Source organism: Janthinobacterium sp. GW456P, from assembly GCF_002127655.1.
Classification (GTDB): Bacteria; Pseudomonadota; Gammaproteobacteria; order Burkholderiales; family Burkholderiaceae_D; genus Janthinobacterium.
The window spans coordinates 33631-145726 of the sequence record NZ_NEHB01000011.1 but is presented as its reverse complement, the minus strand read 5'-3'; the positions used below and the strand labels follow the sequence as shown (position 1 = coordinate 145726).

At 62.4% G+C, this 112096-nt stretch carries 90 protein-coding genes, 3 tRNA genes and 2 pseudogenes; 51 read left to right on the top strand and 44 right to left on the bottom strand.

Going from position 1 to position 112096, the window contains the following annotated elements:
- Window positions 1–204 (top strand): annotated as a pseudogene (locus CBW66_RS12790) (IS110 family transposase); the annotation flags it as partial.
- Here CBW66_RS12790 and CBW66_RS12785 read toward each other — a convergent pair.
- The 6 genes from CBW66_RS12785 to CBW66_RS12760 form a co-directional block, all read right to left on the bottom strand.
- Entirely contained in the window at window positions 161–1087 is a 927-nt protein-coding gene (locus CBW66_RS12785) for an STM4011 family radical SAM protein (protein ID WP_170932874.1), read from the bottom strand. The pseudogene CBW66_RS12790 and the gene CBW66_RS12785 sit on opposite strands and share 44 nt — an antisense overlap.
- Complete coding sequence (locus CBW66_RS12780; RefSeq protein WP_205701128.1) at window positions 1081–2460, bottom strand: STM4012 family radical SAM protein; 1380 nt, start codon at window positions 2458–2460, stop codon at window positions 1081–1083. Before CBW66_RS12780 ends, CBW66_RS12785 begins: the two co-directional genes overlap by 7 nt.
- Window positions 2457–3305: an STM4013/SEN3800 family hydrolase gene (locus CBW66_RS12775; protein ID WP_086138068.1), complete on the bottom strand. Its 849-nt coding sequence runs from the start codon at window positions 3303–3305 to the stop codon at window positions 2457–2459. Before CBW66_RS12775 ends, CBW66_RS12780 begins: the two co-directional genes overlap by 4 nt.
- Window positions 3298–4386 carry an STM4014 family protein gene (locus CBW66_RS12770; protein ID WP_139841638.1) on the bottom strand — a complete coding sequence of 363 codons (1089 nt, stop codon included), beginning with the start codon at window positions 4384–4386 and terminating at the stop codon, window positions 3298–3300. Before CBW66_RS12770 ends, CBW66_RS12775 begins: the two co-directional genes overlap by 8 nt.
- Before the next feature lie 15 nt (window positions 4387–4401).
- Window positions 4402–5328, bottom strand: a complete 927-nt coding sequence (locus CBW66_RS12765) for an STM4015 family protein (RefSeq protein WP_086138066.1) — start codon at window positions 5326–5328, stop codon at window positions 4402–4404.
- A 170-nt stretch (window positions 5329–5498) separates the two neighbouring features.
- Window positions 5499–6074 carry a helix-turn-helix domain-containing protein gene (locus CBW66_RS12760; RefSeq protein ID WP_086138065.1) on the bottom strand — a complete coding sequence of 192 codons (576 nt, stop codon included), beginning with the start codon at window positions 6072–6074 and terminating at the stop codon, window positions 5499–5501.
- 222 nt (window positions 6075–6296) lie between these two features.
- On the opposite strand from CBW66_RS12760, the gene kbl reads away from it, so the two are divergent.
- Genes kbl through CBW66_RS12745 form a run of 3 tightly spaced genes read left to right on the top strand, consistent with a single transcriptional unit; the run spans window position 6297 to window position 9979 of the window.
- Entirely contained in the window at window positions 6297–7532 is a 1236-nt protein-coding gene (gene kbl, locus CBW66_RS12755) for a glycine C-acetyltransferase (RefSeq protein WP_086138064.1), read from the top strand.
- A gap of 20 nt (window positions 7533–7552) precedes the next feature.
- Window positions 7553–8518 (top strand): NAD-dependent epimerase/dehydratase family protein, encoded by a 966-nt coding sequence (locus CBW66_RS12750; RefSeq protein ID WP_086138063.1) that lies wholly within the window; start codon window positions 7553–7555, stop codon window positions 8516–8518.
- A 48-nt stretch (window positions 8519–8566) separates the two neighbouring features.
- Window positions 8567–9979 (top strand): L-serine ammonia-lyase, encoded by a 1413-nt coding sequence (locus CBW66_RS12745; RefSeq protein ID WP_086138062.1) that lies wholly within the window; start codon window positions 8567–8569, stop codon window positions 9977–9979.
- A 19-nt stretch (window positions 9980–9998) separates the two neighbouring features.
- Here CBW66_RS12745 and CBW66_RS12740 read toward each other — a convergent pair whose 3' ends face one another.
- On the bottom strand, window positions 9999–10739 hold the full coding sequence (locus CBW66_RS12740) for an AAA family ATPase (protein ID WP_086138061.1): 741 nt from the start codon (window positions 10737–10739) through the stop codon (window positions 9999–10001).
- A gap of 269 nt (window positions 10740–11008) precedes the next feature.
- Between CBW66_RS12740 and thrC the strand changes: the two genes are divergently transcribed.
- Genes thrC through moaD form a run of 3 tightly spaced genes read left to right on the top strand, consistent with a single transcriptional unit; the run spans window position 11009 to window position 13981 of the window.
- The gene (gene thrC, locus CBW66_RS12735) at window positions 11009–12490 is read left to right on the top strand and encodes a threonine synthase (RefSeq protein ID WP_086138060.1); all 1482 of its coding nucleotides are present in this window, start codon (window positions 11009–11011) and stop codon (window positions 12488–12490) included.
- Window positions 12490–13716, top strand: coding sequence for a gephyrin-like molybdotransferase Glp (glp, locus tag CBW66_RS12730; RefSeq protein ID WP_230492314.1), 1227 nt, complete (start codon window positions 12490–12492; stop codon window positions 13714–13716). The genes thrC and glp overlap by 1 nt, the downstream gene beginning before the upstream one ends.
- A 10-nt stretch (window positions 13717–13726) precedes the next feature.
- A complete protein-coding gene (moaD, locus tag CBW66_RS12725) occupies window positions 13727–13981 on the top strand; it encodes a molybdopterin converting factor subunit 1 (RefSeq protein ID WP_086138059.1) in 255 nt (84 codons plus the stop codon).
- 47 nt (window positions 13982–14028) lie between these two features.
- Here moaD and CBW66_RS12720 read toward each other — a convergent pair whose 3' ends face one another.
- Entirely contained in the window at window positions 14029–14262 is a 234-nt protein-coding gene (locus CBW66_RS12720; protein ID WP_086138058.1) for a hypothetical protein, read from the bottom strand.
- A gap of 155 nt (window positions 14263–14417) precedes the next feature.
- Between CBW66_RS12720 and CBW66_RS12715 the strand changes: the two genes are divergently transcribed.
- Window positions 14418–15665, top strand: coding sequence for a TIGR03862 family flavoprotein (locus CBW66_RS12715; protein WP_086138057.1), 1248 nt, complete (start codon window positions 14418–14420; stop codon window positions 15663–15665).
- 155 nt (window positions 15666–15820) lie between these two features.
- On the opposite strand, the gene CBW66_RS12710 is transcribed toward CBW66_RS12715, so the two are convergent.
- The 6 genes from CBW66_RS12710 to hpnC all read right to left on the bottom strand — a co-directional run bounded on the left by CBW66_RS12710 (window position 15821) and on the right by hpnC (window position 20856).
- Complete coding sequence (locus CBW66_RS12710) at window positions 15821–16627, bottom strand: head GIN domain-containing protein (RefSeq protein ID WP_086138056.1); 807 nt, start codon at window positions 16625–16627, stop codon at window positions 15821–15823.
- 10 nt (window positions 16628–16637) lie between these two features.
- Window positions 16638–17420, bottom strand: coding sequence for a DUF1700 domain-containing protein (locus tag CBW66_RS12705; RefSeq protein WP_230492313.1), 783 nt, complete (start codon window positions 17418–17420; stop codon window positions 16638–16640).
- A gap of 28 nt (window positions 17421–17448) precedes the next feature.
- Window positions 17449–17604, bottom strand: coding sequence for a hypothetical protein (locus tag CBW66_RS28980; protein WP_170932873.1), 156 nt, complete (start codon window positions 17602–17604; stop codon window positions 17449–17451).
- Window positions 17605–17728: 124 nt separating this feature from the next.
- Window positions 17729–19087, bottom strand: a complete 1359-nt coding sequence (gene hpnE / locus CBW66_RS12695; protein WP_329957621.1) for a hydroxysqualene dehydroxylase HpnE — start codon at window positions 19085–19087, stop codon at window positions 17729–17731.
- Between the two features lie 7 nt (window positions 19088–19094).
- Window positions 19095–19928 carry a presqualene diphosphate synthase HpnD gene (gene hpnD / locus CBW66_RS12690; protein WP_086138053.1) on the bottom strand — a complete coding sequence of 278 codons (834 nt, stop codon included), beginning with the start codon at window positions 19926–19928 and terminating at the stop codon, window positions 19095–19097.
- Window positions 19929–19974: 46 nt separating this feature from the next.
- The gene (gene hpnC, locus CBW66_RS12685) at window positions 19975–20856 is read right to left on the bottom strand and encodes a squalene synthase HpnC (RefSeq protein ID WP_086138052.1); all 882 of its coding nucleotides are present in this window, start codon (window positions 20854–20856) and stop codon (window positions 19975–19977) included.
- Between the two features lie 289 nt (window positions 20857–21145).
- Here hpnC and CBW66_RS12680 point away from each other — a divergent pair, with 289 nt between their 5' ends.
- The 3 genes from CBW66_RS12680 to CBW66_RS12670 all read left to right on the top strand — a co-directional run bounded on the left by CBW66_RS12680 (window position 21146) and on the right by CBW66_RS12670 (window position 25675).
- Complete coding sequence (locus tag CBW66_RS12680; RefSeq protein WP_086138051.1) at window positions 21146–22309, top strand: efflux RND transporter periplasmic adaptor subunit; 1164 nt, start codon at window positions 21146–21148, stop codon at window positions 22307–22309.
- A complete protein-coding gene (locus tag CBW66_RS12675) occupies window positions 22306–25404 on the top strand; it encodes an efflux RND transporter permease subunit (RefSeq protein ID WP_086138050.1) in 3099 nt (1032 codons plus the stop codon). The genes CBW66_RS12680 and CBW66_RS12675 overlap by 4 nt, the downstream gene beginning before the upstream one ends.
- A 188-nt stretch (window positions 25405–25592) precedes the next feature.
- Window positions 25593–25675, top strand: a tRNA-Leu gene (locus tag CBW66_RS12670).
- A gap of 61 nt (window positions 25676–25736) precedes the next feature.
- Here the strand turns inward: CBW66_RS12670 and CBW66_RS12665 are convergent.
- Both CBW66_RS12665 and CBW66_RS12660 read right to left on the bottom strand, forming a co-directional pair.
- A complete protein-coding gene (locus tag CBW66_RS12665) occupies window positions 25737–27257 on the bottom strand; it encodes a hypothetical protein (RefSeq protein ID WP_139841637.1) in 1521 nt (506 codons plus the stop codon).
- 22 nt (window positions 27258–27279) lie between these two features.
- Window positions 27280–27462 carry a hypothetical protein gene (locus CBW66_RS12660; RefSeq protein WP_086138048.1) on the bottom strand — a complete coding sequence of 61 codons (183 nt, stop codon included), beginning with the start codon at window positions 27460–27462 and terminating at the stop codon, window positions 27280–27282.
- A 600-nt stretch (window positions 27463–28062) separates the two neighbouring features.
- Between CBW66_RS12660 and tig the strand changes: the two genes are divergently transcribed.
- The 8 genes from tig to CBW66_RS12620 all read left to right on the top strand — a co-directional run bounded on the left by tig (window position 28063) and on the right by CBW66_RS12620 (window position 37372).
- A complete protein-coding gene (tig, locus tag CBW66_RS12655; protein ID WP_046685568.1) occupies window positions 28063–29403 on the top strand; it encodes a trigger factor in 1341 nt (446 codons plus the stop codon).
- Between the two features lie 76 nt (window positions 29404–29479).
- Window positions 29480–30106, top strand: a complete 627-nt coding sequence (gene clpP, locus CBW66_RS12650; RefSeq protein WP_034751013.1) for an ATP-dependent Clp endopeptidase proteolytic subunit ClpP — start codon at window positions 29480–29482, stop codon at window positions 30104–30106.
- 200 nt (window positions 30107–30306) lie between these two features.
- Complete coding sequence (clpX, locus tag CBW66_RS12645) at window positions 30307–31575, top strand: ATP-dependent Clp protease ATP-binding subunit ClpX (RefSeq protein ID WP_086138047.1); 1269 nt, start codon at window positions 30307–30309, stop codon at window positions 31573–31575.
- Window positions 31576–31851: 276 nt separating this feature from the next.
- Window positions 31852–34263, top strand: a complete 2412-nt coding sequence (gene lon, locus CBW66_RS12640) for an endopeptidase La (RefSeq protein WP_086138046.1) — start codon at window positions 31852–31854, stop codon at window positions 34261–34263.
- A gap of 204 nt (window positions 34264–34467) precedes the next feature.
- Complete coding sequence (locus CBW66_RS12635; protein ID WP_010398442.1) at window positions 34468–34740, top strand: HU family DNA-binding protein; 273 nt, start codon at window positions 34468–34470, stop codon at window positions 34738–34740.
- 125 nt (window positions 34741–34865) lie between these two features.
- Window positions 34866–34942 (top strand) — tRNA-Asp (locus tag CBW66_RS12630).
- A gap of 17 nt (window positions 34943–34959) precedes the next feature.
- A tRNA-Asp gene (locus tag CBW66_RS12625) sits at window positions 34960–35036 on the top strand.
- Window positions 35037–35446: 410 nt separating this feature from the next.
- Window positions 35447–37372, top strand: a complete 1926-nt coding sequence (locus tag CBW66_RS12620; protein ID WP_170932872.1) for a SurA N-terminal domain-containing protein — start codon at window positions 35447–35449, stop codon at window positions 37370–37372.
- 66 nt (window positions 37373–37438) lie between these two features.
- Here the strand turns inward: CBW66_RS12620 and CBW66_RS12615 are convergent, their stop codons facing one another.
- Complete coding sequence (locus tag CBW66_RS12615) at window positions 37439–38014, bottom strand: arylesterase (protein ID WP_230492310.1); 576 nt, start codon at window positions 38012–38014, stop codon at window positions 37439–37441.
- Between the two features lie 112 nt (window positions 38015–38126).
- On the opposite strand from CBW66_RS12615, the gene CBW66_RS12610 reads away from it, so the two are divergent.
- Complete coding sequence (locus tag CBW66_RS12610; RefSeq protein WP_230492309.1) at window positions 38127–38879, top strand: ABC transporter ATP-binding protein; 753 nt, start codon at window positions 38127–38129, stop codon at window positions 38877–38879.
- Between the two features lie 117 nt (window positions 38880–38996).
- On the opposite strand, the gene CBW66_RS12605 is transcribed toward CBW66_RS12610, so the two are convergent.
- Window positions 38997–40550, bottom strand: coding sequence for an NAD(P)H-hydrate dehydratase (locus CBW66_RS12605; RefSeq protein WP_086138042.1), 1554 nt, complete (start codon window positions 40548–40550; stop codon window positions 38997–38999).
- Window positions 40551–40681: 131 nt separating this feature from the next.
- Here CBW66_RS12605 and CBW66_RS12600 point away from each other — a divergent pair, with 131 nt between their 5' ends.
- Window positions 40682–44254 carry a hydantoinase B/oxoprolinase family protein gene (locus tag CBW66_RS12600; RefSeq protein WP_086138041.1) on the top strand — a complete coding sequence of 1191 codons (3573 nt, stop codon included), beginning with the start codon at window positions 40682–40684 and terminating at the stop codon, window positions 44252–44254.
- Here CBW66_RS12600 and CBW66_RS12595 read toward each other — a convergent pair.
- Window positions 44236–45180 (bottom strand): AraC family transcriptional regulator, encoded by a 945-nt coding sequence (locus CBW66_RS12595; protein ID WP_086138040.1) that lies wholly within the window; start codon window positions 45178–45180, stop codon window positions 44236–44238. The genes CBW66_RS12600 and CBW66_RS12595 overlap by 19 nt on opposite strands.
- 178 nt (window positions 45181–45358) lie before the next feature.
- On the opposite strand from CBW66_RS12595, the gene CBW66_RS12590 reads away from it, so the two are divergent.
- From CBW66_RS12590 to CBW66_RS12580, 3 genes are all read left to right on the top strand, one after another.
- Window positions 45359–46405 (top strand): NAD(P)-dependent alcohol dehydrogenase, encoded by a 1047-nt coding sequence (locus CBW66_RS12590; RefSeq protein WP_086138039.1) that lies wholly within the window; start codon window positions 45359–45361, stop codon window positions 46403–46405.
- A gap of 280 nt (window positions 46406–46685) precedes the next feature.
- Window positions 46686–49112 (top strand): membrane-bound PQQ-dependent dehydrogenase, glucose/quinate/shikimate family, encoded by a 2427-nt coding sequence (locus CBW66_RS12585; RefSeq protein ID WP_086138038.1) that lies wholly within the window; start codon window positions 46686–46688, stop codon window positions 49110–49112.
- 11 nt (window positions 49113–49123) lie between these two features.
- Window positions 49124–49765, top strand: a complete 642-nt coding sequence (locus CBW66_RS12580; RefSeq protein ID WP_086138037.1) for a TetR/AcrR family transcriptional regulator — start codon at window positions 49124–49126, stop codon at window positions 49763–49765.
- Between the two features lie 405 nt (window positions 49766–50170).
- Here the strand turns inward: CBW66_RS12580 and CBW66_RS12575 are convergent, their stop codons facing one another.
- Window positions 50171–51313, bottom strand: coding sequence for an MFS transporter (locus CBW66_RS12575; protein WP_230492316.1), 1143 nt, complete (start codon window positions 51311–51313; stop codon window positions 50171–50173).
- A 75-nt stretch (window positions 51314–51388) separates the two neighbouring features.
- Window positions 51389–52480: an alpha/beta hydrolase gene (locus CBW66_RS12570; protein ID WP_139841636.1), complete on the bottom strand. Its 1092-nt coding sequence runs from the start codon at window positions 52478–52480 to the stop codon at window positions 51389–51391.
- 220 nt (window positions 52481–52700) lie between these two features.
- On the opposite strand from CBW66_RS12570, the gene CBW66_RS12565 reads away from it, so the two are divergent.
- Complete coding sequence (locus tag CBW66_RS12565) at window positions 52701–53594, top strand: LysR family transcriptional regulator (RefSeq protein ID WP_086138035.1); 894 nt, start codon at window positions 52701–52703, stop codon at window positions 53592–53594.
- 187 nt (window positions 53595–53781) lie between these two features.
- A complete protein-coding gene (locus CBW66_RS12560) occupies window positions 53782–54084 on the top strand; it encodes an HNH endonuclease (RefSeq protein WP_086138100.1) in 303 nt (100 codons plus the stop codon).
- A gap of 126 nt (window positions 54085–54210) precedes the next feature.
- On the opposite strand, the gene CBW66_RS12555 is transcribed toward CBW66_RS12560, so the two are convergent.
- The 3 genes from CBW66_RS12555 to CBW66_RS12545 are packed head-to-tail and all read right to left on the bottom strand — an operon-like array spanning window position 54211 to window position 58600.
- Window positions 54211–56652: an ABC transporter permease gene (locus tag CBW66_RS12555; RefSeq protein ID WP_086138034.1), complete on the bottom strand. Its 2442-nt coding sequence runs from the start codon at window positions 56650–56652 to the stop codon at window positions 54211–54213.
- A gap of 13 nt (window positions 56653–56665) precedes the next feature.
- Complete coding sequence (locus CBW66_RS12550) at window positions 56666–57346, bottom strand: ABC transporter ATP-binding protein (protein WP_086138099.1); 681 nt, start codon at window positions 57344–57346, stop codon at window positions 56666–56668.
- A 57-nt stretch (window positions 57347–57403) separates the two neighbouring features.
- Window positions 57404–58600, bottom strand: coding sequence for an efflux RND transporter periplasmic adaptor subunit (locus CBW66_RS12545; protein ID WP_230492308.1), 1197 nt, complete (start codon window positions 58598–58600; stop codon window positions 57404–57406).
- A 292-nt stretch (window positions 58601–58892) separates the two neighbouring features.
- Here CBW66_RS12545 and CBW66_RS12540 point away from each other — a divergent pair, with 292 nt between their 5' ends.
- Window positions 58893–60263 carry a sigma-54 dependent transcriptional regulator gene (locus CBW66_RS12540; RefSeq protein ID WP_086138033.1) on the top strand — a complete coding sequence of 457 codons (1371 nt, stop codon included), beginning with the start codon at window positions 58893–58895 and terminating at the stop codon, window positions 60261–60263.
- A 163-nt stretch (window positions 60264–60426) separates the two neighbouring features.
- Window positions 60427–61470, top strand: a complete 1044-nt coding sequence (locus CBW66_RS12535) for a PAS domain-containing sensor histidine kinase (protein ID WP_230492307.1) — start codon at window positions 60427–60429, stop codon at window positions 61468–61470.
- A gap of 188 nt (window positions 61471–61658) precedes the next feature.
- On the opposite strand, the gene CBW66_RS28445 is transcribed toward CBW66_RS12535, so the two are convergent.
- Together CBW66_RS28445 and CBW66_RS12525 are read right to left on the bottom strand one after the other, a co-directional pair.
- Window positions 61659–62060 (bottom strand): hypothetical protein, encoded by a 402-nt coding sequence (locus CBW66_RS28445; RefSeq protein WP_086138031.1) that lies wholly within the window; start codon window positions 62058–62060, stop codon window positions 61659–61661.
- Between the two features lie 152 nt (window positions 62061–62212).
- Window positions 62213–63838 carry a response regulator gene (locus tag CBW66_RS12525; protein ID WP_086138030.1) on the bottom strand — a complete coding sequence of 542 codons (1626 nt, stop codon included), beginning with the start codon at window positions 63836–63838 and terminating at the stop codon, window positions 62213–62215.
- A gap of 350 nt (window positions 63839–64188) precedes the next feature.
- Here CBW66_RS12525 and CBW66_RS12520 point away from each other — a divergent pair, with 350 nt between their 5' ends.
- Window positions 64189–65253, top strand: a complete 1065-nt coding sequence (locus tag CBW66_RS12520) for a diguanylate cyclase (RefSeq protein ID WP_139841635.1) — start codon at window positions 64189–64191, stop codon at window positions 65251–65253.
- Window positions 65254–65437: 184 nt separating this feature from the next.
- Window positions 65438–69475, top strand: coding sequence for a phosphoribosylformylglycinamidine synthase (gene purL / locus CBW66_RS12515; RefSeq protein WP_086138028.1), 4038 nt, complete (start codon window positions 65438–65440; stop codon window positions 69473–69475).
- A gap of 130 nt (window positions 69476–69605) precedes the next feature.
- Here the strand turns inward: purL and CBW66_RS12510 are convergent, their stop codons facing one another.
- The 3 genes and pseudogenes from CBW66_RS12510 to CBW66_RS29405 all read right to left on the bottom strand — a co-directional run bounded on the left by CBW66_RS12510 (window position 69606) and on the right by CBW66_RS29405 (window position 72277).
- Window positions 69606–70910, bottom strand: a complete 1305-nt coding sequence (locus CBW66_RS12510; RefSeq protein WP_086138027.1) for an SIR2 family protein — start codon at window positions 70908–70910, stop codon at window positions 69606–69608.
- Window positions 70911–70943: 33 nt separating this feature from the next.
- Window positions 70944–71761: pseudogene (locus CBW66_RS12505) on the bottom strand (IS5 family transposase).
- Between the two features lie 276 nt (window positions 71762–72037).
- A complete protein-coding gene (locus CBW66_RS29405) occupies window positions 72038–72277 on the bottom strand; it encodes a DUF2837 family protein (protein WP_230492306.1) in 240 nt (79 codons plus the stop codon).
- 352 nt (window positions 72278–72629) lie between these two features.
- Here CBW66_RS29405 and CBW66_RS12495 point away from each other — a divergent pair, with 352 nt between their 5' ends.
- A complete protein-coding gene (locus tag CBW66_RS12495; protein WP_086138026.1) occupies window positions 72630–73085 on the top strand; it encodes a tellurite resistance TerB family protein in 456 nt (151 codons plus the stop codon).
- A gap of 27 nt (window positions 73086–73112) precedes the next feature.
- On the opposite strand, the gene CBW66_RS12490 is transcribed toward CBW66_RS12495, so the two are convergent.
- The 6 genes from CBW66_RS12490 to CBW66_RS12465 form a co-directional block, all read right to left on the bottom strand.
- Window positions 73113–73637 (bottom strand): hypothetical protein, encoded by a 525-nt coding sequence (locus CBW66_RS12490; RefSeq protein WP_086138025.1) that lies wholly within the window; start codon window positions 73635–73637, stop codon window positions 73113–73115.
- Window positions 73638–73734: 97 nt separating this feature from the next.
- Window positions 73735–74178: a hypothetical protein gene (locus CBW66_RS12485; protein ID WP_086138024.1), complete on the bottom strand. Its 444-nt coding sequence runs from the start codon at window positions 74176–74178 to the stop codon at window positions 73735–73737.
- 136 nt (window positions 74179–74314) lie between these two features.
- Window positions 74315–74689 (bottom strand): hypothetical protein, encoded by a 375-nt coding sequence (locus tag CBW66_RS12480; protein ID WP_139841634.1) that lies wholly within the window; start codon window positions 74687–74689, stop codon window positions 74315–74317.
- A gap of 50 nt (window positions 74690–74739) precedes the next feature.
- Window positions 74740–75189 (bottom strand): hypothetical protein, encoded by a 450-nt coding sequence (locus CBW66_RS12475; RefSeq protein ID WP_086138022.1) that lies wholly within the window; start codon window positions 75187–75189, stop codon window positions 74740–74742.
- A gap of 181 nt (window positions 75190–75370) precedes the next feature.
- Complete coding sequence (locus CBW66_RS12470) at window positions 75371–76105, bottom strand: helix-turn-helix transcriptional regulator (protein WP_139841633.1); 735 nt, start codon at window positions 76103–76105, stop codon at window positions 75371–75373.
- 315 nt (window positions 76106–76420) lie between these two features.
- A complete protein-coding gene (locus CBW66_RS12465) occupies window positions 76421–76966 on the bottom strand; it encodes a hypothetical protein (protein WP_086138020.1) in 546 nt (181 codons plus the stop codon).
- Between the two features lie 288 nt (window positions 76967–77254).
- Here CBW66_RS12465 and CBW66_RS12460 point away from each other — a divergent pair, with 288 nt between their 5' ends.
- Genes CBW66_RS12460 through CBW66_RS12440 form a run of 5 tightly spaced genes read left to right on the top strand, consistent with a single transcriptional unit; the run spans window position 77255 to window position 83739 of the window.
- Window positions 77255–77938, top strand: a complete 684-nt coding sequence (locus CBW66_RS12460) for a VWA domain-containing protein (protein ID WP_086138019.1) — start codon at window positions 77255–77257, stop codon at window positions 77936–77938.
- Between the two features lies 1 nt (window position 77939).
- Window positions 77940–78698, top strand: coding sequence for a PP2C family serine/threonine-protein phosphatase (locus CBW66_RS12455; RefSeq protein ID WP_086138018.1), 759 nt, complete (start codon window positions 77940–77942; stop codon window positions 78696–78698).
- A complete protein-coding gene (locus CBW66_RS12450) occupies window positions 78695–81031 on the top strand; it encodes a hypothetical protein (RefSeq protein ID WP_086138017.1) in 2337 nt (778 codons plus the stop codon). The genes CBW66_RS12455 and CBW66_RS12450 overlap by 4 nt, the downstream gene beginning before the upstream one ends.
- A 9-nt stretch (window positions 81032–81040) precedes the next feature.
- Window positions 81041–82390 carry a toxin-antitoxin system YwqK family antitoxin gene (locus CBW66_RS12445; protein WP_086138016.1) on the top strand — a complete coding sequence of 450 codons (1350 nt, stop codon included), beginning with the start codon at window positions 81041–81043 and terminating at the stop codon, window positions 82388–82390.
- Complete coding sequence (locus tag CBW66_RS12440; RefSeq protein WP_170932871.1) at window positions 82372–83739, top strand: toxin-antitoxin system YwqK family antitoxin; 1368 nt, start codon at window positions 82372–82374, stop codon at window positions 83737–83739. The genes CBW66_RS12445 and CBW66_RS12440 overlap by 19 nt, the downstream gene beginning before the upstream one ends.
- A 100-nt stretch (window positions 83740–83839) precedes the next feature.
- Here CBW66_RS12440 and CBW66_RS29400 read toward each other — a convergent pair whose 3' ends face one another.
- From CBW66_RS29400 to CBW66_RS12425, 3 genes are all read right to left on the bottom strand, one after another.
- Window positions 83840–84397: a cyclophilin-like fold protein gene (locus CBW66_RS29400; protein ID WP_230492305.1), complete on the bottom strand. Its 558-nt coding sequence runs from the start codon at window positions 84395–84397 to the stop codon at window positions 83840–83842.
- A complete protein-coding gene (locus CBW66_RS12430) occupies window positions 84394–85566 on the bottom strand; it encodes an MFS transporter (RefSeq protein WP_230492315.1) in 1173 nt (390 codons plus the stop codon). The genes CBW66_RS29400 and CBW66_RS12430 overlap by 4 nt, the downstream gene beginning before the upstream one ends.
- 81 nt (window positions 85567–85647) lie before the next feature.
- The gene (locus CBW66_RS12425; RefSeq protein ID WP_230492304.1) at window positions 85648–86793 is read right to left on the bottom strand and encodes an alpha/beta hydrolase; all 1146 of its coding nucleotides are present in this window, start codon (window positions 86791–86793) and stop codon (window positions 85648–85650) included.
- A 169-nt stretch (window positions 86794–86962) separates the two neighbouring features.
- On the opposite strand from CBW66_RS12425, the gene CBW66_RS12420 reads away from it, so the two are divergent.
- Window positions 86963–87856 carry a LysR family transcriptional regulator gene (locus tag CBW66_RS12420; RefSeq protein ID WP_086138013.1) on the top strand — a complete coding sequence of 298 codons (894 nt, stop codon included), beginning with the start codon at window positions 86963–86965 and terminating at the stop codon, window positions 87854–87856.
- A gap of 30 nt (window positions 87857–87886) precedes the next feature.
- On the opposite strand, the gene CBW66_RS12415 is transcribed toward CBW66_RS12420, so the two are convergent.
- A complete protein-coding gene (locus CBW66_RS12415) occupies window positions 87887–88669 on the bottom strand; it encodes a class I SAM-dependent methyltransferase (RefSeq protein WP_086138012.1) in 783 nt (260 codons plus the stop codon).
- A gap of 99 nt (window positions 88670–88768) precedes the next feature.
- Window positions 88769–90382 carry an L-aspartate oxidase gene (nadB, locus tag CBW66_RS12410; protein ID WP_086138011.1) on the bottom strand — a complete coding sequence of 538 codons (1614 nt, stop codon included), beginning with the start codon at window positions 90380–90382 and terminating at the stop codon, window positions 88769–88771.
- 204 nt (window positions 90383–90586) lie between these two features.
- Here nadB and CBW66_RS12405 point away from each other — a divergent pair, with 204 nt between their 5' ends.
- The 6 genes from CBW66_RS12405 to CBW66_RS12380 all read left to right on the top strand — a co-directional run bounded on the left by CBW66_RS12405 (window position 90587) and on the right by CBW66_RS12380 (window position 97708).
- On the top strand, window positions 90587–91975 hold the full coding sequence (locus CBW66_RS12405) for a TIGR03013 family XrtA/PEP-CTERM system glycosyltransferase (RefSeq protein ID WP_086138010.1): 1389 nt from the start codon (window positions 90587–90589) through the stop codon (window positions 91973–91975).
- Window positions 91972–94023, top strand: coding sequence for an XrtA/PEP-CTERM system histidine kinase PrsK (gene prsK, locus CBW66_RS12400; RefSeq protein ID WP_086138009.1), 2052 nt, complete (start codon window positions 91972–91974; stop codon window positions 94021–94023). The genes CBW66_RS12405 and prsK overlap by 4 nt, the downstream gene beginning before the upstream one ends.
- A 12-nt stretch (window positions 94024–94035) precedes the next feature.
- Complete coding sequence (gene prsR, locus CBW66_RS12395) at window positions 94036–95391, top strand: PEP-CTERM-box response regulator transcription factor (RefSeq protein ID WP_086138008.1); 1356 nt, start codon at window positions 94036–94038, stop codon at window positions 95389–95391.
- Between the two features lie 105 nt (window positions 95392–95496).
- Complete coding sequence (locus CBW66_RS12390) at window positions 95497–95940, top strand: hemerythrin domain-containing protein (RefSeq protein WP_070218701.1); 444 nt, start codon at window positions 95497–95499, stop codon at window positions 95938–95940.
- A 35-nt stretch (window positions 95941–95975) separates the two neighbouring features.
- A complete protein-coding gene (locus CBW66_RS12385) occupies window positions 95976–96926 on the top strand; it encodes a hypothetical protein (RefSeq protein ID WP_086138007.1) in 951 nt (316 codons plus the stop codon).
- 224 nt (window positions 96927–97150) lie between these two features.
- Window positions 97151–97708 carry a DUF1439 domain-containing protein gene (locus CBW66_RS12380; protein ID WP_086138006.1) on the top strand — a complete coding sequence of 186 codons (558 nt, stop codon included), beginning with the start codon at window positions 97151–97153 and terminating at the stop codon, window positions 97706–97708.
- A 1-nt stretch (window position 97709) separates the two neighbouring features.
- On the opposite strand, the gene CBW66_RS12375 is transcribed toward CBW66_RS12380, so the two are convergent.
- Complete coding sequence (locus CBW66_RS12375; protein WP_086138005.1) at window positions 97710–97946, bottom strand: hypothetical protein; 237 nt, start codon at window positions 97944–97946, stop codon at window positions 97710–97712.
- Between the two features lie 143 nt (window positions 97947–98089).
- On the opposite strand from CBW66_RS12375, the gene CBW66_RS12370 reads away from it, so the two are divergent.
- Window positions 98090–98857, top strand: coding sequence for a hypothetical protein (locus CBW66_RS12370; protein WP_086138004.1), 768 nt, complete (start codon window positions 98090–98092; stop codon window positions 98855–98857).
- A gap of 118 nt (window positions 98858–98975) precedes the next feature.
- Window positions 98976–101024 carry a M13 family metallopeptidase gene (locus tag CBW66_RS12365; RefSeq protein ID WP_086138003.1) on the top strand — a complete coding sequence of 683 codons (2049 nt, stop codon included), beginning with the start codon at window positions 98976–98978 and terminating at the stop codon, window positions 101022–101024.
- 45 nt (window positions 101025–101069) lie between these two features.
- On the opposite strand, the gene fdx is transcribed toward CBW66_RS12365, so the two are convergent.
- From fdx to lpxO, 3 genes are all read right to left on the bottom strand, one after another.
- Complete coding sequence (gene fdx, locus CBW66_RS12360) at window positions 101070–101402, bottom strand: ISC system 2Fe-2S type ferredoxin (protein WP_086138002.1); 333 nt, start codon at window positions 101400–101402, stop codon at window positions 101070–101072.
- Between the two features lie 61 nt (window positions 101403–101463).
- Window positions 101464–101862, bottom strand: a complete 399-nt coding sequence (locus CBW66_RS12355; protein ID WP_086138001.1) for a DUF6331 family protein — start codon at window positions 101860–101862, stop codon at window positions 101464–101466.
- An 84-nt stretch (window positions 101863–101946) separates the two neighbouring features.
- The gene (gene lpxO, locus CBW66_RS12350; protein ID WP_086138000.1) at window positions 101947–102846 is read right to left on the bottom strand and encodes a lipid A hydroxylase LpxO; all 900 of its coding nucleotides are present in this window, start codon (window positions 102844–102846) and stop codon (window positions 101947–101949) included.
- Between the two features lie 142 nt (window positions 102847–102988).
- On the opposite strand from lpxO, the gene CBW66_RS12345 reads away from it, so the two are divergent.
- The 6 genes from CBW66_RS12345 to CBW66_RS12320 all read left to right on the top strand — a co-directional run.
- Window positions 102989–103423, top strand: coding sequence for a hotdog fold thioesterase (locus tag CBW66_RS12345; RefSeq protein WP_086137999.1), 435 nt, complete (start codon window positions 102989–102991; stop codon window positions 103421–103423).
- Window positions 103424–103714: 291 nt separating this feature from the next.
- A complete protein-coding gene (locus CBW66_RS12340) occupies window positions 103715–105295 on the top strand; it encodes a methyl-accepting chemotaxis protein (protein WP_086137998.1) in 1581 nt (526 codons plus the stop codon).
- A gap of 94 nt (window positions 105296–105389) precedes the next feature.
- On the top strand, window positions 105390–105926 hold the full coding sequence (locus tag CBW66_RS12335) for a CPBP family glutamic-type intramembrane protease (RefSeq protein ID WP_170932870.1): 537 nt from the start codon (window positions 105390–105392) through the stop codon (window positions 105924–105926).
- A gap of 234 nt (window positions 105927–106160) precedes the next feature.
- Window positions 106161–109208 (top strand): calcium-binding protein, encoded by a 3048-nt coding sequence (locus CBW66_RS12330; RefSeq protein ID WP_170932869.1) that lies wholly within the window; start codon window positions 106161–106163, stop codon window positions 109206–109208.
- 90 nt (window positions 109209–109298) lie between these two features.
- Window positions 109299–111497 (top strand): type I secretion system permease/ATPase, encoded by a 2199-nt coding sequence (locus CBW66_RS12325; RefSeq protein ID WP_086137995.1) that lies wholly within the window; start codon window positions 109299–109301, stop codon window positions 111495–111497.
- Window positions 111494–112096: biotin/lipoyl-binding protein (locus CBW66_RS12320; RefSeq protein WP_139843050.1), on the top strand; the 603-nt coding region annotated here is incomplete at its 3' end. The genes CBW66_RS12325 and CBW66_RS12320, both read left to right, overlap by 4 nt.

Sequence of the window (112096 nt, the reverse complement as noted above, 5' to 3'; positions counted from 1 at the left end):
AGTTTCCTGCGCAAGGCACTGTACATGCCGGCCATGGTGGCCGTCCATAAGACGCTTTGGGGCAGGCGCTTCGGTCAGCGCTTGCGTGACGCCGGCAAAGCGCCCAAGCTGATCATCGGCGCCATGATGCGCAAGCTGGTGCACATGGCATTCGGCGTGCTCAGGTCGGGAAAAATATTTGATCCGGCCTTGCACGCCGCTTGACGGGGATAACAGTATCTACAGTGACAATCCTCGCCAATACCCCCTCCCCGAACACCGCCTGGAACGGCAAATCCTTGCGCTGCGCGTAGCCGATATAGCAATCGCACTTGAAGCGCGGGCAGGGGCGTTCCTGCAACATGTCCGCCAAGTCATCCATGTACAGATTTCCCAGCCGCTCGGGCACGAAGTGGCAGCGCGCCAGTTCGCCGTCGCCATCGACGGACAGCGACGCTTCGCCCGCCAGGCACGGTTTGCCGCGCGAGGGGGACGGGCGGCGGTTTTGCGCGAACCACGGGTCGATGGCGTCCAGTTCGGCCAGGTCTTGTCCGCTGTAGTAGCCGGGGCCACGGCGGTCGTAGGCGTTCAGCCACAAGTAGACGTGGGCGGGCAGGGCCGCGCGCAGGGCGCGGATGGCGTCCAGGTGTTCGGTCATGGCCACCACGCCGACGGAATAGCGCACGCCCATGGCATCGAGCCTCGCGCAGCGGGCAAGAAAGCGGGCCAGGGTCGTCTGGTCCGGGTGGTAGGTGCACCACAGGCCGATTTTCTCCAGCCCGTCCATCTTATCCAGCCAGTCCAGGGGGCCGGACAGATTCGTCTGCAGCGCCACCTGGCGCACGTGGGGCAGGCTGGCCAGGGTTTGCATCGCGCTCCGGTAGTGGCGCCGTACCAGCGCTTCGCCCCAGGGCGTGAACAGCACGCTGATGTTCCTGTTTTGCGCCGCCACCCAGCTGGTAAAGCGCGCCACTTCGCGCGCGTCGCGGGCCAGCGCGGCGCGGCTGTCGCGCTTCTTGGCAAACGGGCAGTAGCCGCAGGCGTAGTTGCAGCTCGCTAGCGTGCCCCGGTACAGCAGGGACAAAGCGCCAGGCTGTGTTGTCAGCACGTCTGGCCGCCTTCGGCCATCAGCGCGCGCACCGTCTCGGACGCCAGCCAGGGGCCGATGGTGTCGGCGTAGCTGTAGCCCCGGTCATTCAGGCGCAGCAGCGGGCCATGTTCTTCCACTAACTCCAGCGCGTGCAGCTCGGCCAGCTGCGGCAAGTCTGCTTCGCAGCGGGAGCCGAAGCGCGCCGTGTACGCGTCGCGGTCCAGCCCCGGTTCCGTCAGCAGCGACTGGATCACGTAGCGCCGGCGCTGTTCTTCGTCATCGAGCTGATAACCGTGTTCGGCCTGGGTGAAGCGCGCCTCGTCGAGCGCCAGATAGTTGTCGATGATGTTGATGGTATCAAGCCGCGCCACCGCGTACTCGCTCGAATAATGCAGGCTGGCCGTGTACGAGCGGGCGCCCGCGCCCAGGCCCACCATGCCATCGTTCTGGCAGCAGTACGAAGGACCGTTCTGCTCCGGCGCATGGGGGGCGCGGAACATGCGCATCGAGACCTGTTCATAGCCCTGGGCGCGCAAATGGTCGCGCGCGGCGGCGTACAGGGCCAGGCGGCTGTCGCCGTCGCGCGCCAGCATGATGGGGTTGAGCGACTGCGCGCCCCGGCGGCGCGCCACCTTGCCGAGACCCGTCTGTTCGCGCACATACAGCGGATACAGATAGAGCTCCTCGGGCGCAAACGTCAGCGCGCTGTCGATGGAGGCGAGCAGGCTGGCGATGGTCTGCCCCGCGATGCCGTAGATCAGGTCCAGGTTCAGGGTGGGAAAGCCGGCCGCGCGTATCAGGCCGATGGCGTGATGGACGGTGGCGTTTTGCTGCGGGCGGGCCAGCGCGCGCATCTCGCCGGCGGCAAAGCTCTGGATGCCCAGGCTGACCCTGTCGATGCCGTGTGCGCGGCAGACTGCCAGCCGCTCGGCCGTGATGGTTTCGGGCGACGCCTCGATGCCGGCCGGCGTGTGTTGCAGGTCGATGCCGAGGATGTCGCGCGCGCCGCACAGCAGGGTGTCGAGCTGCGCGGGCGACAGATAGGTGGGCGTGCCGCCGCCCAGCGCGAAGCGGGCGAAGCGCCGTTCGCCCAGCGCGCGGTTGAGTGCGCGCATCTGCACCAGCACTTGCTGCACGTAGCGCTCGACCATGTCGGCGCTGGGGCGGGCCATGGCGAACAGATTGCAAAAGCCGCAGCGCATTTCGCAGAACGGGATGTGGATGTAGGCGAAGAGGGCGGAACGGTCTTGCCGCGCCCACAGGGGCGCCAGCGGCGCCGCCTGCGGCAAGGCGCGGTAGGCCGCCTTGTGCGGATACGAATAGGAATACGCCTGGTAGGGCGTGTGGCGCATGCGCTGCGCCAGGGTGCCAGGCTGTTCGGAAGGGTTCACGGTGGGGATTCCTTGGACGGTGTATCGGTATCGGGAGCGATGAAAAAGTGCGCATACGGCACGTTCCACACGCTGTCGTGGGCGACCCTGTGGCCACGGTAGCCCTCTTCGCCGTAGGCGCTGCCGTGGTCCGAGCAGACGATGGCAAACGTGGGTGCCCGCGCGGCGCAGGCGGCAAACAGCGGCGCCAGCGCCGCGTCCACGTAGCGCAGCGCGGCCGCATGGCTGTCCAGGTTGTCGGCGCGGCAGCCGGGCAGGTAGGCGCGGTTCGGCGTATGCAGCGCGCTGACATTGATGAACAAGAAGGTGCGCTGTGCCTTGTCGGCCAGCAGGCGGGTGGCCAGCGCCACCTGTTTTTGCGTCGAATGGCGGCTGGCCACGCCCATGCCTGCGCTCCAGTGGCTTTCCTGGAACAGCGACGGCAGAACGGAGCCCAGCGCCGTCTGTTTGTTGAAGAAGCCCACGCCGCCGATGCAGATGGTGCGGTAGCCGCGCGCGGCCAGCGCGGCGGGAAGGTCGGCTTCTTCGAAGGCAAACGTGTGCTTTGATGTCGTTTCGCTGCCCGCGAAGGCGGAAGCGAACAGGCGGGGATGGCGGCCCGGCGCGGTCGGCGTGGGCAAGAAGCCCGCAAAGAAGGCCTGGTGCGCCGCGTAGGTGAACGTGGCGGGCGAGTGACGGCGTTCCCAGCCGCCCGGTGGCAGAAAACGCCCCAGCACGGGCAATTCGCCCGCCTCGTACTGCGCTTGCGCCACGTCGTAGCGCAGGGTGTCGAGCGTGATGAAGACGATGTCGTGGCTGCCGACGACGGCGTGCATGTCGGGGATGATCGGTGTTTCTTTAAGCATGGGCCAGTTGCGCCGTGTAAGTATCGACGCCTTGCCACAGCAGGCCTGGCAGCAGGTCGCCGAAGGCGTTCGCTTCCAGCACGTGGGCCTGGCCGTGGCGCACCACGAGGTCATAGCCCGTTACGTGGCTGGCGGGGAAGGCGCGCGCGGCCAGGGCGGCGGTTTCCTCCAGCGCTGCCAGGTCAGCCTCGTTCAGCAGGCTGGCCGCGTCGCCGCGCCGGTTATCGAGGTGCAGATTGGTCATCATGTGCTGTCCGATGCGCGCCACCCGGTGCGCGGGTTGGCCTGCCAGGGTCACGACTCGCAGGTCGTAATGGCTGTCGCCGCAGCGGGGCTTGTTCAGCCATGCTTCCGCGTACAGCTGTTGCGCCGCCAGCGCGTCGACGAGGGCGGCGATGTCGTGCTGCGTCTCGTAGCGTGCCATGCGCTTGCTGTTCATCAGGCGCGCCGCGCCGTCCCCGTGCTGCAAGACGGCCGAGGTGGTGGCTTGCTGGCGCCCCGCCTTGTTCCTGCGGTAGGCGACGACGCCGGACGCGGACGAGCCGTAGCGCGGTTTTAAATAGAGGCGGTCGAGACCATGCTGGCGCAGCAGCTCCTGCATGTGCGCGTAGTCGTGCACTGGCCCCAGCAGGAAAGGCACGGGGACGCCGTGCGCGGCCAGGTGGCGCTGGCATGCCAGCTTGTCCGTCATGCGGCTGATTTCGTCCGGCGCATTGACGACGCGCACCTGCGGCAGATCGGCCAATTGCGCCGCCAGGGATGCCATGGCGGCAGAGAAGCCGGCGAACCACGCATCCATGGCCAGCAGCTCGCCGTGTTCGGGCGCGCGCATGGGCGCGCGGTCCAGCAACCGGCAGCCCGCTTGCAACAGCAGCAGGTGGGCGCCAGGATCGTCGCCCGGCGGCTCGATCTTCAGCCAGCCAAGCTGGCGCAAGGCGGCAGGCAGCAGATCCGGCCGCGCCAGCCAGTCGCGCCATTCGAGCACTTGCGCGGGCGGCAGGCGCAGTTGCGCGCGCGCCGCCTGCATCAGGCGCACGCGCTTGCTGCCCTGTGTCGCCAGCAGGGTGAGAGCTGTAGCCAAGGGAAAAGACTCCGCTTATTCGCCGACGGCCACGTAGCGGTAGCTTTCGCCGTCGTCTTCGTCCTCTTCCTGCGGATCGTCCAGCACCACCTCGAAAGGCAGCGCCTTCAGCTTCGCCTGATTGTCTTCCGAGATGTAATGGTGCGACAGGTCCAGGCGCTTCAGATTGCCCAGCTGCGTGTGATTGAGCACGGCCACGGCGCCCAGGTCGCCAATGGTTCCCAGCGACAGGTCGAGCGTGTCGAGCTGCGCGACCAGCGGTTCCTCCGCCAGCCAGACGGCCAGGTCGTCGGCGATTTCCGCGTCGCGCAAGCCGAGGTATTTCAGGGTCGGCACGGTCAGCTGCGCCAGCACCTTGCGGTAGAGGTCCACGTCGCCCGAGAAGCCGTATTCTTCCGTGCCCAGCCACAGTTCCAGGTGTTCCAGCTGCGGCATGCTCGATTGCGCCAGCGCCTCGGCGATCTTTTGATCGAGGCCGCCCGCTTCGATGGTGAAGCGGCGCAGGTGCTGGTGCGCGAACGGCTCGATGACGAGCTCATTGCCGCCGCGGATGCGCAGCTCTTCCAGCAGCGGGAAGGCGTCCAGCAGGGGCTTGTAGCTGCCTTGCACGATCCACGAGATTTCGCATTCCTCGTACGTCATGTCGCCGATGAACAGGGCGCGCAGCTTCGGCAGCTGCGGCGCCTGGGCGATCAGCGCGGCCATCACCTCGTCGGCGCCCGATTCGTACGGATCGCCCCACATGCCGATGATCAGCGCTTCGAGCGCGCCCTTGTCGGCCTTGCCGAGGAAGCCGGCGATCAGCTCGTCCATCTTGCGCTCGTCGTCGTACTCGAGCGACAAACGGTAGACGATGCCGGGCGAGGCGTCGAACGGCAGGTCCGGGTCGTACTGGACGACTTTCTTGTCGTGGAAGGTGGTGGTGCTGTCGGAAATGGTCATCGCTGTGGCTCCGTGTAGGCGGTGGAGGCCTGGATGCCGCGCGCGGCGTGGCGGAAGGACGAGCCGGGATGTGCCGCGACGCTCTGCGAAGACATCCAGGCCTGGAAATCTTGTCTATACTAAAATCTTAGCATAGCCATATAGACATATTGCGCACTGCTGAAGTGCGCTTAGCGGTGGATTACCACGAGCAGGGCCTTGCCCTCGGTTTTTCCCAGGTTACGGATGATATGCGGCTGGTCCGCCGGATACCTTGCCGTGCCGCCATTCTTGACCTTTTTCTTCGCCGCGCCCACTTCCAGTTCCAGGTTGCCGTGGATCACCGTCAAATGCTCGGTCGTGCCCGGGTCGTGCGGTTGCGACGCCAGTTCGCCACCGGGCGCCAGGGTCACTTCATACCATTCATATTTGCCGGCCAGTTCCATCGGCCCCAGGATGCGCAGCACGTAGCCCGCGTGGTCGCCGGGCAGGGTGGGGGTTTCGTGGGCGTCCGTGATGCGGATGGTTTCCACGGCTTTTTCCGCGCTCGACAGCAATTCGCCGATCTGCACGCCCAGGGCGTTGGCCAGGCGCCACGTGATGGCGATGGTGGGATTGGCTTTTTCGCGCTCGATCTGCGACAGCATGGACTTCGAGACGCCCGCGATGCGCGACAAATCCTCGAGTGTCAGGCCGCGCGCCAGGCGCAGCCGTTGCAGGGTGGCACCCACTTCAGGGGGAGAATTGGTCGAAGCGCTGGTTTTCATCGGCAGGTGGCTTGCAAAGTTCAAAAGGCTTGGGTAATATCCACTATATTGAATTTCAGTTCGAAATAGTGGATTTTGAGGAAAAACACGGAAACGTGTAGACTTCAAACAGCGCTTCACGGTACAGCATTGTGCGCGCACCGGTCAAGCGGCGGCTTTTCCCCTATGGCGGCTGAAACCACACGCACACCACACGCATACATCAGGGACACAAGGAATATCATGAGCGAGCAAGCGAAGAACACCTTTTTCAGCGGTCTGCAACAGAATCTTGATCAACTGCGCCAGCAGGGCTTGTACAAGCCCGAGCGCGTGATCGCCTCGCGCCAGGGCGCTGAAGTGGTGTGCGACGATGGCCGTACCCTGATCAATATGTGTGCCAACAACTATCTGGGCCTGTCCGGCGATCTGCAGACGCAGGAAGCATCGATTGCCGCCACGCAAAAATACGGCTATGGCCTGTCGTCCGTGCGTTTTATCTGCGGCACGCAAACCGTCCACAAAGAACTGGAACAGGCGATTTCCGCCTTTCTGGGTACCGAGGACACGATTTTGTACGCGGCGGCCTTCGACGCCAACGGCGGCGTATTCGAGCCCCTGTTCGATGAAAACGACGCCATCATCTCGGACGCGCTGAACCACGCTTCCATCATCGACGGCATCCGCCTGTGCAAGGCTGGCCGCTACCGCTATGCGCACAACGACATGGCCGACCTGGAAGTGCAGTTGCAAGCGGCGATTGCCGCCGGCAAGCGCCACAAGGTTATCGTCACGGATGGCGTGTTCTCGATGGATGGCACGATTGCGCAACTCGACAAGATATGCGACCTGGCCGACAAGTATGGCGCGCTGGTGATGATCGACGAATGCCACGCTTCCGGCTTCATGGGCGCGACGGGCCGCGGCACGCACGAGCACCACAATGTGATGGGCCGCATCGACATCATCACGGGCACCCTGGGCAAGGCCCTGGGCGGCGCCATGGGCGGTTTCACCTCGGCACGCAAGGAAGTCATCGACACCCTGCGCCAGAAATCGCGTCCTTACCTGTTTTCGAACACGCTGGCGCCATCGATCGCAGGCGCTTCGCTGTCGGTGCTCGAACGTCTGGCCAAGTCGACGGAACTGCGCGACCGCCTGCATGACAACACGGCCTTCTTCCGCAGCGAGATCGAACGCATCGGCTTTACCATCAAGCCGGGCACCCATCCGGTGGTTCCCGTGATGCTGTTCGACGCTCCCGTGGCACAGAAATTCGCCGCCCGCCTGTATGAACTGGGCGTGCTGGTGACGGGCTTCTTCTACCCGGTCGTGCCGATGGGCCAGGCCAGGGTGCGCGTGCAGCTGTCCGCCGCGCATACCCGCGAACAACTGGTGCAGGTGCTGGCCGCCTTCGAGCAGGCCGGCAAGGAACTCGGTCTGCTGGCCGCGACAAGCACGACCACCACTACCAACTAACAAGAATTCAGGAAAATAGCATGGAACGCATCTTAGTCATTGGCGCAAACGGCCAAATCGGTAGTGAACTGGTGGGCGCCCTGGCGCAGCAGCACGGCGCGGACAACGTCATCGCCAGCGACATCGGCACGAACAATCTGTACCAGGCCAAGCGCTACGCGCAATTGAATGTGCTGGACAAGGACGGCCTGGCGAAGATCATCGCCGACGAGAACATCACCCAGGTGTACCAGCTGGCCGCCATGCTGTCGGCCACGGGCGAGGCGGCGCCGCTGAAGGCGTGGAGCCTGAACATGGATGGCTTGCTCAATATCCTGGAACTGGCGCGCGAGCGGGGCGAAGCGGGCAAACCGCTGCGCATCTTCTGGCCGTCGTCGATCGCCGCCTTCGGCCCGAACACGCCGCAAGTGAACACGCCGCAAATGACGGTGATGGACCCGACGTCGATGTACGGCATCAGCAAGCTGGCCGGCGAACGCCTGTGCGAATACTACTTCAACAAGTATGGCGTGGACGTGCGCAGCATCCGCTACCCTGGCATCATCAGCTACAAGTCGCCTCCGGGCGGCGGCACCACCGACTACGCGATCGCCATCTTCCATGCGGCCTTGCGCGGCGAGCGCTATGACTGCTTCCTCGATGCGAACACCACCTTGCCGATGATCTATATGCCTGACGCGATTCGCGCCACCATCGAACTGATGGACGCCCCTGCGTCGCAGATCAAGATCCGCTCGTCGTACAACGTGGCGGGCGTGTCGTTCAACCCCGAGCAGCTGGCGAAAGCCATCGTGCGCATGGTGCCGGACTTTAAGATCGGCTACAAGCCGGACAGCCGCCAGGCCATCGCCGACAGCTGGCCGCAAAGCCTGGACGACAGCAAGGCCAGCGCGGACTGGGGCTGGAAGGCGCAGATCGGCGTCGAGCAGATGGTCACCGACATGCTGGCCAATGTCGACGTGGGCCATGCCGCCAAGGCGGCCTGAGCCACAGATAAGCATTGAAAAAAACATACTAATATAAAGAGACACTACATGGATATGAGCGTATTTGACCTGTTCAAGATCGGCATCGGGCCCTCGAGTTCCCATACGGTGGGGCCGATGGTGGCGGCGCGGCGTTTTCTGGTCGAATACGGTCCGCTGGACCAGGTAGTGGGCGTCGAGGCGGCCCTGTATGGCTCGCTGGCGCTGACGGGCGTGGGCCATGCCACGGACAAGGCCGTCATTCTGGGCTTGATGGGCGAGACGCCGCAGGACGTGGCGCCCGACGAAGTCGACAGCAAGCTGGCCGCCATCGAGGCGGCCGGCGAGATCGCGCTGCTGGGCACGCGCGTGGTGCCGTTCACGGCCACCACGGGCCTGGTCTGGCACAAGAGCGAGTCCCTGCCCGAGCATCCGAACGGCATGCGCTTTAATTTGATCCTGGCCGATGGCGGCCGCGTCGACAAGGTGTATTACTCGATCGGCGGCGGCTTTATCCGCGAAGCGGAGGAAGTTCAAACTGCGGCGCAGGCCGATGCGGCCGTGGAGTCGGCCGCTGCTGCCCGCGTCGTCTTCCCCTTCGACACCATGGAGCAGTTGCTGGCGCATGGCGTGGAGAGCGGCCTGTCGATCCCGGAAATGCTGCGCGCGAACGAATGCGTCAAGCGCAGCGAGACGGAACTCAATGAGGGACTCGACCGCATCTGGCACGTCATGCGCGACTGTATCGCGCACGGGCTGGAAACGACGGGCAACCTGCCGGGCGGCTTGAACGTCAAGCGTCGCGCCGCCAAATTATGGCGATTGGCGCAGGAAGCGAAGGCGTCGGACAACCGCGCCAACGACTTGCCGCACGACGCCGTACACCTGGTCAGCCTGTACGCGATGGCCGTCAACGAGGAAAACGCGGCCGGCGGCCGTGTGGTGACGGCGCCGACGAATGGCGCCGCGGGCATCATCCCGGCCGTGCTGCGCTACTACGCGCAGGATTGCCGCCCCAGTGATCCGGTCGGCGGCGTGCGCCGCTTCATGCTGACGGCCGCCGCCATCGGCATGCTATGCAAACGCAATGCCTCGATCTCGGGCGCCGAAGTGGGTTGCCAGGGCGAAGTGGGCGTCGCCTGCGCCATGGCGGCGGCCGGCCTGGTGGCGGCCCTGGGCGGCACGAACGAGCAAATCGAAAACGCGGCCGAAATCGGCATCGAACACCACCTGGGCATGACCTGCGACCCGATCGGCGGCCTGGTGCAGATCCCGTGCATCGAGCGTAACGGCATGGGCGCCGTGAAAGCGATTACGGCCGCCTCGCTGGCGCTGAAGGGCGACGGCACGCACTTCGTCAGCCTCGACGAAGTCATCGAAACCATGCGCCAGACGGGGGCGGACATGCAGGACAAGTACAAGGAAACGTCGCTGGGCGGCTTGGCGGTCCACGTCATTACCGTCAATCACGCGGCTTGCTGATGCGCTGCTGGTGGCGTCCTCACTCCTCCTCGAACAGCTGCTCCAGCCTTCGCGGATAATTATTCAGGAAATCGCGCGTCACGGCATAGTGTTCCGTGTCTTCGTACGCCACTTCGTGGATGCCGCCGCCGGTAAACATGAGGATTTTCGCGTTCGGGTAGGCCAGTAGAATCGGCGAGTGGGTGGCGATGATCAGCTGCGAGTCGTCCTGCACCAGCTGGTGGATCACCGACAATGCCGCCATCTGGCGGCTCGGCGACAGGGCCGCCTCGGGTTCGTCCAGCAAATATAAGCCTTTTCCGCGCAGCTTATTGATCAGGGTCGCCATGAACGCTTCGCCGTGCGATTGCGCGTGCAGCGACTTGCCGCCGTAGCTGCCCAGGTATTCGGGCATGGCATCCATGTAGGTGGCGACGTTGAAAAAGCTTTCGGCGCGCAGGAAGTAACTGTCCTCGGGTTTTTTATAGCTCTTGCTCAGGCGCAAGTGTGCATGCAAGCCCGATTCTTGGTCCGACGGCAGGGCGATGCGCACGTTGCGCGTGCCGCCATCCTTGCCGAAACCCAGCCCCACGGCAAGCGCTTCGAGCATGGTCGACTTGCCGCTGCCGTTCTCGCCCACGAAAAACGTCACGTCGGGGTGGAAATCCATGTGCACGAAGTCGCGGATGGCGGGGATGGTGAACGGATAGTGATCGAGGTCGACGACAGCGTCGGAGCGCAGCGTGGCGCTTTGCAGATATGGTTTTTTACTCAGCGACATGGCCGGTTTTCGACTCCATTTTTGGCACTTTGCAGGGCAGAAAGCTCAGTGTGGCCTAAATTGTCGGCGCGCGCCAGTGCATACGCCAGCCATGTTCGCCTGGCTTGATCTCATACAATTATGGCTTGTTTGATAATAAGCAGGCTCTCCAATTGTCACATCTTGATCAGGCTGGCGCCACGCGATTCGCCTTGGACGGCGGCTGGCACTATAATATCCGCTGCCATTCATGATCAACCGCACTCAGCTCAACTGGACTCTTCAAATTTATGCATTACGTGTCTACCCGCGCTGATAAAGCGCCACTGAATCCGCAGCAATTCTCCGACATCCTCCTGGGCGGCCTGGCCCCCGATGGCGGACTGTATCTCCCTGAACACTACCCGCAAGTCACTGGTGCCGAGCTCAATGCCTGGCGCACATTGTCGTATGCCGACCTGGCCTACGAAATCCTGAAGAAGTTCGCCACCGATATCCCGGCCGCGGACCTGAAGGCGCTGACGGCGAAAACCTATACCAAGGCAGTCTACAAAAATGCCCGCGCCGGCGAAAACGCGGCCGACATCACGCCGCTGCGCGTGCTGGAAGAAAATATCGTCAAGGGCGGATCGACCACCCTGATGCTGCAGGCGCTGTCGAACGGCCCGACCCTGGCCTTCAAGGACATGGCCATGCAGCTGCTGGGCAACCTGTTCGAATATACGCTGGCCAAGCACGACGCTGAACTCAATATCTTCGGCGCCACCTCGGGCGACACGGGCAGCGCGGCCGAATACGCGATGCGCGGCAAGCAGGGCATCCGCGTCTTCATGCTCTCGCCGCACAAGAAAATGAGCGCTTTCCAGACGGCGCAGATGTTCAGCCTGCAAGACCCGAACATCTACAACATCGCCGTCGAAGGCGTGTTCGACGACTGCCAGGACATGGTGAAAGCCGTGTCGAACGACTTGCCGTTCAAGGCGAAACAAAAGATCGGCACCGTCAATTCCATCAACTGGGCGAGGGTCGTGGCGCAGGTCGTGTACTACTTCCGCGGCTACCTGGCGGCCACCAGCAGCAACGAACAAAAAGTGTCGTTCACGGTGCCATCTGGTAATTTTGGCAATATTTGTGCCGGCCATATCGCCCGCATGATGGGGCTGCCGATCTCGAAACTGGTGGCCGCGACGAATGAAAACGACGTGCTCGACGAATTCTTCCGCACCGGCGTCTACCGCGTGCGCAAGTCGGCCGAAACCTACCACACGAGCAGCCCGTCGATGGATATCTCGAAGGCGTCGAACTTCGAGCGCTTCGTCTACGACCTCGTGGGCCGCGACAGCGAGCGCGTGCGCGCGCTGTTTACGAAAGTGGAAACGCATGGCGGTTTTGATTTGTCCGGCAAGTCCGGCAGCGACGGCGATGAATTCAAGCTGGTGGCGAAGTACGGCTTCAAGTCGGGCAAGTCCACGCACCAGGACCGCCTCGACACCATCCGCGACGTGGCCGACGACTACGGCATCACCATCGACACGCACACGGCCGACGGCATCAAGGTGGCGCGCGAGCACCTGGAGCCGAACGTGCCGATGATCGTGCTGGAAACGGCGCTGGCGGCCAAGTTCAACGAAACCATCCTCGAAGCGCTGGGCGTGGACGCCGAACGCCCGGCCGGCTTTGAAAACATCGAGGACTTGCCGCAAAAGTTCGTCGTGATGGGCGCCGACGTGGAAAAAATGAAGGCGTACATCGCCGCCAATACGGGGCTGTGATGGGCGCGCCTACCGCAGAACGCAAGCCCATGCTGTCGGTGGCCGAGGCGCAAGCCTTCATGCTGGGCGCGGCGCGCCCGGTGGCCGAAGTGGAACTGGTCGACACCATGCGCGCCAACGGCCGCGTGCTGGCGGCCGCGCAAACGTCGACCCTGAACGTGCCCGAACGCGACAACACGCAGATGGATGGCTATGCCGTGCGCGCGATGGACTGCGCCAGCGGCGCGGCCAGCCTGCCCGTGTCGCAGCGCATCGCGGCCGGCCACGTGGGCCAACCCTTGCAGCCGGGGACGGCGGCGCGCATCTTCACGGGCGCCTTGCTTCCGGACGGCGCCGACTGCGTGGTGATGCAGGAGCAGTGCACGGCGGCGGACGGCGTGGTGACGGTCAACCACGTGCCGCACGCGGGCGAATGGGTGCGGCGCCAGGGCGAGGATATCCGCGCAGGCGGCGAGATCCTCGGCGCGGGCCGGCGCCTGCGCAGCCAGGAAATGGGCCTGGCCGCTTCCGTGGGCCTGGCGCAGTTGCCGGTGCTGCGCAAGCTGCGCGTGGCCGTGTTTTTTACGGGCGACGAGCTGGCCATGCCGGGCGAGCCGCTGGCGCCGGGCGCCGTCTACAATTCGAACCGCTTTACCTTGCGCGGCTTGCTGGAAAATCTCGGCTGCGAGATCACGGACCTGGGCATCGTGCCCGACAGCCTGGAAGCGACGCGCGCCGTGCTGCGCCAGGCGGCGCAGGGCAATGATTTGATCATCACCTCGGGCGGCGTGTCCGTGGGCGAGGAAGACCATATCAAGCCGGCGGTGGAAGCGGAAGGGCGGCTGAACATGTGGCAGATCGCCGTCAAGCCGGGCAAACCGCTGGCGTTTGGCGAAGTGCGGGATGCCTTCTTCATCGGCTTGCCCGGCAATCCCGTGTCCAGCTTTGTCACGTTTTTGCTGTTCGTGCGCCCCTTCATCCTGCGCCTGCAGGGCGTGGCGGGCAGCCTGGCGCCGCGCAGCTACAAGCTGCCGGCCGCGTTTGAACGCCTGAAGGCGGACAAGCGCAACGAGTTCTTGCGCGCCAGGATCAATGACGAGGACGCGCTGGAATTGTTCGCCAACCAGAGTTCGGGCGTGCTGACCTCCACCGTGTGGGGCGACGGCTTGATCGATTGCCCGCCGGGGCTGTCGATTGCGCGCGGCGACATGCTGCGTTTTATCCCGTTTAACGAATTGCTGTACTAAGGAAGTATCGATGAAGATCAATCTGCGATTTTTTGCCAGCGTACGCGAACTGGTGGGCACGGGCCAGGAAGTGCTGGAAGTGGCCGGGCCGCTGACGGTGGGCGAGGTACGAAATCTCCTGATCGCCCGCGGCGGCAACTGGGAGTACGCACTGGCCCAGGGCCGCGCGCTGCGCATGGCGCATAAGCAGGTGATGTGCGATGCCGATACCGTGATAGGCGAAGGCGACGAGGTGGCGTTCTTCCCGCCCGTAACGGGCGGCTGATCCCGTTTCTCAGACAAGACGGCCACTTCATCGAACTGGCCGTTTTTTCATGACGACCTGGTTTTCGGTTTGTCACCGCTGCACGCGGCGCAAGCGACGGCTTTCCGGTAGCGCCAGTATTTCGAGCCGATGAAGATGGCCGACGCCACCAGCGACCAGGCCAGCGCGCTGAGGATATCGGCGCCGCTGGTGCTGCCCTTGCTGTACTCGACCACTGTCAGGATGATGAATAAGATCGAGCTGGCCAGCAAATAGCGGGAAATCCAGAATCCTGCGCCCATGTGTTTCTCCTCTTGTCGTCGGGTTGTCGCGTGAAGTCAAAGTGCCGATCGTCGCGGCATCTGCGCGCAGTATGCATCATTTTTCGGCATTCTTGCCATCGCCGGTGCTTATCTCGACTAAAATGCCGGGGTTTTCACCGTCTTTCCAGCTTGCCATGACACATTCCAGTTCCCCTCCGTTTCACATCGCCGTCATTGGCGGCGGCCCCGCCGGCCTGATGGCGGCCCAGGCGGCCACCGACCAGGGTGCCCGGGTGGAATTGTTCGATGCCATGCCGTCCGTCGGCCGCAAATTCCTGCTGGCGGGGCGGGGTGGCATGAACATCACGCACGCGGAAGGCTACCAGGCTTTCGTCTCGCGCTACGGCCGACAGGCACACCGCGTGAAACCGGCGCTGGACCAGTTCGGCCCGCAAAAGGTGCGCGACTGGGTGCACGGCCTGGGCGTCGATACCTTCGTCGGCTCGTCGAACCGCGTCTTCCCCACCGACATGAAGGCCGCGCCCCTGCTGCGCGCCTGGCTGCACCGTCTGCGCGAAGCGGGCGTGCAATTTCACATGCGCCACCGCTGGATGGGCTGGCAGGATGAGGATGGTCAGCTGGCCTTTGCCACGCCGGACGGCGAGCGCCTGTACCGCTTTGACGCCGTGATCCTGGCCCTGGGCGGCGGCAGCTGGGCGCGCCTCGGTTCGGATGGCGCCTGGGTGCCGCTGCTGCAAGGGCAGGGCGTGGCCGTGGCGCCTTTGGTGCCGGCCAATTGCGGCTTTGACGTGGACTGGAGCGAACATTTCAGCAGCCGCCATGCGGGCGAACCGCTGGCGACAGTGGCCATCACGGCGCGCGACATCGATGACTGCATCATCAAGCGCCAGGGCCAGTTCGTCATCACGGCGGGCGGCGTCGAAGGCAGCCTGGTTTATGCGCTGTCGGCCGCGTTGCGCGAGCAGATCGCGCGCGATGGCCACACCACTATCTGGCTCGACCTGGCGCCCGACCACACGCATGAACGGGTGTTCGAAGAAGTGACGCGCCCGCGCGGCGCCCGTTCCATGTCCAGCCATCTGAATAGCCGCCTGGGCATCAAGGGCGTGAAATCGGGCTTGCTGCGCGAATGTCTGAGCGCGACCGATTTTGCCGACGAGGCCAGGCTGGCGGCCGCCATCAAGCTGCTGCCCGTCACCTTGCAGCGTCCGCGCCCCATCGATGAAGCCATCAGCAGCGCCGGCGGCGTGGACTTCGACGGCATCGACGGCAGCATGCTGCGCGCCATGCCGGGCGTGTTCCTGGCGGGGGAAATGCTGGACTGGGAAGCGCCGACGGGCGGCTACCTGTTGACGGCCTGCCTGGCGCAAGGCAAGGCGGCCGGCGAGCAGGCGGTGGCATGGCTGGAAGAGAATGCTTGAAATCACCACGGCATTGAACCGTTAGCGCCACGACGCTATTCACAATCGTAGCGAGCGGCCCCGAATTGTGGCTGAGAAGCGCAGCTGTACTCTAGTACAGCGAGCATCGCCAGCCGCAAATCGCGCCGCGCAGTAGATTGTGAACTGCGTCATCATTAATGCCAGATGATATCGCCTGAACCGCTCTTTTGCGCATCGCGCTGGCGCGGGTTGCCGTGAACATGGATGTCGCCGCTGCCGCGCAGGGTCAGGTTGGCGGCGTCGCGTACGAAGACGGTGCTCTGGCCCGAGCCTTGCAGGCTGACGCTGGCCTTGTCGGCGGCCAGGTGCTCGGCATCGATATCGCCTGAGCCGCTCAGGTCGGCACGCAGGAATTTCGTGTTGCCGCTGGCGGCGATGCGCCCGGAACCCACCATTTCCAGCACCACGCTGTCGCTGTTGCCGCCGTTGATGTCCAGGTCTCCGCTGCCGTTGACGGTCGCTTGCACCTGCTTGTAACGGCCCGTGAAGCTGACGTCGCCTGAACCCATGACTTCCAGGATAAAGCTGTCGCCGGAAAATCCCGTGATCTTGCTGTCGCCATTGCCGTGCACTTCCACGCGCACGAGGGCCGGCAGCACCAGTTCCACCTGCAGCGGCTGGCGATGGTGGAACAGCATGCCTTTCGGGCCGATATGCAGGGTCGTGCCGTCGGCGCTGGTGTCGACGTTCGACAGCAGACGCTGCTCGCCGCTCACTTTCAGCGACGGCGTGGCGCCGCGGCGCAGCACGAGGTCGATGGGGCCGGCCAGGTCGATGCTGTTGATGTCGGCGGAAATCGGGCGCGTGTCGCTGCGTACGGCGCGGCCGGCAGCGCTGCTGGGATTGCTGATCCCCTTGGCGCGCAGCGCCGCATACGACATGGCGATCAGGACCAGGGCCAGCAAGAACATGGACAGGCCGACTTTGAGTAAGCGTTTCATGGCAGCCTTTCTAGTGACCTTTGAGGAGGGAAACATTCATGGCGATATAGCGCTTGATGCCGATCAAGGTATAGCGCGTTACCACCAGGCTGAGCAGGAAGATGGCGATGCCGCCTAGCAACATACCCATGCCGAAGACGGTTTGCGTGGTGCGCGCATCGCGGTCCATGTCGGTGGAGATGCGGATGCCGCCGCCGGCCAGCGCTTCGGCCCGCTCCATCACGCGCGAGGAAGCGCTCGGCGCCTCGGGCTCGGTTTTGACGGGGCCGGGCAGGTGGTCAACTTCGATGCCCGTGTCGCCGATGGTGATGCGCGTTTCGCGCCGCTCGCCGCCTTCGCCGCCATCGTCGTCATGGATGAAGACGTGGCGCAGCGGGCCATCGAGCACCAGTTCGTTGGCACCGGACAAGCCGCTGGCCGTGATGGCGATGCCGGCCAGGTAAAAGCTCAGGCCGACGGCATACAGGGCGGCCAGCAAGGCTGCGTACACGGCGGCAGGCACGACCATGAACAGGTTGAAGATGGCCAGGCCCACCAGCGAGACGAGCAGGCGCAGCAAGTTGACGGGGGTTTTCTTTTGCTCGAACGCCTGGCGGTGGGTGCTGCTGCGCAAGGTGAGGGCGATCTTTTTCGGGTCGCCCAGTTCGTCGGCGATCTCGTGTTCGCTGCGGCCGGCCGCCGCCCCTTCGATGAAGGTCTGTTCGTAATAATCCATGGTCTTGGCCACCAGGTCCGGCGGCAAGCCTGCCAGCGCGCGCCGCAGCGCCTCGAGATAATCTTGCTTGTTCATCATATTTTTCCTGTCCGTCCGCTTCGCCGCATCATCCCACTGCCGGCAGCAGCATGCTTGCCTGGCTCAGCAGTAATGGCGCATGTGGCACTTGCTGTCCGTGAATGACGATCAGGGTGGCGAGCAGCACACAAGCGAGCAGCGCCACGGCTTTCAAGCTGTTTTTCAAGTGCAAGGTGGTGTGCATGGTCTTCCCCGTGGCATGGCCGTTGTCGATGATCGGACTGTACCCAAGCGCACGTGGGCGCACCAGCACGGTGCGACAGAATGCAATTTCGCGGGGGCGAGCGACACCAGGGAAGGATGCACCGTCAAGTCTGTTTTGCCGCCTTGGCCGTGTTCGCCATCCTGGCCGCCGCCACGCCGCTGCGCACGGCCGCCTCGATGGTGGCCGGATAGTCTTGCGTCCGGTCATCATTGGCCGTGTAGTCGCCGGCCAGCAGCAAACCCGGCATGCCGCTGGCGTTGCCGGGGCGCCGCAGCTCCGGCGTGCAGGCAAAGGTGGCGCGCTTTTCCGTGATCAGCTGGGTCCAGGTGGGCTGCGCCAGTTCCGGGCGCTGCAGCACCTGCGCCAGCTGCGCGGCGATCGCCTGCGCCAGCGGCCCATGACCTTGCTCGGCGGCAGGGCCGGATGCGCTGATGACGACGGCCAGCAATCCCGCCTGGCTGGCGTCAAGCTGGCCCCGGTCGAAGACGAACTGGCCCCAGTGCTGTTGCTCTGGCGCATCGACGAGGGCATAGAACGGCAAGTCCACGCGCACGCTGGCGTCGTATTGCAGGTAGCAGGTGCTGATGGCTTCCGGCGTGAAAGCTTGCATGCGCTCAATGGCATCGGCCAGGCGCGCGTCCTGCACGCCTTGCAGCAGGCTGGCCGCTTGCACGGATGAGGTGGCCACGATGACGCCGTCGTAGGTGTCGCTCTCATCGAGCTGCCAGCGGCCATCGGGCAAGGCGTGCAAGGCGGCTACCTTGGCGCCCGCGCGTACTTCGCCGCCATGCCGTGCCACGTAGCGGGCGGCCGCGTCGGGCAACAGGGCGGAGAGGTCCGCCTTCGGGATCAGCATGTCGGAGGCGCGGCGGCGGCTTGCTCCCAGGCTGTCGCGCAGCACATTGAGGAAGACGCGCGCCGAGGCCCGCTGGGGCGGGGTATTCAAGGCTGCCAGGCACAGCGGGTGCCACAGCAGGCGGTTCAAGGTGTCCGTCTGGTCGAAGCGCTGCAGCAGTTCGCTGACCGTGCAATCGTTGTACAACTGCCAGCCCATCGTCCGCATGGCGGTGGAAAAACGCATCAGGGACAGCTTGTCGGCGCCTTGTAAGCCTTGGGCGCGCAGCAGGGCCCACGCCAGGTGCAGAGGCGCGGGCAGGCGCGGCGCGAGAAAATTCATGCCTTTCGTGCCGGCCGGATAGCGCATCTGCAGGGGCAGGGTGAGGATCAGCTCGGCCGGGTCCTGCCCCGCGAGCTTGATCAAGCGCAAGGTTTCCGTGTAGGCGCCCAGCAGGATGTGCTGGCCGTTGTCGAGTACACCGCCTTCGCGTTCGACCCGGCGCGCGCGCCCGCCCAGGGTGCGCGCCGCTTCGTAGACGGTCACCGTGTGGCCGGCGCGCGCCAGTTCCATGGCCGCCGCGCAGCCGGCCCAGCCGGCGCCGATGACGGCGTAGCGTTGCTTCACGCTACTCTCAGCCACGAACCCAGGTCTTCCAGGCCAGCCACAGTTTGCGGATCGGCGTGAGCGAGATGCGCTGTTGCAGCACGTGGTAGCCGTCGCGCTCGATTTCATTGAGCACGGTGCGGTAGATGGCGGCCATGATCAGGCCCGGGCGCTGGGCGCGGCGGTCTTCGGCCGGCAGCAGGGCGAACGCTTCGTCGTAGGCCTGCTGCGCGCGCGCCGCCTGGAAGCGCATGAGGTTTTCAAAGTTTTCGCTGTGGCGCGCGTTCAGCAAGTCGGCCGCCGTCACATTGAATTGCTGCAATTCGTTGATCGGCAGGTAGATGCGCCCCTTGCGCGCATCTTCGCCCACGTCGCGGATGATGTTGGTCAGCTGGAAGGCATGGCCCAGTTTTTCAGCGTACAGCAGGGTTTCCGGGCGCGTCGCGCCGAAGATGCTGGCCGACAGGATGCCGACCACGCTGGCCACGTGCCAGCAATAGCGGCTCATGGCCTGGTAGTCGAGGTAGCGGGTCTGGTTCAAGTCCATTTCCATGCCGTCGATGATGGCCTGCAAATGCTTTTCTTCCAGCGTATACACGGCCAGATGCGGCTGCAGCGCGCGCATCACGGGATGCGTGGGATTGCCCTCGTACATGGCCTTGACTTCCTTGCGCCACCAGACCAGCTTGGTACGTGCCACGGCTTCGTCCGTGCATTCGTCGACCGTATCGTCGACTTCGCGGCAGAAGGCGTACAGGGCCGTGATGGCCTTGCGGCGCTCGGCCGGCAGGAACAGGAAGCTGTAGTAGAAGCTGGAGCCGCTCTGGGCGGCCTTTTGTTGGCAGTATTCGTCGGGAGACATAGTCAAAAGAGCAAGGGTTGCAGATCGAAGCCGCTATTCTATCGTCTTACAGAGTGGGCGACGGGGGAAAAGCCGTTTTTACTTGTGTCTCTTGATGCAAGCTTTTGCGCGACATGCGCAGGGCGCGCCAGAAAATGATCAGCCAGTCGCGTTTTTCCAGCTTGGGACGGCGCCGGAATACGTCGTAATTGACGGCTTCGATGGCTTCGAGGATGCGCAAGCCGCCCTGGATCACGAGACGCAGTTCCCAGCCGATGCGCCCGCGCAAACGCAGGGCCAGCGGCGCGCCGGACAGCATCAGGGCGCGTGTGCGGGCCACCTCGAAGCGCATCAGGGCGCTCCACTTGCCGTGCGCCTCGGGCCGCTCGAAGGCGGCGGCGGAGACGGCAAAGCGGCTCAGGTCTTCCATCGGCAGGTAGATGCGTTCTTTTTGCTGGTCGATGGCGACGTCTTGCAGGAAATTAATTAGTTGCAAAGCTGAACATATCGCGTCGGAATCGCGTACATTCTGTTCATCGGCCGCGCCGTACAGGTGCAGCATCAGCAGTCCTACGGGGTTGGCGGAGCGGGCGCAGTAATCGAGCAGATCCTCGTAGCTGGCGTAGCGCGTCGTTTGCACGTCCTGCTTGAAAGCTGACAAGAGATCGTAGAGCGGCTTGAGCGGCAACTGATGTTTGGCGATGACGGCGGCCAGGCGTTCGAACATGGCGGCGTTCTCGCCGGCATGGCCTTCCTCGCGGGCGATGCGGCCCAGCGCCTCTTCGTAGGCGCGCAAGGCGGCCAGGCGCGCGGCCGGCGTGGCGTCGCCTTCATCGGCCAGGTCGTCGGCGCTGCGGGCGAAGGCATAGATGGCTTCGACGGCGGGCACCAGGCGGCGCGGCAGTAAAAATGATGCAACAGGAAAATTTTCGTAATGGTCTACAGGCATGAACACACTTCTCTAGTCTTGCGTTTGTCCGGCATGCCGCAAACGCGGAATGGGGCCGGACGTTGTACGTCTCAAGATTAATGACGCAAAAGTCACTAAAAACTTTTACGCACGATTATAATTAATAACCAGAAAGTCATTAGTGGRAAATCGCTTCCCGCCACGACAAAGCTGATATTGTCACAAATTTAAGGATATCGCGTGCGAAAAAGTTTGGCTTGGCCCAAAGGACAAGCAAAAAGTTTCTCCGCATAAAAATATTGCAGCCCGCATAGTAAAGGAAAATACCTTGTTTGCCCTGAAAACCCTGCGCCGCGAGACCGGCGCATCCGCACTTCCCGCCCTGCGGCTGATTGCCGCCGCGGCCCTCGCGACTACCCTGGCGGCCTGTTCCAAGCCTGCCGTCAAAGTGGAAGACGTGCGTCCCGTGCGCGCGATGGTGTTGTCTAGTAGCAATGTTGACGTGAGTGCCGAGCTGTCGGGCGAGGTTGTGCCCCGCGTGGTGTCGCAGCTGGGTTTCCGCGTGGGCGGCAAGATTGTCGCGCGCAAGGTCGACGTGGGCGCCAGCGTCAAAAAGGGGCAAGTGCTGATGCAGCTCGACCCCGCCGACTTGCAGCTGTCGCAGGCGCAGGCCAAGGCGTCGCTGGTGAGCGCGGAAACGAACCGCGACCTGGCGCGCGCGGAATTGAAGCGCTACCAGGACTTGCGCGAGAAAAATTTCGTCAGTCAGGCCGTGCTCGATGGCAAGGATGCCACCTACAAGGCGGCGCAGGCAAATGTGGAAGCGGCGCAAGCCCTTTACCGGGGCCAGGCGAACCAGTCCGGCTATGCCAGCCTGCTGGCCGATGCGGACGGCGTCGTCACGCGCATCGATGCGGAAGTAGGGCAGGTGGTGGCGCCCGGCGCGCCCGTCGTGGTGGTGGCCAAGAGCGGCGAGAAGGAAGTCGTGATCGGCATTCCTGAAGACAAGGTGGAAACCTTGCGCAGTGTCAAGGATGTGGTCGTGCGTCTGTGGGCCGACCCCAAGCAGGCGCTGCCGGGCAAGATACGCGAAGTGTCGCCCGTGGCCGATGCGGCCACGCGCACCTATATCGCCAAGGTCAGCATCCCGGACGCGCCGCAAGTGCGCCTGGGCATGACGGCCGTGGTGCAGTTCGCCTCGCAAACGGCCACGCCGCAGATCAAGGTGCCGCTGACGGCCCTGTTCAATGAAAAGTCGCAAAGCTCCGTCTGGGTAGTGGAAAACGGCGCCGCGAAGCTGGTGCCGGTAACGGTGGGCGGCGTGGCGGGCAATGAGTTGCTGCTGACCTCGGGCGTGAAAGCGGGGCAGACGGTGGTCACGGCCGGCGTCAACCTGCTCAAACCTGGCCAGAAAGTGACCATCCTCGGCGCCGAACTGGCCAGTAAACCCGATGCCGCCGCGGCCGCCGTGAGCGTGGGGGCGGCCAAATGAAGGGCGGTTTCAATCTGTCGCGCTGGGCCCTCGAACATATCCCGCTGACGCGCTACCTGATGGCCGTGCTGCTGATCGGCGGCATGCTCAGCTACGCCAGCCTGGGCCAGGATGAGGATCCGCCGTTCACCTTCCGCGCCATGGTCCTGCAGGCCTACTGGCCCGGCGCCACGGCGCTGCAGATGGCGGAACAGGTGACGGACAAGCTGGAAAAGAAGTTGCAGGAAACGCCGTACATCAATGAAATCACCAGCTACTCGAAGCCGGGCGAAACCCTGATCCTGCTGAAGCTGCGCGAATCGGCGCCGCCCAAGGAAACGGCGGCCGCCTGGTACCAGGTGCGCAAGAAGATCGGCGACATCAAGGGCACCTTGCCGGCCGGCGTCGTGGGGCCGTTCTTCAATGACGAGTTCGGCGACACCTACGGTTCCATCTTCGCCCTGTCCGGCGATGGTTTTACCTATGCGGAAATGAAGGATTACGCGGACAAGGTGCGCCAGGAACTGCTGGCCGTGGGGCAGGTGTCGAAAGTGGAACTGTTCGGCGTGCAGGATGAAAAGATCAATATCATCTTTTCGCACAAGAAATTTGCCCAGCTGGGCATTCCTTTCGATGCCATCGTGCAGCAATTGTCCGAGCAAAACAGCATCAACGCCACGGGCGTGCTGGTGACGCCGACGGACAATCTGCAAGTGCGCGTGACGGGCGCCATGCTGACCGTCAAGGACCTGGAAAACCTGGAATTGCGCGCCAACGGCACCACCTTCCGCCTCGGCGACTTTGCCAAGGTAAAACGTGAATTCGTCGATCCGCCCAAGGACAAGATGCGCTTCAATGGCAAGGAAGTGATCGGCCTGGGCGTGTCGATGGAAAAGGGCGGCAACATCATCGACATGGGCAAGGCCCTGCAGGCGACGGTCACGCGCATGAAGAGCGAATTGCCGGTGGGCATAGAGTTGCAGCGCGTGTCGAACCAGCCGGAAGCCGTGTCCGCTTCCGTGGGCGAATTCGTGCATACCCTGATCGAAGCCATTCTGATCGTGCTGGCCGTCAGCTTTGTCGCGCTGGGCTTGCACACGAAACCGCTGCGCATCGACGTGCGCCCGGGCCTGGTGGTGGCGCTGACCATCCCGCTGGTGCTGGCCGTCACTTTCCTGTTCATGCGCATGCTCGATATCGACTTGCACAAGATTTCGCTGGGCGCCCTGATCATCGCGCTGGGCTTGCTGGTCGACGACGCCATCATCGCCGTCGAGATGATGGTGCGCAAGATGGAAGAGGGCATGTCCCGCTTCGATGCGGCCACGTTCGCCTACACGTCGACGGCCATGCCCATGCTGACGGGCACATTGATCACGGTGGCGGGCTTCTTGCCCATCGGCCTGGCCAAATCGGCCGCTGGGGAATACACGTTCTCCTTGTTCTCTGTCAATGCGCTGGCCCTGATCATCTCGTGGGTGGTGGCCGTCGTCTTCACGCCTTATATCGGCTACATCTTGCTGAAAGTGAAACCGCACGCGCATAACGACCATGAATTGTTCGATACGCCGAACTTCCGCCGCTTCCGCCGCGCCGTTACCTGGTGCGTGGAATGGCGCAAGACGACGATTGCCGCCACCCTGGCCATCTTTGCGCTGGGGATTTACGGCTTTAACTTTATCGAGAAGCAATTCTTCCCCGATTCCAGCCGTCCTGAGCTGATGGTGGAACTGTGGTCGCCCGAAGGCACGACGTTTGCCGCCAACGAGAAACAGGTGAAGAAATTCGAGGCCTTCGTCGCCAAACTCGACGGCGTGGAAAGCGTCACCAGCTATGTCGGCACGGGCAGTCCCCGTTTCTACTTGCCGCTCGATCAGATCTTCCCGCAAACCAACGTGTCGCAAGTGGTGGTCTTGCCGAAGAGCCTGGCCGACCGCGAACGCTTGCGCCAGCAGATCGTCGGCGTCTTCGACAAAGATTTCCCGGAAGTGCGGGGCCGCGTAAAGCTGTTGCCGAATGGTCCGCCCGTGCCGTATCCCGTGCAATTTCGCGTCATGGGGCCGGAGGTGGCCGGTGTGCGCGCCATTGCCGATCAGGTCAAGGACGTCATGCGCGCCAATCCGAACACCCTGGGCGTGAATGACAACTGGAATGAATCGGTGAAAGTGCTGCGCCTGGACCTGGACCAGGACAAGATGCGCGCGCTGGGCGTCACCTCGAAAACGGTGATGCAGGCGGCCAATACGATTCTGTCGGGCACCGTCATCGGCCAGTTCCGCGAAGACAACAAGCTGATCGATATTCAGGTGCGCCAGCCGCTGGAGGAAAGGGCGACGATTTCCGTGCTGAATGACACGAATATTCCCACGGCAACGGGCAAGTCCGTGCCTATCTCGCAGCTGGCCCGCGCACATTTCGTGTGGGAGCCCGGTGTCGTCTGGCGCGACAAGCGTGAATGGGCCATTACCGTGCAGTCGGACGTGATTGACGGCATCCAGGGCGCCACCGTGTCGACGCAGCTGGCGCCGCAGCTCGATGCCTTGCGCGCCAAAATGCCGGCTGGTTACCGCATCATCGTGAAAGGCGTGGCGGCCGACAGCGGCGAGGCGGAGGCGTCGATCTCGGCGAACTTGCCGCTAGCCATTTTCATCATCTTCACCTTGCTGATGCTGCAGTTGCACAGTTTCTCGCGTTCCTTGCTGGTGTTCCTGACGGGGCCGCTGGGCGTGGCGGGTGCCGCGTTTGCCCTGCTGGCGCTGGGCCGGCCACTTGGTTTCGTGGCCAACCTGGGCATCATCGCGCTGTTCGGCATGATCATCCGCAACTCCGTGATCCTTGTCGACCAGATCGAGCAAGACATCAACGATGGTTCGGCCCCATGGGACGCCATCATCGACTCGGCCGTGCGCCGCTGCCGCCCCATCATTCTGACGGCCGCCGCCGCGGCGCTGGCCATGATTCCCCTGTCGCGTTCGGTCTTCTGGGGGCCGATGGCGGTCGCCATCATGGGGGGATTGATCCTGGCAACGGCCTTGACCTTGCTGTTCCTGCCGGCCCTGTATGCGGCCTGGTTCCGGGTCAAGAAGCCGGAGCCGGCGACCGCAAAAGAGGTCTAAAAGGCAGCGCCAAAGCGCAGCCATAAAAAAGGCGGCATTCCTCTGGGAAATCCAGTAGAATGCCGCCTTTGCTTTGCCGAGGGCTTGCTCGTTTAGCCGGCGGTAGCCAGATCGCCCCCGAGTTGTTAAAATCAGGGGCAGCAGCCTGTGGCAAGTAGTACAAAGCAGTACAACAAAGCAGTACAAATGCGGATGTGGTGGAATTGGTAGACACGCTGGTCTTAGAAGCCAGTGCTTCGGCTTGGGAGTTCGAGTCTCCCCATCCGCACCAATCCGGGTTGTTCCAGCCCGGACGTGCAGCGCCATCAAGATTTTCCCTGAATTCGTATTTCTCAGCCCAGAGCGCCCAGTGCGGCCAGTTGCCGGCTCGACTGTTGCACCATCTGCGCAATCAGTGCCTGCGCCTGCGGGTAGCCGCTTCTTTCCATTAATTTATCATCTTCAGTCAGCGGCCAAAGTGCCTGCAAGACGCGTTGCCGTGCCTGCGGCCAGTTGTACTCCTGCGCATGGGTTGACTGCGGTGCTTCCTTATCCAGCAGGTACAGCGCCTCGCGCGTCATCGCCACCTCTTGCTGCGCCTGGGTGGCCAGCGTGTCGCTGCGCGGTGGCGGCTGCCGCGCGAGGAAAGTGTCGAGCTTGCGGCTCTGGCGCTCGTACAGGTCGAGCAGCAAGTGCAGGGTGGCGCCGCTGGGCCGCCGCTGCGTGTCGAGCGCGTCGAGCACGTCCAGCAGCCAGTGCGTCATCTGGCGCCCGGCCAATCCCAGTTCCGGCCAAGTGGTGCTGTGCAATTGTTCGCCCAGGTAACGGGCGCGGTCGATGGCGCGCCGGCTGCCGCTCATGTGCTGGCCGATGGTGCCGTACTGTGGTGCCAGCGCCGCTTCCTGCCGCTCGGCCAGCAGACACAGCAAGGCCAGATGGACATACACATGAAAGGCGGCCAGCGTACGGTGGGCATCCCAATAGTGATTGCCCTCGCTATCGGGGGCATTCCACAGCGAACAGACCTTGGCGCCGTCGTCGCGCGCATAGTCGGGCGCGAGCAGGCTGTGGCCGTGGCGAAAGTCGTACAGTTTCTGATGCAGCGACTCGTGCAGCAAGTGCTCGGCCAGCCACCAGGGGTTGCCAATCAGTTCCTGGTTCAGGAACACGCTGCCATTGACGCGAAATTGCGAGCTGGAGGCCTTGCCGCGCCACGTGCCCAGCTTGGGGAACAGGGCGATCAATTGCACGTGAGACAGCGCGCTGGCCGTCAGGCGGGGCAGCAGGGTTTCCAGCAGGCGCAGCCCGCGGCGCAGCAGAGCCCGTTCCTGCGGCGTGGGCGTGGCCAGCGGTGCGCCATAGTTATCTTCCATCACTGCAAGAAAGGCGCGCGCATAGGGCGTGCCTTCCTGCCAGGCATGCCATATGTAAGTGTCGCATTCGGTGTCCGCTTCTTCCATGGTGCGCCCCTCGTGCAAGCGCGCCATGGGCGGCAGATGGGCCACCAGCGGGCCGCCGGGCAGGCCCGCGTCCAAGTGCTCGCTGGCCGCCTGGAACAGTGCCGCGCAGTGGGGCAGGGGCAGGCCGTACTCGTCGCCCAAGTGCAGCTGGCGCATGGCGTGCTGGACGGCGCAGCGCAGCACCGTGTCGCCCAGCAACTGGCGTTGGCGCGCGGGCGGCGCCGCATCAAGCGCACTGGCCAGCCGTTCTGCCTCGGGCAGGGTGCCGCCCAGCTTGTGCAGGCGCCGCCGGTAGGCGATGGCCAGCTGGTCGCGGATGTAGCCGCTGTCGCCAAAGGCACGGTGGGTCGCCAGCGCCGTTTCCACGGCGGTCAGCACGTCCGCATCCGGTGGCGTGGCGCGAGAGGTTGGCACGGGCTGCACGGGCGGGACCGGGTCAGGCAACGGTGGGGTGGTCGTGATCGTGGTGGCCGTCTCCCTTCATGCGCAACTCCATTTCATCGACTTCCGTCTGGATTTTTTGCAGGTCGTCGTCCGTGACACCGTCGAGCAGGCGGCTGAGGACCATTTGCAGCTTGGCTTTGGCATTGCCGGAGTTGCTGGATGTGCTATCGCTCATGATGTTTTCTCCTTTAAATTCACTTGGAGAGGGCGCGCGCGGCTTAGGTTTGCCTGAAAAATGGCCAAATTGAGGTAAATCAAAGGTTTTTTGGCCGAAATCTTCGTCAGGAGCGCATTTCTTTGTTTCGGACGGGACGCCAGTTCGCATATACTAATGAACGAAGCAGGCTGGAAAGCCTGTCTCTGGCGAAATAATGAATGCCGGGGCAAGAGTAAAGACAGGGCCATCCAGGCTGTAGCGATTCGTTCGCCGCCGCCGGTATCCTCTGTGGCGGGGCTGCAAAGCCAGCCACTTTCCCGAAGTCCTTTGTTATAATGCCACGCTTTACCGAATGATGGCCGGCCCTGCATAGACTTAAAAGCAGGGTTGGACGCTCGGAGCCCTGTCGCAGTGCTGGAAGCGGCGGATTGTTTGGTGCCTGGTGCGGGTTTTTCCCTCCGCCGGGTAGACCAGGTCCATCGTCCTGTTTTCAGTGCTTTTACAGATGAATATGCGAGCGAGTGAAGCTGGACCCATGTCTTGCCGCCAGTGATGGCGCAAGGGGTCGGGTCTTCTTTTCTCGCACCAACAGTGTTTATTTTTTGGACGATTTTTTACATGGCAACTGCAGTCGAAACCTTGGGCAAACTCGAACGTCGTATCACGATCTCCTTCCCGCTGACGGACGTCCGCACGGAAGTTGAGAAGCGCCTGAAAGTGCAAGCCCGTACGGCTAAGGCACCGGGCTTCCGTCCGGGCAAAGTGCCGTTGAAAATGGTCGCAGCACAATACGGCTACCAAATTGAATCCGAAGTGCTGAATGACAAAGTCGGCCGCGCGTTCAACGACGCCGCCAACGAAAACAATCTGCGCGTGGCCGGTTTCCCGAACATCGTGCCGAAAGAAGAAGCAGCCGAAGGCCAGCTGGCTTTCGACGCCACGTTCGAAGTGTATCCGGAAGTCGCTATCGGCGACCTGACGGCCGTTGAAATCGAAACCGTGCAAGCCGACGTGTCGGAAGCCGAAATCGACAAGACCATCGACATCCTGCGCAAGCAGCGCGTGCACTTCCACACCAAGGGCGAAGCTGGCGAACACGGCGACGGCGGTGAGGCCATCGCTGCCAACGGCGACCGCGTGACCGTCGACTTCGTCGGCTCGATCGACGGCGTTGAATTCCCAGGCGGCAAAGCTGAAGGCTACGCTTTCGTGCTGGGCGAAGGCCGCATGCTGCCGGAATTCGAAGCAGCGACCCTGGGCCTGAAAGTGGGCGAGTCGAAGACTTTCCCGTTGTCGTTCCCTGAGGACTACCACGGCAAGGACGTGGCCGGCAAAACCGCCTCGTTCACCATCACCTTGCAAAAGCTGGAATGGGCGCACCTGCCGGAAGTCGATGCCGAATTCGCCAAGTCGCTGGGTGTTGCCGACGGCGACCTGGCCAAAATGCGCGAAGACATCAAAGTCAACCTGCAACGCGAAGTCGCTGGCCGCGTGAAAGCACGCAACAAGGAAGCCGTCATGGACGCGCTGATCAAGGTTGCTGAGCTGGAAGTGCCAAAAACCCTGATCGCTCAGGATTCCGAGCGCCTGGCCGAAATGACCCGCCAGGACATGGCGCAGCGCGGCATGAACGTCAAGGACGTGCCTTTCCCAGCAGAACTGTTCGCGGAAAAAGCCGAGCGTCGCGTACGCCTGGGCCTGATCCTGTCGCAACTGGTCGGCGATAACAACCTGCAGGCAACGCCTGAGCAAGTCAAGGCGCAAATCGAAGATTTCGCCCAAAGCTACGAAGATCCACGCGAAGTGCTGAAGTACTACTACAGCGACCGTCGTCGCCTGGGTGAGATCGAAGCCCTTGTATTGGAAGAAAACGTCGTCACTTACGTGTTGGGCCTGTCGAAAGTCACGACGAAAGCGGTTGCTTTCGACGAACTGATGGGAAGCAACGCACAAGCGTAAACCAGTTGGTATTGGGATGCTTGCCCTTTCCGAAAGGTAAGGGCGGTATCCCCTAACTGCTTCACAAGGAAATGAAATGACAGGTATGAACCGTAATCCGGCGCTGGACACAGAGATGCTCGGCTTGGTGCCGATGGTGGTGGAACAAAGCGGTCGCGGCGAGCGCTCGTATGATATTTACTCGCGCCTGCTGAAGGAACGCTTGATTTTCATGGTCGGCCCGGTCAATGACCAGATGGCCAACCTGGTCGTCGCCCAGCTGCTGTTCCTGGAAAGCGAAAATCCGGAAAAGGAAATCTCGCTCTACATCAACTCGCCAGGTGGCTCGGTCTCGGCCGGCATGGCCATCTACGACACCATGCAGTTCATCAAGCCGGACGTCTCGACCCTGTGCACGGGCATGGCTGCCTCGATGGGCGCTTTCCTGCTGGCCGCTGGCGCCAAGGGCAAGCGTTTCTCGCTGCCGAACTCGCGCATCATGATTCACCAGCCGTCCGGTGGTTCGCAAGGCATGGCGTCCGATATCGAGATCCAGGCGAAGGAAATCCTTTACCTGCGCACCCGCTTGAACGGCATCATGGCCGAGCGCACGGGCCAGTCGATCGAACAGATCGCCAAGGACACCGACCGCGACCGTTTCATGTCCGCCGACGAGGCCGTTGAGTATGGTTTGATCGACAAAGTGTTGACCAGCCGCGCTTGATGAGCCCCTACCGGTATTGCTAAGTACGTAAGTAAACGCCCGGGCGATCAAACGTTCGGGCGTTTCGCTTTTATTTCGGGTAGCATGGAGCTTGTGCACGTTGTTGACTTGCGCCATGGGTAGCCGCCTTTACCGGCAGCAACCATCATCCGGCTTGCGATTTTGCAATATTGTTAATGCAGTTCCAACCAAAATGCCTTATGTCAGACAAAAAATCCTCTAGCGGCGAAAAATTACTGTATTGCTCGTTCTGCGGCAAAAGCCAGCACGAGGTGAAGAAACTCATCGCCGGCCCGTCCGTGTTCATTTGCGACGAGTGCATCGACCTGTGCAACGACATCATCCGTGATGAAACGTCGAGCATCGAGACGGTGACCGGTACCAAATCCGACCTGCCGACGCCGCAAGAAATTGCCGCCTTGCTCGATCAGTATGTGATCGGCCAGCAGACTGCCAAGCGTATCCTGTCGGTGGCGGTGTACAACCATTACAAGCGCCTCAAGCACCTGGGCAAGAAAGACGACATCGAACTGGCCAAGAGCAACATCTTGCTGGTCGGTCCTACCGGCTCGGGCAAGACCCTGCTGGCACAGACCCTGGCGCGCATGCTCAACGTGCCGTTCGTGATCGCCGATGCCACCACCCTGACCGAAGCCGGTTACGTGGGCGAGGACGTGGAAAACATCATCCAGAAGCTGCTGCAAAGCTGCAACTATGACGTCGAGAAAGCCCAGCGCGGCATCGTCTACATCGATGAAATCGACAAGATTTCGCGCAAGTCCGACAATCCGTCCATCACGCGCGACGTATCGGGCGAGGGCGTGCAGCAAGCCTTGCTCAAACTCATCGAAGGCACGATGGCTTCCGTGCCGCCACAAGGCGGCCGCAAGCACCCGAACCAGGATTTCGTGCAGATCGACACGACCAACATCATGTTCATCTGCGGCGGCGCCTTTGACGGTCTGTCGAAAGTGATCGCCAACCGTTCCGAGAAGAGCGGCATCGGCTTCTCGGCCACGGTGCGCAGCAAGTCGCAAAGCTCGGCCAGCGAACTGATGTTGCAAGCGGAACCGGAAGATCTGGTCAAGTTCGGCCTGATCCCGGAACTGGTCGGCCGTCTGCCCGTCATCGCCACCCTGGCGGAATTGACGGAAGAGGCGCTGATCCAGATCCTCATCGAGCCGAAGAATGCGCTGATCAAGCAGTATTCGAAGCTGCTCGAGATGGAAGGCGCGGAACTGGAGATTCGTCCGGCCGCCCTGCATGCGATCGCCAAGAAAGCGCTGGCGCGCAAGACCGGCGCCCGTGGCCTGCGTTCCATCCTGGAACATGCTTTGCTGGACGTCATGTACGAACTGCCGAGCGAACAAAATGTGGTGAAGGTCGTCATCGACGAAAATACCATCACCAGCGGCGCCAAACCTTTGTTGATTTATCAAGAGACTGCCAAGGCCTCCGGAGAAAATTGATTACTGCCGAGACAAATGCATAAAAAGGGTTTTGATTCCTTAATGCATGGCAGTACAATTTAAATCAATGAGTGCAGGCTTCAATCGGAAAGCCACTCGCGGCGCTTAGCTGCGCGTGGCTTTTTTACTGTGAAAACTGCATTTATTACCGTCATGCGGGTGTGTTTTGCGAAATAGACAGAAAAATGTTTGTTTCACAGAATTATTTATTCTCGCCGGTCTTGTGTTTTGGCAGCGAGCGCCAACATCGTAAACACGCTTTCTATAAGGTACGCCATGACAACTTCCAAATTAACTGAGCAAACTCAACTGCCGTTATTGCCGTTGCGGGATGTCGTCGTTTTCCCGCATATGGTGATACCGCTGTTCGTTGGCCGTCCAAAGTCGATCAAGGCGCTGGAAGCTGCGATGGAGCAGGGCAAGAGCATCATGCTTGCCGCTCAAAAAGCAGCCGCGAAGGACGAGCCGTCTCCTTCGGATATCTATGAAATTGGCTGCGTTGCCAATATTCTGCAAATGCTGAAGTTGCCCGATGGCACCGTCAAGGTGCTGGTCGAAGGCGCGCAGCGTGCCCGTATCAACCACATCAGCGATGCGCCGACGCACTTCATCGCCGACCTGACGCCGCTCGAATCCGAGCCGGGCGACGAGTCGGAAGTCGAAGCCATGCGCCGCGCGATCGTGCAGCAGTTCGACCAGTACGTCAAACTGAACAAAAAAATCCCGCCGGAAATCCTGGCATCCTTGTCGGGCATCGACGATGCCGGCCGCCTGGCCGACACGGTGGCCGCGCATCTGCCCCTGAAGCTCGAACAAAAACAAGTCATCCTGGAAATTTTCAGCGTGGCCAAGCGCCTCGAGCACCTGCTGGGCCAGCTTGAAGGCGAGCTCGACATCCTGCAGGTGGAAAAGCGTATCCGCGGCCGCGTGAAGCGCCAGATGGAAAAGTCGCAGCGCGAGTACTACCTGAACGAGCAGGTCAAGGCAATCCAGAAAGAGCTGGGCGAGGGCGAAGATGGTGCCGACCTCGACGAGCTGGAGAAAAAAGTCGCTTCGGCCAAGATGCCGAAGGAAGCGCTCGACAAGGCCACCAACGAACTGAAGAAGCTCAAGCTGATGTCGCCGATGTCGGCCGAAGCCACCGTCGTGCGCAACTACATCGACACCCTGGTCAACTTGCCTTGGAAAAAGAAATCCAAGGTCAATAACGACCTGTCGAATGCGGAAAAAGTGCTCGAAGGCGACCACTACGGCCTCGACAAGGTCAAGGAACGCATCCTCGAGTATCTCGCGGTGCAACAACGCGTCGACAAGCTCAAAGCGCCTATCCTGTGCTTCGTCGGTCCTCCGGGCGTGGGCAAGACCTCGCTGGGCCAGTCCATCGCCCGCGCGACGAACCGCAAGTTCGTGCGCATGGCCCTGGGCGGCGTGCGCGACGAAGCCGAGATCCGTGGTCACCGCCGCACCTACATCGGCTCGATGCCGGGCAAGATCTTGCAATCGCTGTCGAAAGTCGGCGTGCGCAATCCTTTGTTCCTGCTCGATGAAGTCGACAAGATGGGCGCCGATTTCCGTGGCGACCCTTCGTCGGCCCTGCTGGAAGTGTTAGACCCGGAACAGAACCACACGTTCTCCGACCATTACATCGAAGTCGATTTCGACCTCTCCGACGTGATGTTCGTGGCCACGTCGAACTCGTACAACATTCCGCCAGCCTTGCTTGACCGCATGGAAGTGATCCGTCTGTCCGGTTACACGGAAGATGAAAAGACCAGCATCGCGCAGCGTTATCTGCTGCCGAAGCAGATCAAGAACAATGGCTTGAAGGAAGAGGAAATCTCGGTGGCCGAGTCGGCCTTGCGCGACATCATCCGCTACTACACGCGGGAAGCCGGTGTGCGTTCGCTCGAGCGTGAAGTGTCGAAGATCTGCCGCAAGGTGGTCAAGATGCTGCTGCTGAAGAAATCCGACAAGAAAGTCATCGTCAACTCGAAGAACCTGGATAAATTCCTTGGCGTGCGCCGCTATGATTTCGGTGTCGCAGAGAAAGAAAATCAGGTGGGCCAGGTGGTCGGTCTGGCATGGACGGAAGTGGGCGGCGATCTGCTGACCATCGAAGCCGTGTCGATGCCGGGCAAGGGCGGCGTCATCCGCACGGGTACCCTGGGCGACGTCATGAAAGAGTCGATCGAGGCGGCCCGCACGGTGGTGCGCAGCCGGGCACAGCGCCTGGGCATCAAGGCGGACGTGTTCGAGAAGAGCGACATCCACATCCACGTGCCGGAAGGCGCGACACCGAAGGACGGTCCTTCGGCTGGCGCGGCCATGACGGTGGCGATGGTGTCGGTCTTCACGGGCATTCCCGTGCGCGCCGACGTGGCGATGACGGGCGAGATCACCTTGCGGGGCGAAGTGTTGCCGATCGGCGGCCTGAAGGAAAAGCTGCTGGCGGCCCATCGCGGCGGCATCAAGACGGTCCTGATTCCCGAGCAAAACGTGAAAGACCTGGCCGACATTCCGGACAACGTCAAGAACAAGCTGGAGATCGTACCGGTGCGCTGGATCGACAAAGTGCTGGAAATCGCCCTCGAACGCATGCCTGAAGCGTTGGCGGACGTCGCTGCGGTGGAGGCTGTCACGGCCGCCGCGGCCAAGCCTGACGCGGCCGGCGAGGTAGTAAAACACTAACGTTTTACCCCTGTTTTCCCCAAACAAGCGCTTTTAGAGCGCTTGTTTTATATTGAAACGTGAATTGCGCCCCCAAAGCGCTTGACACATATACAGTGTGGCTTGTTTAATACGCCTGCACATTTTTTTCGCCGGACAGCTGTGGTGCCAAAAGTGCCGCAACGATACGGTAAACGTTTTATACCTTTGTAATTGGGGATGCTAGTGAACAAGACTGAATTGATCGACCACATTGCTGAAAAAGCTGACATTTCCAAAGCCGCCGCTGCGCGCGCACTCGACGCTGTTATCGGCGGCGTGACGGAAACTTTGAAAAACAACGACAGCGTAACGCTGGTTGGTTTTGGCACTTTCTCGGTCAGCGAACGCGCTGAACGTACCGGCCGCAATCCGCGTACCAAAGAAGCGATCACGATCGAAGCAGCAAAAGTTCCGAAATTTAAAGCTGGTAAAGCTTTGAAGGATGCTGTAAACTAACGGACTTCGGTGAGGTGACAATCACCGGAAACATTTGGCGGCGCCTCCGGGTGCCGCGATTTCAAGGTTGAAGTTCTGCGAATCGCAGCCTTGAATGCAAATGCAAGCAGTACTGTGTATTTTTCGGAGTGGTAGTTCAGTTGGTTAGAATGCCGGCCTGTCACGTCGGAGGTCGCGGGTTCGAGTCCCGTCCGCTCCGCCAAAAAAATACGCTCTCAAGGAGTGGTAGTTCAGTTGGTTAGAATACCGGCCTGTCACGTCGGGGGTCGCGGGTTCGAGTCCCGTCCGCTCCGCCAGAATATAGAAGCCCGCGCTGCTGAATAAGTAGCGCGGGTTTTTCTTTTCCAGCGCCAGATTATCTCGGCGCGCCTGCTTTTAAAATCCCGTCCCGCCGTTTTGAATAAAACGCACCTCGATTTAAATCCGCTTTAAGCTGCGCCCGGTTTAATGCCTGGGCTGGCGCCTTGCCGTCCAGGCGGCGCCAGGGCAGGGCGCGCGCCCTGATTTACCCTTGCTATAGCGCTATGGGCATTGTAGAATCAGGAGATAATGGCTTGGGCGTCAGAATCCTGCTTTAGTTCCAGCGCCAAGTTGTTGAATCTAAAGGGGAAGTGGACATCTGTCCCGTCCATTCCGCCGAAGAAATCAAGGCGAACGCATGTTCGCCTTTTTTTATAGTGATCCACTCATCCCGAATTGGCTGACCATGTTTGAATTTATTCGTACCCATCGACGCTTGATGCAGTTTCTTCTGATGCTGGTCATCGTCCCGTCTTTTGCACTGGTCGGTATCAGCGGCTACCAAAGCTTCGGCGATGGCGCGAACACCATCGCCAAGGTCGGCGACCAGGTCGTTACGCAGCAGCAATATGAAGAAGCGCAACGCCAGCAGATCGACCGCTACCGCCAGATGATGGGCGAGCAGTTCGACCAGAAAATGTTTGACACGCCGGAAGCTCGCAAGAGCATCCTCGACAACCTGATTGCCGAGCGCGCCGTGGCCGCCGAAGTGGGCCGTAGCCGCCTGGTCATCAGCGATGCCGTGCTGCAAAAGGAAGTGCTGGACATCCCAGGCTTGACCTTGCCGGACGGTAAATTCGACCTGGAACGCTACAAGGCCATGCTGGCCGCCCAAGGCATGACGCCGCAGATGTACGATGCGCGCCGCCGCAGCGACCTGGCCCTGCAGCAACTGGCCGGCGCCGTGCAAGGCACCGCCTTCGCGCCGACAACCGTCGCCAAGCGCCTGTCCGACATCACCTCGGAAGAGCGTGAAGTGCAGGAACTGCTGTTGCCGATCGCCCAGTACGTGCCGGAAGTCAAAGTGACGGACGCCATGATCAAGGCCTTCTATGACAAGAACAGCAAGTTCTTCGAAATCCCGGAACAAGCGAAGGTCGAATACGTTGTGCTCGACGACAGCGCCGCGGGCGAACAAGTCGATGTCACCGACGCCGACGTCACCGCCTACTACGCGAAGAACCAGAAAGCCTACACGACGCCAGAAGCGCGCCAGGCCAGCCACATCCTGGTAGCCGTCAAGAAAGATGCCTCGGCCGCCGACAAGGCAGCCGCCAAGGCCAAGGCCGAAGCGATCCTGGCCGATGTACGCAAGGCGCCTGCCAGCTTCGCCGCTGTGGCGAAAGCCAAGTCGGAAGACCCGGCCTCGGCCGAGCAGGGCGGCGACCTGGGCGTGATCGGCAAGGATGGCTTGCCGGCACCGCTGCTGAGCGCTGTCAGCAAACTCAAGCAAGGCGAAATCAGCGATGTCGTCGCTTCGGACTTCGGCTACCACATCCTGACCGTCACCTCGCTCAAGCCGCAGCACGTGCGCGCGCTCGATGAAGTACGGGGCGAAATCACGGCCGACCTGCGCAAGCAATTCGCTGCCAAGAAATTCTCGGAAATGGCGGAAACGTTCACCAACACGGTCTACGAGCAATCGGACAGCCTGAAGCCGGTGGCCGACAAGCTGAAACTGAAAGTGGAAACCGTCGCCAACCTGTCGCGCACGCCGTCGCCGGCACTGGGCAAGGCGCCGTTCAACAATGCCAAGTTCCTCACCGCAATCTTCTCGAACGATTCGCTGAAGGACAAGCGCAACACGGAAGCCGTTACCGTTGCGCCGAATACCATGATCGCCGGCCGCGTGGTGGAATTCAAGCCCGCCTCGAAGCGTCCGCTGGCCGAAGTCGAAGCGATGATCCGTCAGCGCGTGACCCTGGAAGAAGCGGAAAAGCTTGCCAAGAAAGCGGGCGAGACCAAGCTGGCCGCCTTGAAGGCCTCCGGCGACGCCACCGGTTTCGGCGCCGCGCAATGGGTGTCGCGCAGCAAGCTCGACGGCATCAACCGTGCCGCCATCGCGCAAGTCATGAAAGCGGACACGAGCAAGCTGCCAGCCTATGTGGGCGTGGACTTGCCAGCCCTGGGCTATGGCATCTACCGCATCGCCAAGGTGCAGCAGCCGGTGCAAGTCGATGCGGCGCGCCGCCAGCAAGAGAAAGATCAGATCAGCGGCATCCTGGCGCAACAGGAAATGTTCGATTACGTCGAGTACCTGAAAGCCAAGGCCAAGGTGAAGATCGTCAAGCCGGTCACAGCGCCAGTCACAGCAACGCCGGAAGCGCCGTAATCAGTTTTAGCCCATAAAAATAGCCGCTCTCAAGCGGCTATTTTTTTGTCTGTGGAATGTGCTGCTTTACTTCGCGTTCAGCAAAGGCGCCAGCCGCGGCCAGATATTTTTAAGGATGGTCGGATGCGCTTGCGCATTCGGGTGCATGCGGTCGGCCTGGAACAGCTGCGGCTGGTCGGCGATGCCTTCGAACATGAAGGGCACCAGCGGCGCCTTCCACTCCTTCGCCAGCTTGCCGTACACGCCATAAAACTGCTCGCCGTAGGCGCGGCCATAATTGGGCGGCATGCGCATGCCCACCAGCACCACCTGCGCGCCCGATTTTTTTGCCGCCTCGCCCATGGCGCGCAGGTTCGCTTCGGCGGCCGCCACGGGCAAGCCGCGCAAGCCGTCGTTGGCGCCCAGTTCGAGCAGCACGACGTCGGGCCGGTGTTTGGCCAGCAGGGCGGGCAGGCGCGCGCGGCCCCCGCTGGTGGTCTCGCCGCTGATGCTGGCGTTGACGATGCGCGTGTCGTTCTTTTGCGCGGCCAGCCGCTGTTCCAGCAGCGCCACCCAGCCCGTACCGCGTGCCAGCCCATACTCGGCCGACAGGCTATCGCCGAGCACCAGCAGCGTTTTTGGTGCAGAATAGGCGTTCGTCATGCCTGACACCAAGAGCAGGGCTGCCGCAGGAAGCATGGCGAGGGTGCGCCGCCGTAATGGATTGCTGCCCTCGATACTTGTTTGTTCACGTAATTTCTTAAGATAGATCAGCATGCCCGAATTCCCTAAAGCGACTTCCACCAGTTTTCTCCCATCAGAAGCAGCAGCCCGGCGGCCTGCCGCAGCCAACAGCCAAAATGCCCGGCCGGCCATCGAAGTGGTCCAGCTGGCCAAGCGCGTACCCGATGCCGATGGTGAGCTGACCATCCTGCATCGCGTCGATTTTACCGTGCAAACGGCGGAGACGCTGGCCATCGTCGGCGCCTCCGGTTCCGGCAAGTCGACCTTGCTCGGTTTGCTGGCCGGACTGGACACGCCCAGCGAGGGCAGGGTCATGCTCGACGGCACGGATATCTTCGCCCTCGATGAAGACGGCCGCGCCGGTTTTCGCAAGGAAAAGCTCGGTTTCGTGTTCCAGTCCTTCCAGCTGCTGGCGCACCTGACGGCGCTGGAAAACGTCATGCTGCCGCTGGAATTGCGGGGCGACCCGCAAGCGAAGGACAAGGCGCAAGCCATGCTGGGCAGAGTGAACCTGGGCAGCCGCCTGAAACACTACCCGAAATACCTGTCCGGCGGTGAGCAGCAGCGCGTGGCGCTGGCGCGCGCGTTTGTGACGGAACCGCCTTTGCTGTTTGCCGATGAACCGACGGGCAGCCTGGACGCCGCCACCGGCGAGGCCGTGATCCAGCTGATGTTCGAGTTGAACCGCGAACGGGGTTCAACCCTGGTGCTCGTCACGCACGACAGTTCGATCGCGGCCCGTTGCGGCCGCACCATCACGATTGCGGCGGGCAGGCTGGTGTAATTACGGCGCGTGTTTGTCGGATTACGCGTTCCGCTAATCCGACCTACCCGACGTCCGATATCCTCAAGCCGTAGGTTGGATTAGCGCAGCGTAATCCAACACCTCCGCGCCGCATACCTATGCCGACAAGGCATTGATCAACCTGCGTATCGCCGGTATCAATTCCCCCGCCGTCAAGCCGATGGGGCCATTGCCTGCCGCCACCAGCGCGTCCGCCGCCGCGCCGTGCAGCCAGACGGCGCCGAGCGCCGCTTCCCATTCCGGCCAGCCCTGGGCCAGCAGGCTGCCGCACAGGCCGGACAGCACGTCGCCCGTGCCGGCAGTCGCCAGCGCGGGGCCGCCCGTGTTGTTGATGACGACCTGCCCATCGGGCGCGGCGATCACCGTGCCCGAGCCTTTCAAGACGACGATGACGCCCAGCTGCGTGGCCAGCTGGCGCGCCGCGCTCAGGCGGTCGGCCTGCACTTCGGCCACCGTCATGTCGAGCAGACGCGCCGCTTCCAGCGGATGCGGCGTCAATATCGTCGCGCCCGCGCCCGTGCGCACGGCCAGCGCCGATTGCAGCTCAGGCTCCGATGCCATCAGGTTCAGCGCGTCGGCGTCGAGCAGCAGCGGGCTGTCGCTGTCAATGGCACGCTGCAGCAGTTCCACCGTATCGGCGTCGTCGCCCAGGCCCGGCCCCGCCACCAGCGCGGAAAAATGCAGGCCAGAGAAATCCACGTCTTCGGCGTGCCGGCACATCAGCTCGGGCTGGCCGCTGTCGAAGGCGGGCGGCGCATCGGGAAACGCGATAGACACTCTGCCCGCGCCCGCATGCAGGGCGGTGCGGGCCGCCAGGATGGGCGCGCCGGCCATGCCTTGCGCGCCGCCGATGATGGCCACGCTGCCATAGCTGCCCTTGTGCGTATTCTGCCGGCGCGGCTGCAACTGGCGCGCGAACAGGTGCAGGCCGCCCAGCTGGGCCCTGGCTTCCGGCAGCAGGGATGGGGCGATGGCCAGCGCCGCCACTTCCACCTCGCCCGCGTAGTCGCGGCCGTTCGCCGTGTGCAGGCCCGGCTTGTCGCCGATGAAGGTGAGCGTATGCGTGGCGCGGATGGCGACGCCGTCGATGGCGCCCGTGTCCGCGTGCAGGCCGCTAGGCACGTCGAGCGCCAGCACGGGGCATTCGAGCTTGTTGACCAGCTGCGCCATGTCGCGGCATTCGCCGTCCAAGGGGCGCGACGCGCCGATGCCGAACAGGCCATCGATCACGAGGTCCCACGGCGCGGCGCCCACGGCAGCCGAGGCCATGCTGGTCGTCGCTTCCATGCAGCGCGCCGCGCTGTTGCGGGCGCGGCTCAGGGCCTGCTCGCGTTCGGGCGACGTGGCCGGTGCTTCGGGCGCCAGCCAGACGAGCACTTCAAGGCCACTGGCGGCCAGGTGCGCGGCCGCTTCCAGCGCATCGCCGCCGTTGTCGCCGGGGCCGGCCAGCACCAGCACGCGCCGGTGGCCGGCGTCTTCGCCGTCTTCCTGCGCGTGCAGCAGCTTCAGGGCGGCGCTGGCGGCGGCCTGGCCCGCGCGCTGCATCAGCAGCCCTTGTGGCAGGTCGCGCATGGCCGCTTGTTCGATGGCGCGCAGTTCGGCGATGGAGTACAGCGCGAGGGTGTTACCGGCAGAGTCGATCAGGGTCATGGGCGTGTTCCGTTAGTCAGCATGCCTTCAACATAAGGCCGAAGCGGGCGAAAGGCAAGGCGCGCACGCCTGAAACGCGCCCCTGTTTGGCGGCTACAATAGGCATCTAACATAAACGCGGGGGCAGGGCGATGGACTGGCAATTCTGGATCGACCGTGGCGGCACCTTTACGGACATCGTGGCGCGCCGTCCTGACGGCAGCCTGGCCACGCATAAACTGCTGTCGGAGAATCCGGGCCAGTACCGCGACGCGGCGCTGGCCGGCATGCGCCAGCTGCTGCAGCTTGCACCCGATGCGCCGCTGCCCGTCGAACAGGTGGGCGCCATCAAGATGGGCACGACGGTGGCCACCAACGCGCTGCTCGAACGCAAGGGCGAGCCTACCGTGCTGGCCATCACGCGCGGCTTTCGCGACGCCTTGCGCATCGCCTACCAGAATCGTCCGCAGCTGTTCGCGCGCCAGATCGTGCTGCCGGAACTGCTGTACGGCGACGTGATCGAGATCGATGAAAGGGTGGGCGCGCATGGCGAGGTGGTGACAGCGCTCGACGAGGCGGCCGCCCGCGCCGCGCTGGCGCACGCACATGCGCGCGGCGCGCGCGCCATCGCCATCGTGCTGATGCACGGCTACCGCCACCAGGCGCACGAGGCGCGGGTGGCGCAGCTGGCGCGCGCGGCCGGTTTTACGCAGGTGTCCGTGTCGCACGAGGTCAGTCCCATGATGAAACTGGTGGCGCGCGGCGACACCACGGTCGTCGACGCCTATCTGTCGCCCATCTTGCGCCGCTATGTCGACCAGCTGGCGATGGAGCTGCCCGGCGTGCACCTGCAATTCATGCAATCGAACGGCGGCTTGACGGATGCGCGCGCCTTCCAGGGCAAGGACAGCATCTTGTCCGGCCCCGCGGGCGGCATCGTCGGCATGGTGCGCGCCAGCGCGCTGGCCGGTTTTAACAAGGTCATCGGCTTCGACATGGGCGGCACGTCCACCGACGTGTCGCATTACGCGGGCGAATTCGAGCGCGTGTTCGAAACGCAGATCGCCGGCGTGCGCATGCGCGCGCCGATGATGAGCATCCATACGGTGGCCGCCGGCGGCGGCTCCATCCTGCATTTCGACGGCGCCCGCTACAAGGTGGGGCCGGACAGCGCGGGCGCCAATCCCGGTCCCGCTAGCTACCGGCGCGGCGGCCCGCTGGCCGTCACCGACTGCAACGTCATGCTGGGCAAGCTGCAGCCCGCCTTCTTCCCCCGCGTCTTCGGCCCCGACGCCGACGAGGCGCTGGACGCGGCCACCGTGCGCGCCCAGTTCGAAGCGCTGGCGCGCACGGTCGATAGCACGCCGGAGCAGGTGGCAGAAGGTTATATCGCCATCGCCGTCGGGAACATGGCCAACGCCATCAAGCAGATTTCCGTGCAGCGCGGCCACGACGTCACCGACTACACGCTGACCAGCTTTGGCGGCGCGGGCGGCCAGCACGCCTGCCTCGTGGCCGACGCGCTGGGCATGCGCACGGTCTTCATTCACAGCCTGGCGGGCGTGATGTCGGCCTACGGCATGGGCCTGGCCGACCAGAGCGCCATGCGCGAACAGGCCATCGAGGCGGCCTTGGGCACGGACCTGGCGCGCGATTTCGCGGCCCTGGGCGGCCTGGCGCGGGGCGACTTGCTGCGACAGGGCGTGCCAGCGGAGCGCATCGCGCTCGTGCAACGCGTGCACCTGCGCTACGAAGGCACGGATACGGCACTCGTCGTGCTGTTCGACACGGCCGCCGGCATGCAGGCGCAATTCGAAGCGGGTTACAAGAAACGCTTTTCCTTTTTGATGCCGACGCGCGCCCTGATCGTCGAAGCCATTTCCGTCGAAGCCATCGGCGCGTCCGACGCGCCGGAACCGGCCGCGCCCGCGTATGCTCTCCGTACAGACGCTCTGGCGCCTGTGCAGACGGTGGCCATGTACTGCGCCGGCGCCTGGCGCGACAGCGGCCTGTATGCGGCGGATAGCCTGCGTCCCGGCGATACCATCGACGGCCCGGCCATCGTCAGCGATGCCAACGCCACCACCGTGATCGAACCGGGCTGGCGCGCCGAAGTGACGGCGCACGGCCATTTGATATTGCGTCGTGCGGCCGCCTTGCCCGCCCGTGCCGCCATCGGGACGAATGCCGATCCCGTGAGGCTGGAAATTTTCAACAACCTCTTCATGTCGATCGCCGAGCAGATGGGCCTGCGCCTGCAGAACACGGCCCATTCCGTCAACATCAAGGAGCGGCTCGATTTCAGCTGCGCCATCTTCGACGCGCAAGGCCAGCTGATCGCCAACGCGCCGCACATGCCCGTGCATCTCGGTTCCATGGGCGAGAGCATCCGTACCGTCATGACGCGCAATGCGGGCGCCATGCGGCCGGGCGATGTCTTCATGCTGAACGACCCGTATCACGGCGGCACGCATTTGCCCGACGTGACGGTGATCTCGCCCGTGTTTGACGAAGCGGGCGAGGCCATCCTGTTCTATGTCGGTTCGCGCGGCCACCATGCCGATATCGGCGGCAGCACGCCAGGCTCCATGCCGCCCGACTCCGGACGCATCGAGGAAGAGGGCGTCCTGATCGACAATTTCAAGCTGGTCAACGGCGCCACCGGTTTGCTGCGCGAAGCGGAAACCCTGGCCCTGCTGGCGGGGGCCAGCTGGCCCGCCCGCAATCCGCGGCAAAACCTGGCCGACCTGCGCGCCCAGGTGGCGGCCAACCAGAAGGGGGCCGAAGAACTGCATAATATGGTCGCGCATTTCGGTTTGCCTGTCGTGCAAGCCTACATGGGCCACGTGCAGGACAATGCCGAGGAAGCCGTGCGCACGGTCATTACGACCTTGAAGGATGGCAGCTATGCGCTGGACCTCGACAACGGCGCGCGCATCCAGGTGGCGATCAAGGTGGACGTGGCGCAGCGCAGCGCCGTCATCGACTTTACGGGCACGTCCGCCCAGCTGCCGAACAATTTCAATGCGCCGTCGGCCGTCTGCATGGCGGCCGTGCTGTATGTGTTCCGCACCCTGGTCGACGACGACATTCCGCTCAATGCGGGCTGTCTGAAGCCCTTGACCGTGATCATCCCGCCCGGCTCCATGCTCAATCCGCGGTATCCGGCTTCCGTCGTCTCGGGCAATGTGGAAACCTCGACCTGCATCACCAACGCCCTGTATGGCGCGCTGGGCGCGATGGCCGCTTCGCAGGGGACGATGAACAATTTCACGTTCGGCAGCGAGAAATATCAGTATTACGAGACGATAGCGGGCGGCTCGGGCGCCGGCCCCGGTTTCGACGGCACGGACGTGGTGCAGACGAACATGACCAATTCTCGCCTGACGGACCCGGAAATCCTCGAGTGGCGCTTTCCCGTGCGCCTCGACAGCTATCGCATCCGCGCCGGATCGGGCGGCGCGGGGCGCTGGCATGGCGGCGATGGCGGCGTGCGCCGGGTGCGCTTCCTCGAGCCGATGACGGCGGCCATCCTGTCGAACAACCGGATTATTGCGCCGTTCGGCATGGACGGCGGCGCGCCGGGCGCGCTGGGGCGCAACTACGTCGAGCGCGCGGATGGCACGGTCGAGCCACTGGCGCATATCGGCAAGACCGCCATGCAGCCTGGCGACGTGTTCGTGATCGAGACGCCGGGCGGCGGCGGTTACGGCAAGACGGAATAGGCCGTCGCTCCGCTCAGCTGCGCGCGCACCTGGCCCACGTCGCGCATGGGGGCGCGGCCGAACTGGCGGCTGTATTCGCGGCTGAACTGCGATTCGCTGGCGTAGCCGACCCGGTAGCCGGCCGTGCCGGCGTCGATCTGTTCGACCAGCATGAGGCGCCGCGCTTCCTGCAGGCGCAGCAGCTTCTGGTACTGCATCGGCGTCATGGCCGTAATGGCCTTGAAGTGGTGGTGCAGCGAGGACATGCTCATGTTCGCCATGCCGGCCAGGTGTTCGATGCGCAGCGGCTGCGCGTAATGGTGCTTGATCCAGTCGATGGCTTGCGCCACCTGGTGCGACTGGCTGCTGGCCAGCGCCATGTGGCGCAGGCGCGCGCCGACGGGGCCATTGAGCAGGCGGTAGGTCAGCTCGCGGCGGATCAAGGGTGCCAAGGTGGCGATATCCCCCGGTTTGTCCAGCAGGCGCACGAGACGCAGCATGGCGTCGAGCAGGTCTGGCGACACGTCGCTGACGGAAATGCCGCGCGTGGCGGGCAGGATTTTCTGCTGCGCCGCGCCGGCTGCGCCGCCGGCGCTTTCGCTGTCGAGCAGCGCGGCCACGTCGGCGATGTCGATACCGAGCACCACGCACAGGTGCGGCTTATCCTCGCTCGCTTCCACCACGCGCACCTGCACCGGCAGGTCGACGGACGTCAGCAGGTATTGCATGCGGCTGTAATGGAAGGTTTCCGTGCCCAGGGTGACGTCCTTCGCACCTTGCGCGATGATGGCCACGCTGGGCCGCGCCGCATGGAACAGCGATTCCGTGACGGAGGACTGGCGGTGAAACGTCAGGTTGCCGATCGCCGTCGTGAAGTCGCCCGTGCGCGGCGCGTGGCGGACGATCAGGGCGGCGATTTCATCTTGCGGGGGGATCTGTGCGGGCATGGAGGTCAGTATGCGTGAGGCAAGGAAGGGCAGGGGCTGATCTTACGCAGATTTGGAGGATCGTGCAAAGGTCTTGCAGGATCGCGGTAACGGCGGCGCGGCATCTCGGGCACACTTGTGCAATCGCATGCATGGCACGCGTCCCCCCTCGTCACACAATACAGATACAGGAGTTTTCATGACCAGCATCGCCAAAGGCTACGCCGCATTCGGCCCGACCTCCGCACTGCAACCGTTCACGTTCGAGCGCCGCGCCCCGCGCGCAGACGACGTCGCCATCTCGATCAAATACTGCGGCGTATGCCATTCCGACATCCACCAGGCGCGCGACGAATGGGGCGGCGCCGCCTTCCCGATGGTACCCGGCCATGAAATCGCCGGCGTCGTCACGGCCGTCGGCGCCAATGTGAGCAAGTTCAAGGTGGGCGACCACGTGGGCGTGGGCTGCTTCGTCGATTCCTGCACCACCTGCAAGACGCGCAACGTGGACCTGGAACAATACATGCCAGGCCTGATCCAGACCTATAACGGTGTCGAAGCGGATGGCAAGACGGCCACGCAGGGCGGCTACTCGGACAGCATCGTCGTCAAGGAAGGCTATGTGCTGTCGATTCCCGACAACCTGCCGCTGGACGCGGCCGCGCCGCTGCTGTGCGCCGGCATCACGCTGTACTCGCCGCTGAACCACTGGAAGGCCGGCCCTGGCAAGCAGGTCGCCATCCTGGGCATGGGCGGCCTGGGCCACATGGGCGTCAAGATCGCCCACGCCATGGGCGCCGAAGTGACGGTGCTGAGCCAGACCCTGTCGAAGCGCGAAGACGGCCTGCGCCTGGGCGCCGACCATTACTACGCCACCAACGACGCGGACACGTTCAGCAAGCTGGCCGGCACCTTCGATCTGATCATCTGCACGGTGGGCGCGGCCATCGACTGGAACCAGTACATCAACCTGCTGAAAGTCGATGGCAACATGGTCATCGTCGGCATCCCGGACGGTGCCGTGCCGCCCGTGAACGCCTTCGGCCTGGTGGGCGCGCGCCGCAGCCTGTCCGGCTCCATGATCGGCTCGATCAAGGAAACCCAGGAAATGCTGGACTTCTGCGGCAAGCACAATATCGTGTCCGACATCGAGATCATCCGCATCCAGGATATCAATGAAGCGTTTGAGCGCGTGGTCAAGAGCGACGTCAGATATCGTTTCGTGATTGACATGTCATCGCTGTAACACCCGGCGCGCCTGTGTTTGTTGGATTACGCGCCTTGCGCTAATCCAACCTACGCATATCCAGCGTTCCGGCAGGTCGGATTAGCGCGTAGCGCGTAATCCGACAATCCCGCCAGCTTCCCATCCCCGTCCAAAATCAAGCTCCCACATCAATTTTTCTTTCATTGCGTCAAAAATCGGCATAAAATGAAACCGTACGGTACAGTTTCACTACGTAGATTTAAAAAATCAGCCATCCCCGGCGTGTTTGCCTGGGCAGGGGAGGCGTCATGGATAAAAAATGGACACTTCAGTAAATAAAGGCGCGCCGGCGATCCCGGCGGTCTTCAGGGGCAAGCGGCTTGCCCTGACGGCTTTCGGTATCTTTCTTGGATTTTCCGGCCTGGCCCTGGCGGCGGGCGGCATCGAACTCATCACCCTTGGCGGTTCCCGGTATTACCTGCCGGCCGGTCTGGGCCTCATCCTCGCCGGCGTGCTGTATCTGCGCCGCAAACCGCTGGCCAGTGCCGTCGTCGCCGCGCTTGTCGTCGCGACACTGATCTGGGCTGTGTGGGAAATCGGCTTCGCCTTCTGGCCCATGGTGCCGCGCCTGGCGCCGTTCTTCGTCATCGGCCTGGTGGCCGCCTTGCTGCATCCGTGGCTGGCAGGGCGTGCTCACGGTGGCCAGTCGCGCGGTTTCGCGGCCCTGCTTGCCGTCGTGCTGGCGGCTGGTTTCGCCTCGATGTTCAAGCCGCATGGCGTGACGGAGGCCACGGCGCAGCCGGTGCAGGATGCGGTGACGGCCATCAATGACGGCAGCGCCAACTGGACGCATTACGGCTATGGACCGCAAGGCACGCGCTTCGCCCCGTACACGCAGATCGGCAAGCAGAACGTCGACCAGTTGCAGGTGGCGTGGACCTACCTTTCGGGCGAGCTGGCCGAAGGCGCGTCCGAATCGCAAAACACGCCGCTGCAGATCGGCGACACCATCTATACATGCACGCCGATGAGCAAGGTCATCGCGCTCGACGCGGACACGGGCCAGGAGCGCTGGACCTTCGATCCGAAGCCGGCCAACACGAAGACGTGGAACCGCTGCCGCGGCGTCGGCTACTACGAGCCGGCCAAGGTGACAAAGCCGTTCCAGTTCGAGGGCATGCAGGCGGCCGGCGCGCCGGTGGCGGGCGCGTGCGCGAAGCGCATCGTGCAAGTGACCATGGATGCGCGCCTGATCGAGATCGACGCGCAGACGGGCCAGCAGTGCGAGGGCTTCGGCGACAAGGGCTCCGTCGACCTGACGGTCGGCCTGGGCAAGGTCAAGATGAACGTGCCGTACTACGCCTACACGTCCGCGCCCACGGTGGCGCGCAACCTGATCATCCTTGGCGGTTGGGTCTTCGACGGCCGCTCCACCGATGAACCGTCTGGCGTCGTGCGCGCCTACAGCGCCGACACGGGGGAACTGGTGTGGGCCTGGGACCTGGGCAATCCGGCCATCACGAAGCTGCCGCCGGAAGGGCAGACCTACACGCGCAGCACGCCGAACATGTGGTCGGCGCCTGCCTTCGATGATGCGCTGGGCCTGGTCTACCTGCCGACGGGGAACGAGCAGCCCGATTTCTGGGGTGGCAAGCGTCCGCCGCTGACAGAGAAGTATTCGTCGGCCATCGTCGCCCTCGACATGGCCACGGGCCGCGAGCGCTGGACGTATCAAACCGTCCACCACGATATCTGGGATTACGACGTGGCCGCGCAGCCGGCCTTGTACGACGTCCCGGACGGCAAGGGCGGGAAAATTCCCGCGCTGGTGCAGCTGACCAAGCGGGGCCAGATCTTCATGCTGGACCGCCGCACGGGCAAGCCGATTGCCGAAGTCATCGAAAAAGCCGTGCCGCAGGAGCACGCGGCCGGTGACTGGGTGTCCAAAACGCAGCCATATTCGACCGGCATGCCGGCCCTCGGTGCGGAAACCCTGACGGAGCGCGACATGTGGGGCGCCACCTTCTTCGATCAGCTGGCCTGCCGCATCAGCTTCCGCAAGCTCAATTACCAGGGCGAGTTCACGGCGCCAAGCACGAAAGAGACCTTGATCTATCCGGGCTACTACGGCGGCTTCAACTGGGGCGGCGCGGCCGTCGATGAAAGCAATGGCTATATGTTCGTCAACGATATCCGCATGCCGCAAGTGGTCAAGCTGGTGCCGCGCGAGACGGTGGACGTGGCCAAGCTGACGGCTGGCCATGGCGTGGGCAGCACTTATCCGATGGCTGGCACGCCGTTCGTCATCGATCACAAGGCCTTCAATTCGCCGCTGGGCATACCGTGCCAAAGCCCGCCGTGGGGCGTGTTTGCCGCGATCGACCTCAAAACGAAGAAAAAAGTGTGGGAGCGTCCGGCCGGCACGGTGCGCGATGCCGTCATCGACGGCGTGCGCGCAAGCCTGCCCATCCCGCTGGGCATGCCCACCCTGGGCGGCGGCGTCAGCACGGCGTCCGGACTGGTGTTTTATGCGGGCACGCAGGATTACTATTTGCGCGCCATGGATATCGCCACGGGCCGTGAAGTGTGGAAGGCGCGCATGCCCGTCGGTTCGCAAGGCACGCCGATGACCTACATGTCGCCCAAGTCGGGCCGCCAATACGTCGTGGTGGTCGCGGGCGGCGCCCGCCAGAGCCCGGATCGGGGAGATTACGTGATAGCATACGCGCTTCCCAAGACACAGTAAGAGTTTGCTTCATGCCCCAGTTGCGCACCGTTCCCGCTTCCCCTAGTACCCGAAGCGAGGAGCGGCGGCGCAAGCTGCTGGTGGCGGCATCCAGGCTCTTTCTTGACTCAGGCTACGACGGCGTCAGCATGGACGCCATCGTGGCCGAGGCGGGCGGCTCGAAAGCCACCGCCTACCGCTACTTCGGCAGCAAGCAGGAATTGCTGGTCGCCGTGGTCGAATACCTGTGCGCCGACTTCATCATCGCGCTGCGCCAGCTCGATACGTCGCAAGCGGGCCTGGAGCAGGGTTTGCAGCTGATCCTCGATGAACTGGTGGCCGTCGTCACCAGCCCCCGCCACGTGGATTTCTACCGCCTCGTCGTCACGGGCGCGGCCGCCGTGCCGGCCGTGGGCCAGACCTGGTACGAGCACGGCCCGCAAGTGTGGCACGCATTGATCCTGCGCCTGCTGGAGCAGCAGCGCGCCCAGGGCCGCATCGCCCCCGACACTTCGTTTTCCAATCTGCCGCAGATCCTGTTCGACGCCGTCTTCTCGCACCTGACCACGCGCACCGTGATGCTGGGGCAGGGCGGCGATGCCGCCACGTTCCGGCCATTGATCGCGGAGCTGATCGAGCTGGTGGTGGCGCGCGTGGCGCGCAGGGCCGATTAGCGAGGCCGCCGAAGCCCGGCAGGTCCGCAATCCGACTGTGGTGCTGCGGCGACTATCCATGTTACCTGGGGCGCAGCCGAGGAGCCGCCGCCTGCCAACGCGCTCGCCCGTGATGGCTCGCGGGACGGAACGTCGCACCGGCGGTTTTGTTCCTCGCCAGCAAAGAGGKGCCGTTCATCACCGGCGACAGCCTCACGCCCGATGGGGCAATGGTCATCGACGCTGCGCGTTGATGCGCGGGGACCACCTCCGCCGGCAACTATAGATGAGGCCGCAGGCGCGCCCATCATCCTGGCATTTTTTTATTTGAGAAACTCAAACCGAACACTTTGCCGGCCACTGGATGCCCGGCAGCGTCACGAACCGCAGGCTTGCGCACAGTCATTGTTCGCTCCGGTGCATGGATCAGCTTGGCCGCAGTGCTTGCGCACGCGCCGTCAAACAGGCCGCCAGCAGCAGTACCGCCGCGCTGGCGATGAAGGTGCTCTGGTATCCACTCTTGTCGAATAGCAAGCCGCCGATCGTGGAGCCCAGGGCGATGGCGAGTTGCACGACGGCCACCATCAGCCCGCCACCCGCCTCGGCGTCCCGGGGCAGCGTTGTCGCCAGCCAGGACCACCAGCCGACCGGCGCGGCGGTCGCGACGACGCCCCATATGCCCAGCAGTAGCGCCACGGCAGCGACCTGGCCGCCAACGAGGGTCAGCGCCACCGCGATCAATGCCATCAGGACGGGAATGCTGACCAGCGTACGGGAAAAATTCCAGGCCAGGAACTTGCTGATGACGGTGGTGCCGATAAAGCCGCCTGCGCCCATTGCCAGCAGCATGAGCGACAGCGTGGAGATGTCGACGTGCGTCACGCTTTCAAGAAAGGGGCGCACATAGGTGAACAAGGCGAACTGTCCCATGAAAAACGTGCTGACCGCCAGCATGCCCAGGGCGACCTTCGGGTCCCGCAGGAGTCTGAAGACATTGCGGGAGCCCGCCGCGCGCGCCTGGGGCGGCATGGAAGGCAGGCTGACCCACTGCCAGATCAAGGCAATCATGGCCACTGGCACCAGGCACAGGAAAGCGCCACGCCATCCGATGACGGCACCGAGGTAGCTGCCCAGGGGCGCGGCGACGACGGTCGCCAGCGCATTGCCGCCGTTGAAGATGGCCAGGGCGCGCGGCACCTGCCGGGCAGGCACCAGGCGCATCGCAGTGGCCGCCGACAAGGACCAGAAGCCGCCCACCACCACGCCGATCAGCGCACGTCCCGCCATGTACAGATAATAGTTCGGCGCCATCGCGACGACGGCACCGGACACGGCCATCAGCGCGGTCAGCGCCAGCAGGAGCGTCTTGCGATTCATGCCGCCGGCCAGCGCCGAAATCGACAGGCTGGTGAGCACGGCGAAGGCGCCGGAGATGGCAATGCCCTGTCCCGCCAGGCCTTCGCTGACCAGCAGATCCCTGGCCATCGGCGTCAACAGGCTGACGGGCATGAATTCCGAGGCGATCAGCGCGAAAACGCACAGCGTCATCGCAAAGACGCCGCCCCACATGGCCGGCTGGGGTGCACTGTTCCCGTGCGCGCCAGCCAGGCTGCCGCTCCCTATTGGTGTGGTCATCGCTTGCGCCTATGCCAGATGCTGGTGGAAGAAGGCGCCCAGCTTGTCCCAGGGGATAAATGTCACCCGATCGTACAGATCGACATGTCCCGCCCCTGGAATGATGACGAGTTCCTTGGGCTGGGCCGACAGCCGGAAGGCGTCTTCGCTGAATTCCCTGGAATGCGCCTGGTCGCCCGTGATGAACAGCATGGGACGGGGCGAAATCGTCTCGATGTCGTTGAATGGGTAAAAGTTCATGAACTTGACGTTGCTGGCCAGCGTCGGGTGCGTCGTCAGTTCGCGCGATGAACCCGCCGGTGTGTACTCGCCGCGCGGCGTGCGATAGAAGTCGTAGAACTCGCGCTGGATCGGATGCGTATCGCCGTCCAGCTTGTGCACGGTGCCGCCCGTGTACCGGATGGCGCCACCGGTAAATTCCGCATGGCGCTGTTGCGCCGCCTCGGCAATGATCCGCTGGCGCTGCTCGGGCGTCTGCGAGTGGTTCAGCGCATGGCGGTTGGCGGCGCCCATGTCGTACATGCTGACGGTGGCGATCGCCTTCATGCGCGTATCGATCTTGGCGGCACTGATGACAAAACTGCCGCTGCCGCAGATGCCGAGAACGCCGATGCGTTCCCGGTCGACGAACGGCTCGGTGCCCAGATAGTCGACCGCGGCGCTGAAGGCTTCGGCGTAGATGTCCGGCGCCACGGCATTGCGCGGCTGGCCTGCGCTCTCGCCCCAGAACGACTGGTCGATGGCCAGCATAACGAAGCCTTGTTCGGCCAGTTTTTGCGCATACAGGTTCGAACTTTGCTCCTTTACCGCGCCCATCGGATGGCCGATGATGATCGCGGGATGCCTGGCATTGCGGTTCAGGTCCTTCGGTGTGAACAGGTTGCCGACGACCCGCATCCGGTACTGGTTGTTGAAACTGACCTTGCGCGACGCGACTGTCGCACTCCTGTAGAAGTTGTCAGCCTTGCCGGACATATCCGGCGCTGGCTTGCTATCGGCAGCGAATGCCGGACTGCCGGCAAGGGGAAGGCCGCCCAGCGCGGCCATGCCGGTGCCGGCGGTTTTCAAAAAATCGCGGCGTGCTACATCATCTATGTTCATCTCTGTTTCTCCAGTTCGTTCGGTATGGGCGTATTCCGTTCAGCGACATCGTACGTGGCGCCTGGGGCGTTGGCGCACCGAAAACGCGAACAGGTATATGTGCTGGAGCCATGAATACTGTGTATATTGATATCTACAATTCACACATTCACCTTGATGTCATGGGCGGCCGGGCTGCATGCCGGGACATCATCCACGGCAGGTTTCAGGAGTCATCAACATGGCCAGAGACAATATTATTGATATTCTTATATTTTTCGAGGTGGCTCGACAACGCAGTTTCACCCGCGCCGCCATCAAGCTCGGCATGTCGCAATCCACGCTCAGTCACATCATCCGCGATCTGGAAGCCCGGCTGGGCGTGCGGCTGCTGCATCGCACGACGCGCAGCGTTTCGCCCACGGAAGCGGGCGAGCGGCTGCTGAGCAATGTCGCGCCGCGGCTTGAAGAGGTGCATGCGGAAATCGCCGCCGTGAGCGATTTGAACGGCAAGCCGGCGGGCACGGTGCGCATCACTGCGATTGACCATATTATCGATACATTGCTGTGGCCAAGACTGGCGCCGGTGCTGCCGCACTATCCCGACCTGCATGTGGAGATTCAATCGGACTACAAGCTGATCGATATCGCGGCGGACCGCTATGACATAGGCGTGCGTTATGGCGATCAGGTCGAGGAAGATATGATTGCAGTCAGGCTGACGCCGGATATTCCTACCATGATCGTTGGCTCGCCCGACTACTTCTCCTGGCATGCGCAACCCGTCAAGCTGGAAGATCTGATGAAACATAATTGCATCACGCTGCGGCTGGCAGGCAGCGGTGGCATTTATGCGTGGGAACTGCGGCATGAAGGGCGCAAAGTGGAAGCCCGGGTGAGGGGCCAGGCCGTATTTACCAGCGCCGTGCCCATGGTCCAAGCCGCCTTGAGCGGCAATGGCCTGGCATTCGTGACGGCCGATCTGGTGGCCGACCATGTACGCGAAGGGCGATTGATCAGCGTCATGCGTGACTGGTGTGGAAAGTTTCCCGGCCTCCATGCCTACTATCCCAGCCGTCGCCATGAATCGAGGGCGCTAAGGATTGTCGTCGAAGCTATCCGTCACAAGGAGTAAGCGCAGCGCCAGCGCCGGCGAACAGGTGGTGGCAGCCGGGATTCCCGGCAAGCCGCCGTAGCCCCCGTAAAAGCCTGAACTATTGCCGGCGATGCAGTCAGCGGCCCGGGCTAGGGCCTATTCTGGCGTGATGCCGCCAGGGGCGAATGATATAGTGGCGGAAATGTATTCAATGAAAGAAACTGCCATGAAAAACGACGCTACCGCTCGACCGCAAGCGGCCCAGGCTCCTACCAAACTCAGCAAAGGAGACTTCGTCACCGCACTGCGAAAACTGCTGCAAGAGGCCGGGAAGGGCGGCGATACCAGCGTAGACGTACGCGCTGCCAACCTGCACACCATCGTCGGCATCTATCCGGCGCGCGGCCATTCGATGCCGACCTGTTGCACGGTGATGTATGAAGAGATGCAGCCTGGTGACGAGATACTGCTGACGCCATCGGGCGGCAAAGGACCCACGCTGCTGGTACGGTACAAACTCCCGCGCTGAAAATCGCGGGTGACGCTGCTGGTGGCGATTCGGCGCGCCATGCGGCTTCATCCGCTTGCGCCCCGAAGCAGCCCTTCAAAGGCTGCGTTTTGCTTACGTCGAGTGTTAATAAGGAACATTGATGCGTTACATGCGAAGGGCATGGGCGGGACGGACCTTCATCGCGATCCACGCTTGTCGACTGGCTGCCGCCAATGCAACGAAGCTGGTCACGACGAGCGCGAGCAGCAGGGGCAGGAACCCGGCAGGCGCCCGTTCGACCCAGGTAGACAAATAACGTGCGATGGCCACGGCCGCAATCGGCAATCCTGCTAACGCGCTGATCAACAGCATGTTTCCGATGCCGTGCAAGACAAGCATGCCGATAGCAGAGTCACTTGCACCATGGAGTTTTCGCAAGACAATTTCCTTAGCACGGCGTTGCACTGTATCGGCCGACAGGACATAGGTTCCAAATGCTGCAAGGGTCAGTGCGATACCTGTTGCCAGTGCGAGCAAGCTGGCCAGGCGCGCATCGTCAGCATAATTGGCGGCGAGTACGCTCGCCGCTGGTTGGATGGATGGTATGGACGAGGGAAAGTAACTTGGCCATATTGATCGGATGGCATCCACCACCTGGATAGATTCGCCATTCGTGCGCACGCTTAAAGCTGTACCGCCCGTGCTTAACTGGAACGCCATCGGTGCCGGTGTTTCTCGCAATGACTGGAACCGCAGCGGTGGCGCGATCCCGATGACACGACCCGGGACCTGCTTGTTGTCGAAACTCGTCGTGATGACGATTTGGCCAAGTGCTGCTTGCGCATCGGCAAAGCCGAGCTGGCGTGCCGCAAGTGCATTGAGGACCAGCGGTACGGAATCGTCGTCATGGTCCAGCGTTGGATCGAACAAGCGCCCGGCTTCCGGCTTGATGGCGTAAAGCATAAAAAAATTGCGGCTGACTTGCTTGATTTCCATCGTCGCACTGGTGCCATCTGGACGTTTCAGGTCGCGGCGCCATGTGTCGTTATGACGACCGATCGCGTCATCCGACACAGCTACGTCTTGTATCCCGGGTGCCGCCGCTAAAGCCGTCATCAGGCCGCGCGCTTGCGCGCTGTATTTGACCTGTTCAGGCATATCCACGATCAGTATGGAACCCGGATCGAAACCAGGCGAAGCACGCATGGCATAACTTGTCTGCCAGGCAATGGCTAACGTCATACTGGCAAATCCCATCGCTGCGCTTAGCTGTGCCACGGTCATGATGCGCCGCAGGCGTGCAGTCGCACGCGATTCAGTTGCCATGCGCCCAGCCAATGATTCTGCAGGAAGGACAGACCAGGCGATCCATGCCGGCCAAGCCGCTGTCAACAGCCCGAGCCCGAAGACTAGGGCTACAACCCAGCCCAGGTCGCCAACTGTGAAGGCGTCTTGGAGCTGGCGGTCAACTAGGCTTGAAAACAGCGGCAGTGCCAGCCACGCCAGGAGCAGACCCACAGAAGCAGCCAGGACGGTGATCAGCCATGCCTCCACCAGCAATTCCAGCGCAATGCTCCAACATGAGGCGCCGAGCACCTTGCGCATGGCCAGTTCACGCTGGCGTCTCACTACCCGCACGGTCGCCAGGTTAACGAAATTGATCGAAGCCAGAACAAGGATAAGCACGGCGACAGCGGCAAGGCCGGCAACGACAACGGGATCGCCCCGCTGGCCGGCGCCGGCGATGAAATTTCCCTTGATGCTAGTATCGAAATACGCTGCGTCGAGCCGTGCCAGCGCAATGTCCATTACCGGGCGACGGCCCAGGCGCGCTTTAATGTCGGGACTCTGTTGATGTAATGCCGGTGCACCGTCGACTGCGTCCTGCAACTGCCGTGCAAGCATCGGCACGGACGCGCCGGCACGCACACGCACCAGAAGCTTGCCCGGCCAGCCTTTGCGGCCGGTTAGCATTTCATCGCGGACATCGGCCGCGAGCGTTGAATCTGTGCCCAGCAGTGCTTCAAATGGCATGGTGGTATTCGCAGGCGGCGTACGCAGCACTGCGCCAACCCGTAATAATTTACCTTCCGCAAGCAGACTGCGTCCCATGGCCCGCGTGGTGCCAAAGAGCCGCATTGCAGTCAATTCAGTGACCGCGACCCGGTCAGGTGCCGCCAGTGTTGTGGCAAGATCGCCCTGTACTTCCCTGAGGCCCAGCATCTCGGCAAATCCCGGCAAGACAGTCAGGCTTTTCAGGGCATTTAGCTTACCGTCGACGTTGACAGTCAGGCCCGTTGACTCGGGACGTGATGGCAAGTACCCGGTGGCCGCAGCTACACCGGGTGTTGCGGCTGCCACGGATCGTAGCAGTAATGGCGCTTGATCGTACCAAGGCCCTGTCGGATCGACATTGTCGCGTTGTTTGACAACGTATACGTGCTCGACATCGGGCACTTCCGCGTTGTATTGCAAGCAGTACCGCACCAAGCCGAGAATCAGCATGGCTGAAGCAATGCCGATAGCGAGGGTGGCAATGACAATAGCGGCGTAGGCGGGCTCCCGTCTGAGTGCGCATGCGCTTCGGCGCATCGTGGTCAATAACATATTCGCTCTCCGCTCAGGCTGGCTGCAGGGCGTCGACCAGGATACGGCCGTCGAGCAGCCGCACCGTGCGAGACGCCTGGGCAGCGTGCGCCGGCGAGTGTGTCACCATGACGATGGTCGTGCCATCAGCATTGATCTGGCGAAGAATGCGCATTACCTCGTCGCCATGGGCTGTATCAAGATTACCCGTTGGCTCATCAGCAAGCAACAGCGCCGGATTGGCGACAAGAGCACGCGCGATGGCCACACGCTGTTGCTGCCCGCCGGAGAGCTGCGACGGGCGGTGACCGGCGCGATGCGCCACGCCTAGTCGTTCGAGGATCGCAGCGACCCGCACCTTGCGCTGCGCTGCAGGTACATCCATGTAGTCGAGTGCCAATGCCACGTTTTCGGCAACCGTCAATTCTTCGATCAGGTTGAAATTCTGGAAAATAAAGCCGATACGGCCGCGTCGTAATCCATTGAGCTGTGCTTCGCTCCAACCCGCCACATTGCGGCCGTCGAACCAGCATTCACCGCCGTCGGGCGCGTCCAGCAGTCCCAGCAAGGCCAGGAGCGTCGACTTGCCACAGCCGGACGGCCCGGTGATCGCCAGATATTCGCCCGCAGCGATGGTGAGGTCAATCCGGTCAAGCGCCGTCGTGTGCACATCGCCGCCACGATACGTTTTCGTTATGTTGACGAGCTTGAACATGCTTTCCTGTTGTATGCGATTCAATTGCATGATTGTGTCATTTCCCTGATAGACATGTTAGTGGGTGAGATGAAGATGCTGCGCCGTGGCATACGGCGCGTAAGACGACACGATGACTTGCTCGCCGACAGCAAGGCCGGCGAGTATTTCGATCTGCGTGCTGCTGCGTCGGCCTATGCGCACGGCCCGGCGCTTTGCTTGTACGCCATCGGCTTCCAGGACAAATACCCAGGCTCCGCCTGTGTCATTACTGAATGAATCATTGGGAAGGAACAAGCTAGTCCGCGCAGCATCCAGTGTGATCAGGACGTCCACGCTCTGGCCTGGGCTGAGAGTCACCGGCTGGCCATCAAGCAACGTCAACTCAACCGTGAATTTTCCGTCGCTCACTTGCGGATAGATGCGGCTGACAGCCACGCGCTGGGTCCGGCCATCGATCACCGCTATCCCCGGCCGTCCCGTGGCAAGGCGGCGCAAATAGTATTCGTCAAGTTGGGCCGCTAAACAAAATTGCGCGATGTCATCGATGCGTCCGAGGCGCTGTCCTGACCGGACAGTTTCACCCACCTGCAATTTGAAATCTGCCAGGCGGCCGGCAACGGGCGCGCGCACTGCCAGTGCATCTACGCCGGCGTTCACCAGTTTCAAGCCATCTTCCAGTCTAGAGACGGCCTGAGCAATCTGGCCGATGGCGTCCCGTCTGGCGGTCGCTTCGCTCCTGCCGGCGGCGTCTTCGCTGGCTAGCGCGTGGCGCTGCCGCGCCAGCTGGTCCGCCACTTCTTCCAAGGCGGCGCCCGATACGAAACCCTGCTTGGCCAGAGCCGAGCTCCTCGCAAATTGCTTTTCAGCCTGAGCGACAGCAAACGCGAGGTCGGCGCTGCGGCGCGCACTGTCCGCCCGACTGGTTTCACCCGCGAGGCGCAGGTTCAGCAAGTTCGAAATCTGCTGCGCATGCTCAGCCTCGCGTGCAAGCATCTCCAGCAGGCGCTGTGGATTCGACAGTCGGAACAGTAATTCGCCCTGGCGAACCAGCGCGCCATCGCGCACCATCACTTCTTCAGCCCGGCCATTTTCCACCACATCCAGCACGACCGAGTGCAGCGGCTGGGCGGTCGCACGCGCGGCCACGTCGTCACGCAGGACACCGCGTTGGACAACAGCGATGCGCACGCTGGCGGCGGGTACCTGCAGTCCGCGCGGCCACAGCCACCAGGCCAGTGCGGCAAACCCAATCAGGAAGAGTAACGTGGCCATTACCATGACCCGGCGCCGGCTACGCTGGCGTAGGATCGGTCGGTCCATTGCCGCCCCGGTAGGGCGAGATGAGCTTGCGCTGTGGTCTGTTATCATGATTTTAATACAGCAACATCCGTGCCACGCGGTTTCGGACCAATCGACCGTTACTTTTTTCACTTGCCCACTCATTCGTTCGCAATCGCACATGCAAACTGTCCACATCCGGACACTTTTGGCAAAGTGATATCGCGCTGTGGAATCATGCAAAGCATGCTGATAAACTCGAGTTTTGTGAATTCTTTTATTTCCAATGTCCGGCAAGCAGGCAAATGTACTGATCCTCGATGACGATGCAGACGTGGCGCTGGCAGCGCGTATGCTGCTGCGCCGGCACGTTGCGCAGGTCGCAACGCTTGACCACCCTGGTCAGTTACCGGCATGGCTCGCAAGTAATCGTCCTGATGTCGTGTTGCTCGATATGAATTTCTCGGCGGGACGAACGAATGGTGGCGAAGGCATGCAACTATTGGCGCAGTTGCGGGCGCTGCCCAACTCACCCGAGATCATTGCCATTACTGCGTACGCGGACGTTCCTCTGGCCGTTGCGGCGATGCAGGGCGGCGCGGGTGACTTCCTGACGAAGCCGTGGGATAACGTGCGCCTGGTGCATGCCGTCGAGGCGGCCTTTGCGCGATGGGCCATGCGTTCGCCTCTTCCTGCTGACGCATCTGGTGCGGCACCAACCGACGCCGACGGCTTGCTCGGAAGCTCGAACGCGATGGCTGCATTGCGTGACATGATCGCCAGTGTGGGGCCCACCGAGGCGAACGTCATGATCCTCGGAGAAAATGGCGTTGGCAAAGAACTGGTAGCACGCGCCGTTCACCGGGCTTCCCACCGGGCAGCCCGGCAGTTCCTCGCGGTTGATATGGGCAGCTTGCCTGAGGCGATGCTCGAAAGCGAACTGTTCGGACACCGGCGCGGCGCGTTCACCGATGCACGCAATGACCGCGCAGGCCGCTTCCAGGCAGCGTGCGGTGGCACTTTGTTTCTTGACGAAATCAGCAACATGCCACTGGCAGCACAGGCGAAGCTGCTGACAGTGCTCGAACGACGCCAGGTGACGCCCCTTGGCGCGGATACGCCCGAGGGCATCGATGTGCGCGTTGTGAGTGCAACCAATCTCGAAGAAGAACGGCTGAACGACGTTGCGCTTTTTCGCACAGACCTGCTGTTTCGCCTGAATACGATCGTCTTGCGGGTTCCGCCCTTGCGTGAGCGTCCTGGCGACATTCCGGACTTGCTGCGCCATTATTTGTTTCACTACGAGCAGCAATATCGCAAACCCGCGCGCGCCATCGCCGCGGCTGCCTTCGATGCGCTATGCGCGGATGCATGGCCAGGCAATGTTCGCTCCCTGCGCCATGCCTGTGAACGCGCCGTCATCCTCGGGCGTGATGCCGTCTATGTGCTGGCCGATTTTGGCATTGCGGCGAAAGCAGCTGCGCCTGTGTTATCACCTCCTGTCGCCATCGGTGTCCCGCGTGAGCTCGGCATGCTCGAGCGTGACGCCATTGCCGCGGCGCTGCTCGAAATGAGAGGAAATATCAGCCGGGCTGCCAAGACCCTTGGCGTAAGTCGGGCAGCGCTATATCGAAAGCTGGATAAACATGGCTTGTAGACAGGCTTGCCTCCTCCTTGGCGGAATACTGCTGGCTTCGGCAGGGTGGGTGGGCGGCGCACTGCACCAAGGGACTGATGGTGTCGGAACACGTGCCATCGTCCTGCTCGTCCTGACAGTGCTGATTGCAGTAACGCTGATTCGGTATGCCATGGAGCATGGCATGGCCATCACGCCAGAGGGACAGTCACCGTCTAAGCCTTTTCAAGCGCCTGAGGCCCTCCGCTTCCTGTTGCTGGAAGCACGCCTCGAACATGCGCCGGTCCCGTTGTTCAATATGACGCCGGCGAATATGGAACCGTTGAATGCCAGCGCGCGGCGCCTCCTGGCACCAGGGCGCGTCACCGATACAGTTCCCCTGCATGCGGCATTGGCTGGCCTCTCCGTTGGCAGTCGGACACTGGTTCAGTTCGATAGTGAGCATGGGACCGAGCGTGCCTTGGCCGTCCGCAATGTATTGACCGTCGATGGTGCGCCCCAGTCCCTCGTTGCACTGCTGCCTCTGGAGAACGAACTATCCGCCGAGGCCACACAGGCCTGGTGCAAGCTCGTCCATGTGTTGACCCATGAGATCATGAATTCACTGACACCAGTGGCGTCGCTCTCGCAAACGTCGCGCACTCTGCTCGCCGAGGCAGCAGGCGCTCTTGCTCCCGACCTGGCTGCCGACCTTGACGTCGCGCTGGACGCAATAAGCCGTCGCGCTGAAAGCCTGGGCCATTTCGTCAGCCATTACCGCATGTTGGCCAGCCTGCCTAGGCCACAGCCGCAACGCTTCCTGGTCAAAGACCTTTTTGCACGTTTGTCGGCCTTGGTTGCACCGGGATGGCAGGCGCGTGGAGGAAAAGCGACTTTCGTCGTCGCATCCAGCACGCTGTCACTACGGGCTGACTCGGGTCAGATTGAGCAAGCCCTGGTTAACCTGCTTCAGAATGCGGTGGACGCGACTGCAGCGAGTCTGGCACCGCAAGTATCCGTCGACGCGCACTTCACCACGGGCGGCCGGTTGCGTATCGATGTGCGCGACAATGGACACGGCATTCCCGATGGGGTGGCGGCGGAAATATTCACGCCATTTTTCTCGACCAAAAAACAGGGAGGCGGTATCGGTCTTGCAATGGTGCGGCAGCTGATTCAGTTGAACGGCGGAACTGTGCGCTACGCCCGCCCGATCAACGATGGCGCTCACTTCATCATCACATTCTAGCGTAAAGCATCTCCAGCATTTTCGGTGACGAGCGCGAACCGTTAGAACCCGGAATCCGTCAAGCCTGACGGTGGGCGCAATATAATTCTATATAGCTACATTTTTAGCGTCGTGAAAGAATGTTGACCGGCCGCCTCTGCCCGGTTGCCGTCGTTGGCAAGTTCCGCCCCAAAGCGGACGTGATCGCGTCACCACCATTTGCCGAACTTGTTGAGCGCTGAATACAGCGCAAGCATTGACCCGGCATTGATCTTCAGACGAATTGCGATATTGTCACCATCTTGTGACTGCCTTTCCGAACGAGGATTGATCGTTAGATACTCGTGAGATGAATGCCGTTCGAAGTGAAGTATTGGGTACTCGCTCATGTCATGCAGTCCCGCGCCGCTGCCGTCACGCAGTGCATTTTCGAATTGAACGAGGGCGCCGTACTCAAACCAAAGGTGCTCGGCAGTCCAGTTGAAACTCTGGCTACCACTTGCATACTCAACTTCAAGCCGGACCTGGACGCCAAGATCTATCGGGTCTACTTCTGCAAACCAAAGCTGGAACTTGAGGGGGCCTTCGACGAAAGCTACGTCAGCAGCCATCTAAATCCTTTTCGACACAGTCCGGCGTATGAGATCTTTGCGTTCCGGGCAATAAAAAGGTTTGGCCCGGCGCGCCAATCCCGCAAGCAAGGACTGGGGCGGACCTCAAGGTCCGATCCCGGCATTTAAACAGGGCAGTCGGCAGGCAAGAGTCAGGTCGCAATACCATACTTGTGCTGCGTGGCCGCATACTGCTGCTTGAGCGACTCCAGCTGCGGATGCCTGGGGTCGATCTTGCGGATGATTTGCATCTGGTGTTGCGCCTGTTCAGCCAGCGGGGCTTCCCAGCCCAGCATGTTGAGCTGGCGCAGGATGGCCTCGACGGAGGCGAACAGCACGGGCAGGTTGCCCGGCGTCTTGCGCAGGGCCTGGCGCAGCACGAAGACGGCGCCCTTGAGTTCTCCGCTTTCCGCCTTGCTGGCCGCATCCTGCATCAATTCCTGCACCTGGTTCGTGATCTGCTGGCCCATGCCTTGCGCCAGGTCGTGGCGGCCCGCTTTTTCAAATACGTCGACGGCCGCTTCCATCGTCACGTCGCTGTCGGCTTCGTTGACGAGTTTCATCATGACGTCGGACGCCGCCTGTTCCAGGTTGTTCTTCAGGCAGCTTTGCACCAGGCCCACCTTCAGCTGCGTCGACAGACCTCGCGCGTCGTCCAGGGCGGCGGCGGCCAGTTGCAGTTCGGTGGCGGCGGCGATGTCGTTGCCCGACAGTTCATGCAGCATGGCGGCCGAGATGGCACGGCATGCTTCCACGTTGGCGCTGCCCCGCAGGGAGCGCTCCATGTCGCGCAGCACGCCGCTCGCTTGCGGCGCGTCGCCCTTTTTCACCAGCGTTTTTACCAGGTTGACGTGGTCTTCCGGGTCGCGGAATTCAGAATACTTCGCTTTCGTCACGACCTGCTTGTAGGCCCGTTCGGCCGCGCCGATGTCGCCCGTGTCGAAGGCGATGCCGCCCAGGTGACGCAAGCGGCGTACCATGTGCGGCGAGATGGCCACGGCGTCCTCGAGGATTTTCTTGGCCTGCAGTTGCTGGCCCATGGCTTCATGGTTTTGCGCCAGCAAGTCGTAGGCGGCCATGAAGCGGGGATAGGTCTCCACCAGTTCCAGCAGCGCTTCCTGCGCATCCTCGTGGCGCTGCTGTTCGAACAGGGTGCGCGCCAGGCCCAGGTGCGCCCAGGCCATGGGACGCGTGGCCAGCATGTCGGCGTAGAGCTGTTCCGCTTCCTTCCATTCGTCCAGGCTGATGTGCAGTTCGGCGCGCAGGCGGGCGAAATCGGCCGCCAGGCGAGGGTGCTGCAGTTCGGCCGCGCGGCAGCTTTTCACGGCTTCGCGCAAGTCGCCCTTGTCGATCAGCTGATACGTGGGCAGGAAAACGGCGCGCCGCTCGATGGCGCGAGCGATGCGGCCGCTCAGCACGTCGACGGTGAACGGTTTTAATATGTAGTCGGACGGGGTCAGCTCGGCTGCGCTGATCACCTTGCTGTGGATGGCTTCCGAGGTCAGCATGATGAAGATCGTCCACAGGCCGATCAGCTTATGGTGGCGCAAGTCTTCCAGCAATTGCTGGCCATCCTGGCCGTCCGTGCCGCTGCCAAGGTCGTATTCGCACAGGATGATGTCGAACGGTTTCTTCGTCAGCAAGCGGATGGCCGTGCCGGCATTGACGGCATATTCCACCTTGGTGATGGCGGCCTGGTTCAGCATATTGTGCAGATTGCCCCGCATGCTGGGGTTCGGGTCGACGATCAGGACAGATAAGTCGCTAGTTTCTGGCATGGTTCAGCTCTCGTTCATCTGTTCGGTCATTTGCGGGAACTCTTCTTATATGTATTTGCCTGGCAGTATTGTTTTTTATCAGCATACTGCAAAGCCGGGCGACACTGCCAGCAATATGCATGCAATCGGGTGCCGTGCGCAAGGGCAGGCGCGTCTGGCGCCGTCCGGCGTTGTATTTCATGACACGAGCGCCTCTTGCGACAGTGCGGGCGCCTGTTTTTCCGGCCATTCCCTGACTACCATGATAGTATTCTAAAATGCAACACCTGTTGCATGCCGTACCACGTCGCGGCAAGGCATGCGCAAGGCTTTAACGGGCGCTTTATCCCTCTCTGGTGTCGATACCCGTCATGCGCGTTCCTGAACTGTCTACCTTGCGGCGCATTGCCGTTCCCCTTGCCTTTGGCGGCAACAGCGAACAGCAGCATACGTATTTTGCGGAATTGCACCGGGTCGGTCTGATCACGCAAGTGATGGGCATCATCGCCTTCAGCCTGGCCTGGCTGCTGATGCCGCCGACCTACCATCCGAACCTGACGCACGCCGTGCTGGCCTTGCTGGGCATGTTGGCGAGCCTGGCCGTGCGCTACCGCTGCACCACCTTGCCCGTGTTGACCATGACGGGTGCCTGCGCCGTGCTGGCGCTGACCTTCGGCTTGCGCACCATGGCCGACGCTGTCCACCACGCCAGCTTCTGGGTCTTGCCCGTGGGTGTCTTCATGACCCTGGCCATCGCTTCCATCTTCAATGGCGGTCTCAGCTACCTGGCCGTGGTGGCCGGCGTGTGGTGGAACGTGGGCCGCGGCCTGTATCCCGTCAACGCCGGCTTGCCCGACCAGCCCTGGGTGCCGTTGATGATCGCCGTCAGCGTGCTGTTCGGGCTGGCGCTGAACGTCAGCTTCAGCTTATTGCGCCTGCGTAACTATCACGCCAAGGTGGAATTGACGCGGCTGGCCTTCCAGGACAGCCTGACGGGCCTCAACAACCGCCGCATGTTCACGCAGCGCGCCCAGCAGATGCATGGCGCGCCGCAGGGCGGCATGCTGCATTTCCTGATGATCGATATCGATAATTTCAAGATCATCAACGACCAGCAGGGCCACGATGCGGGCGACGCGGTGCTCATGCGCACGGCCGCCATCATCGCGGACAAGGCGCAAAGCCATCTGTGCGGACGCCTGGGCGGCGAGGAATTCGGCATCGTCTACGCGGGCGACAGCGAGGCCGTGCGCGCCTTCGCCGGCGCCCTGGTCGCCGCCGTCAGCCAGGCTTTCCATGCGGCACAGTTCGTGTCGATCAGCGTGGGCGTGACCGAGCTGGACCGTGGCAAAGAGCTGAGCCACAGTTACAGGCTGGCCGACGAGGCGCTGTACCTGGCCAAGCGGCAGGGCAAGAACCGTTATGTGATTGCCTGATCCTATTGTTGCAAGTTGGCAAAAACTGCCGGTTTCCGGGGAAAAATGGCTGGAAAGCCATAAGTTCCGGTCATAAGGCAGGGGTAAAACGGGTATAATGCGCGCAAAGGAAATTTGCCGTACGAAAGATATTGTCATACCTACCTTTAACCCGCAGCCACGCTGCATCAACCACCTTCCAATCATGTTGATACTGCCGGGTTCCAATGCCCTGTCCCATTTCCGTAGCCACCGTCTGTTAAGCCAACTGCAAGCCGTTTCGCCTGCGATCGTTGCCGTGCTAGCACGCTATGTCCATTTCATCGATGCCAGCGCGCCGCTCACCAGCGACGACAGCACGCGCCTGGGCGCCTTGCTGACGTACGGCGAGCCGGCCCAGGCCGACAATACGGAAGGCGCTGCCGAAGAATTCTTCGTCATCCCCCGTTTCGGCACGATCTCGCCGTGGGCTTCCAAAGCCACCGACATCGCGCACAACTGCGGCATGGCGCACATCAAGCGCGTCGAACGCGGCATCGCCTTCCGCATCAACCTGAAATCGGGCATCCTGGGCAGCGCCATCGGCGCCGGCAAATTGACGGACGAGCAAGTGCAGGCTGTGGCCGGCCTGCTGCACGACCGCATGACGGAATCCGTTCTGCGCAGCGCCGACGACGCCAAGGACCTGTTCCGCACCCTGGAAGCGCGCCCATTGGAATCGATCGACTTGCTGGGGCAGGGCAAGGCCGCGCTGGAAACGGCGAACGTCGAGCTGGGCCTGGCGATGTCGGAAGACGAAATCGACTACCTGGACGCCGCCTTCACCAAGGCCGGCCGCAACCCGACGGACGTGGAACTGATGATGTTCGCGCAGGCGAACAGCGAGCATTGCCGCCACAAGATCTTCAACGCCGACTGGACCATCGACGGCGTGGCGCAGCCGAAATCGCTGTTCGGCATGATCAAGAACACGCACGAACTGCAGCCGAAGGGCACCGTCGTCGCCTACAGCGACAACTCGTCCATCATGGAAGGCGCCACCGTCTCGCGCTTCTACCCGCGCGGCGACAAGCACGAATACGCGGCATCGACCGAATTGACGCACACCCTGATGAAGGTGGAAACGCATAACCACCCGACGGCGATTTCTCCATTCCCAGGCGCCTCCACGGGCGCGGGCGGCGAGATCCGCGACGAAGGCGCGACGGGCCGCGGCGCCAAGCCAAAAGCCGGTTTGACGGGCTTCACCGTGTCGAACCTGTCCTTGCCGGACGCCGTGCGCAGCTGGGAAACGGCCGCTTCCGTGACGGCGCCATTGGCTGGCCGCACCGATGCAGATCAATACGGCAAGCCGGAGCGCATCGCCTCGCCGCTGCAAATCATGATCGAAGGCCCGTTGGGCGGCGCCGCGTTCTCGAACGAATTCGGCCGTCCCGTATTGGGCGGCTACTTCCGCACGTATGAACAGAACGTCGGCAGCCACGGTGATGCCGTCTTCGGCTACCACAAGCCGATCATGATCGCTGGCGGCATCGGCAATATCTCGGCGCAGCACACGCACAAGAACGACATCCCCGTCGGCAGCCTGCTGGTGCAGCTCGGTGGCCCGGGCATGCGCATCGGCATGGGCGGCAGCGCCGCCTCGTCGATGACCACCGGCAGCAACACGGCCGACCTGGATTTTGACTCTGTCCAGCGAGGCAATCCGGAAATGGAACGCCGCGCCCAGGAAGTCATCAACGCCTGCTGGCAAATGGGCGCGGACAATCCGATCATCTCGATCCACGACGTGGGTGCGGGCGGCTTGTCGAACGCGTTCCCGGAAATCACCAACGACGCCAAGCGCGGCGCGATTTTCGACCTGCGCAAAGTGCCGCTGGAAGAATCGGGCATGGCGCCGAAGGAAATCTGGAGCAATGAATCGCAGGAGCGCTACGTGCTGGCCATCGCGCCGGAAAGCCTGCCCTTATTTAAAGCCATGTGCGAACGCGAACGCTGTTTGTTCGCCGCCGTGGGCGTGGCCACCGAAGAGCGTCAACTCAAATTGATCGATCCGGAACTGGGCAACGAGCCGGTCGACATGCCGATGGACGTCTTGCTGGGCAAGCCGCCGAAGATGCAGCGCGACGTGGTCCACGTGGCCAACGACTTCCCGGCCATCGACCTGACGGGCATGGACTTGACGGATGTAGCGCAAAAAGTACTGCTGCTGCCCACCGTGGCCGACAAATCCTTCCTGATCACCATTGGCGACCGCAGCGTGGGCGGCATGACCGTGCGCGACCAGATGGTGGGACCGTGGCAAGTGCCGGTGGCCGATTGCGCCGTCACCACCATGAGCTTCGAGGGCTACTTGGGCGAAGCGATGGCCATGGGCGAACGCACGCCGCTGGCCGTCATCGACGCGGCAGCTTCCGGCCGCATGGCCGTCGGCGAAGCCGTCACCAACATCGCCGCCGCCGCGATTGCCGATATCAGCGACATCAAGCTGTCCGCCAACTGGATGGCCGCCTGCGGCCAGCCTGGCCAGGACGCGGCCCTGTATGACACGGTGAAAGCCGTTGGCATGGACCTGTGCCCGGCGCTGGGCATCAGCATCCCCGTCGGCAAGGATTCGCTGTCGATGCGCACGACGTGGAAAGACGAGAACACGGGCGCGGCGAAATCCGTCACGTCGCCCGTCTCTCTGATCGTTTCCTCGTTCGCGCCAGTGACCGACGTGCGCAAGTCGCTCACGCCGCAGCTGAAAACGGACCAGGGCGACACGTCCCTGATCTTGATCGACCTGGGCCGCGGCAAGAACCGCCTGGGCGCCTCGGCACTGGCGCAAGTCATGGGCCAGTTGGGCAATGCCACTCCGGACGTCGACAGCGCGGAAGACTTGAAAGGCTTCTTCGCCGCCATCCAGAAATTGAACAGCGACGACAAGCTGCTGGCCTATCATGACCGTTCGGACGGCGGCCTGTACGCCACCCTGACGGAAATGGCCTTCGCCGGCCACACGGGCATGTCCGTCAACCTCGACATGCTGACCATGGAAGGCGAGCACTCGAGCGACTGGGGCGACGCCAAGAACTGGGCCGGGCAAGTGGCGGAACGCCGCAACGAACTGACCCTGCGCGCGCTGTTCAGCGAGGAGCTGGGCGCCGTGATCCAGGTGCGCGCGGAAGAAAAATCGCTCGTCATGGATGTGCTGCGCACCTTCAACCTGGGCGCCTGCAGCCATATCATCGGCAAATTGAACGACCGCGACGTGATCGAATTCACGCGCGACGCCAAGCTGATTTACACCCAGCCGCGCGCCGACCTGCACCGCCTGTGGAGCGAAACGAGCTGGCGCATCGCCCGCCTGCGCGACAATCCGGCTTGCGCGGACGCCGAATACGACCGCTTGCTGGACCTGCAAGATCCGGGCATGTCGCCGATCGTCACCTTCGACCAGAACGACAACATCGCCGCGCCATTCATCGCCACCGGCGTGCGTCCGCGCGTCGCCATCCTGCGCGAGCAGGGCGTCAACTCGCACATCGAGACGGCCTACGTGATGCATCAGGCAGGTTTTACTGCTGTTGACGTGCACATGAGCGACCTGATTGCGGGTCGCGTCAAACTGGACGACTTCCAGGGCGTCATCGCCGTGGGCGGTTTCTCGTACGGCGACGTGCTGGGCGCGGGCGAAGGCTGGGCGAAAACCATCCTGTTCAACGCCAGCCTGGCGGAACAGTTTGCGCGCTTCTTCAACCGCACGGACAGCTTCGGCCTCGGCATTTGCAACGGCTGCCAGATGATGAGCAACCTGAAATCCATCATCCCCGGCGCCCACGCCTGGCCGAAATTCACGCGCAACAAGTCGGAGAAATTCGAAGGCCGCTTTGCCATGGTCGAAGTGATGGATTCCCCATCGATCTTCTTCAACGGCATGGCCGGCACCCAGGCCGGCATCGCCATCGCCCACGGCGAAGGCTACGCCGACTTCTCGCAAACGGGCGACATCACCCAGGTCACCAAAGCCATGCGTTTTGTGGACAACAAGGGCTTTGCTACGGAAGCGTATCCATACAACCCGAACGGCTCACCGGAAGGTATTACCTCGGTGACCACGCCAGACGGCCGCTTCACCGTGCTGATGCCGCACGCGGAGCGCGTGTTCCGCAGCGTGCAGCAGTCGTATCACCCTGAAGCATGGGGCGAGGACTCGCCATGGATGCGCATGTTCAGGAATGCGCGGAAGTTTGTGGGGTAATTAGTTCGCTTGCAGAGCGGCGCTGGAGTTCAAGGCGCTGCTGCTGAGGCAGGAATGAGAAAGCCGCTGTCGGGAGACAGCGGCTTTTTTTCAAGCGAAACATCTATCTGATTGATTAATATTAAAAATATTAAATGCTATTTACTACTGCTAAGGCATCAGGCCAATCAGTTTGACTTTCAATATGTTTTTTTAGAATAATCCTATTGGCTGAAATTATTTTTGACCAACCGGAATTCCAAGCAGTGTATGCATGCCAAGAATAGCCTAGGAATTGCCCTTTTCGCATTGACTTCATTGAATGTAGTGCGGCATGTAGATAAATTGGCTCAATTGTCTTTCCTCTTAACTCCAATATCGTTGCTAAGTATATAAGCCATCTTGCCAAGTGTTCATATTGAGTCCATGCCCCCGGTTCTTTTGTGAGGCGAATTTTTGTCTCAATTATTTTCCCAAGTGATGATACAACATCATTGTTGTTAATGCTTTTTCCTATGGCTCCTAGGGCTGATATTATTTCAAAAAATGAATTTTCAATTTTCAAATAATCGTCTGTGAATTCGTAATTATGATATAGAACATTGTTTAGCGATTTAATTGAGATTTCGCTGCATCTTTCTGCCGCAGGCATATTGTCTGTGATTTTTTGGAAGAAGTCATGCGCTGATAAACTATCTAGAACCCTAATTCCATAGCAGTGAGAATAATAATCTTTGATGTGCTGATCGACTTTTGATCTTGATATCAGAAAAATGTTTGAGCTAATTACGTGATTTTTTGAAAATCCTTGATAATCACTAATTATTGATTTTAAATTTGCATCGCCGAGAGAATAACCAATAATAACCACAGTATTCTCGTGGAGAATCGTACTTAATTTTCTTGAAAAGTATGATTCCGAATGGATGAATTTAAAATAATCATCTGATGTGACAACCATATTGCCAGGTGAGTCGATTGATCCATGTACATGATAAACTTGAACTCGCGCTGGAGAACGTGGGATGGGCAGTCCTGGTGTTATAGAATGGCATTCCCCTTCATTTGAAAGTGTCTCTAATAATTTATCGTAGTTTGTTGTTATAACTTCGAATGATCTTTTTGAGAGGAAATTTGAAATTATTGAATTGTCGCCACTTGGTTTTATTTTCTCAATTATTTTTGAAATTTCATCATGTATTGAGATTTCTCTTTTTGATAATTCTAGTGATATAATCTGTGCGGCTTCTTCTAGACTCAGAGGGTGGGTTCCATTTTCTGGGAATAGGGCTTTTTTAAGAGAATCGGGATCGCTTGTCATATCGCACATTAATTCAAGAAGTCCTTGCCAACTAGGCGCCTTATCTTCTGTTACTGCCTTTGAGAATCCGGTTCCAGTGAATAAGCAAAGGCGCCCAGAGGCCGCAGCGTATGCAATTTCAAAAAACTCGCTCATATTGTAAATTCCATAAAGATGATTAGAGATAGTTTAATATCTTAGGATCGGTTTAATAACTTCGCGGCAATGTGGTCGACGCAGCAGCAACGATCCTATGGCCAGGTAAATCATGTTTTTCGAAACGTCAATGCGCTGTTTATAGTCGCGCACCAAGCGTCGGTAACGCACCAGCCATGCGAACGTATGCTCGACCACCAAGCGCCTTGGCTGAATAGCGAAACCTTGCTGCCTCTGCAGATGCCTCACTACTTCCACAATAAAGTCGAGAAACGTGACCTTGTCCATCAACTGCCTGCGGTCGCATGCCGCATCCCCAAACAGATGCTTTACCTACGGCCAGCGTTTGATCAAGCCGTCGATCATCATTTGGACGCCAGTGGAGACGGCAATGTCGATAGGCGTCAGGTTCATGGCCAGCAAGCAACCCTTGGTGTCGACCGCAATATGGCATTTGCGCCCGCTGAGTTTCTTGTTGGCGTCATCACATAGTGTTTGCGCGCCGGACGCTTTCACGCTCTGGCAATCGATAATGCCGGCGCTTGACAGCACCTTCCGATCATTGCACATACGATCCAGCTCAGCGCCAAGTCATGAATGGTACCAAACAGTATGCGCCGCATTTGCCCCCGAAACGATTAATAGACTGTTTGATACGGCGGGAAATTATTGGGCAGAATGCACCACTCGCATCCGGACCGTACCATGTAACGCAGTGCATTTATCACCTTACGCAAATCTGTCTTGCGCGGCCCTCCCATCTTCGTTTGCTTGGGCAGCAGCAGCGCCATCAGGCGCCACACTTCCTCTTTAACACCCGTGGGATAACCAAGTTTGAGTGCCGTCCTCACTTGTTGATGCTGGCTTCGATTCTCGTGCCTTCAGATCGTCCATCGCTCCAAAACATCAAAGATGCTTTGACCTGAAAGTTGCTACGAAGTTTTTAAACCTTCACTTAGCTGTTTATTTTGAATTTTTTATATTTTGCTCGCCTCCCACAATCACCATCGCCGCCGGCACCAGCAAAAACTGCGCAATCACCGTTCCCGCCAATCAGCTCCCGACTAACCAAACCACCGCGCGCCGGAACTGCAATTCTTCGATCTTGCTTTCTATGACGTCATCACTCATGCCTGACACCACGTGTCGTTGAAGACGGCCATCATGAAGGAGGCGCCGCCGTTGACGATCGATGAAAGCGTGTTGGCGGCGACGTGCTGGTCGATGCCTGTCTCGACTCGCTTGGCGAAGGTAAGGCTGGTAAGCGGGTCTAGGAAGGAACTCGAGGTGTGCGACAGCAGCTTCAGAATGCTGAACAGCGCCAATGATACGGCGATGCGCCACGTGCGGATGCCGGCGATACGCATTGGAGGTGAGGGTGCCGATCATGTGGATGATGAACGTCAATGCGCAAATCAACAGCAATTGCTTATCCATCACAACCTTGCAGTGAAGAAAATGTAATTTCATGCTGCCATGAAATTATTAATTTTTCAACTGCAAATTATGTAACTTTGCGCCGTGCTCAATTGGCCTTGGTTTGTCGTTGTTTTTAAGGGAAAAGCATGGCGACGGGCGAGGGCGGCGCGCTCATTTGCTTGTCGCCTTTTGCGGTTGTTTGCATATCTCTTGCTTGTATTTCAAGCTTGCACCCTCAATTAGCCTGGGTAGCGGCAAGGCTTGCCGCTCGCTATGCATCAATTAACCGGGAGGTACGCCATGAGTTTCGATTCCTTTTTGTCCAAGCTGAAGTCCAAGGCAAGTGAACTGAAAACCGAGGCGCTGAAGTACAAGAACAAGGATTTCCTGAACGCCGCGATGGCGGGATCGGCCCTGATCGCCATGGCGGACGGCAGCGTCAGCGCGGAAGAGAAGCAGAAGATGGTGAAGTTTATTGAAAGCAATGATGCGCTGTCGGTGTTTAGCACCAGCGATGTCATCAAGGCTTTCCAGGACTATGTCGGCCAGCTGGAGTTCGACAAGGACATCGGCGAAGCCAAGGCGTATCAGGCGCTGGGCAAGATGAAGTCGAATGCGGAGGCGTCGCGCCTGCTGGTGCGCATGATTATCGCGATTGCGTCGTCGGATGGCAATTTCGACGCCAACGAGCAGCGCGTGGCGGGCAAGATCGCGCGCGAGCTGGGCTTGACTCCGGCGGAGTTCGAGTTGCAGTAAAGCCGGCTCCGGCTCCGGCTGGCTGGCTTAACTCTTGTCCCACCACGGCGGCGTGCCCGACGACCAGGGGCACGCCATGTCCACTTCGCTGATCCTGTAGCGGATCTCGATCACCTGGCCGGGGCTGAAGGGACCGCGTTTCCAGTCGCCGGAATCAAAGACGTAGCCTTTGCCCTTGATGCAATGACTGGTCGGATTACTGCCGATGGGACCGGTCGAGTGCAGGGTGACGCGCACTTCGCCGTTGGCGTCCAGCGGGGCGTCGCCGCCCATGAAGAGTACATCCGAGCCGATGTCGCAGACACTGGTGCTGCCTATCTTGCTGCAGCGTTTGATATACGTTTGCTGGCGCGCATTGGCCAGGTAATCGTCATGCCGCATCGGCTTGCCATCGTCATAGGTAAAGCGCAGGGTGACTTGCATCGGGGCGCTGATAGGATGGCGCTCGGTGCTGGTGCAGGCGGCGCTGATCAGGGCCAGCAGGGGCCAGGCCAGCAGGCGCAGGCCGCGCCGCAGCACGCTGAATATCGGGTTACTGGCAGGTTTCTGCATTGCGCTCCATGGGCCGTTGCCATTCGTTTAAGGAAATGGCGGCGATCATAGCACGCAATGTTTCCTGTTCACGCACGCTGGCAAGGTGTCCCCCATCTCAGCGCGACGCCAGACCGATGCTTTGCACTTGCGAGGGCACGCTGGCGCCGTCCGACAGAGTCTGCGACGGCACCACCATCACCAGTTCGCCATCCACGCTGCCGTCGTCGTGGTGGTCGATGCGCACTTTCAACTGGCGGTCCAGCGCGACGAAGGCGTTGCGGTCGGTGGCGATGATGCGGTGTTCTTCCCGCTTGCCGATACGCGCATACATGAGGGCGCCAGCAAGGCGCAGTTCCAGGGTGTCGCCATTCGACAGCTCATAGGAACCGGCGAATTTCTTGAGATCCTGGCGCATCATGTAGCGCGGGTGTTCGGGCACGTCGATGCGCAGCACGTTGCCCGGCACGGTGACGGTGTGCTCCGGCGGCAGGGTCTGCGCAGTGGCTGCCGTACTGGCGGCAGCGAGGCACAGGAGCGTGCCCAGGATGATGGTTTTCATGGCCTTGTCCTTGTCGGTTGATGGCCCCCTGGCGCATGCCGCGCGCGGGCATGGGGCAGCAACCAGTCTAGGCGCAGGTGTGGCGTGGCGCATCGTTCATTCGGTGGAGATCGGCCCGGATATGTTGCTTGGCGGGCTAGCGCGCAGCGTGATTCATTTCCTGTAGAACCTCCTGGCACAGCACGCCATAGCCCGCGCCCGTGCCGCGCTTGTGTGCGGCACGCAGATAGGCTGCGCTGATGTCCTGCCACTGCACGCTGCCGGGCAGAGGGCGCAAGTCGTCGTCCAGATCCATCTCGAAATGGATGAAGTGCCCCTCGGCGCTCAGCAGCCTGCCGTACACGGCGGGCATGCCAGGAAAAGCCAGCCGCAGGTCGAGCATGAGGGCCGCGCCCAGCGCCACGCCATGGCTGGCCGCGCAATCGCGCAGGGCGTCGGGCAAGGGCCGCGCGCGCCACCAGGCCGCCGTCTGTTTGATGGCGGCCAGGGTCAGCGCGTTTTGCTGTTGCACGGAGTACTGTTTACGCACGGCTGCCCCCCATGTGGAAGCGGTTTGCCGCATTAACGCAACGCCAGGCCCATGCTTTGCACGTGGGCCGGCACGATGTCGCCGCTGGCCAGTTTTTCGGCCGGCACCAGCATCAGCACTTCGCCGCCCACGCTGCCATCGTCGCGCAAGTCGATGCGCATGGCCAGTTGACGGTCCAGCGCCACGAAGCTGTTGCTGCCGCTGGCAACGATGCGGTGTTCCTCCTGGTCGTCGATGCGCGCATACATGATGGCGCCGACGCTGCCGATATTGCGCAGGTGGAGCACCTGGCCGTTCGACAGCTCATAGCCGCCGCGGAACGGAGAAAAATCTTGCGCACTCATGAAGTGCCGGTGGGCCGGCAGTTCGATCGTCTGCAGGCGTCCGCCTGGAATGACGACGGTCTGGCTGTCGGGGAGTGATTGCGCATTTGCCAGCAGGGCGCAGATGCCCAGGGTGCCGGCGAGGATCCATGTTTTCATTTTTCTACCCATCCTTGAACGTTGGTGCCGGCCGCTGCCGACGCGGCGATTGTCGATATCAGGGAAATCAAACCGGCTGGTCCGCACGCGCCGTGGTGACACTGGCAAGGTGCGGGCGGCCGGTGTTGCCAGTGTAGGCAGGCAAGTTGTCCTGTACATCATCCGATCGGATGACGCGGCCTCATGCGTCGAGCACGGCCAGGTGCGCCGTGGCGCCGTGGATCAGCGCGATCAGCTCGCCCTGGCGCCGCGTGTCCGTTTTCAGATAGGTGTGATGCAGATGGGTCTTGACGGTGTTGACGCTGATGCCGCAGCGCGCGGCGATTTCCTCGATGGTGGCCCCTTGCGCCAGGGCCTTGCACACCAGCGCTTCGGCTTGCGTCAAGTCGAACAGCTGGCGCAAGGCATTAACGGACGTGCTCGCTTGTGCGGGATCGCGCGCGATCAGCAGCGCGCATGGGGGCGGGCAGGCGCCAAGCAGGGTGACTGTCAGGGCCAGCGGCGTTTGCTGCTTGCGCGCCAGGCGCAGCGACTGGCATTGCGGCGCGGCGCCGGCGCTGGCGATGACGAGGCGCACGGCGCGCACGAGGGCGGGCGGCGCGGCGTGGGCAAGTTGCGCCGCATGCAAGGCATGGCCGGCGGGCGTGGCGAAGCGCAGCGCCAGGTCCGCGTCGAGTACCAGCACGGCGGCACCCATGGCGTCGAGCGCCGCCAGCGCGCAGCGGCTGGCCAGTTGCGCCTCGCGCAGGCGCTGTTGCAGGCACAGGGCGCGTTGCAGATACGGCAGGAGTTCCTGCCATTGCCGGCTGCTCAGGGCTGCGCCGTCGAGTCCCGGCCAGTCATCCGTGCCGCAAGCCGTCTCGTACAGGGCGGCGATCAGTCGGCCCACATCCGCGTTTGCTGTACCTGTTCCCATGCTTGCCCTCATAGACTGATTCCATCAGCGTGCCGCAGGCGTGCAGGTGCGGAACTGGGTAAGGGCGGTGTTGCACAGCGATCTGTCCCGCCTTCGTGAGGCGGGGCCGTTGCTGCCATCTGGCCTGGGCAACTATCAAGATAGTACAAACATGTCGTTACTGCAATGCGGCGCTGAAGCGGATTGCCGATGTCCGTTACGAACTTTTGGCAACCAGGCGTTCCAGGAGCATGCGGGATTTTGCATCCGTGGCATGAACACAAGGTCACCAACCTCTTTGGGCCGAGCGCGGCCTGTGACGTTCGCGTGCAACGATCAAGTTTCCGCTCTGGCAGCCGTCAGTGCAACCTGGAACGGATGGGCGCCAGGTGCAGCAATGGTCAAAGTCAAATGCATGATGACTTGGCCGTTCATCGATACCGCATAGCTCGTGCTCGATAGGCCTGCAGTCGCACTGGCCGGCGTGACAATCCTCGATTGGTAGGTGGCCCCCTGGGTCTTCAAATAATCCAGAAAGCCGACCACCAGATTCCTGGTCATCGACGCGTCCAAGTCATTTGCAAAGACATTGCATGCGCTCTCGCCGATACTCGTCAGGACAAAACGAGAGTTGTCGAGTTGCACGTTCCAGGCATTACCAGAGTAAGCCCCCAGATATGCTGCCGCATCGATGCTTGAAAGCCTTTGAAAGCCCGGCCGTGCTAACCAAGCCTTGAATTTTTCAGGATAGGGGAAGTTCATAAAACAGCCTTGAACGAACTGGTCAACGACCTGCGCGGTAGCCAATTCGGACGCTTTAGGAGAAGCGCCAGCCGTGAAAGGGGAAATAAACAGCAGAAGTGCCGCAACGATTTTCTTCATTACTAACCTTAAATTTAGTAGCCACCTATCTGTTCCCGGCCGCTACTGCAGGGCTGGAATGGTTCAGTGTACGAGGTTGTTGCTTTCAGGGCAAGTTCGCGGTGTTATCAGGCGCCCGATGGGCGTGGACAAGGAAACTGGCAGGCGGCACGGGTCGGGGACAAAAAATCCCGGAAAAATGGCGATTTTGACCGCTCGCTATAGCATCCGAAGCAATCGGACACATGGAAAACATATCCATAGGGTAAGCTTCGGGGCTAAGCTATTTCGCAACTCTATCAAAATTACATGACTTCCATAATGATTCCCGACGTCGCCCTGGTCGACAACACCGAACAACGCACGCCATTGGTGCTCGTGCTGGACTGCTCCGGCAGCATGGACGGCGAGCCCGTCTCGCTGCTCAACGAGGGCCTGGCCTTGCTGGAGCAGGAACTCAAGTCCGACGTGATCGCCGCCAAGCGCGTGCGCATCCTGGTGATTCAATATGGCGCGCATGACGAAGCCGTGGTGGCCAGCAACTGGTGCGACGCCATGGATTTCACGGCGCCCCGCTTGGAAGCGAACGGCACCACGCCGACCGGCGCGGCCGTCGAGCTGGCCTTGACCGAGATCGAGCAGGAAAAGCAGCGCTTCCGCCAGGCGGGCGTGGCATACACGCGGCCGTGGCTGTTTTTGATGTCCGACGGCGAACCGACGGACCGCTGGCAGCATGGCGCCGAGCAGGCGCGCGCGGCGGAACAGTCGAACAAGGTGGCGATCTTCCCCATCGCCGTGGGCGACAACGCGAATATCGATACCCTGGGCGAATTTTCCAGCCGGGGCGAGCGGGGCGTGAAGCAGTTGAAAGGCTTGCAGTTCCGCGAACTGTTCCTGTGGCTGAGCGCCAGCATGCAAGTGGTGTCGCAATCGCGTCCCGGCGCGCAGGCGCAACTGGCGTCGACGGACGGCTGGTCCGTCGTCAGCACCTGAGATGGCAGCAGCACAGCAGCACTGGCGCGTATTCGGCGCCTCCGTCACGGGCAAGGCGCACCTGGACAAGGACATTGCTTGCCAGGATGCGCACGCGTACGCCGAGGTCAACGGGGTACTGGTGGCCGTCGTTTGCGATGGTGCCGGTTCGGCCCGTCTCAGCGAGCAGGGCGCGCAGTTTGTTGCCACGCAGACCGTGCAGGCGCTGGCCGGACGGCTGGAGCAGGGCGCCACCGTGCAGAATTTGCGCGACGGCGCGCTGGCGGCCGCCCTGGCGCAGATCCGCACCGCGCTCGAGGACATCGCCCGCGCCGCCAGTGCCACCCTCGATGACTACGCCAGCACGGTCGTGGGCGTGGTGATGGGGCAAGAGGGCGGCTTCTTCTTCCACCTGGGCGATGGCCTGGGCGTGGCGCAGCTGGCCGATGGTGGCGAACTGATCTCGCTGCCCGCCAACGGCGAATACGCGAACGAAACATATTTCCTTAGCGGCGAGCGCTGGCGCGAACAGCTGCGCCTGCTTGCGATTCCCCAGTCCGCGCGCGGCGTGGTGCTGATGTCGGACGGCTGCATGCCCTTTGCCATGAGCAAGAACAATGGGGCGCTGTACGCGCCGTTCATGGATGCCGTGCAAGGCTATCTGCGCACGGTCGACAGCATCGAGCTGGGCAATGCGGCGCTGGCATCCACCTTGGCCGACCCGCGCACGCACCAGATCACGGGCGACGACAAGACCTTGCTGCTGGCCTTGCGCGCATGAGCAAGAAGCAGGGCGTGACACCTGGCCTCGTTCCGGGTGGAAAAATTTGGCTGGATAAGGTCCGCAGTCTGGTACTGGGCAAGCTGATTAAAAGCGGCGGCGCGGGCAGCGTGTACCTGTTGCCCGGCGCGCCCGCGCAGGTGGCCAAGCTGTACCACCCGCACCTGGACCGGGCCGCCAACCGGCGCAAGCTCGAAGCGATGCTGGAGCTGACACCGGAATTGCCGGACCAGCTGGAAAACGGCAAGCGCTACGTGCAGATCGCGTGGCCGCAGGCAGCCGTGTTCGACGGCCAGGGCGGCTTTACCGGTTTCGTCATGCCCTTGCTGGACATGGCGCAGACGGCCGAGCTGGAACAGATCATGCAGGAGCGGCAAGCGCGCGCGGCCGGCCTGCCCACGGGACTCGGTCCCAAGCTGACCCTGGCCGCCAACCTGGCCGCCGTCATCGATGCGCTGCACCAGCAGCAGCATTATGTGGTCGATCTGAAACCCGTGAACCTGCGCTTCTACCGCGATTCGCTGTACATCGCCATGCTCGATTGCGACGGCTTCAGCATCCAGGGCCATGCGGAGCGTTTTCCGGCAGAGCAATTCACGGCCGACTACCTGGCGCCGGAATTCCAGCGCAAGGGCATGCCGGCGGGCGCGGAAATGGCGCAGGACCGCTTCGCCCTGGCCGTCGTCATTTTTCAATTGCTCAACTTTGGCATCCACCCGTACAGCGGACGGCCGAATAGTGCGCAAGTGGCGACCGATATTCCCGGGCGCATCCGCGACGGCTGCTATGCGTATGGCCTCAAACGCCACAAGCAGCTGGCGCCCAACGTCACCAGCGGCCATGCGCTGATGCCGCCCGAGCTGCGCGCCATGTTCGACCGTGCGTTTTCGCCGTCGCCGAAGCCGCAGCGGCCCTCGGCGGCCGACTGGGCGCAATTGCTGCGCGGCTACGCGCAGCGCAGCGGCGGCAAGCTCGTCGTGTGCGCCGCCAATCCCGAGCACCAGCATTTCGCGGGCCAGGGCTGCGCCGCCTGCGCGCGCGACAAGGTCATCGCCTCGGCCGCGCAAGCGTCCGTGCAGGCGCAGCAAATGCAGCTGCAACCATCGTTGCCGCAGCAGCGCAGCGTACGCCGCACCGCGCCGGGCCAGGCACCGGTCTTCATTCCCGTGGCGGGCAACACGGGTGGCGGCATCACGGGCAAGGGCTGGGCCGTCGTGGTGCTGCTGATCGTGTTGTTCCTGATCGGCTTTACGGCCTGGACCTCGTCGCCCGATGAAGTCAAGGACAAGGCCAGCTTGCAGGCGCAAGCCGAGCAGGCTGCGGGCCTGGAAGTATTCAGCTGGCGCCCCCGCAAGGCGGCCGGTTTCCAGCCGTCCGATGCGCGCAAGGCCGTACGCAGCCTGTCGCAAGCGGTCAGCAAGGGCGACGATGACGCCGTCACGCGGGGCTTGCAGCTGTTGTACCGTGCCGGAGAGCAAAAGTCGCCTGTTTACGGCGGCGACCGCACCCAGGCGCAGCTGCGCGCGTCCTTGCTGGAAGGCCTGGGCTGGGTGCCTGGCTATGAGCCGACGCTGGTGGCTAACTATCTTGACCTGCTGCAAGCGAACCCGCGCGACCATCTGGTGGCGGCGGCCATGGGCCGCATGCATCTGAGCCTGAACGAACCGCAGGCGGCACGCCAGTACTTCGAGCAAGCCCTGTGGGCGCGCCCGACCGATGGCACGGCCTGGCTGGGCATCGCGGCCACGGCGCTGATGCGCGGCGGCGACGAGCGCGATGCCGTCAACATGGTGGCGCTGGCGCAGCTGACGGCCTACCGTTACGCGGTGCAGAACGCCGTACCGGCGGAACCGGGCGAAGCGGCCGACAATGGCGTCGCGCGCACGATGCAGCGCATGGACTTGAACGCCAAGATGCTGCGCCTGGTTCAGGGCTGGGATTACCAGAAGCGCTGGGACAAGACGCTGGCCGATGGCGCACTGCTGGCGGCCAGGCTGAAGGCCATGCCGCCCTTGCGCGACCAGGTCGGCGGCGTGCAGCGCGAGACGATGACGACGGTTGATTATGGCGTGCTGGACGAGCAGCATGCAACGGGTGAGAACCGCTTGACTCTGACCATTGCCGCCGACGGCACGCTCAGCTATGCGGCGGCCGAGTTGCCGATGGAACCGCAGTTGAACAAGGTGCTGCTCGACAGCGTGAAGCGCTGGACCTATTTGCCGGCCGTGCAGCACGGTCAACTGCGCGATGCCAAGGTGGTGGTGCTGGTGCGCTACCGCAACGGCCGGGTCAGCTTTGTGCCGGCCGGTGTGGCCGCCACGACGGAAAATTAAAGGAATAGCATGAAAATCAAGACGATATTCGCGCTGCTGGGCGCATCCTTGCTGACCCCAGGCATGGCGCAGGCGGACATCGTGCAGCGCCAGGTGCTGGCCAGTATGGCCGCCGAACCCGATAGCGAAGGCGGCGATGTGTACACTATCGCAGGCATGACGGCCTGCGGCGGCAAGCAGATACGCATGGATGCCCGCTCCGTCAATCTGGACGAGGCGCCGTACGAAGCGTTGAAAGCCGAACTGGCCCGACAGATCCGCAGCAAGACGCCCATGCGCGTCACGCTGAAAGAGTGCCCGGAAGATGCAAGCGTGCCCATCGTGCGCCAGATCGCCGCCTGCACGCCAGCCACCTGCGCCGATGGCCGGGCGCGGCTGTACCTGCACGAACGCTTCTTCCCCATCGAGCAGGAAAAGGCGCCGAACGTGCTGCTGTTGCCCTTGCCCAAAGGCAAGCTGCCCGGCACGTGGAAGGTGGACATTTACAGCGTCGCCGGGCACAAGCTGCGCCTGTCGGGACAGGTCAACCGCGCCGATTACGCGCAGGGCGAGCTGGTGGGGGGCTATGTCACGTATTACCCGAACGGCAAGATTGAGCAACAGGTGGCGCAGGATGGACAAGGGCGGCAGCATGGCATCACCAGCCGTTACCGCAGCGATGGCAGCCTGGAATCGCGCGGCGACTGGCGCCATGGATTGCCGGAGGGCACGCACCAGCAATATCACGCCACGGGCAAGCTGCGCGAGGCCAGCGTGTACCGCGGGGGCATGCGCATCGATGGTCCCGTGCAGACATTCGATGCGAACGGCAAGCCGAGCACGAGTTATGTACTGCGCGGCGGCAAGATCGAAGGCGAGATGCTCACGTATTTCCCTGATGGCAGCATTTCCAGCCGCTCCGCAATGAAGGATGGCAAATACCATGGTTTGACGACAAACTATGACGCTGATGGCGCCGTGCGCAGCACCATGACCTTGCGCAATGATTTGCCCGCGGGCGAGGCGCTGGAATTCTATTCGGACGGCAAGGTGCAAAGCCGCCAGCAGTATGCCGACGATGGCGGCTTGCTGAGCCTGCAGCGCTACAGCCCGCAAGGCGTGCTGTTGCTGGAGCGGCGGTGGGACGCGAAATTGCGCGAGCAGGGCACGTCGCGTTCTTGGTACGCGAGCGGCAAGCCGGAGCAATCGATCGAGTACGTGAACGACCGGCGCGAAGGCTGGAGCCGTAGCTGGCGCGAAGATGGCAGCCTGAAAAGCGAATGCCGGTACGTGGCCGGCAAGGCGCAGGGCGATTGCGAAGAGGCGCTGCCATCACCGGAAATCGAGCGCAAGGAGCAGGCATGGCGCGCCCTGAATTGAACTGTCTGCTGGCAGGCCTGCTGCTGTTGCCAGCCATGGCGGGGGCGGAAATCGTGCAGCGGCAAGTCGTCACGGCGATCAAGGCGACGCCTGACGGCGATGTATTGACCCTTGCCAGCGACAGTGGCTGCGGCGGCAAACAGGTGCTGATGAATGCCGCGTCCGTGCGCCTGGAACAGGATCAGTATGCCGCCATGAAGCGGCAATTGGCGCCGTTGATCCGCGACAAGACTCCCTTGCTGATGCGTATTGCCGTCTGCCCGGCGCCGGACAAGGCGGGAGCCGTGGCCGCCATGCCCGCCGTCAGCAAGCTGGGCGGCTGCGAGCCGCAAGCCTGTCTGGACGCCAAGGCACGCCAGTACCTGAATCATAATCTGTCACGCGGCGAGGTCATGGAGCAGACGCGCTATGCGCTGGTCGTGCCGCTGCCGCCTGGCAAGACGCCGGCTACCTGGCGAGTCGATATCTTCCATGTGCGCGAAGGCGAGCCGAAACGGCTGGTGGGCGAGGTCGACAATCCTGATTACCTGCGCGGCAAGCTGGTGGGCAACTACGCCATGTATTACCCGCATGGTCAGCTGGAAATGCAGGTGGAGCAGGACGGGCGCGGCATCAAGGAGGGGGTATTGAGCCGCTACTACCCGGACGGCCAGCTGTCCATGCGCGGCACGTGGCGCAACGGGTTGCAGGAAGGTGAACAAAAAACCTATCACCAGAGCGGCAAGCTGATCGAGTCGGTGACGTACCGGAATGGCGCACGCGCCGACGGCCTGGTCGAAACTTTCGATGAAAACGGCAAGCTGCGCACGCGCATGACGCAAGTCCAGGGGCAGACGGACGGCGAACTCCTGCTGTTCTATCCCGATGGCGCGGTGGAAAGCCGCAGCCAGCACGTGAACGGTATCCAGACGGGGCCCAGCACCAGCTATTTTCCAGATGGCAAGGTGCACCGCACGGCCAGCTACGTGGACGGCAAGCCTGCGGGCGAGAGCGTCGAATATTATCCGGACGGCAAAGTGGCCGGCAAGCGCACGCACAGCGGCCACTATGTATTGCGCAGCGAACAGCGCTTCAGCCCCGCCGGCGTGTTGCTCGTGCAAAAACAGTGGAACGCGGGCGGCCGCGAGGAGGGCGCCTTGCGTTCATGGTACGCCGATGGCAAGCCGAAGCAATTGATTGAATATGCCGATGGCGAACGCCAGGGCTGGACCCGCCACTGGCGCGCCGATGGCAGTGTGGAAAGCGAATGCCGCTATGTAGCCGATGAGGCGCAGGGGGAGTGCACGGGCGAGGCCGCCAGCATGTCGTACACGGAAGATGGCATCGCGCCGGTGATGGCGGAACCCTAAACCTGGGCAAATCGCGGACAGCCAGGCATGTACGCCGCGATGCCGTTTGTGGCTGGCCGCTATCGCCTCGAAACGGACGTTGGGCAAGCCTTGTGGACGTTCATTTGAATTTGAGAAACTCAACCCTGGCGCCTTGCTCGCCCAGTGCATGGGCCAGCCCAAGCGGATTTTCGACGCGACCAACGTGTGAGTAGGCATACGGCGAAGTAAATGTCTTATAGAATATAACCAAGGTCTTCGAGCCGTACAGCAAGAGGTCGCCATTGCTGATCATTTCCATCCTGGTCGCGTTAACCGGCAGTGCCTTTTGCAAATCTGCGTGCTTCTCATTTCCGTTGAGTTCGGCCATATCCAGCGTCAGCGGCAGCCTCTTGGCAAATGCCTGTCCGGTCACGTTATCGGACAAGACGACGACGAAGCGACGTTCGCCAACGACCATCCACATACGCGACTCCTCAGGCCTTGGGGATGCGCTGGCCGCAAGCGGGGCAAGAGTGAATGGCATGGAGGCGGACTGCTGTCGAGCTTCGCAAGCGCCGAGGAAGAGCACGCCAAGCAGCAGGCTCAGTCCATGCAGGCCATCAGATAGGCGGCATTCGCGCTTGCCGGCCCATGGGTGCCGGGTGCCATTAAGTACCGCTGGCTTGCGTGTCATCATTGTTTGCTCCTTTGTTGGTAGACGGCTTGGCTTGCCTGCAGTGCTTGCGAGCGAGAGGTCAGGAAGGCAGCCACCAGCAGTACGGCCGCGCTGGCGATGAACGTGCTCTGATATCCGCTCTTGTCGAACAGCAAGCCGCCGATCGTGGAACCGAGGGCGATGGCGAGTTGCACAACGGCAACCATCAACCCGCCCCCCGTCTCTGCATCGCCCGGCAGGGTTGTCGCCAGCCATGACCACCAGCCCACCGGCGCAGCGGTCGCGACAACGCCCCAGATGCCTAGCAGTACCGCCACGGCAGCGACCTTGCCGCCAAAGAGTGTCAGCGCCACGGCGATCAACGCCATCAGGATGGGAATGCCAACCAGCGTCCGGGAAAAATTCCACTTCAAGAACTTGCCGATGACGGTGGTACCGATAAAACCGCCAACGCCAACGACCAGCAGCATCATCGACAGCGTGGGTATATCTACGCGCGTCACGCTTTCAAGGAATGGGCGCAAATAGGTGAACAAGGCGAACTGTCCCATGAAAAACGTGCTGACGGCCAGCATACCCAGGGCGACCTTCGGGTCACGCAGCAGTGTGAAGGCCTTGCGCGGAGCCGCCGAGCCGGTCTGCGGCGGCATGGAAGGCAGACTGATCCACTGCCAGACAAAGGCAACCACGGCCACCGGTACCAGGCAAAGGAAGGCGCCACGCCAGCCGATGACGGAACCCAGGTAACTGCCCAGGGGCGCGGCGACGACGGTCGCCAGTGCATTGCCGCCATTGAAGATGGCCAGCGCGCGCGGCACCTGACGGGAAGGCACCAGCCGCATCGCGGTGGCCGCCGACAAGGACCAGAAGCCGCCAACCACCACGCCGATCAGCGCCCGGCCGGCCATGTACAGAAGATAATTCGGGGCCATCGCGACGACGGCCCCGGAGATGGCCATCGTTGCGGTCAGTCCCAGCAGGAGCGTCTTGCGATCCATGTTGCCAGCGATGATGGAAATCGACAGGCTGGTGAGCACGGCGAAGGCGCCGGAGATGGCAATGCCCTGTCCCGCCAGGCCTTCGCTGACCAGGAGATCCCTGGCCATCGGAGTCAACAGGCTGACGGGCATGAATTCGGAGGCGATCAGCGCGAAGACGCACAGCGTCATGGCGAAGACCCCGCCCCACATTGCCGCTTGCGTAGCGGGATCAGCGTGCCCGTGCACGCCCTCTGGGGTTGCGTTGCTGATTGGTGCTGTCATGGGATGCGTCTATGCCAAATTTTTGTGGAAGAACGCGTTCAGCTTGTCCCAGGGAATCAGCTTGACCCGGTCATACAGGTCGACGTGCCCGGCGCCCGGCACGATCACCAGTTCCTTCGGCTCCGCACCGAGGCGATAAGCCTCTTCGCTGAACTCCCGGGAATGCGCCTGGTCGCCTGTGATGAACAACATGGGGCGTGGCGAAATCGTTTCGATATCGTTGAACGGGTAAAAATTCATGAACTTGACGTTGCTGGCCAGCGTCGGGTGCGTGGTCAGCTCGCGCGACGACCCTGCCGGCGTGAATTCACCGCGCGAGGTGCGATAAAAGTCATGGAACTCGCGCTGGATGGGATGCGTATTGGCATCAAGCTGGTGCACGGTGCCGCCCGTGTACTTGATTGCGCCACCGGTGAATTCCACGTAGCGCTGCTGCGCTGCCTCCGCAATGATCTGCTTGCGTTGATCGAGCGTCTGCGAGTGGTTCAGCGCATGGCGGTTGGCTGCGCCCATGTCGTACATGCTGACAGTGGCAATGGCCTTCATGCGCGGATCGATTTTGGCGGCACTGATGACGAAACTGCCGCTGCCGCAAATACCGAGAACGCCGATCCGCTCTCTGTCGACGAACGGCTGGGTGCCCAGAAAGTCCACCGCCGCGCTGAACGCTTCGGCGTAGATATCGGGCGCCACGGCATTGCGCGGTTGGCCGGCGCTGTCGCCCCAGAACGACTGATCGATGGCCAAGGTGACGAAACCCTGCTCCGCCAGTTTCTGCGCATACAGGTTCGAGCTTTGCTCCTTCACCGCACCCATCGGGTGGCCGATGATGATCGCCGGATGCCTGGCATTGCCGTCGAGGTCCTTGGGCGTGAACAGATTGCCGGCGATCGCCATTCGGTACTGGTTGTTGAAGCTGACCTTGCGCGCAATGACTGTCGCGCTTTTGTAAAAGTTGTCAGCGTTGCCGGACATATCCGGCACTGGCTTGGTATCGGCGGCAAACGCCGCACTACCGACAATGGAAAGGCTGCCCAGCACGGCCATGCCGGTGCCAGTCGTCTTCAGGAAATCGCGGCGCGCTACATCATCTATGTTCATGTCTGTTTCTCCAGTTCGTTCGGTATGGGCGGGGCGCATTACGTTCAGCGACATCGTACGTGGCGGTTAGCGCATCGGCGCACCGAAAAATCGAACAGGTATATGTGCCAGGGCCATGAATAGCCTGTATATTCATAGCTCAATGCACACATTTCCCTTGATATTGGCCGTAGCTGGCAGCACGCCGAGACCTCATCCACTGCAGCTTTCATGAATGTTCAAAATGGCCAGAGACAATATTATTGATATTCTTATCTTCTTCGAGGTGGCTCGCCAACGCAGCTTCACCCGTGCCGCCATCAAGCTGGGCATGTCGCAATCGACGCTCAGCCACATCATTCGGGATCTGGAGGCCCGGCTGGGCGTGCGGCTGCTCAATCGCACGACGCGTAGCGTCTCACCCACAGAAGCAGGCGAGCGCCTGCTGAACAATGTCGCGCCGCGGCTTGATGAGGTCCATGCCGAAATCGCTGCCGTCAGCGATTTGAATGGCAAGCCAGCGGGTACGGTGCGTATCACTGCTATTGACCACGTTATTGATACCCTGCTGTGGCCACGGCTGGCACCGGTGCTGCCTCACTATCCCGACCTGAATATCGAGATTCAATCAGATTACAAGCTGATCGATATTGCCGCGGACCGGTATGACATTGGAGTACGCTATGGAGACCAGGTAGCGGAGGACATGATTGCTGTCCGGCTCACAGCGGACATTCCCACCATGATCGTTGGCTCGCCCGGCTACTTCTCCTGGCATGCGCAACCCACCAATTTGCATGAGCTGATGAAGCACAATTGCATCACGCTGCGGCTCGCAGGCAGTGGCGGCATCTACGCGTGGGAACTGCAGCATGATGGACGCAACGTGGAAGCCCGGGTGAGCGGTCAGGCCGTGTTTACCAGCGCCGTGCCCATGGTACAAGCGGCCTTGAGCGGCAATGGCTTGGCGTTCGTCACGGAAGACCTGGTGGCGGGACACCTACGGGAAGGCCGATTAATCAGCGTCATGAGCGATTGGTGTAAAAGGTTCCCTGGCCTCCATGCGTACTATCCCAGCCGCCGCCACGAATCGAGGGCGCTCCGGATTGTTGTCGAAGCTATTCGCCACAAGGAGTAAGTTAGGTTAGCCGCGGCGAGCAGCGGACATTTATGGCTTCACGAACTTGAGCGTCATGCGGTCGCTCTCGCCGATGGCCTGGTACTTGTCGCGATCAAGCGCGGCGTTGGTCAGGGTCGGTGGCAGCGCCCACACGCCGCCCTGGTGGTCGGCCTTGTCCTTCGGATTGGCGTTGACCTCGGATTTGCCGGCCAGCCTGAAGCCGGCGCTCTCGGCCATCTTGATCACATACGACTCGTGGACGTAGCCGCTCGTGGCCGTGGCATCTTGCGGCATGGATTCCGGCAGGCGATGGTCGGTCACGCCCAGCACGCCGCCCGGCTTCAGGCTGGTGTACAGCGCCTTGAAGATGTCCTTGACCTTCTCGTCGCCCAGCTCGACGAAGTTGTGCACGTTGCGGAAGGTGAGCACCATGTCGACGCTGTTGGGCGGGGCGAAGTTGTAGATGGCCTTGGGCGGACTGAAGGCGCCCCGCACGACCTTGTCATAGACCGCCGGGTTGGACTCCAGCAAGGTCCTGGCGATGGCGCCGGCACTGATCAGCTTGCCGTCCTGGCGCAGGTAGGGCGCCAGGATCTCGGTGTACCAGCCGCCTTCCGGCAGCAATTCGACCACCGTCATGCTCGGCTTGATGCCGAAGAAAGTAAGCGTTTCGTAAGGATGGCGCCACATATCGCGCGCCACGTTGGTGCTGCTCCGGTGGCTGCCTGCGATGGCCGTGCGCAGCTGGGCATCGTCGGCCATGTCAGCGGCCTGCGCGAGGCCGGCCAGGCTGCACGCCAGCAAGCCGGCGGCCAGGATGAATCGTTTCATTGTGTCGTCTCCAGGATCGATGGCAACGGCGCCATGCCGTGCCGCCCGGCAATAATCGACCATGCCCTACTTGTCGTCAAGTTAAGTTTTGCATGCATCCTAGCGGTGCGGCGGCGTCAGCACGCTGGCGATGGCCTTGGGCAAGGTTTCCGGGTAATCGCGGCTGAAGTGCAGGCCGCGGCTTTCGCGGCGGGACAGGGCGCTGTTGACGATCATCGAGGCCACGTCGACGAGGTTGCGCAGTTCCAATAAGTCGTGCGTGATGCGGAAGTTGCGGTAGTACTCGTCGATCTCTTCCTTCAGCAGGGCGATGCGGTGCTGGGCCCGCTCCAGGCGCTTGGTCGTGCGCACGATGCCTACGTAATTCCACATGAAGCGGCGCAGCTCGTCCCAGTTGTGGGCAATGACCACTTCCTCATCCGCATCCGTGACGCGGCTTTCATCCCAGTCGGGTAAATATGGCGTGCCCAGCTTTTCCTTGCTTTCGATATCTTGCGCGCAGGCGCGGCCGATGACGATGCATTCCAGCAAGGAATTACTCGCCAGGCGGTTCGCGCCATGCAGGCCCGTGCACGCCGTCTCGCCGACCGCATACAGGCCCGGCAGGTCGGCGCGGCCGGACAAATCCGTCACGACGCCGCCGCACGTGTAGTGGGCGGCGGGCACGATGGGAATCGGCTGCTTGGTGATGTCGATGCCCAGTTCCAGGCAGCGCGCGTAGATGGTGGGGAAGTGTTCGATGAGGAATTCGGCCGGCTTGTGGCTGATGTCGAGGTGCACGTAGTCGAGACCGCGTTTCTTGATCTCGAAGTCGATGGCGCGCGCCACCACGTCGCGCGGCGCCAGTTCGGCCCGCTCATCGTGGGCCAGCATGAAGCGCGTGCCTGCTGCCGCGCCCGCTTCAGGCGGCAGTTTCAGCAAGCCGCCTTCGCCACGGATGGCTTCGGTGATCAGGAACGATTTCGCGTACGGGTGGTACAGGCAGGTGGGGTGGAACTGGATGAATTCCATGTTCGACACGCGGCAGCCGGCGCGCCAAGCCATGGCGATGCCGTCGCCGCTAGCCGTGTCCGGGTTGGTGGTATATAAATACACCTTGCCGGCGCCGCCCGTGGCCAGCACGGTGTGCTCGGCGGCAAAGGTATGCACCTTGCCCGTTTGCTCATCCTGCACGTACAGGCCGTGGCAATGCGGTTGCGCGTTGCGCTGGGCCGGTTTCATGCCCAGCTTGTCGGAGGTGATCAGGTCGATGGCGCAATGGTGTTCGAACAGACTGATGTTCGGATGGGCGCGCACCTTTTCTTCCAGCGTCACTTGCACGGCGTGCCCCGTGGCGTCGGCCGCGTGGATGATGCGGCGCTGGCTGTGGCCGCCTTCGCGGGTCAGGTGGAAACCCAGCTCGGCCGAGGCGTCGCGCGTAAACGGCACGCCTTGCTCGATCAGCCATTCGATCGCTTCGCGGCCGTGCTCGACGATGTAGCGCGTGGCGCTCTCGTCGCACAGGCCGCCGCCCGCGATCAGGGTGTCTTCGATGTGCTGCTGGTGGCTGTCGCCCGAGTCCAGCACGGCCGCGATCCCGCCTTGCGCCCAGTTGCTGGCGCCATCGAGCAGCGCGCGTTTTGAAATGATCGCGACGGTGCGCGTCTCAGCTAAATGCAGTGCAACCGATAAACCCGCCAGGCCACTGCCGACAATCGCTACATCAAATTTCATGACATTTATCTCTTTTAGGGGAAGCATACTATATGCCATTTCCCCACATTCGGTAATGTGTTGAGATAAATTCTGCCAGCGAAAGATAGCTGCGGCCGTAGCTTGTGGCGCATCAATGTCTTCTTGGAACAGTTCGCCATCATGGCAAGACCAGCAGCGGGCCGCCTTGCGCGCCGCCTGGTGCTTTTTGCCGCAGGGGGAACCATGATCCGCATCTTCAGCCATTATGTCTCGAAAACAGCGTTTATCTTGCTGTTGCTGGAAATCCTGCTCCTGCTGCTGTCGGCCACCCTGACGTCCTTGCTGTGGCTGGCGGACGGCAGCCGCGTGCTGCGCGTTGGCGATATTTACCTGTCTTCCGCGATCTTTGCGCTGGTTATTGTCCTGAGCATGAGTGCGCTCGGCATGTACCAGCACCGCTCGCGGGAAGACATCCGCAACACCTTGCTGCGCATCCTGCCCTCGTTCGCGCTGGGTTTTGCCGTGCTCAGCGTCCTGATACGCTTTATTCCGGCGCTGCAATTCGGGCGCGGCAGTGCGATGATCTTCGGCCTGGGCGCCATCGGCGTGCTGCTGGCGCGCCTGGTGGTATTCAAATCCTCGCAATCGGCCCTGATGGAAGGCCGGCTGATTCTGGTGGGCGGCGGGGCGCTCGCGCGCGAATGTATGGACTTGGCGGCCAGCAAGATCGGCTTCCATCAATTTACGGTGGTCGGCTGTATCAATGTGGCGGGCGAACAATGCTGCGTGCCGGCCTCGGCCTTACTGCCGGCCGGACCGTCGCTGCTGGCCACGGCGCAGCGCCATGCCGCGCATGAAATCGTCGTGTCCGTCAGCGACCGGCGCAATGGCGCGTTTCCCGCGAAGCAATTGCTGGAATGCGCGCTGGGCGGCGTCAAGGTGATCGACGCGGCCACGTTTTTCGAGCGCGAAGCATGCCAGATCCGCATCGACTCATTACAACCGAGCTATCTGATCTATGGCGGCGGCTTCGACCAGAGTTTTTTCCGCGCCGCGTCGAAGCGTTTGTTCGATCTGGCGGCCAGCGCGGTTATCTGCCTGGCCACGCTGCCCGTGATGCTGGCGACGGCCCTGTGCATCCGGCTGGAGGACGGCGGCCCCGTGTTTTACCAGCAAGAGCGGGTGGGGCGCGATGGCCTGCCTTTCAAGGTGCTGAAATTTCGCAGCATGCGTTGCGATGCCGAGCGCGACGGCAAGCCTATCTGGGCCCTGGCCAACGATGCGCGTATCACGCGCGTGGGAAATCTGATCCGCAAGCTGCGCATCGACGAACTGCCGCAAATGCTCAATGTGTTTCGCGGCGAAATGAGTTTCGTGGGCCCGCGCCCCGAACGCGCGTATTTTGTCGAGCAATTGAAGGAGCAGGTGCCGTACTACAACATTCGTCACAACATCAAGCCTGGCATCACGGGTCTGGCGCAGGTGCGCTACCAGTATGGCGCTTCCGTCGACGATGCCGTCAAGAAGTTGCAATACGATCTGTATTATGTAAAAAACAATAGCCTGTTCCTCGACTTGCTGATCCTGCTCGACACGGTGCAGGTGGTGCTGTTTGGCAAGGGCAGCCGATGATGCGGGCGCAGTCGGCCTGGCTGGCGGCAGCCGATGCGGCGGCGCTCAGCCATGGTCTCGCGTCGCTGGCTTTTTTCGTGCTCGCGCTGCTGCTCATCAGCAATTGGCGCGCGCGGCAGAACGTGCGCGCCTTGCTCCTGGCGTGCCTGGCGACGGGAGTCTGGGCCACGGGCACGGTGGTGCTGGTGCTGCTGGGGCAGCGCATCGCGCTGGCCGGCGACGCGCTCGAATTGCTGCGCACCCTGGCCTGGCTGGTGTTCCTGTTGCTGCTGATCGAACCGTCGCGGCCCCGCCTGCGCCTCGTGCTGGCCGGCATCGTTCTCACGGCGCTGGCGCCCTGGCTGCTTTCCATGGCTTCCTCCTGGCTGGCGCTGCCTTTGCCGGCGCGCATCATCGCCAGTGTCTGCCGTCTGCTGCTGGCCGTGCTGGGCATGTTGCTGGTGGAACAGTGGTACCGCAACACGCCGCCCTTGAAACGCTGGGGCATCAAGTTTGCGTGCCTGGGCGTGGGCGGGCTGTTTGCCTACGATTTCTATCTGTACAGCGACGCCTTGCTGTTTCGCACGGTCAATGATGACATCTGGGCCGCGCGCGGCATCGTCGACGCCCTGTGCGCGCCGCTGCTGGCCGTCTCGGCGGCGCGCAATCCGGCCTGGGCGCTGGGCTTGTCCGTCTCGCGTCAGATGCTGTACCGCTCGGCCGCCTTGCTGGGTTCGGCTATCTACCTGCTGGCCATGGCGGCCAGCGCCTATTATTTGCGCTACTTCGGCGGCACCTGGGGTTCCTTGATGCAGATGGCTTACCTGGGCGGCGCGGCCCTGCTGCTGGCGGGCGTGCTGTTTTCGGGCAGCTTGCGCGCCAAGCTCAAGGTGACTATCAATAAACATTTTTATAATGCCATCTTCGACTACCGCGAAGAATGGCTGCGGTTTACGCGGGCCTTGTCGGAAGACGGGCCGGCCTTGGGCGAACGCACGATACAAGCCATGGCGAAACTGGTGGAAAGCCGCGCCGGCGCGCTGTGGATACTGCGCGAAGCTGGCCTGTTTGTCCCGGCCGCCAGCTGGAACTGGCCGCCCAGCACGTGGAGCGAGCCGGCGTCCGGCAGCCTGTGCCAGTTTCTGGAGGCGCGGCAATGGGTGATCGACGTGCCCGACTGCGAGCACAAGCCGCGCCAGTACGGCGGCTTGCTGTTGCCGCCCGCGCTGCTGGCGCTGCCCGATGTGTGGCTGTTGGTGCCCCTGATGCTGCATGGCCAGCTGTTCGCCTTTGTGGCGCTGGCGCGGCCACGCACGCACATCGGCTTGAACTGGGAAATCCTCGACGTGCTGAAAATTGCCGGCAGCCAGGCCGCCAGCTACCTGGCGCACCGCGAATCGCTCGACACGCTCACGGTGGCGCGCCAGTTCGATTCGTTCAACCGCATGTCCACGTTTATCGTGCACGACCTCAAGAACCTCGTGTTCCAGCTGTCCCTGTTACTGAGCAATGCGGAAAAGCACCGTGCCAATCCCGCTTTCCAGGAGGACATGCTGGGCACCTTGGACCACTCCGTGCAGAAAATGAAGACCCTGCTGCAGAAGCTGGCGCGCGGCGAGGCGCCGGAAGCGCCTGCGCCGCTGCTGCTCGACGGCTTGCTGCGCCAGGCCGTGGCCGCCAAGGCGAGCCTGGCGCCGGCGCCCCGGCTGGAAATCGTCGATGGCGAACTGACGGTGCTGGCCAACCGCGCGCGGCTGGAACGGGTGCTGGGCCACTTGATCCAGAACGCCATCGAGGCCACGGCCAGCGACGGCAAGGTGGACGTGCGGCTGCGGCGCGAAGAGCGCACGGCCGTGGTCGAGCTTGACGATACGGGGCAGGGCATGAGCGAACAGTTCATCCGCGAGCGCTTGTTCAAACCGTTCGACACGACCAAGACGGCGGGCATGGGCATCGGCGTGTTCGAAAGCCGCGAATACCTGCGCGAGGTGGGCGGCAGCCTGGAAGTGCGCAGCGCACCGCAGGTGGGCACGACGTTTCGCGTGATCCTGCCGCTGCACGCGGCCTAGCAAAGGAGTGCCATGGGCAAACAGAAACTGCTGGTCATCGAAGACGATCCCGGCCTGCAAAAGCAGTTGCACTGGAGTTTCGACGGCTACGAGGTCTTGCTGGCGGGCGAGCGCGAGGCGGCGCTGGCGCTGGTGCGGCGCCACCAGCCTGCCGTGGTGACGATGGACCTGGGCTTGCCGCCCGACCCGGACGGCGCCACGGAAGGCCTGGCCACCCTGCAGCAAATCCTCGCGCTGGCGCCGGACACGAAAGTCATCATTTTGTCGGGCAACCAAGAGCGCGCGCATGCCTTGAAAGCCATCGCGCTGGGCGCCTACGATTTCCACCAGAAGCCGTTCGAGGCCGACATGCTGGGCCTGGTCATCGCCCGCGCGTTCTACTTGCACGCGATGCAGCAGGAAAACCGCCGCATGCTGCAGACGCAGGCCGACTCCCCGCTGGCGGGCATCGTCAGCCGCGACGCCGGCATGCTCAAATTGTGCCGCAGCGTGGAAAAAGTGGCGCCTTCGTCGGCCAGCGTGATGCTGCTGGGCGATTCGGGCAGCGGCAAGGAATTGATCGCGCGGGGCTTGCATGCGCTGTCGAGCCGTCATGCCCAGCGTTTTGTCGCCATCAATTGTGCGGCCATCCCTGAAAACCTGCTGGAAAGCGAACTGTTCGGCTATGAGCGGGGCGCATTTACGGGCGCGGCGCGGCAAACGCTGGGCAAGATCGAGCTGGCCCACGGCGGCACCTTCTTTCTCGATGAGATCGGCGACATGCCGATGGCGCTGCAGGCGAAACTGTTGCGCTTCCTGCAGGAGAGAATCATCGAACGCGTCGGTGGCCGCGCCGAGATCGCCGTCGACGTGCGCATCGTCTGCGCCACGCACCAGGATTTAAAGGTGCTGGCGGAACAGGGACGTTTCCGCGAAGACCTGTTTTACCGTCTTAGCGAAATCGTGCTGCGCATCCCGCCGCTGCGCGAGCGGGCCGGGGATGCGGCCTTGCTGGCCCATCATTTCAAGAACAAGTTCTGCGCCAGCGAAGGGCGCGGCAACCTGCATTTCAGCGCCGGCGCGCTGCAGCTGATCGAAAGCTATGGCTGGCCCGGCAATGTGCGCGAAGTGGAAAACTGCATCAAGCGGGCCGTCATCATGAGCGACGGGCCGCAGATCGCCGCCGACGACCTGGGCTTGCCCGCCAGCGCCCAGGCGGCACCCCAGGACGAATCGTTGAACCTGCGCCAGGCGCGCGACGGGGCCGAATACAAGGTGATGGTGCGGGCGCTGGCGCGGGCCGACGGCAATATCGCCAAGGCGGCCGAACTGCTGGGCGTGAGCCGGCCCACGCTGTACGACCTGATGAGCCACCACGGCATCAAGTAGCGTGCGGATACTGATGTGTATCAAATATCAAGATTGTGTAAGGCGTCGCACATACGCTGGCGCCGCCATGGCGCATCCTAGCCTCATCAACAACAAGGAGGCGCCATGAATGCGATCAGTTTATTAATGCAGGACCATAAGGCTGTGAAAGCCCTGTTTGCCCAGTATGAAGGCTTGAGTGACCGCTCATTTGCCACCAAGAAAAAGCTGGCCGACCAGATCTGCCAGGAATTGACCGTGCACACGCAGCTGGAAGAGGAAATCTTCTATCCGGCCGTGCGCCGTCCCATCCACGACGGCGACCTGATGGATGAAGCTCTCGTCGAGCACGCGAGCGCCAAGGAACTCATCGCGCAAATTACCGCGATGGACCCGGCCGACGACCTGTACGACGCCAAGGTCAAGGTGCTGTCCGAGCAGATCGAGCACCACGTCCAGGAAGAAGAGGGCGACATGTTTCCCAAGGTACGCGATACGGCCGTCGACCTCGACGCGCTGGGCAAGGAAATGGCCGCGCGCAAGGAACAGCTGACGGGCGTCGCCGCCTGAACGGCATACAAAATCTATAACCCAGGGAGTATTCCATGCAAGCTACACAATTGTCCGTCTCGGACCTGAACAACCCGGGCGTGTCCTGGGGCGCCGTGCTGGCGGGCGCCGCCGCGGCGGCCGCCTTGTCCTTCATCCTGCTGATCCTCGGCGTGGGCCTGGGCCTGTCGTCCGTATCGCCGTGGTCGTTCAACGCCACGGCCATCGGCGTGTCGACCATCGCCTGGCTGGCCTTCATGCAACTGGCCGCCTCCGGCATCGGCGGCTACATGGCGGGCCGTCTGCGCGTGAAATGGAGCGCCATCCACACGGATGAAGTGCACTTCCGCGATACGGCGCACGGCTTGCTGGCTTGGGCCGTGGCCACCCTGATCACCGTGGCCGTGCTGGCCGGCGGCACGCGAGCCGTGCTGAGCGGCGCCATCGACGCGGGCAGCGGCGTGGCGGCAGCGGTTGGCCCGGCCGTAGGGGCGGGCGCAGCGGCAGCCGGTGCCGGCGTGGCCGCTTCCAAGGCGGGCGAGAGCGGCGCCAGCGGCGCCAATCCGCTCGATTATTTCTCGGACATGCTGCTGCGCGCGGCGCCAGCGCCAGCTGCCACCGGCACGCCAGCGATGGCGAATCCCGGCCTGACGGTGGCCGACCAGCGCATGGAAATCGGCAAGATCTTCGCCACCAGCCTGTCTTCGGGCAGCCTGGCCGCCGATGACCGCGCCTACCTGGGCCAGGTCGTGGCCAGCCGCACGGGCTTGACGCAGGCTGAAGCGGAAGCGCGCGTCGATGCCGTCTATGCGCGCGCCGTGAAAGCGGCCGCCGATGCGAAGGCTGCCGCGCAGCAAGCTGCGGAAACGGCCCGCAAGGCCGGCGCCCATACGGCACTGTGGATGTTCGTCGCCTTGCTGCTCGGCGCTTTCGTGGCCAGCCTGGCCGCAACGTTTGGCGGCCGCCAGCGCGACCATGAGCGCGTGCTGCGCCACGTCACCATCTGAACCCCTACCTGGTATATAAATCAAGGAGTCTGCCATGCGTTCCATCCTCTTGCTGCTGTTGGGCATTCCATTACCCATCGTCATATTGATCGCCCTGTTCGTACGCTGACAAGGCCCAGACAAGGCCAACACAAGAACCGGCGCCCGCTGCAAGGTGGGCGCCGGTTTTTGCATGAAAGCGGGCGCATGTGTAAGATGGCGCCATCTTTCCACCGAGACTGTCCATGACCTTTCCCTTGCTGAAAACCGCCGCCATCGCCGCCTTTGCCTGCACGGTGCTCGCCGCGTGTTCCACCCTGATCGGCCCGCGCGATATGAATGTGTCGCTCAGCAAGATGCAGCAAGGCCTCGAGCGCCGCTTTCCCATCGATAAACGCGTGCTGTCCGTACTGGACGTCAAGCTGACCCATCCGCAGCTGTCTTTGCAGCCCGAGCGCGAGCGGGTTGCCTTGAGCGTGGACGCCAGCGTGATGCCGCCGTTCATCCGCCAGACCTGGCGCGGCAGCCTCGCCATGTCGGGCCGTTTGGTGCTCGACGCGCAGCGCAACGCCGTCTATCTGAGCGAAGCGAGCGTGGACAAGGTGAGCATCGATGGCATGGACGAGTCGCAGCAGCGCCAGTTCGCCAAGGTGGCCAGCCTGGTGGCCGACCAGCTCATGCATGAAACGCCGATCTACACGTTCAAGCCCGACGAATTGCGCTATGCGGGCGTGCAATTCGTGCCGACGCAGCTCAGGACCACGGGCAATGGCCTGACCGTGACGTTCGAGCCGGTGAAGTAGGCTAGGCCCGGAATGCGGGCGCGGTCAGTTGCGTGGCCGTGTTATTGCGCGGCGTCGCCTCTTCATGGAACAGGTCGGCCAGGTATTCGCACAGCGCGTCGCCTTGGATATCGTCGGGGACAATGAAATCGGCGGGCCGGCGCTTGCCTTCCGCACCCAGGTAAAAGGCGCGCCATGCGCCCGGATTGCCCCGGATGGCGATCAGGGTGCCGAAAATATTGAACCGCAATTCCTGCATCTGGCTGCTCCAGTAAGAATGATGGCTGAATAAAGGTGGGAAATGGCCGCGGCCGGCGAGGGGAGGCGGCCTTGGATTTCCCCGGCATTTCTTGGATATCTATTGTGCTATAGTAACATTTACTTATCTTTGGATGGTCGACGATGAATATCAGCACGGCAGGAATCCGGTCCGGGGCGCTGGCCGGCGCAGAAGGCAATAAGACCTCATCGGACAAGGCGCCGGCCACGCAGGCGCCAGCCGGCGTCGGCGCCGTGGCGGACGAGGTCGTGATCTCGACCCTGGCCGGGCGTTTGTCGATGGCCGCGACGGCCACCAGCGCCGCTATCGAGGGATTCGATCATCCATCGCTGGGCGCATGGGTCAATGACAATATCAGCAGCATCCTGTATCCGCTGGACGCCGGACACAAGGCGGCCGCCGCACAGCAGCTGCCGCAACCGAATGACGCGGCATCGGCCAGGTCGGCCGCCGCCGCGACCGCGTTTATCGATAACAAGGGGCCCAATCCGTTTGCGGGCCTGTCGCGCGAGCAATTGGCCACCATCACGCACGACGACAGCGGGACATTTACGGTCAACGAGCGGCGCGCCGCCTATACGCAGGCCTATGATGAAGAGCAGGCGTGGCGCAGCCAGGTCGTGGCGCAAGCCATGCAGGAATACAATACCACCGGCAAGATGACCAATTTCTTCAAATCAGTGCTGGGGCATTTCAATGCGCTGCCGCAGCTTGAGCAAGCGCAATATCCTGCCGATTATGCGAGCGGCCTGGAAGACAAGATCAAGCTCGATTTTAATTACTTCAATCACGCGGCCGGCGATGGCCCGCCTACGCCGGGTTCGCTGGCGGACATGCAGAAAAATCAGGATAAAAAAGGCCAGGATCTGTTTGATTTGCTGATCCGCTGACCCCTGGAATTGTTCAACCGTCATTGTTGCTCACTGGCAGGCCGACTATAATCCTGCCTCCCATGCCTGGACACAGCATGTTCCCCAACATGAAGTTAAAACAATTAAAGGAATCTTCGTGAAACGTTCGCTCATCAGCGCCGCCTGCTGCGCCTTGTTCGCCTTCTCCACGCCATCGCTGTACGCCCAGCAAGGCGAAAACTCGACTGCGCCCGTCTCCGGCATCGACCTGAAAACGCTGGACCCGGCCGTCAGTCCCAGGGACGATTTCTACGGTTACGTCAATGGCGTGTGGACCCGCAATACGGAGATCCCGGCCGACAAATCCGTCTGGGGCACGTATATCGAATTGCGCGAAATCGCGCAAGGCCAGCTGCGCGGCCTGATCGATGCCACCGTCAAGAACCCGGGCAAGCCCGGCAGCGAGGCGCACAAGATCGCCGATCTGTACACGAGTTTCATGAACGACAAGGCGCGCGATGCGGCCGGCTTCAAGCCCTTGAAGGCCGAGCTGGCCCGTGTCGCCGCCATCAAGGACAAGAAGGACTTGCCGGCGCTGTTTGCTTACCTGCAAGGCAATGGCATCCAGACGCCGTTTTCCGCCTATGTGGCGCCCGATGCGCAAGACCCCGAACGCTACACGGTCAACATCAGCCAGTCCGGCCTGGGCTTGCCCGACCGCGATTACTACCTGAAGGATGACGACGCCAAGCTGCAAGCCGTGCGCGCCAAATACCTCAAGCATATCGAGACCATGCTGGCCATGAGCGGCGACAAGGCCGCTGCCGACCACGCGGCGCAGATCCTCGACATCGAAACGCGCCTGGCGGCCGTGCAGTGGACGCGCGTACAGATGCGCGACCCCGTCAAGTCGTACAACCGCGTCGAGTTCGACAAGTTCGCGGCACTGGCGCCCGCCTTCGACTGGAACGCCTACTTTGCCGCCGCCGGCCTGGCGAAAAAGGAACCCTCGGCCGTGGTACGCCAGCCCAGCTTCCTCAGCGGTTTTTCCGAGGCCGTGGCCGCCGTGCCGCTGGCATCGTGGAAGAGCTACCTGAACTGGCGCATCATCGAAAGCTATGCTTCCTACCTGGACAGCGCCACGGTCAAGGAACGCTTCGCCTTCGACGGCACGGTGCTGCGCGGCGTGCCGCAGAGCGAACCGCAGTGGCAGCTGGCGCTGCGCTTCACGGATAACGCCATCAACGATGCCGTCGGCAAGCGCTACGTGGAAATGTATCTGCCGCCGGAGACGAAGCCCCGCGTGATGGCCATGTTCGACAATTTCGTCGCCTCGTTCAAGGAGGGCATCGAGCAGCTCGACTGGATGGGCCCGGAAACCAAGAAGGAAGCGCAGCTCAAGCTGGCCGCCCTGAAGCCGAAGATCGCCTATCCCGCTACCTGGCGCGACTACGGCAGCATGCGGACGCAGCCGAACGACCTGATCGCCAACGTGCGCGCTTCGCGCGTGTGGAGCCGCCAGCAAAACCTGGCCAAGCTGGGCAAGCCGGTCGACCGCGACGAATGGTCGATGACGCCGCAAACCGTCAACGCCAGCTACAGCCCGGCGCTGAACGCCATCACGATTCCTGCCGCCATTTTGCAGCCGCCATTTTTCAACGTGAAAGCGGAAGACGCCGTCAATTACGGCTTGCTGGGTATTACCTTTGGTCATGAAATCAGCCATGCCTTCGACGATTCGGGCAGCCAGTACGACGCCAAGGGCCGTCTGCGCAACTGGTGGACCGCGCAAGACCGCGCCGCCTTCAAGGCGCTGGCCGCCGGCCTCGTCAAGCAATACGGCGCCTACAGCCCCGTGCCGGGCTACCATATCAATGGCGAGCTGACCCTGGGCGAAAACATCGGCGACAATTCCGGCCTGTCGATCACCTACAAGGCCTACCAGCGTTCATTGAACGGCAAGCCGTCGCCCGTCATCGATGGCTTGACGGGCGAACAGCGCCTGTACATCGGCTTTGCGCAGAAATGGCGCGCGAAACTGCGTCCCGAAGCGGCCATCGCCCAGATCAAGAGCGATCCCCATTCGCCGGGCGAATTCCGCGCCAAGGGCACGGTCAAGAACCAGCCGGGCTTTTATGAGGCGTTCGGCATCAAGCCGGGCGACCCGATGTACCTGCCGCCCGAGCAGCGCGTGATCATGTGGTAAATCACGTGGTAAACCCGTAGGGCAGCCGGGCAGCCGCGCCGGGGACTATTCCTTGGCGTGGTTGAGCGTGTACCGGGGCAGCTCCACCGTCAGGTCTTCCTGGGCCAGGCGCGCCTGGCAGGACAGGCGCGAGTGGGGCTGCAAGCCCCAGGCCTGGTCGAGCATGTCTTCTTCATTGTCGCCCAGTGCATTGAGCGAGTCGAAGCCCCGTACCACGACCACGTGGCAGGTGGAACAGGCGCCCACCTGGCCGCACGCGTGTTCGATGTCGATTTTGTTGAGCAGCAGAGCGTCGCAGATGCTCATCTTCTCGGGCGCGTCGAAGACGGCGCCGTCGGGAGCCAGCTCGGGATGGGGCAGGACGGTGATTTTGGGCATGCGGGATACTCCTCGGTGATCTTGCAATACCGTCACCTTGGACCTTCCCGCCTTGGCAAGGTCAAGCCCCTGCGCGATCCTGTGCGACGATGCAGGCGTCGAGATGCCCGAGCAACTGCAAGAATACGCGTTTATCCGCGTAGTGATTCATCGTGCTACTCAGCAATACATCGCTGGCGGCGGCCGTCACGGCTTCCTTGGCCGCTGCGCAGGCGGCATGCAATTGTGCGCGATCCAGTTCCAGCAAGGCCGTAGCTATGGCTTCGGGTGTGAAGTCGTAGGCATCCATGCCGCAACAGCCGGCCACGCAATGCGTTTCCAGCCGGCAGATCAACGGCCACAGCTCCCCCAGCAAGGCATCGATATCGACGGCCTGGTCATAACGGCCGTCAAGATCGATGAATTCGATCCAGGCGTCGTCGCCGATCTGGATGTCGTACTGGCGGTCGCGTTCAGTCATTTTTCAACATTCTCCTGGTCAGTGGCATCGCATTATAAAAAAAACCGCCCGAAGGCGGTTTTCCAATGCGGTGCAAGCAGGCGCTTAAATAAAATAGATCAGCGCGATGATGCCGACCACCAGCGCCACGCGGGTGACCTGGTACGCCGTCTTGTTCCACGCCTTGAAGCGGCGGCGGTACTGGCCCATGGTCCAGGAAATCTGGAACAATTTACTCACGCCGCCCACCTGGTCGCCCAGCTCGTTGGGCGAGGCGGCGGCCGTCATCAGGGTGCGGCCCAGCCAGCGGTTCAGGCCTTGTGCCCAGCGGTAGCGCATCGGCCGCTCGATGTCGCAGAACAGGATGATACGGTCGCTGTCGGCATCGTTGCGGGCCCAGTGGATATACGTTTCATCAAACATCACGGCCTGGCCGTCGCGCCAGCTGTGGCGCTCGCCATCGACGTCGATGAAGCAGCGGTCGTCGTTCGGCGTCTGCAAACCCAGGTGGTAGCGCAGCGAACCGGCGAACGGGTCGCGGTGCGGGTTGAGCTTGCCGCCTTGCGGCAGTTCCGCGAACATGGCCGCCTTGATCGACGGAATCGATTGCAGCAGCGCATAGGTTTGCGGGCACATCTGCTGTGCCGACGGGTGGTTCGCGTCATACCATTTCAGGTAGAAACGCTTCCAGCCATACTTGAAGAAGGAATTGAAGCCCACGTCATTGTTCTTTTCAGCGGCCTTGATCTTTTTCATTTCCTGCATGCGCAGCGCTTCATCGCGGATGATTTGCCAGTTCTGCTGCAGCGGCGCCAGTTCCGGAAATTGCTCTACGGCTAAATACGGCGTGGCAGGCACCCTGGAAAAGGTGTGCATGAACAGGTTCAGCGGCGCCATGAACGAGGAGTGATCGAAGATCTGGCGGCGAAACGGCAGGCGCACCTTGCCCCGAAAATGAATATGTAAAACAGAAAACACAAAAATGCCCAGCAAGGCCCACTTCATACACAACCTCGTTTTGAAAGAATGGGGCAATTATAACCAGTTAATGCCCCCGCCATCCCGTGCCACGGTGAAGGAAAGATGAAGCGGCGCGCGCTAGCGCTCTATCCTACAATGGCTTTATTTCATCACTGAAGGGGTAACAATGGAAATCTGGCACGCACCGCTCGACCTGGCCACCCTCAACGCCGCCAGCGAGGGCACGGCCATGCGCCACCTGGGCATCGAATTTACAGCTTTCGGCCCCGACTGGATCGAGGCGACCATGCCCGTGGACCACCGCACCATGCAGCCTTTTAAACTGCTGCATGGCGGCGCGTCCGTCCTGCTGGCCGAAACCCTGGGCAGCATGGCCGCGAATGCCTGCCTGGACAGCCGCCGGCAAGTGAGCGTGGGCCAGGAAATCAATGCCAACCACGTGCGGGGCGTGCGCGGCGGCCATGTGACGGGGCGCGCCACGCCCATTCACCGGGGCCGCAGCAGCCAGGTCTGGGAAATCCGCATCAGCGACGATGACGGCAAACTGTGCTGCATCTCGCGCATCACCATGGCCGTCATCGACACTCCGGGCGCGGGCTGACACTGCGCTCCTTGACTTGCATCAAAGCACTAAAAGCGAGCGCGTGGAATCATCCATAACGCTGTTCGCTTATAATTCAGTGTGCTGTTGCATTGCGCGAGGTGTTACCCGCGCAACTACATTGCCCGAAATTAGAAGCTGACTGCCCAAAAAACGCCAGTTAGAGACCCATCCTGCGCCATGCGGGAAAGGCAACATGACGGCGAGCAGATCGCCGGTGTCTGGCGAGCCCTTGCGGGGCTTGCCTGGCGGAACCGGCAACAATCAACTTTATACAGGGCAATAACAACAATGATGTCATTCAATCGTTTGACGATAGGCGCGCGCCTGAGCGCAGGCTTCGGGCTGCTCGTCTTGCTCATGCTGGTGCTGGCCGCCTTCGCGCTGCTGCGCATCGGCGCCATCTCCGGCGCCATGGACGCGCAAGAAAAAGTGCAGCTGGAAAAACTCGAACCGCTGTACGTGGCGCGCGAGGCGCTCGACCAGACGGGCCTGGCCGCCCGCAACGCCTATATCTTCCATGACCAGGCCGCCGCCGAAAAAGAGCTGGCCATCCTCGACACCCAGAAAGCGCTGTACCTGGACGCGCTGGACAAGCTGGCGCCGCAATTCGCTGGCGATGCGCAATTCGAGAAAGTCAGCACGGGCCTGAAAACCATGGCGCAGGAATTGCAGCGTCCGCGCCAGTTCCGCGCCACGGGACAGATGGAGCAGTACGGCACTTTCCTCGTCGAGGAATGCAGCCCCCTGCGGCGCCAGATCGTCGCCGATATCGATGCCGTCCTGAAAAACGTGCAGCGCGAATCGGAACAGGCCAGCGTGGCCGCGCGCGCCATCTACGGCCAGTCGCTACGCTGGATCGGCGTGCTGGCCGCGCTCAGCGTGCTCATTTGTATTGCGGTCGCCACCGTCATCACGCGCGGCCTGCTGCGCCAGCTGGGCGGCGAACCGGCGTATGCGGCCTCGATCGCCGGGCGCATCGCGCTGGGCGAACTGGCCATCGACGTGCATACGCGCCACGGCGATGACAGCAGTTTATTGTTCGCCATCAAGACCATGCGCGACAATCTGGCCGCCATCGTCGGCAAGGTGCGCCACGGTACGGAAAGCATCGCCACGGCCTCGAGCGAGATCGCTACCGGCAACCGCGATCTGTCGCAGCGCACGGAGCAGCAGGCCGGTTCGCTCGAGGAAGTGGCGTCATCGATGGAAGAACTGATTTCCACCGTGCGCCAGAATGCGGACAACGCCCAGCAGGCAAACCGCCTGGCGCGCGAAGCGTCGAAGGTGTCGGAGCAGGGCGGCAAGGCCGTGGCCGAAGTGGTGCACACCATGGGACTGATCAATGCCTCGTCGAACAAGATCGTCGACATCATCGGCGTGATCGACAGCATCGCCTTCCAGACGAACATCCTGGCCCTGAACGCGGCCGTGGAAGCGGCGCGCGCGGGCGAGCAGGGACGCGGTTTCGCCGTGGTGGCGACGGAAGTGCGCAACCTGGCGCAGCGCTCGAGCGCCGCCGCACGCGAAATCAAGGCCCTGATCGACGATTCCGTCAGCAAGGTGGGCACGGGCACGGTGCTCGTCGAACAGGCGGGCGCCACCATGCATGAGGTGGTGGCCGGCATCGGCAGGGTGACGGGCATCATGGCCGAGATCAGCCACGCCACGCAGGAACAGGGCGCGGGCATCGAGCAAGTCAACCGCGCCATCGTCGACATGGACAGGGTGACCCAGCAAAACGCGGCCCTGGTCGAGCAGGCTGCCGCCGCCGCGCACGAATTGCAGCAGCAGGCGGCGCAGCTGGAACAGGAAGTGGGCATCTTCAAACTGGCTTCGCCGGCGAGCGGCCCTTTGCGCCTGGCGGCTTGAGCCCGATCGCACGGCGGCGCGCCGCGCCGGCAGCGATGCGCCAATAGTCCTATTCCGCGCTACAATGAGCGCTGGATCACCGCCAGGACGACTCATGCAAGTGCGCAGCAGCCATGATCTATCCAGCCCGGACGACGACAAGCCGGCGCCGCCCGTGCTGCAGCTGGCCCTTGCCGGGCTCGGCTGGGGCTTGCTCACCTGCATGCTGTGCTTTGCCATCCTGTTCCTCACGAAATGGCTGCTGCCGCCCGAATACTGGGGCGCGCACACGGGCCTGTCCAAGTTCAAGCGCGAAATGTCGCTGCCGCTGCTGGTGTTCTGGGTCGTCATCTATTCTCCCATCCTGGAAACGTTTCTAGGCCAGCTACTGCCGCTGGAAATCCTCAAGCGCCTGGGCGCCAGCCGGCAGCTGAGTATTTTTATCGGCGCCATCCTGTGGGCCATCGTGCATTACATCAGCGGCGGCTTGCTGCACGCCATTGTCGCGCTCGGTTCAGGCGCCATGTTCAGCTTTGTCTACCTGCGCTACCGCGCGCCCACTGTGGCCGTGGCCTACGCGACGACGACCTTTTCCCGCGCCTGCAACAACATCGCCATCCTGATCGCCGTGTTCTACGGCCTCGAGGCCTAGACGCCTTTCGGCCCTGCACCGGCAAGGCGCCCGGCGCGGCCACGGCTATTCCTTCCCTACGCCCTTCCTTTCATGACATTTGCGTGACAAATGGCAGTGCTTCCCTGCCTGGGCCGTCACAGCAATGTGCACGCTGAACCTGCCTTTTGACGCGGCACGACCTTGTCTTCCATGCCGGTTCGCGCCGACATATCCACTCGTCATTTTTTAAGTTTAACGACAGGAAACTGCAATATGACTAAGAACTTTGAATCCTCCGCCTTCGCGCCATCTGCCGAAGCGGCGACCGTTTCGCCCATCGACGCCTACCTGAACAGCCTGGCGGCCCCGCAGCGCTTCACCGGCACGTCCGGCGCCGATATCCTCACGGGCACCACGGGCGCCGACGTGCTCGAAGGTCTGGCCGGCGATGACACGTACTACGTCAACGACAGTGGCGACGTGATCGTCGAACTGGCCAACGGCGGCAGCGATACCGTGTACACCAGCGTCAACTACAAGGTGGCCGACAACGTCGAGAACGTGCACCTGACCGCCGCCGGCCTGACGGTAACGGGCAGCGCCACGACCAATAACATCTTTTACGTCGACGTCCCCGGCGGCCACGTGATTGATGGCGGCAGCACGGGCAATGCAGTCAACTACAGCGGCGCCAGCGCGGGCGTGACGGCTGTCTTTGCGCCTGCCGACGGCCCCCTGGCAGCACGACTTGGTGCCGACGTGGTGAGGAATGTGGCCAGCATCATCGGCAGCAAGTTCAATGATGTGCTGACCGGCAATGAACTCAGGAATGTGCTTGCCGGCGGTTATGGTAATGACACCTTGCAGGGCGGCAAAGGCGACGACGTCCTGTTCGGCGCGATGGGCGACGATACCTACATCTTCGCCCGTGGCGACGGCGCCGATACCATCATCGAGTCGCCCGAGGGAAGCGGCCACAATGTCGTATCTTTCCTGGCCGGCGTCAGCGCCGACCAGCTGTGGTTCCGCCAGGTGGGCACGAACCTCGAAGTGAGCACCATCGGCACGACCGACAAGATCACCATCAATGGCTGGTATAGCGCGGGATCGCCGCCGCGCATTGAGCAATTCCGCACGGCCGACGGCCGCGTGCTGCTCGGCGGCGACGTGCAAAACCTGGTGCAGGCGATGGCGACCTTGACCCTGCCGCCGGCCGGCCAGCTGACCCTGCCGCCCAACGTCGCCGCCATCCTGGCCCCGGCATGGGCGAAGAACTGGCGCACGGAAGGCCCGAACCAGCCTGGCAACGGTGTCTTCACCGGCACGGCGAACCCGGACATCATCAAGGGGACGGCGGGTGCCGACGTGATGGTCGGACTGGCTGGCGACGATATCTATTACGTCAACCATAGTGGCGACAAGCTCGTCGAGCAGGCTGGCGGCGGACGCGACACTGTGTATGTCAGCGCCGATTACACGGTGGCCGACAATATCGAAGAGGTACACATCAGTGCCGCCGGCGTGACGGTAACGGCAAACAGCGGCAACGATAAACTCTTCCATATGGATGTGAGCGGGGGTAATCTGCTGCGCGGCATCGGCAGCAATAATTCAGCCACCTATGCGGCTTCCAAGACGGGCGCGACCGCGACGATCGCGTCCGCCAGCGGCAGCGTGGCGGCCCGCCCAGGCAGCGATGTGCTGGTCAATTTCTCCAGCGTCATCGGCAGCGCCTACGATGACGTGCTGTCCGGTAACGAACTGGCCAATACCCTGTCCGGCGGCCTCGGCAACGATATCTTGCAAGGCGGCAAAGGCGACGACCTGCTCGTCGGCGGGCTGGGCGATGATACCTACGTCTTTGCCCGTGGCGACGGCGCCGACATCATTGTCGAGTCTTCCGCGGATGCCAATTACGACGCCATCGCCTTCGTGGACGGCGTCAATATCGACCAGTTGTGGTTCCGCCAGGTCGGCAATGACCTGGAAGTGAGCACCATCGGCACGACGGACAAGATCACCATCCGCGCGTGGAACGGGGCCGCGCCGAATATCGAGGAATTCCGCACGGCCGCCGGCCACGTCGTGCGCGGCGCCGACGTGCAACTGCTGGTGCAGGCGATGGCGAACCTCGCGCCGCCGCCACTGGGGCAGCTGACCCTGCCGGCCGCCACGGCCGCCGCACTGGCGCCTGCACTGGCAAAGGCCTGGCACTTCAACGGTCCCACGCAGCCGACGGGACAAACCTTCACCGGCACGGCGAACGCCGACGTCATATACGGCACGGCCGGCGCCGACCTGCTGCAGGGCCTGGGCGGCGACGATACGTATTACGTCAACCATGGCGGCGACTTCATCGTCGAAGGGGGCAATGGCGGCATGGATACCGTCTACACCAGCGTCGATTACACGGTGGCCGATAATGTCGAATCCGTGCGCCTCGCCGCTGCCGGCCTGAAGGTAACGGGCAGCGCCTACACCAGCAACGTCTTTTATGTCGATACCCCCGGCGGCAATGTGCTCGACGGCGCCGGCGCCGGCAACTCGGTCCATTACAGCGGCGCCAGCACAGGCGTGACGGCCGTCTTCGCGCCCGTTGGGGGCCCCCTGACCGCGCGTCCGGGCGCCGACGTGCTGGCCAATTTCAGCATGCTGTTCGGCAGCAAGTTCGACGATGTCCTCGTCGGCAATGAGATCAAGAACATCCTCTTCGGCGGCTTCGGCAACGATGTCTTCCAGGGCGGCGCGGGCGACGACACCCTGGCCGGTGGCCAGGGCGACGACACCTATATCCTCGCCCGCGGTGACGGCGCCGACATCATCGCCGAGGTGGCGGAGGCAGGCAGCCACGACGTTGTTTCCTACCTGGCGGGCGTCAACGCCGAGCAGCTGTGGTTCCGCCAGGTGGGCGCGCATCTGGAAGTGAGCACCATCGGCACCGCGGACAAGATCACCATCAATAACTGGTATGCCGACACGCCGGTGCGCATCGAGGAATTCCGCCTGGCCGATGGCCGCGTGCTGCTGGGCAGCAACGTGCAAAACCTGGTGCAGGCGATGGCGGGTCTCACGCCGCCGCCGGCCGGCCAGCTGACCTTGCCGGCCGGCACGGCCGCCATCCTGGCGCCGGCGCTGGCGCAGAACTGGCGTGCTGCGCAGCAATTTGGCGCCGCCAGCCAGGGCGGATTCGGCGGCTGGCAGGCCGATTCCGCGCGGCTGGTGCAGGCGATGGCCGGCTTTGCCGTGCCGGCCGCCGCATCGGCGCCCTGGTCCGGCCACGGCAACCCGTCGACGCAGATCCAGCTGGCGGCAGCGCATTAATCGCTTGAGCACGTAGTTCCACCCCCCGCGCAGCCAGGCCGGCCTAGCACGTGCCGGCCCGGCTGCGCCATTGATTTTCGACATGATCCGATGACCGTACTTCCATATCGCCACGCCACTTCGTCCACAGAACCCGCGCCCGACACGGGCTTGCTGTCGCTGCTGCTGATGGCCAGCCTGCACGGCATCGCCGCCGACGGCGCCCAGCTCAAGCACGCTTTCGGCCAGGCCGTGTTCACGCGGCAAACCATTTTGCTGGCGGCCAAGGACCTGGGCTTGACGGCCAGGCTGGTGCGCCAGCCCTCCGAGCGCCTGGGGCAGGCGCCGCTGCCGGCCATCGCCATCGGTCACGACGGGCGTTTCTTTATTCTCGGCAAGGTCGACAGCAGCGACGGCGCCGTGAGCAAGGTGCTGATCCAGCATCCGGGCCAGCCGCCGCAGATCCTCGGCCGCGACGCTTTCCTCGCCATCTGGTCGGGCGAACTGATCTTCTTTACCAGCAAGGCCAGCTATGCGGGCGAGACGGCCCGTTTCGACTTCAGCTGGTTCATCCCCGCCATCGTCAAATACCGCCGGCTGCTGGGCGAAGTGCTGCTCATTTCCTTCGTGCTGCAGCTGATCGGCCTGGCCACGCCCCTGTTTTTCCAGGTGGTGATGGACAAGGTGCTGGTCAACCACGCCATGCAGACCTTGAACGTGGTGGCCATCGGCCTGGTCTGCGCCATTGTCTTCGAAGCCGCGCTGGGACTCATTCGCACCTATGTTTTCGCGCGCACCAGCAGCAAGATCGACGTGGAACTGGGCGCGCGCCTGTTCCGCCATTTGCTGGCCCTGCCGATCGCGTATTTCCAGGCCCGCCGCGTGGGCGATTCCGTGGCACGCATCCATGAACTGGAAAACATCCGTTCTTTCCTTACCGGCAACGCCATGACCCTGGTGCTCGATCTGCTGTTTTCCTTCATCTTCATCGCCGCCATGCTGTGGTACAGCGCGGCGCTCAGCGTGGTCGTGCTCGCGTCGATTCCCGTCTATGCGGCCCTGTCGATGCTGCTCACGCCCGTGCTGCGGGGGCGCCTGAACGACAAATTCAACCGCAGCGCGGAAAACCAGTCGTTTCTGGTTGAAACCATCAGCGGCGTCGACACGCTCAAGGCCATGGCCGTGGAGCCGCGCTGGCAGCAGCAGTGGGAAAAACAGCTGGCCGGTTATGTGTCGGCGGGCTTGTCGGCGAACAACGTCGGCATGCTGGCCAGCGGCGGCGTCACCCTGGTGAGTAAACTGGTGACGGCGGCCATCATGTGGTGGGGCGCCACGCTCGTCATCGATGGCAGGATGACGGTGGGAGAACTGGTGGCCTTCAACATGCTGGCGGGTCAGGTGGCCTCGCCCATTTTGCGCCTGGCGCAACTGTGGAACGATTTCCAGCAAGTGGGCATCTCGATGAGCCGGCTTGGCGACATCCTCAACGCCCGTACGGAAGGGGGCAACCAAAACGCGGGCAGGCAGAAGGCGCGCCTGCCGCGCATCGCCGGCGCCATCGACTTCCGGCAGGTGGGTTTCCGCTACCGGCCTGACGCGGCCGAAGTGCTGCGCGATGTCTCGATTGCCATCGCGCCCGGCGAAGTGATCGGCATCGTCGGGCGTTCCGGTTCCGGCAAGAGCACCCTGACGCGTCTGGCGCAGCGCCTGTACATCCCCGAGCGGGGCAAGGTGCTGATCGATGGCCAGGATATCGCCGTCATCGACACGGCCTCGCTGCGGCGCCAGATCGGCGTGGTGCTGCAGGAAAACATCCTGTTCAACCGCTCGGTGCGCGACAATATCGCCCTCAGCGACCCGGCGCTGCCCATCGAGGCGGTCATCGCCGTGGCGAAACTGGCCGGCGCCCACGATTTTATCTGCGAGTTGCCGGAAGGCTACGACACCATGGTCGGCGAGCACGGCACGGGCCTGTCCGGCGGCCAGCGCCAGCGCATCGCCATCGCCCGCGCGCTGATCGGTGACCCGCGCATCCTGATTTTCGACGAGGCGACGAGCGCGCTCGACTACGAGTCGGAAAAGATTATCCAGGACAATATGCGCGGCATCTGCGCGGGACGCACCGTGCTGATCATCGCCCACCGCCTGTCGGCCGTGCGCGAAGCGAACCGCATCGTCGTCATGGAACGGGGGCAAGTGGCGGAGCTGGGCAGCCACGACGCGCTGCTGAAACGGCCGGGCGGCATCTACGCCCACCTGTACAGCCTGCAGCAGGGCAGGCACGCGAGCGCAACCGGGGACGCAACATGAGCGCCGGCCACCGTTTTGCCGCGTATGGCGAGTTAGTCAAACGCTACGGCCAGGTGCTGCGGCACAGCTGGCACAACCGCGCCAGCCTTGGCGGCCCCGTGCTCAGCGAGGACGAGGCGGCCTTCCTGCCGGCCGCGCTGGCGCTGCAGGAGCGGCCCGTGTCGCCCTCGCTGCGCCTCACTGCCAGGGTGCTGATGCTGCTCGTCGGCTGCGTCGTGCTGTGGGCCGTTGTCGGAAAAGTCGACATCATCGTCCATGCGGGCGGCAAGATCATTCCATCCGGTAACACCAAGACCATCGCCTCCGTCGACGTGGCCGCCGTGCGCGCCCTGCATGTGCGCGAGGGGCAAGCCGTGCAGGCGGGCCAGCTGCTCGTCGAACTCGACAGCCGGGGACCCGACGCCGAGCGCGACAAGGCGGCCGGCGACGCCGTGGCCGCCGCCTTGCAGATGGCCCGCGCGCGCGCGCTGATCGCCGCCATCGACACCCTGACGCCGCCGAAGCTGGCGGCGCCGGACGCGATCCCGGCCGTGGAGCGCGCCGCCGCGCAGGCGCACGTGGATGGTCAGTATGCGAGCTTTCGCGCCAGGCTGGCGCAC

Coding starts and splice junctions, on each gene's coding strand:
- CBW66_RS12775 (WP_086138068.1), bottom strand. CDS start 3,305: ATGCTTAAAGAAACACCGATCATCCCCGACATGCACGCCGTCGTCGGC.
- CBW66_RS12765 (WP_086138066.1), bottom strand. CDS start 5,328: ATGACCATTTCCGACAGCACCACCACCTTCCACGACAAGAAAGTCGTC.
- CBW66_RS12760 (WP_086138065.1), bottom strand. CDS start 6,074: ATGAAAACCAGCGCTTCGACCAATTCTCCCCCTGAAGTGGGTGCCACC.
- kbl (WP_086138064.1), top strand. CDS start 6,297: ATGAGCGAGCAAGCGAAGAACACCTTTTTCAGCGGTCTGCAACAGAAT.
- CBW66_RS12750 (WP_086138063.1), top strand. CDS start 7,553: ATGGAACGCATCTTAGTCATTGGCGCAAACGGCCAAATCGGTAGTGAA.
- CBW66_RS12745 (WP_086138062.1), top strand. CDS start 8,567: ATGGATATGAGCGTATTTGACCTGTTCAAGATCGGCATCGGGCCCTCG.
- CBW66_RS12740 (WP_086138061.1), bottom strand. CDS start 10,739: ATGTCGCTGAGTAAAAAACCATATCTGCAAAGCGCCACGCTGCGCTCC.
- thrC (WP_086138060.1), top strand. CDS start 11,009: ATGCATTACGTGTCTACCCGCGCTGATAAAGCGCCACTGAATCCGCAG.
- glp (WP_230492314.1), top strand. CDS start 12,490: ATGGGCGCGCCTACCGCAGAACGCAAGCCCATGCTGTCGGTGGCCGAG.
- moaD (WP_086138059.1), top strand. CDS start 13,727: ATGAAGATCAATCTGCGATTTTTTGCCAGCGTACGCGAACTGGTGGGC.
- CBW66_RS12720 (WP_086138058.1), bottom strand. CDS start 14,262: ATGGGCGCAGGATTCTGGATTTCCCGCTATTTGCTGGCCAGCTCGATC.
- CBW66_RS12715 (WP_086138057.1), top strand. CDS start 14,418: ATGACACATTCCAGTTCCCCTCCGTTTCACATCGCCGTCATTGGCGGC.
- CBW66_RS12710 (WP_086138056.1), bottom strand. CDS start 16,627: ATGAAACGCTTACTCAAAGTCGGCCTGTCCATGTTCTTGCTGGCCCTG.
- CBW66_RS12705 (WP_230492313.1), bottom strand. CDS start 17,420: ATGATGAACAAGCAAGATTATCTCGAGGCGCTGCGGCGCGCGCTGGCA.
- CBW66_RS28980 (WP_170932873.1), bottom strand. CDS start 17,604: ATGCACACCACCTTGCACTTGAAAAACAGCTTGAAAGCCGTGGCGCTG.
- hpnD (WP_086138053.1), bottom strand. CDS start 19,928: ATGTCTCCCGACGAATACTGCCAACAAAAGGCCGCCCAGAGCGGCTCC.
- hpnC (WP_086138052.1), bottom strand. CDS start 20,856: ATGCCTGTAGACCATTACGAAAATTTTCCTGTTGCATCATTTTTACTG.
- CBW66_RS12675 (WP_086138050.1), top strand. CDS start 22,306: ATGAAGGGCGGTTTCAATCTGTCGCGCTGGGCCCTCGAACATATCCCG.
- CBW66_RS12660 (WP_086138048.1), bottom strand. CDS start 27,462: ATGAGCGATAGCACATCCAGCAACTCCGGCAATGCCAAAGCCAAGCTG.
- tig (WP_046685568.1), top strand. CDS start 28,063: ATGGCAACTGCAGTCGAAACCTTGGGCAAACTCGAACGTCGTATCACG.
- clpP (WP_034751013.1), top strand. CDS start 29,480: ATGACAGGTATGAACCGTAATCCGGCGCTGGACACAGAGATGCTCGGC.
- clpX (WP_086138047.1), top strand. CDS start 30,307: ATGTCAGACAAAAAATCCTCTAGCGGCGAAAAATTACTGTATTGCTCG.
- lon (WP_086138046.1), top strand. CDS start 31,852: ATGACAACTTCCAAATTAACTGAGCAAACTCAACTGCCGTTATTGCCG.
- CBW66_RS12620 (WP_170932872.1), top strand. CDS start 35,447: ATGTTTGAATTTATTCGTACCCATCGACGCTTGATGCAGTTTCTTCTG.
- CBW66_RS12615 (WP_230492310.1), bottom strand. CDS start 38,014: ATGACGAACGCCTATTCTGCACCAAAAACGCTGCTGGTGCTCGGCGAT.
- CBW66_RS12610 (WP_230492309.1), top strand. CDS start 38,127: ATGCCCGAATTCCCTAAAGCGACTTCCACCAGTTTTCTCCCATCAGAA.
- CBW66_RS12605 (WP_086138042.1), bottom strand. CDS start 40,550: ATGACCCTGATCGACTCTGCCGGTAACACCCTCGCGCTGTACTCCATC.
- CBW66_RS12600 (WP_086138041.1), top strand. CDS start 40,682: ATGGACTGGCAATTCTGGATCGACCGTGGCGGCACCTTTACGGACATC.
- CBW66_RS12595 (WP_086138040.1), bottom strand. CDS start 45,180: ATGCCCGCACAGATCCCCCCGCAAGATGAAATCGCCGCCCTGATCGTC.
- CBW66_RS12590 (WP_086138039.1), top strand. CDS start 45,359: ATGACCAGCATCGCCAAAGGCTACGCCGCATTCGGCCCGACCTCCGCA.
- CBW66_RS12585 (WP_086138038.1), top strand. CDS start 46,686: ATGGACACTTCAGTAAATAAAGGCGCGCCGGCGATCCCGGCGGTCTTC.
- CBW66_RS12580 (WP_086138037.1), top strand. CDS start 49,124: ATGCCCCAGTTGCGCACCGTTCCCGCTTCCCCTAGTACCCGAAGCGAG.
- CBW66_RS12575 (WP_230492316.1), bottom strand. CDS start 51,313: ATGTGGGGCGGCGTCTTTGCGATGACGCTGTGCGTTTTCGCGCTGATC.
- CBW66_RS12570 (WP_139841636.1), bottom strand. CDS start 52,480: ATGAACATAGATGATGTAGCACGCCGCGATTTTTTGAAAACCGCCGGC.
- CBW66_RS12565 (WP_086138035.1), top strand. CDS start 52,701: ATGGCCAGAGACAATATTATTGATATTCTTATATTTTTCGAGGTGGCT.
- CBW66_RS12560 (WP_086138100.1), top strand. CDS start 53,782: ATGAAAAACGACGCTACCGCTCGACCGCAAGCGGCCCAGGCTCCTACC.
- CBW66_RS12555 (WP_086138034.1), bottom strand. CDS start 56,652: ATGTTATTGACCACGATGCGCCGAAGCGCATGCGCACTCAGACGGGAG.
- CBW66_RS12550 (WP_086138099.1), bottom strand. CDS start 57,346: ATGTTCAAGCTCGTCAACATAACGAAAACGTATCGTGGCGGCGATGTG.
- CBW66_RS12545 (WP_230492308.1), bottom strand. CDS start 58,600: ATGGCCACGTTACTCTTCCTGATTGGGTTTGCCGCACTGGCCTGGTGG.
- CBW66_RS12540 (WP_086138033.1), top strand. CDS start 58,893: ATGTCCGGCAAGCAGGCAAATGTACTGATCCTCGATGACGATGCAGAC.
- CBW66_RS12535 (WP_230492307.1), top strand. CDS start 60,427: ATGGCCATCACGCCAGAGGGACAGTCACCGTCTAAGCCTTTTCAAGCG.
- CBW66_RS28445 (WP_086138031.1), bottom strand. CDS start 62,060: ATGGCTGCTGACGTAGCTTTCGTCGAAGGCCCCCTCAAGTTCCAGCTT.
- CBW66_RS12525 (WP_086138030.1), bottom strand. CDS start 63,838: ATGCCAGAAACTAGCGACTTATCTGTCCTGATCGTCGACCCGAACCCC.
- CBW66_RS12520 (WP_139841635.1), top strand. CDS start 64,189: ATGCGCGTTCCTGAACTGTCTACCTTGCGGCGCATTGCCGTTCCCCTT.
- purL (WP_086138028.1), top strand. CDS start 65,438: ATGTTGATACTGCCGGGTTCCAATGCCCTGTCCCATTTCCGTAGCCAC.
- CBW66_RS12510 (WP_086138027.1), bottom strand. CDS start 70,910: ATGAGCGAGTTTTTTGAAATTGCATACGCTGCGGCCTCTGGGCGCCTT.
- CBW66_RS29405 (WP_230492306.1), bottom strand. CDS start 72,277: ATGCGTATCGCCGGCATCCGCACGTGGCGCATCGCCGTATCATTGGCG.
- CBW66_RS12495 (WP_086138026.1), top strand. CDS start 72,630: ATGAGTTTCGATTCCTTTTTGTCCAAGCTGAAGTCCAAGGCAAGTGAA.
- CBW66_RS12490 (WP_086138025.1), bottom strand. CDS start 73,637: ATGCAGAAACCTGCCAGTAACCCGATATTCAGCGTGCTGCGGCGCGGC.
- CBW66_RS12485 (WP_086138024.1), bottom strand. CDS start 74,178: ATGAAAACCATCATCCTGGGCACGCTCCTGTGCCTCGCTGCCGCCAGT.
- CBW66_RS12475 (WP_086138022.1), bottom strand. CDS start 75,189: ATGAAAACATGGATCCTCGCCGGCACCCTGGGCATCTGCGCCCTGCTG.
- CBW66_RS12470 (WP_139841633.1), bottom strand. CDS start 76,105: ATGGGAACAGGTACAGCAAACGCGGATGTGGGCCGACTGATCGCCGCC.
- CBW66_RS12465 (WP_086138020.1), bottom strand. CDS start 76,966: ATGAAGAAAATCGTTGCGGCACTTCTGCTGTTTATTTCCCCTTTCACG.
- CBW66_RS12460 (WP_086138019.1), top strand. CDS start 77,255: ATGACTTCCATAATGATTCCCGACGTCGCCCTGGTCGACAACACCGAA.
- CBW66_RS12455 (WP_086138018.1), top strand. CDS start 77,940: ATGGCAGCAGCACAGCAGCACTGGCGCGTATTCGGCGCCTCCGTCACG.
- CBW66_RS12450 (WP_086138017.1), top strand. CDS start 78,695: ATGAGCAAGAAGCAGGGCGTGACACCTGGCCTCGTTCCGGGTGGAAAA.
- CBW66_RS12445 (WP_086138016.1), top strand. CDS start 81,041: ATGAAAATCAAGACGATATTCGCGCTGCTGGGCGCATCCTTGCTGACC.
- CBW66_RS12440 (WP_170932871.1), top strand. CDS start 82,372: ATGGCGCGCCCTGAATTGAACTGTCTGCTGGCAGGCCTGCTGCTGTTG.
- CBW66_RS29400 (WP_230492305.1), bottom strand. CDS start 84,397: ATGATGACACGCAAGCCAGCGGTACTTAATGGCACCCGGCACCCATGG.
- CBW66_RS12430 (WP_230492315.1), bottom strand. CDS start 85,566: ATGTGGGGCGGGGTCTTCGCCATGACGCTGTGCGTCTTCGCGCTGATC.
- CBW66_RS12425 (WP_230492304.1), bottom strand. CDS start 86,793: ATGTCGCTGAACGTAATGCGCCCCGCCCATACCGAACGAACTGGAGAA.
- CBW66_RS12420 (WP_086138013.1), top strand. CDS start 86,963: ATGGCCAGAGACAATATTATTGATATTCTTATCTTCTTCGAGGTGGCT.
- CBW66_RS12415 (WP_086138012.1), bottom strand. CDS start 88,669: ATGAAACGATTCATCCTGGCCGCCGGCTTGCTGGCGTGCAGCCTGGCC.
- nadB (WP_086138011.1), bottom strand. CDS start 90,382: ATGAAATTTGATGTAGCGATTGTCGGCAGTGGCCTGGCGGGTTTATCG.
- CBW66_RS12405 (WP_086138010.1), top strand. CDS start 90,587: ATGATCCGCATCTTCAGCCATTATGTCTCGAAAACAGCGTTTATCTTG.
- prsK (WP_086138009.1), top strand. CDS start 91,972: ATGATGCGGGCGCAGTCGGCCTGGCTGGCGGCAGCCGATGCGGCGGCG.
- prsR (WP_086138008.1), top strand. CDS start 94,036: ATGGGCAAACAGAAACTGCTGGTCATCGAAGACGATCCCGGCCTGCAA.
- CBW66_RS12390 (WP_070218701.1), top strand. CDS start 95,497: ATGAATGCGATCAGTTTATTAATGCAGGACCATAAGGCTGTGAAAGCC.
- CBW66_RS12385 (WP_086138007.1), top strand. CDS start 95,976: ATGCAAGCTACACAATTGTCCGTCTCGGACCTGAACAACCCGGGCGTG.
- CBW66_RS12380 (WP_086138006.1), top strand. CDS start 97,151: ATGACCTTTCCCTTGCTGAAAACCGCCGCCATCGCCGCCTTTGCCTGC.
- CBW66_RS12375 (WP_086138005.1), bottom strand. CDS start 97,946: ATGCAGGAATTGCGGTTCAATATTTTCGGCACCCTGATCGCCATCCGG.
- CBW66_RS12370 (WP_086138004.1), top strand. CDS start 98,090: ATGAATATCAGCACGGCAGGAATCCGGTCCGGGGCGCTGGCCGGCGCA.
- fdx (WP_086138002.1), bottom strand. CDS start 101,402: ATGCCCAAAATCACCGTCCTGCCCCATCCCGAGCTGGCTCCCGACGGC.
- CBW66_RS12355 (WP_086138001.1), bottom strand. CDS start 101,862: ATGACTGAACGCGACCGCCAGTACGACATCCAGATCGGCGACGACGCC.
- lpxO (WP_086138000.1), bottom strand. CDS start 102,846: ATGAAGTGGGCCTTGCTGGGCATTTTTGTGTTTTCTGTTTTACATATT.
- CBW66_RS12345 (WP_086137999.1), top strand. CDS start 102,989: ATGGAAATCTGGCACGCACCGCTCGACCTGGCCACCCTCAACGCCGCC.
- CBW66_RS12340 (WP_086137998.1), top strand. CDS start 103,715: ATGATGTCATTCAATCGTTTGACGATAGGCGCGCGCCTGAGCGCAGGC.
- CBW66_RS12335 (WP_170932870.1), top strand. CDS start 105,390: ATGCAAGTGCGCAGCAGCCATGATCTATCCAGCCCGGACGACGACAAG.
- CBW66_RS12330 (WP_170932869.1), top strand. CDS start 106,161: ATGACTAAGAACTTTGAATCCTCCGCCTTCGCGCCATCTGCCGAAGCG.
- CBW66_RS12325 (WP_086137995.1), top strand. CDS start 109,299: ATGACCGTACTTCCATATCGCCACGCCACTTCGTCCACAGAACCCGCG.